This is a genomic window from Kribbella sp. NPDC003505 (assembly GCF_040610875.1).
GTDB lineage: Bacteria > Actinomycetota > Actinomycetes > Propionibacteriales > Kribbellaceae > Kribbella.
Genome location: NZ_JBEXNA010000015.1, coordinates 55,540 through 166,164, shown reverse-complemented (window position 1 = coordinate 166,164; position 110,625 = coordinate 55,540). Strand labels below are relative to the sequence as shown.

Genomic DNA, 110,625 nt, shown 5'->3' with positions numbered 1-110,625 from the left:
ACCCGCTAACCCCCCCCGCCCGGGGGCGCGGGGTTCTGGCCCTGGTTCAAACCCACGCGCAAAATCCAACCGGGGGGGGGGGGGGCGTGGGGGGCGGCCCCCCCCCCGCCCCCCCCCCCTTCCTGCTGTCCGGAACTGTCCGGAACTGTATGGGTCGTTTGTATGGGTTGTACCTGGCGACCGCTCTCGGCCGGCGACGAGAATCCTTGTCCTGAACTCTGGGGAGGAGTGGGTATGTCGGTCTACCCGGCGGTGCCGGTGGTGCGGAGAGAGGACTTCGCGCCGGACGTCGTCTGCGAGGTGTACGAGCTCGGTTCCCGCCGCCGCGACCCGTCCGCGGTCAACGAGCTGACCAGCCGCCAGGTGACGATCGGCCGGATGATGGCGACCGGCGCCAAGGACGCGGCCATCGCGCACGAGCTGGGTCTGTCGCTGCGCACCATCCGGTCCGAGATCAGCGCGCTGATCGCCGGCCTCGGCGCCAAGTCCCGGTTCCAGGCCGGGTGCCTGCTGGTCCGGCGCTTCGGCTGACCGGTGTCGGGAAAATTCCGTATCCCGAACTGTCCGCCGCCCGACGTAGGCTTTCGGCATGGTTGAGCTTGCTGAGCGCCGGCTGCTGCTGGTGCACGCCCACCCGGACGACGAAACCATCAACAACGGTGTGACGATGGCGCGCTATGTCGCCGAGGGAGCCCACGTCACCCTGGTCACCTGCACCCTCGGCGAGGAGGGCGAGGTCCTCGTCCCCGAGCTGTCGCACCTGGCCGCCGATCAGACCGACGGCCTCGGCGAGCACCGGATCGGTGAGCTCGCGAACGCGATGGCCGAGCTCGGTGTCACCGACCACCGCTTCCTCGGCGGCCCGGGCAAGTACCGCGACACCGGGATGATCTACAACGACGCGGGCAACGCGGACGTCCCGCCGGAGACCCGCAAGGACAGTTTCTGGCAGGCCGACCTGCTGAGCGCGGCCGACGACCTGGTCCCGATCATCCGCGAGATCCGCCCGCAGGTCCTGGTCACCTACGACCAGTACGGCAACTACGGCCACCCGGACCACATCAAGGCCCACCGGGTCGCGACGTACGCGGCCGACCTGGCCGCCGCCCGGTCGTACCGTGAGGACCTCGGACCGGCGTGGGACATCTCGAAGATCTACTGGACGGCGATGGCCGAGTCGCGGATGCGCCAGCAGCTCCGGCTGTTGCGCGAGTCCGGCGACACCACCACGTTCGAGGGCCTGGACCCCGAGGGCCCGCTCGGTCCGTTCGTGACGCCGGACCGGCTGATCGACTGCGTGGTCGAGGGCGAGGAGTTCATCGACCGGAAGATGAACGCGATGAAGGCGCACGCCACCCAGATCACCGTCGACGGCCCGTTCTTCGCGCTGTCCAACAACCTCGGCAACCAGATCTGGAGCTCCGAGCCGTACCGCCTGGTCAAGGGCACCGCGGCCCCGGACTCCGACGGCCTCGAACACGACCTCTTCGCCGGCCTCTGAGCCGGCGGCCGAGCCGGTTGGCGGACAAGTAGGCCCCGGCCAGGATCAGCACCGCACCGATCAGTTGCAGCACGGTCGGCCGCTCGTGCAGCACGACAGCGCTGAGCACGAGCGCGCCGACCGGCGTCAGCATCAGCAGCGCCGCCCCGACGTGACTGGGGAGCTGAGGTGCGTACGTCGCCACGAGCAGCCACCCGACGACGGTTCCGGCGACGGCGACGCCGAGCAGCCACCCGATCACCCGCAGACCCGGCGTGAGGTCTACGCCGCGCCACAGCGCTCCGGCGGCGAGGGAGACGACGCCGGCCGAGGCGATCACGACGAAGTAGTTCTGCACCGGCCGTCCGCCCTGCCCCCCGCGAAGAAGGCGCCGGCGAGCAGACCGAGCAGGATCTCGGTCCGCTCCGGTGCGCGGCTCCGCCGGCGTTCGGTCTGCGCGACGACCGCGAGGAACGGCAGCGACAGCGCACAACGGAAGAAACTGGCGGTCCCCGGCGTCGTCCCGGCCAGATCGATGAGCACCGACGACACCGAGACGAACAGCGCCCCGGCACCGAGCCGGACCGACGGCCCCGCGCGGTGCCGGAGATGTTCGCGGTCACCAACCATCGACGGTCCGGTACCCCGGACGGCGGCATTGATTCGGTCGGCGTGATCGGTCCCACACACCGGGTTGAGGTATCAACCCGGCTCCGGGCATAACCTGCTGAGGTGTCCTCTTCCGAGTCGAGTGGGAGTGTCCCGCCTGCGGACTTCCGGGCTGCCCTGGGGCAGTTCGCGACGGGGATCACGATCATGAGCACGCTCCAGGACGGTGTCGCGCACGCGATGACCGCGAACGCGTTCACCTCGGTCTCGCTCGATCCGCCGCTGGTGCTGGTCTGCGTCGACAAGGCCGTCCGGATGCACGCGGCCGTGCTGGACTGCGGCTACTGGGCGGTGTCGGTGCTGTCCGGGACGCAGCGGCCGATCGCGGACCGGTTCGCGCGGTCCGGACGGGACCTGTACAGCCAGTTCGACGGCATCGGGACGACGGCCGGCCCGAAGACCGGGTGCCCGACCGTCGACGGCGCCCTTTCGTGGCTCGAGTGCCGCACCTGGGCGACGTACGACGGGGGAGATCACACGATCGTGGTGGGCGAGGTGCTGAGCCTCGGATCGGGCGATCCGGGCGACCCGAGCGCGCTGATTTACCATTCCAGTCACTACCGGGAACTGCCCGGAAACTGATCGTTACCCTCGGGGCATCGCGGGGCAGCCCCGACGGTCGGAGCGGTCCGCACCGTCCCGTAGGATGTGCGCTTGTGCCCTGACCAAGGCTCGAGCAGGAGGACTCTGTCCGGTGGGGAGAAAACAGCTCGCGGGGATCATCGCCGCCGCGGGGCTCGGTGTAGTCGTCGTGGGGTACGGCGCGGCGTTCGCCTTCGCCGGGGACAGGATTCCCGGTGACACCACCGTGCTCGGGATCCCGATCGGCGGGCTCTCCGAGAAGGACGCGAAGGCCAAGCTGACCGCCGGTCTCCAGGACCGGGCTGCCGCGCCGATCGCGCTGACGGCGGGCGGGTCGACGTTCCAGGTGGCGCCGGCCGACGCCGGCCTCACTGTGGACGTGGACAAGACCGTCTCCGCAGCGGGCGCGGGCCGCAGCCTCTCCCCGGGCCGGATCTGGCACGCGCTGACCGGCGGCGACGCGGTCGAGCCGGTTGTCACCAAGGACGAGGCCAAGCTGAAGGCGGCCGTCGACAAGCTGGCCGGCCAGGTGAACCGCAAGGCCACCGAGGGCACGATCACGTTCAAGGGCACCAAGCCGGTCAAGCACGAGCCGGCCGACGGGCTGCAGCTCGACATTGCGAAGGCGGCCGGCGCGGTGTTCGCGGCGTACCCCTCGGACGGCGCCCCGAAGGAGCTGCCGGTCGAGGTGACCAAGCCGCAGGCCGCGCCCGAGGCGATCGAGAAGGCGATGACGGAGTTCGCCGAGCCGGCGATGTCGGGCCCGATCCGGCTGACCGTCGGGTCGAAGTCGGTCGAGCTGGAGCCGGCCGAGCTGGCCCCGGCGCTGGCCGTCAGCGTGCAGGAGGGCAAGGTCATCCCGGCGCTGAGCACGAAGGCGCTGGAGCCGCTGTTCCAGGAGCGGTTCAAGGCGCTGGAGACGCTGCCGAAGGACGCCACGGTGCAGATCGTCGGCGCCGGCCCGAAGGTGATCCCGGCGGTCGACGGCATGGTGGTCGACCGGGCGAAGGTCGGTGCCGCGATCCTGTCGATCCTGCCGAAGCCGACCGGTGAGCGGCGCGCCGCCGTACCGCTGACGCCGACCAAGGCGAAATTCACCACCGAGCAGGCGGCCGCGCTCGGGATCACGCAGAAGATCGGCGACTTCACCACCCAGTTCCCGCACGGCACCGGCTACCGCAACATCAACATCGGTACGGCGGCGGCGAAGATCAACGGGACGCTGCTGAAGCCGAACGAGACCTTCAGCCTGAACAAGATCGTCGGTGAGCGCACCAAGGAGAACGGCTTCACCGAGGGCTACATCATCAGCGGCGGCAAGTTCGAGAAGGACTTCGGCGGCGGTGTGTCGCAGTCGGCGACCACGACCTTCAACGCCGCGTTCTTCGCCGGGCTGAAGATCGTCGCGCACAAGGCGCACAGCGTCTACATCGACCGCTACCCGGTCGGCCGGGAGGCAACCGTCGCGTGGCCGTCGGTCGACCTGAAGTTCCTCAACGACTCCGGTCACGGGATCCTGGTGCAGACGATCTTCAAGCGCTCGACGCCGGGGACCAAGGGCAGCGTCCGGGTGATCATCTGGGGCACAAAGTTCTGGGACATCACCACCGGGCAGTCGGCCAGGACGAACTTCCGGCAGCCGAGCGTGGTCTACAACACCGACCCCAAATGCGAGGCTCAGGCGCCGACGCCGGGCTTCGACATCACCGTCTACCGGTACTTCGCGAAGAACGGCGTCCGGCAGAAGACCGAGTCGTTCACGACGAAGTACAACGCCGCCGACGACATCCGCTGCGGTCCGAAGCCGGGCACCGTGGTCACGCCGCCGCCGGGTGGGGTGACGCCTCCGCCCGGCCGGAAGCCGTCGAGCGCGACCAATACCACGCCCCCGCCCAGCTGACCGATCAGCCGCGGTGCAGGTTGTGCAGTCCGGCCGCGACCTCGTCGAAGACGCTCTCGTCGATGACCGCGCCCTCGCGGCGGACCTGCTGCGGGTCGATGCGCAGGACGCGGTCCAGCCGGACCTCGCTGGGCCGGTGCTCGTTGTCCCAGGCGCCGCTGCCGATGTCCAGCCACACTCGGCCCCAGCGCGCCTCGTCGGCGGCGTCGCGGTCGTGGTCCTTGCTGGTCAGGATCAGCGCCAGCAGGTACGGCTCGTCCCAGCCGACGACCAGCACCGGGCGGTCCTTGCCGCGGCTGTGGTCCTCCTCGAACGGCACCCAGGTCCAGACGATCTCGCCGGGATCCGCCACCCCGTCGTCGGGGTGCGGCGTGTACTCCACCCGCACGGTCCCCTCGAAGTCCCCGGCGTACTCCGGCCGCTCCACCACGTGATCCGCCATGGCAAGGCAGCGTAGCTCCCTCACATCTCGGCTGCCTCGCAACGTTCCATCGGCGTGCTCATCACCCGTAACCGTGGAGCGGTGCTCGCCGTACTGCTCATCGGTCAGTTCATGGCCAACATCGATACCGCGGTGGCCAACATCGCAGGGCCCTCGATCGGTACCGATCTGCGGGCCTCGGCCGGGGCGGTCGGGATGGTCGTCTCCGGGTACGTCGTCGCGTTCGCCGTTCTGCTGATCACCGGCGCCCGCCTCGGGGCGTCGCTCGGCTACCGCAGGACGTTCCTGCTGGGCCTCGCCGTGTTCACCGCCGCCTCGCTCGCCTGCGGTCTCGCTGCCGGGATCGGCGCGCTGGTGGTCGCACGGTTCGTCCAGGGGGCAGGCGCCGCGCTGATGGTTCCGCAGGTCCTGAGCGGCATCCAGCTGCACTTCGAGGGACGTGATCGCCTGAAGGCCCTCGGCTACTTCTCGATCGCGCTCTCCGGTGGCGCCGTCGCCGGCCAGCTGCTCGGCGGCGTCCTGATCGCGGCCGACCTGTTCGGCACCGGCTGGCGGCCGATCTTCCTCGTCAACGTCCCGATCGGCATCGCGCTCGCGGTCGCCGGCCGTCGTCTGCTCCCGGCCGATCCGCCGGGCCACCGCGACCGGTTGGACCTCGGCGGCGTACTCGCCTTGTCCGCAACGGTCCTGCTCGTCGTCCTGCCGCTCCTGCTCGGTTCCGAACGCGGCTGGCCTGCCTGGTCCTGGGTCTGCCTCCTACTCAGCGTCCCGTCGCTGGCGCTCTTCGAGTACGGCGAACGCCGCACAGCCGCCCGCGGCGGCCGCCCGCTCGTAGCGCGCCAGGTGATCCGGAACCCGGCCGTCCGCGCCGGCCTGCTCGCCCACGGCTGCACCAGCGGGACGTACTTCGCGTTGCTGTTCGTCCTGGCGTTGTACCTCCAGGACGGCCTGCACAAGGGCCCGGCGTACTCGGGCTTCGCCATGGTCGTGTGGGTGGCTGCGTTCGGTCTGGCCGGACCTGTCATCCCCAGGCTGCGCAGGGGAGCGCACTGGCTGCCCGTCGTGGGCTGTCTGGTGCTGGGAGCCGGCTACCTGAGCGTCCTGACCTATCTGCTGCTCGGCGGACGCAGCGGCCCGCTTCTGTTCGCTCTGCTCGGTGTCGGCGGGCTGGGGCTCGGTATCAGTGCCAACACGCTGATCGGGGCCGTTACGTCCAGCCTGCCGGCGCAGTACGCGGCTGACCTCTCGGGCGTCGTCGCCACCAACGCACAGCTGTCTGGAGCGCTTGGCGTGGCACTGGCTGGTTCCACCTACGCTGCGCTCTCTGACGACCCCAGAGGCGCCTTGGCGGTCGTTCTAGCGGGGTTTCTCGTGCTGACGCTGGTCGGCGCGGCGGCGGCTCACCGGCTGGTCAGATAGCGGTACCGGTACGCCTCGCGGTAGCCAAGACGCGTGTACGTCGTGATGGCGGGCGTGTTCTCCAGCAGCACCTCGAGGTACGTACGCCGCCCGCCGTGGGGTCCCGCCCAGCGCGCGAGCCCCTGCACGATCGCCGTACCCAACCCGCGGCGCCGGTAGCTGTCCGCCACCCGGATCGCATCCACACCCAGCCAATGCCCGGTCATCGAGCCCCGCCCGACCGCGGCCACGACCCCGTCCACGACGACCGACGCGAACATCGCCTTCGGCGCCCCTTCGAGGACCTTCGGCGCCACGTCCGGCACCGGGCCCTCGAAAGCAGCCGCATACCACGCGTCGTCCGGCTGCTCGGCCAGCTGGACGTCGTGCCAGGGAAGCCCGTTCACGTGATCCAGCGTGGTGTGCATGACGAGTACGTCGGACTGCTCCGGGCGGGCGTCGACCCAGCCGAGAGCACGGATCTCCTTGTCCTGGGGGCTGTCGACGCGGACCAGGGCCTGTGGCGGCAGACGGCGCTCCCGGTAGAAGTCCTCGGCCTGGGACAGCGCGTCGGCGACCGGCAGGCCGGGGTCCCCCGCGGGCAGGAGCGAGTTGCCGCGGCCGGTCCAGCCGCACGATGCTCGCAGCAACCAGTGACCGACGTACGCCGTCTCGACGGCCGGGCGGCCCAGTGCGGTCGTCAGGAAGAGCTGGTCGACGTCCACCGGGCGGAGCGGCATCTCGGGGATCGTCTTGGCGGCCGTCACGTCCGCGGCCGGGATCTCGTGCACCGTGCCGTCGGCATGCCGGACCGCGACCAGTTCGGGGGTCCGGGCCTGCAGGACGCCGATGACGTCGGTCAGGCCGCCCGGTATCCGGTGCCGGACGACGACACGGTGGCCGATATCACGGGCACTGAGGCCTGACACGATCCGGACTCCTGGCAGAGTGGGCGACGTACTACCGTGATACTAGAGACACCAGAGACACTGAGCACCACCGCATCGCAGCACCCCAAGTCCAGCGCTGCGCTTGCCTGCCATAGGAGGAGTAGCAGTGACCTACGTCATCGCGCAGCCGTGTGTTGACCTGAAGGACCTCGCTTGTGTCGAGGAGTGCCCCGTCGACTGCATCTACGAGGGCAACCGGATGCTGTACATCCACCCCGACGAGTGCGTCGACTGCGGAGCCTGCGAGCCGGTCTGCCCGGTAGAGGCGATCTACTACGAGGACGACACCCCGGAGCAGTGGAAGGACTACTACACGGCGAACGTCGACTTCTTCAACGACCTGGGCTCGCCCGGCGGCGCGTCCAAGCTCGGCAAGATCGACAAGGACCACCCGTTCATCGCCGCGCTGCCGCCGCAGGAGCACGACGAGTAAGCAATTGGTTGCACGGCGTAGGGCGTCCCTCGGGGCGCCCTACTTTTATTGCTCGAGCACGTCGACGTGGACGTGGTCCAGGTGCCGGAGGATCTTCGGGTCGCCGGAGCGCTCGGGCGGGGTGTAGTCGCGCCAGCCGGAGTCCGAGCGCCCGCCCGCGGTCCAGATCTTGTCGCTGAAGATGACGGTCTTGATCTTCAGCAGGTCCGCCCGGGCGACCAGGTACTGCGCCATCGCCCAGCCCTTCGTGGTGTTGGCGGCCGAGATCGGCCGGACGAACACGTCCACCGCCCGCCCGTCGTAGTGCGCCGACCCCTCCATGTGCCCGGTCCGCACCCCGCCGACGGCGTACCCGCCGGTGGACACCGTGCCGAACGTGCGGATCAGGTCCTTGCGGACGGCCTCCGCGCGCGGCGTCAGCCCGTTCGCGCCCATCACCTCGGCCGGCACCGAGTCGGTGTTCACGGTGCAGCTGAACACGCTCTTCGACTGCCCGGTCAGCGCCGACGCCAGCACCCGGGCGTCCGCCTCGTGGTCGGCGTACGCGTTCGGGAACGCGCTGCGCTGCACCTTGTCGGCGGCGACCGTGATCGCGAGCTTCTGGTAGTTCTTGATCTTCACGAGCGCGTCGTAGAACTTGCCGGTCGCGTAGTACGGGTCCTGGACCTGCTTCGCCGTACCCCAGCCCTGTGACGGCCGCTGCTGGAACAGGCCGAGCGAGTCCCGGTCGCCGTGGCCGAGGTTGCGCAGGCCGGACTCCTGGTACGCCGTGGCGAGCGCGATCGTCGCCGCCCGCGCCGGCAGCCCGCGGCGGACGGCGATGCCAGCGATGATCGCCGCGGACTCGGCCTGCTCGAAGTCCACCACGACCATCTGCCCGTTGACCGTGGCGGTGCACTCCTCGGTCGGCGGCAGCAGCTTGCCGACGTGCTTACCGCCGAGCCAGGCGATCCCGACGCCCACCACGAGGCTGAGCACGCCGATGGCCCCCACGGCCACCAGGGCACCACGCTTCACCGCCATACCGCTCCCAACGTCCAAGGGCGGGTGACAGGTTCCTGTCCCACGGACAGGTTGACGTGCGAAGCCTCACGCCGGTTGGCGAAGTCATACTTTCGAACGATCAGGCGTTCGCGTGCAGCGCCTCGTTGAGCGTGATGCCCTCACCCTTGCGCGGGCGGGCCTCGACGGCGCCGGTGACGGAGTTGCGGAGAAAGAGCAGACCGGGCTGCCCGGACAGCTCCCGGGCCTTGACCACGGCGCCGTCCGGGAGCGTGACCTTGGTGCCCGCGGTCACGTACAGCCCCGCCTCGACCACGCAGTCGTCGCCGAGCGAGATGCCGGTGCCGCCGTTCGCGCCGAGCAGGCAGCGCTTGCCGATCGAGATCACCTGCTTGCCGCCGCCGGACAGCGTGCCCATGATCGACGCGCCCGCGCCGATGTCGCTGCCGTCGTCGACCACGACGCCGGCGACGATCCGGCCCTCGACCATCGACGTGCCGAGCGTGCCGGCGTTGAAGTTCACGAAGCCTTCGTGCATGACCGTCGTGCCCGCGGCCAGGTGCGCGCCGAGCCGGACCCGGTCCGCGTCGCCGATCCGGACCCCGGACGGTACGACGTAGTCCGTCATCCGCGGGAACTTGTCTACGCTCGTGACGCTCAGGTGCTTACCCGCCGCCCGGGCGCGCAGTCGCACGCTCTCGATCTCGTCGACCGGGACCGGGCCGAGCGATGTCCACGCGTTGTTCGGCAGAGCGCCGAAGATGCCGTCCAGGTTCACCCCGTGCGGGCGGACGAGGCGGTGGCTCAGCAGGTGCAGCCGCAGGTACGCGTCCGCCGTACCGCTCGGGGCGTCGGTCAGGGTGATCTCGGTCGCCACCACCGCACGCCGGACCTGGCGGAGCTCGTCGTTGCCCTCCGCCGCGACCAGCTCGGCCGGCGCCTTGGCGTCGTCCGGCCGCGTCCCGAGCGCGGGCGCCGGGTACCAGACGTCGAGGACGTCCCCGGCGGTCGTAACGGTGGCGAGGCCGAAGCCCCAGGCGTGCGTGGCGTTCTCCGTCATACCCCACACCCTAATTCGGCGGCGCCGGCCGACTCACCGTGGTCTACTTTTCGGATGCTTCCTGCGTGGGTTCCGGGACGGGTGGTCCTGGAGGCTCTGGGTGCTCCGGCGGAGGACGCGGTGCACAGCGAGCTGTTGCGGCAGTGGGGCTCGTCCGAGGTGCGGCGGCTGTCGTACGGTCTGCGCAGCGTGATCGTGAAGCACGGGACCGACACCCAGTCCGGAGAGGCCGCGGCCTACGAGCGGTATGTCGTCCCGCTGGAGCTGCCGGCGCCCCGTCTGCTGTACGGCGGTGACGGCGTGATCGTGCTCGAGGACGTCGGCCGGGTGACGCTGGAGCAGGAGCCGACCGCGGACGGGTTCCTCGCCGCCGCCGACCTGCTCGCCGGGATCCGTGGCCGGACCGTGGCGGGGCCGAGCGGTTTCCCGCCGGAGCGCGCGAAGGAGCTGGCCGGCCGAATCGGTCGGGTCTCGTTCGACATCGCACCGCTGACCGAGGCGCTGGCCGCGCTGCACCGGCACGCGCCGTCGAGCGTCGTGCACGGCGACTTCGTACCGAAGAACCTGGTCACCGACGGGACCCGCTGGACCGCGGTCGACTGGCCGCTGGCGTATGTCGCCCCGCACCTGAGCGACCTCTACACGCTGGTCCGCGATGCCGTTGCCGTCGGCTACGAGCGCGGGCCGATCGTGGCGCGGTACGTCGAGGCCGCCGGGGCGGACTCGTTCCTGGTCGATCGGCAGCTGCTCGTCGGCGGCGCCTGCTTCTGCCTGCTCGCGCTGACGTTCGTGGTCGAGGAGGGGGTGCGGACGATCCCGGAGTCGGAGGGCTGGATCGATCCGCTGCTGGCCGAGCTGGCGGATCTGGTGGAGCAGCTGTCGTGAGGCTTCTCGTCCTCGGCGGCACGAAGAACCTCGGGCGGCACGTCGTCGAGGCCGCGCTCGCGGACGGCCACGAGGTGACGCTGTTCAACCGCGGCCGGACGACCCCGCACTGTTCCCGTCGGTACGCCGGATCGTGGGCGACCGCGCCGCGCCCGAGGCCCTGGCGACCGGCGAGTGGGACGGCGTGATCGACATGTCCGGCTTCCTGGTCCGCGACGTCGCGCTGACCGCGGCCGTCCTGCGCGACCGCTGCGAGCACTACACCTACATGTCCTCGATCGCCGTGTACGCCGACCGGATCACGCCCGGGATGACCGAGACCGCACCGCTGCTGCCGTGGCCGGACGGCGCCCCCGAGGACCACTTCACGATGGACCTCTACGGCCCGTCGAAGGTCCGCAACGAATCGTTGCTGACCGCCACCTTCGGCGACCGCACCGGCGCCGTACGCTCCGGCTTCGTCGTCGGCCCTTACAACCCGGACTTCGGCAACTGGGGCCGGGCGCTGGCGCACGGCCTCCCGATGGAATGCGCCGCCCGCCCCGGCCAGCCGGTCCAGTACATCGACGCCCGCGACCTCGCCGCCTTCCTCCTGCACCTCACGACCCGCCGCGTCCCGGGCCCGTTCAACGCAGTCGGCCCGACCCACACGCTCGCGGACCTGGCCGCCGTCTGGCAGTCCGTCGTACCCGACCCGAAACCGGTCGACTGGTCACCCGCCCTCGACCGCTTCCACCTCCCGCACGACGGCTCCAACGACGGCACCTTCCGACTCGACAACACGCGCGCCATGGCCGCGGGCCTCCAGCTTCGCCCGGCCGAAGGAACCGCCCGCGACTATGTCGCCTGGGTCCACGACGGAAACATCCCACCGGAACCGCCGCACTGACTTTCCGGGGCCTCCCGGGGCATCCTGGGGCAGATATCCACAGATGCGGTTCGCAGCCCGTCGTACCTCCTCCGCGACACCTAGGGTGTCGGTCCATGTACTTCGAACGACCGCTCGTGCGCGCGTACGTCGACGAGCCGTGCCAACCGGCAAGCCGTTGCACTGGATCGAGCATGTGAAGAGATTTCCGCGGAGGCAGTACGTTGCATCTCAACTCGCGGCGGTCGATGGCGTTGTGCTGAACATGGTTCTGGTCGAGAAAGCGGCGGTCGCCCGGGAGCTGCCCGACCAGGTTGCCTTCTACAACCTCGTCGCCGGTCGTGTGCTCGAGCAGGTCCTCGACACAGCAGACGAATGGCCCGGCGGCAGACGGGATGTCGTGATCACCTTCGGGCACGTGCGCGAATTCCGCCACGACGAGACGCTCGCCTGGTTCGAGAAGATGCGGGCCCGGGATTCGACGTCCGCACCATGGGATCTCCTGCGCGGTAGGCCCACATTCCTGGGACCAGGTCAGCTCGACGGGTTGCAGGCGGCCGATCAGTACTGCGGGATGTTGCGAGCGGCCCGACGGGTTCGAAGCCGTCGTGCTTCCGGGCACGATGACGGCGTACCCCTGGTGGCCGACCGGCGGCCTGTAGAAAGAACGAGGCCTTCGATGGTCCGGAGCGCCGCACCTGTCAGGCGGGTCTGGCAGCAGACCTGGCGTTCTCTCCGCGACCATCGAAGGCCTCGTAGTCCAGAGGATAGCTGCAGTCAGACCAGGTCCACGATGGAAACGTTCCTCCCGGGCCGCCGCCCTGATACGTAGCATTGCGGCGTGATCATTGCGACCGGCGGTGGACCAGGCGGGCCGACGAGCTCTCGGGGTGGGTTCGAGAGCGTGGACGGCACGCGCTACTCGGGGGTTTCCGGCGGGCGGCAGGAGGCTGAGCTGCCGGGCGCGGGGGGAGTGGTCGCCGCGGGGGACCGCTTGCGGTACAAGATCTACCCGGAGCTGGACGCGGGACTGACGTACGCCGCGACGTACGCGGCCGTCGAGTTGGTGTTCGCCGACGGGTCCCGGCTGGACGGCGCCCGGGACCAGTACGGCAAGCCCGCCGACGCCGCGGGCCAGGGCGCGGCGAAGATCCTGTACGCCGACCAGTGGAACGACGTACAGGTCGACCTGACCGCGGCCGCCGGCCGGACGATCGCGCAGGTGCTGCTCGTGGTCGACGCGCCGCAGGCCGGGCACGAGTTCGCGGGCTGGATCGACGACGTCGAGATCGGCCCGGCGCCCGCGGAACCCGACGGCTCGGACCTCGCGGCGTACGTCGACACGCGCCGCGGCACCAACGCCAGCCATGCCTTCTCCCGCGGCAACACGCTCCCGATCACTGCCTGGCCGAACGGGTTCAACTTCCTCACCCCGGTCACGAACGCCTCGACGCACCGCTGGCCGTACGAGTACCAGCGCGCCAACAACGCGGACAACCGCCCCGAGCTGCAGGGGTTGACGTTCTCGCACCAGCCGAGCCCGTGGATGGGCGACCGCGACCAGCTGACGATCATGCCGGTCGCCGCCGCCGAGCCGCTGGGCGATCCGGCCGAGCGCGCCGCCGCGTTCAGCCATGACGACGAGATCGCCCGCCCCGACCTGTACGCGGTCGCGCTCGCGAACGGCGTCCGCGCGGAGCTCGCCCCGACCGACCACGGCGCGATCTTCCGCTTCACGTTCCCGGCCGGCGCACCCGGCCGGCACCTCGTCTTCGACACCATCGACGAGCACGGCGCGTTCGCGTACGACGGGAGCGCGGTCACCGGCTGGGTCGAGAACGGTTCGGAGTTCGGCCGTACCCGGATGTTCTGCTACGGCGTGTTCTCGAGCGCGCCGACAGCCTTCGGCGCCACGTCGGGCGGCCGCGACAACGCCCGCGCCGCGAGTTTCGACGCCGCCGAGGTGACGTTGCGGATCGCGACGTCGTTCATCGGGGTCGACCAGGCGCGGCACAACCTGGAGCTCGAGCTCGAAGGCCGGTCCTTCGAGGAGATCCGATCGGCCGCGAACGCGATCTGGAACGAGCGCCTGCAGGTGATCCGGCCCGAGGGTGCGACCCCGCCGCAGCTGCGCACCGTGTACGGCAACCTGTACCGCCTGAACCTCTATCCGAACTCGCACTTCGAGAACGCGGGGACGGCCGACGCGCCGGAGTACTGCTACGCGAGCCCGGTCCTGCCGACGGAAGGCGAGGCCACCGACCAGACCACGAACGCGGTCGTCCGGTCCGGGAAGATGTACGTCAACAGCGGGTTCTGGGACACCTACCGGACCGCCTGGCCGGCGTACGCATTCTTCTACCCGGCCCTTGCCGCCGAGCTGGTGGACGGGTTCGTGCAGCAGTACCGCGACGGCGGCTGGATCGCCCGCTGGTCGTCGCCGGGCTACGCGGACTGCATGACCGGGACGAGCTCCGACGTGTCCTTCGCGGATGCGTACCTCAAGGGCGTGGCGTTGCCGGACCCGCTGGCGACGTACGACGCCGGCTTGCGGAACGCGACCGTCGCGCCGGAGGCGACCGAGGTCGGGCGGAAGGGCGTCGAGACCGGGTTCTTCGCCGGCTACGTGAGCACCGACACCGAGGAGAGCGTGTCCTGGTCGCTCGAGGCGTACCTGAACGACTTCGCCCTCGCCGAGATGGCCACCCGCCTGGCCGAGGTCCGTCCCGAGCGTCGCGCGCAGCTCCTGGTCGAAGCGGAGTACCTGCGCCGCCGGTCGCTCAACTACGTGCTGCTGTTCGACCAGGACATCGACTTCTTCCAGGGCCGCCGGCCGGACGGGACCTTCGCGAAGACGCCGGACAGCTTCGACCCGGAGGAGTGGGGCGGCGACTTCACCGAGACCTGCGGCTGGAACTTCGCCTTCCACGTCGCCCACGACCCGCGCGGCCTGGCCAACCTGTACGGCGGTCCGCGCGGCCTGGAGGCCAAGCTCGACGCGTTCTTCGCGACGCCCGAGCTCGCGACGAAGAAGGGCACCTACTCGATCGTCATCCACGAGATGCTCGAGGCGCAGGCGGTCCGGATGGGCCAGTTCGGCTTCTCGAACCAGCCCGCGCACCACATCGCCTGGATGTACAACTACGCCGGCGCCCCGGCCAAGACCCAGGCGATCGTCCGTGAGGTCCTCGACCGGCTGTACGTCGGCGAGCAGATCGGGCAGGGGTACCCGGGCGACGAGGACAACGGCGAGATGTCCGCCTGGTACCTGTTCGCCGCCCTCGGCCTCTACCCGCTCCGCGTCGGCGCGCCCGAGTACGCGATCGGCTCGCCGCTGTTCCGGCGTACGGTCGTGGCGCCGATCGGCGGCGCACCGCTGACGATCACGGCCACCGGTGTCGAACACCCTTATGTGCAAGAGGTCCAGGCCGACGGCAAGCAGCTGGCCGTAGCGTCGATCACCCACGAGGCCCTGACGACGGCCGGCCGCCTCGACTTCACGCTGGGAGCCGAGCCGTCCGACTGGGCGACCCTGGAGTCACCGCCGGCCCTGACCACCGGCGACGCCGTCGCGAGCCCACTGGTCGACCTCATCCCGCGGGACCCCGGCAACCCGCTCTTCGACGACACCGCCGCCACGGAGGTCACCGTCGACCAGCCGGTCACCTGGTCTCTGCCCGCCCCGGCCACCGCAACCATCTACACCGTGACGTCAGGCTCCGGTCCGGCCCCCACCACGTGGCAACTGGAAGCCTCCACCGACGGAGCGACCTGGACCGTCCTGGACGAACGCACCAGCGAGACCTTCACCTGGCCGCGCCAGCTTCGCCCCTTCACCATCGAGCGCCCGGGCGAGTACGAGCACTACCGGCTGACCACCCCGACACCGGTCACTCTCGCCCAACTGGAGCTCTTCCACTGATCCAACTGCAGATCGCCGCGACTCGAGGCGGTGTCCGTCAGGTCTTGGGGGCGGAGGTGGCCCGGATGTGGAGTTCGGTGCGCAGGGTGACGGTGGACGGTGGGCGGCCGGGGGAGGCGGTTCGGTCCTTGAGCAGCAGGCCGGCGGTGCGGCCGAGTTCGTACGTCGGCTGGGCGACCGTGGTCAGGCTGGGCACGACCAGATCGGCCCAGGGGATGTCGTCGAAGCCGACGATCGCGATGTCGTCCGGCGCCCGCAGGCCCTTGCGGGCCAGACATTCGAGCGCACCGACCGTCATCAGGTTGTTGGTCGCGAACAGCGCCTCGGGCGGATCGGCCAGCTCGAGCAGGCTCTCCATCGCGGCGTACCCGCCGGCCTCGCGGAAGTCGGCGTGCCGGACCAGGTCCTTGTCGTAGCGGATCCCGCCCGTCCGCAACGCCGACCGGTATCCGGCGAGCCGGTCCATCGCCGTGGAGACCTTGCGCGGCCCGGTGATGCAGGCGATCCGCCGGTAGCCGCCGTCGATCAGGTGTTTGACGCCCTCGAAGGCGCCGTGCTCGTTGTCGACCAGCACGGTGTCGGCCTCGACGCCCTCGACCCGGCGGTCGATCATCACCATCGGGATCTTCGCGTCCGCGAGCAGATGCACGCCCTCGGCGGTCGACGTCGGGGAGATCACCACCCCCGCCATCTGGTCGGTCAGCACCGCCGACGCGTACGCCGCTTCCTTCGCGGCGTCCTCGTCGGAGTTACAGAGCACGACGTGGTACCCCTCGGTCTGCGCGACGTCCTCGAGCCCGCGGACCAGCGAGGTGAAGAACGGGTTCTCGATGTCGGAGATGACCACGGCCCACAGGTTCGTCGACGACTTCCGCAGGTTCCGCGCGACGCCGTTCGGCCGGTAGCCGAGCTCGGCAACCGCGGCCCGGACCTTCTCGGACAGCTCGGGATCCACGTTCCGCCGGCCGCTCAGCACCCGGGACACCGTCGCCGGTGACACGCCCGACCTACGCGCGACGTCGTAGATCGTCGTCATACCCGCTCCCCGCTGGAGATCCGATGGTCGTCTGGATCGCACTCTAACTCCGATCCGACCCAAAGGATCTCACGAGGCTGAGATTGCGCCGTCCAGCAGTGCCAGCGCCGCCGCGTGTGAAGGCGCCGAGTCCGCGGCGCCGTTCACGGTGGTCGACAGGGCGCCGGCCGCGTTCGCCAGCCGTACGGCGTCCACCAGGCCGGCCCCGTGCGCGAGCGACGCGGCCAGCGATCCGCAGAACGCGTCCCCGGCGCCGACCGTGTCGATCGTGTCGACGTCGTGGGCGGCGATCCGTTCCTCGAACCCGCCGGCCCGGTCCAGGACGTACGCGCCCCGGGACCCCAGCGTCACCACGCAGGCGCGTAGGTCCCAGTCCTCGGCGAGTTTGCGGGCGATCATCGGCACCTGCGACTCGTCGTCGCAGTCCAGCCCGGTGAGCGCCGCCGCCTCCACCTCGTTCGGCACCAGGATGTCGACGTACCCGGCCAGCGCCGGGTCGACCGGGCCGACCGGGGCCGGGGTGAGGATCGTCGTGACGCCGGCGGCTGCGGCGAGCCGAAGGGCGGTGTGGCTGGCCTCGACCGGGAGCTCGAGTTGCACGCTCAGCACCTTGCTCGACGTCAGCACCTCCCGCGCGGCCTCGACGTCCGGAGCGGTGATCGCCGCGTTCGCGCGGGACACGATGATGATCGAGTTGCCGCCGTCGGGCAGCACCAGCGGCAGTCCCACGCCGGTCCCCAGCGACGGGTGCCGCACGACCCACGAGGTGTCGACCGCGTTCGCCGCCAGCAGTTCCAGGAACTCCGCGCCGTACCGATCCGCGCCGATCGTCCCGACGATCGCCGTCCGGGCGCCCATCCGGGCCGCCGCGATCGCCTGGTTGACGCCCTTGCCGCCGAGGAACTCCGCGAAGCCGGTGCCGTGCAGCGTCTCGCCCGGCAACGGCCGCCGCTCCGCCGACGCGACCAGGTCCTTCATGAACGATCCGAGCACGCACACCTCCGTCATGCCTGGTCCTCCAGCAGATGCTTGCCCAGGGCACCGGACGGGTGGAAGCGCGCGAAGTCGTGATGGCTGAACTCCCGCAGGACGACGAGTGCGCACGCCAGCGCGTCGCCCATCGCGAGGGACGCCGTCGTCGACGCGGTCGGCGCCAGGTTCAACGGGTCCGCCTCGCGGAGCACCATCGTGTCCAGGGTGTACGTCGCCAGCCGTGCCAGGGTCGACTCCTCGCGGCCGGTCATCGCGATCACCGGGATGTCCCGCTGCCGCAGCATCCGCACGAACGCGCACACCTCGGCCGTCTCGCCGGACGCCGACAAGGCCAGGACGAGGTCGCGTGTCGTGACCGCGCCGGAGTCACCGTGCAACGCGTCGCCGGAGTGGATGAACGTGGCCGGTGTCCCCGTACTCGCCAAGGTCGCGGCGATCTTGCGCCCGACCAGGCCGGACTTGCCGAGGCCGGTCACCACCAGGTGACCCTCGCAGCGGGCGACGGCGATCAGCACCTCCAGGAAGACGCCGTCCAGCCGGTCGGCGAGCGCCGACACGGCCGCGGCCTCGGTCTCGATGGCGTCCCGCGCCGCTTGCAGTCCCCGTGCCACCAGGTCCCTGGACAGCTCGTCGGCCGTGCGGTGGGCGGACGCACGGTTCGGCACAACTGGCATCCCAGCGCCTCTCATCTCAGAAATCGATTTCCGCAGATTAGGCAGCGTGGTCGGGACGTGTCAACGTCTGCACCCAGGTCGAATCCCTTGTGTGCAGGCGAGAATCCGGCGAGTTTGACCACATCGTCACCCCGCCGCCCCTTGACCGGCATGGCGGCTGCTCGTAAATTGCGAGAAATCGATTGCCCTCGCAACCCGGCTAGACCGTTCGAGACACCCCTGGAGCACTGATGGCCGCAACACCGTCCCCTGCCAGGCAGTTCAGCCGCCGGTCCGTCCTGCGCGGCGGGCTCGGCGCCCTCGCCGCGTCCGCGGCCGGCGTCCCGTTGCTGTCCGCCTGCGGCGGCGACTCCTCCGGCGGCGACGCCAAGGAGATGTCGTTCTGGAACTTCTACGGACCGTCCGACGACCAAGGTCCGCAGAGCAAGTGGTTCGTCGACACCGTCGCGGAGTGGAACAAGAACAACGACACCCACGTCAAGCTGCGCTACATCCCCGGCAAGGACTACCTGAACGGGACCACGTTGCAGACCGCGTTCCAGTCCGGGCAGGGTCCGGACATCTTCCTGATCAGCCCCGGCGACTTCCTCCGCTACTACAACGGCGGCGTACTGCAGGATCTCGGTTCCGCGCTGTCGGAGGAGTCCAAGAAGGACTACCTGCCCGGCCTGCTCGAGGCCCGCAGCGTGGACGGCAAGGTCTACGGCCTGCCGATGGAGATCGAGCCGCTCGCGCTGTACTACAGCGAGGCCGCGTTCGAGAGCGCCGGCCTGTCCGAGGCGGACCTGCCGAAGACCTGGGACCAGACCCTCGCCGTCGCGCAGAAGCTGACCAACAGCAAGCGGTACGGCGTGATGTTCGAGACGCTGCCCGGCTACTACCAGAACTTCACCTGGTACCCGTTCCTGTGGCAAGGCGACGGCAACGCGATCAAGGACGGCAAGGCCGCCTTCGATTCGCCCGCCGCCGTGCAGGCGCTGCAGTTCTGGGGCGAGACGATCAAGAACAAGGTGGCTCCGCGCAAGGCACTCGGCGACGGCGGCGGCGACGTGGTGTCGAACCTCGGCTCGGGCGCGGCGGCCATGCAGCAGAGCGGTATCTGGGCGGTCGCCGATCTGCGCACGAAGGCGAAGAACTTCAAGTACGGCATCATCCCGCACCCGACGCCCGACGGCGGCAAGCCGGCCACCGACCTCGGCGGCTGGGCGTTCGTCGCGAACTCCAAGGGCAAGAACCCGGAGGCCGCGGCGAAGTTCATCGCCTGGGCGCTCGGCTCGACCGACGCGGCCGGTGTCGAGCGGCAGCGGCAGTGGAACACGGTCGTCAAGACCAACGTGCCGCCGCGCACGTCGGTGCAGCAGGCCGCGGACGCGAAGGGCGCGTTCGGTGAGGGCGTGCTGAAGAAGTTCGTCAGCGAGATCGCGCCGACCGGCAAGCCGGAGCCGCGCTTCCCACCGGAGGTGTACCAGCCGATCGCGGACGCGATCCAGGCCTGCCAGCTGAACGCGGCCGATCCGGCCAAGGCGGCGGCCGACGCGGCCGAGAAGATCGACACGTTCCTGAAGACCTACCAGGGCGCGCCGATCAACTGATGGTGACCACAACCGCTCCTCCGTCCGAACCGAGGGCTCGCGTGCGCGCGTTGCCGAAGGCGGGGATGACGAGGAAACGGCGCGAGGCACTGGCGGCGTACGCCTTCCTCGCGCCGGACACCCTCGGCCTGCTGATCTTCGTCGCGATCCCGATGGTGCTCGCCTTCGGCGTCGCGTTCTTCAAGGTCGACGGCTTCGGCAACTACCAGTACGTCGGTCTGGCCAACTACAAGCTGATGGCCGGCGACGACCAGCTCTGGGCGTCGCTGAAGGTCACCGCGACCTACGTGGTGACGTTCGTGCCGATCGCGTTCGTGGTCAGCTTCGCGCTGGCCATGCTGGTCCGCAACCACTTCAAGGGCATCGGCTGGGTCCGGTCGGCGTTCTTCCTGCCGAACGTCGTCAGCCTGGTCGTGGTCGGCCTGATCTGGCAGTTCCTGCTGGTCGACAAGCGCGGCGCGTTGTCCAAGATCCTGGCGCCGTTCGGCCTCGGCGACGTGTCGTTCCTCGGGACGCCGTCGCTCGCGCTCGGCACGTACGTCGTGATCAGTGTCTGGTTCCTGATGGGTTACCAGATGCTGGTGTTCCTGGCCGGCCTGAAGGACGTGCCGAAGGAACTCGAGGACGCCGCGGCCATCGACGGTGCGGGCCCCTGGCAACGATTCCGGTACGTCATCTGGCCGCTGCTGCGCCCGACCAGCTTCTTCGTCGTGGTGAACTCGACGATCGGCGCGGTCACCGGCCTGCAGGCGTTCGACCTGGTGTTCGTGCTGACCAAGGGCGGTCCGGCGCGGGCGACCAGCACAGTCGTGCTCTACATCTACGAGCAGGCCTTCACCTTCAACAACATGGGGTACGCCGCCGCGCTCACCACCGTGGTCGTCGCGATCCTCGTGGTCTGCACCGGCCTGATGTTCGGCTTCACCCGCGGAGGTCGCTTCGATGAGGATTAGAGTCCTGCCGATCGTCGCGCACGTCCTCGCGGTGATCGCGATCCTGCCGCTGCTGTGGATCCTGATCAGTGCGCTGAAACCGGCCGAGGAGGTCTTCGACTTCGGCTGGCCGGCGCACTGGACGCTGGACAACCTGCAGTACGTCCTGCTGAAGATCCCGATGCCGCGGTTCATGCTGAACTCGGCGATCGTGTCGGTCACGGTCACGGTGATCGCGCTGTTCTTCCACTCGATGGCGGCGTACGCGCTGGCCCGGCTGCGGTTCCCGGGGCGCGGGATCATCTTCTCCGGCATCATGTCGACGCTGCTGGTGTCGCTGCCGGTCATTCTGGTCCCGCTGTTCCTGGTGGCCAAGCAACTCGGTCTGCTGGACAGCTACGCCGGGCTGATCGTGCCGAGCATCTTCCACGCGTTCGGGATCTTCCTGCTCCGGCAGTACTACCTGAACATCCCGCGAGAGCTCGAGGAAGCGGCCGACCTGGACGGCTGCGGGTACTGGCGGCGGTACTGGAGCGTCATCCTGCCGCTCAGCCGCCCGGTCCTCGCGTCGCTGTCGGTGCTGTTCTTCCTGGCCAACTGGAACGCGTTCCTCTGGCCGCTGACCATCACCCGGAACCCGGACCTGCGGGTGATCCAGCTCGGCGTCTCCGGCATGCAGGGACAGTACGCCTCCGCGTGGAACCTCATTCTCGCGGCCGCGGTGATCGCGGCCGTCCCGACGGTCGTCGTGTTCGTCGCGGGCCAGCGCAGGCTGGTCGACGCGATGAAGACGACCGGCCTCAAGTAAAGGACACTGTCGATGAAGCGTGGGGCTTTGCTCGCCGTGCTGCCGCTGGTCTTCGGTACGGCGACTCTGTTGACTCAATCCACTCCCAGCGCGCAACCCGCGGCCACGACCCCTGTCAGGACCGTTCAGGTGGAGTCGACGGGCACGCCCAGCCCGAGCGACGGGGATCTGTGGCCGTCCTGCTGGGCCGGCAACGACAAGCTGTACGCCGCGAACGGCGACGGCAAGGGATTCAGCCTCGACGGGGACTTCGCCGACATCGCGGTCAGCGAGATCACCGGTACGCCGGGAAACTTGTCCGGGGCAACGATCGCGAAGGCCGACCAGGTCGGGTCGATCTGGAGCGGCGCGGGATACAACCGCAAACCCACCGGGATGGTGTGTGTCGGGGACACCATGTACCTCGCCGTCCAGGATCTCGCGCTGGACTTCAACGACGTACCGGCGGCGACGATCCTGAAGTCGACCGACCACGGGCGGACCTGGACGTGGGACAAGTCGAAGCCGATGTTCGCGGACCACGTCTTCACGACGATCTGGTTCGCGGACTTCGGGCGCGGCGGGGCGCTGGCGCCGGACGGGTACGTCTACGCGTACGGACTGGACGGGAACTGGCGGGACTCGTTCGACGACACGGTCGCCGATCCGCAGTCGGTCTTCCTGGCGCGGGTGCCCCGCGGAAGCGTCCAGGACCGCGGCGCGTGGAAGTTCTACACCGGCGCCGGATGGTCGTCGAAGATCGCGGACCGCAAACCGGTGCTGACCGACACGCGGCGGTTGTACGCGCAGACGTACGGGACCAACGCGTCGAACCTCAGCGTGATCAGCCAGGGCGGTGTGACCTACCTGTCCGCGCAGAAGCGCTACGTGTACACGTCCTGGACGGAGTACACCTTCGAGTTCTACGAGTCGCCGACGCCGTGGGGACCGTGGAAGCACTTCCTGAGCAAGGACTTCGGCGGGTATCCGTGGTCGACCTCGAAGTACGGCGGGTACGGCGTCACGATCCCGTCGAAGTTCGTGCAGCCCGACGGCAAGACGATGTACGTCCAGGCGAACGTCTGCCCGTGCGGCGGTGGCGGCATCGGTACGTCGGTCTACAACTTCAACCTGCGCAAGCTGGTGCTGACGCCGTCCGTCGGTACGCCGGCCTCGAACCTGCCGGGACCTGAGAACCTCGCGACGACCGGGGCGGTGGCGATCTCCAAGTCGACACAGTCGGGGAGTCTGGCGCTGATGAACGACGGCGCTCGCACCGGGAGCGAATCGGACTTCGACGACGAGGTGAAGGGCGCGTCGTGGTGGGGCTACGAATGGCCCGCCAAGTACAAGGTGAACAATGTCGAGTTCACGTCCGGCGCGGTCTCGGCGGAGGGCGGATACTTCACCGGGCGGCCGCGGGTGCAAGTACGCCAGAACGGGCAATGGGTCGAGGTCGGGTCGCAGACCGTGTCCCCGGCGTACCCGGGTGACGCGTCGGCGGGCGCGAACACGACGTACACGATCACCTTCCCCGTGCAGGAGACGGACGGGGTCCGGGTGATCGGTCTGCCCGGCGGAACGCGGTCGTACTCGACTGTCTCCGAGCTGGCGGTCCGTTACGTCTCGCAGCTCGCCGACGGCGGTTTCGAGGGCACCGGCGGCGGCAAGCCGGCCTGGCTCTTCGAAGGCACCGCGGCCAACGGGGTCGACCGCGGCCTCGGCTTCGCACACTCAGGCGCCAACAACGGCTGGATCCGCTGCACGTGTACGGGCTGGAGCGCGCTCTACCAGACCGTCCCGGTCGTCCCGGGCACGACGTACACCTTCGGCGCCTGGGTCAACGCGTCCGCAAACCTCCCCGCCGACCAGGGCCGCTTCGGCGTCCGCGCCGGCACACAGGACCTGGCGAGCAAGACCTTCGGCGCCGGCACCGGTTACGTGCACCACGAGGTCACCGTGAAGGTTCCGGCCGACATCCACGAGTTGACCGTCTACGCAGGTTTCAACGCGCCGAACAAGGACACCTGGATCCAGGTGGACGACTTCACGGTCAGTTGAGGCTGGTCGATCGAGGCCGGTCGACTCAGGTCTGGGGAGGAGCCTCTCCGGAAAGGAGTGGTCGCTCAGCGGCGGCTTCTTTCCGGAGAGATCCGGTCGCCGTCGACGGACTGACGCTCAGGCCGCCGTCAGCGCCGCAAGGGCGCGGTCCATCGCGGCATTGAACTCTTCCGGTGTCAGCGGCAGGCGGCGCTTGACGTCCCGGCTCCACTGGTCGGCGAGGACCTCGGCGGAGGCCGCCTCGACACCGTCGAGCACGGCGTCGGCCAGCTCCGACGGCGCGAGTTTGTCCACCGGCCACCCCGCGGACATGTCGGTGTCAGCGAGGCCGAGGTGCACCGCAGTTACCAGAGTGCCCTGCTCCGCGAGCTCCAGGCGGACGCCGTTGGTCATGGCCCACGCAGCGGCCTTGGTCAGGTGGTAGGCGTTGGCGCCCTTGACCCCGAACCACGACATGGCGGAGAGCACGTTCACGATTGCGCCTCCGCCGTTCGTGGCGAGCGTCGGCGCGTACTCCCGGATCATCCCCAGGTGGCCGAGCACGTTGGTCTCCAGTTCATGCCGCACCGCGTCCAGCGAACCCGTCACCAGGTCGCTTCCGGTCTGGATCCCGGCGTTGTTGACGAGCAGTGACACGTCGGGAGTCGCCTCGGCGGCGGCCCGCACGGATGCCGGATCGGTGATGTCGAGACGCAGGATCTCGACCCCGGGCAGGTCCACGGTCTCCGGCCGGCGCGCCGTTGCGTAGACCTTGCGGGCACCCCGGTCGAGCAGGCGCTGGGCGAAAGCACGGCCCAGGCCGCGATTGGCTCCGCTGACAAGGGCGACTGAATTCTTGATCTCCATGCCCGGTACGCTAAAACCTGACGTTGACGTCAGAGGCAAGTGCTGGTCGTCCCGACCGGAGTGAGAGGTATCACCATGACCGTCACACAGGCCGCGGATGAGCGTCTGGTCCGCATCGGCGAGGTGGCGCGCGGCGCCGGCGTCTCGGTGCGCGCCGTGCGCTACTACGAGCAGCAGGGGCTGCTCGTCGCGGAGCGCAGCCCGTCCGGCCAGCGTCTCTATCGGCAGGACGCCGTCACCCTCGTGCGCTTCATCCAGCAGATGTACGCCGCCGGCCTGACCAGCCAAAGGATCGCGGAACTGCTTCCATGCTGGGACTCCGGGCACACCGACGACCGGCAACGGGCCATGCTGCGCGCCGAGCGTGCCCGCATCCAGGCCAAGGTCGACGACCTGCAGGCCGCCTTGGACCGCCTCGACGAGGTCATCGAGATCACCGACACGCACCCGTAGGTAGGGCCCGCCGGACGTTTCGAGGACGCCAGGTCCGCCGTAACCGGTGGACCTTCTACGGCCAGGGGAGGAGCTCCGGTGCCGGGCCTGTGATCGGGCCTGGTGCCGGCCGGCCGGCGTACCAGGCGGTGAGGCCGGTGAGTGCGCCTTCGAGAGTGACGGTCTCGCCGGCGCCGTTGTCCCACGTGACGGTCGGGGACTTCAGGACCAGGTGGACGTCGTCCGGGGTGCGCGGGCGGAGGAAGTCGAGCAGGTGCAGGCAGAAGTCCTCGGACCACGCGGCCGGCGTGACGCCGAGGTCGAGGTCCGCGGTGTGGATGGTGAGCTCCCGCCAGGTCGCCTGCAGGCCGGCCGAGAGATTGCTGTTGCGGTGCAGGATCGGGAGCGGCCAGTCGGTCGGCCCGACCTTGTCCCACGCCTCGAGCAACGCGGTCACGGCCTGGTTCAGGTGAGCTCTGAGCTCCGCGGCGGAGCGGTCCGCGCCGGCCTCGATCGCGGCGTCGCGCGCGGGACGTCCACCGTCGTACACCTCGACGAGCCGGCCCTGGAGCGCCTCCTCGACCTGCCGCGTCATCGCCTCGGAGAAGTTCGCGATGTGCGTGATCACGTGCCCGCGGGACCACCCCGGCAGCACCGACTCACCGCGCGCGGCGGCGTCGTCGAGATCTGCCGTCAGTGCGAGCAGTTGATGGGCGGTCGCACGTACTTCGTTCAGGGCCACAGGCGCGACCCTAAGCGATGGATTCACATGGCAGCAAGCGGCTTTCCCATTAGAATCCCCGGATGAACAACCTGGCCTTCGCCCTGGCCGCCACGATCAAGCACGACGGGCAGGGGGGAATCGCCGACCTGCTGTCCACTCCGCAGGAGGCGGGCGCGTGGTTCAGGGACCACGAGGAGCTCGTCGCGCGGGTGGTCGGCCGACGGCTTGCCGTTCCGGACAGTCCGGCCGACCTGTGGCCGGAGCTGGTGCGGATCAGGCGGGCGGTGCGGGCGTTGTTCGGCCGGGCGGTGGCGCCGGGGCCGCCGAGCAAGGCCGATGCGGACCGGCTGATGGACGCCGATGCCGCGTTGAAGCTCGTGAACCGGGCGGCGGACCGGCTGGGAGGCGAGCGGCTCGAGTGGCCCGCGGACGGCGAACCCGTCGTACGGCGGGTCGCGCGCACCGAGGATCCCGTCGCGCTGGTGACCGGCGCCGTCGGGCGGTCGGCGATCGACTTCCTGGCAGGTCCGGACCGGGTGCGGCTGCGGGCGTGCCCGGCGGCGCGGTGCGTGAAGTACTTCCTGCAGGACGATCCGCGGCAGACCTGGTGCTCGCCGGCCTGCGGGAACCGGGAACGCGTCAATCGCCACTACCGCAGGCGCACCGCCGGATAGCCTGGTCGCCATGACCATCGCGCGTTTCAAGGACCTCTGCGTCGACGTGTCGTCGCCGAGCGAGATGGCCGCGTTCTGGGGCCGGGTGATCGGCCTCACGACCCCCGCCGACAACCCGAACGTCCTGGTCGGCGACGCCCCCGAGAAGACCGTCTGGATGTGCACGGTCCCGGAGAAGAAGACCGTCAAGAACCGGGTCCACCTGGACGTCGTCACCGGCGCGGTCGCGGACCTGGAGCGAACAGGAGCGGCGGTGCTGACCCCGGCGAGCGAGCAGCAGCAGTGGACGGTGCTCACCGACCCCGAGGGCGGCGAGTTCTGCGGGTTCGTGCGCGAGACCGTCCCGGCGTACCGGCTGATGGAACTCATCGTCGACTCGGCCGACCCGGAGGCACAAGCCCGGTGGTGGGCGGGCGTGGTCGGCGGCGAGTTCTCGACCCGCCCGGGCCGGCCGTACCACTGGATCGAGAACGTGCCCGGGATGCCGTTCAAGTACTGGGTCTTCGTGCCGGTCCCGGAGCCGAAGACGGTGAAGAACCGCGTGCACTGGGACGTCACCGCCCCTGCCCTGCAGCCGGTCCTCGACGCGGGTGCGACACTGCTGCGGCCCAAGGACGACGAGATCGGCTGGCACGTCTGCGCCGACCCCGAGGGCAACGAATTCTGCGTGTTCCTGCCTCCGGAGGCCTCATGAAGCTGGATCTGTCCGCGTCCGCGTCCGACCTGACCGAGGCGCTGGTCAACATCTCCTCGGTCAGCGGCGCCGAGGAGAAGCTCGCGGACAAGGTCGAGAAGGCGCTCTCGGCGTACCCGCACCTGAAGGTGTTCCGGCACGGCAACACCGTCGTGGCCCGCACCGACATCGGCCGGGCCGAGCGCGTCGTCCTGGCCGGACACCTCGACACCGTGCCGCTCAACGACAACCTGCCCGCGCGCCGCGCCGACGGCCTGATCCACGGCCTCGGCGCCTGCGACATGAAGGGCGGGGTCGCGGTCGCGCTCCGGCTCGCCGCGACCCTCGACGCGCCGAACCGCGACGTCACCTACGTGTTCTACGACTGCGAGGAGATCGAGGCCGAGCGGAACGGCCTGTTCAAGCTGACCCGCTCCAACCCCGAGCTGCTCGAGGGCGTGTTCGCGGTCGTGATGGAGCCGTCCAACGCGGTCGTCGAGGCCGGCTGCCAGGGCACGATGCGGATCGAGGTCAGCACCCGCGGCGAGCGCGCGCACTCGGCCCGCTCGTGGATGGGGTCGAACGCGATCCATGCCGCGGGCGAGGTGCTCGCCCGGCTCTCGGCGTACGAGCCGCGGCGGGTGCCGATCGACGGCCTGGAGTACCGCGAGGGGCTGACCGCGGTCGCGATCGCGGGCGGCGTCGCGGGCAACGTCGTACCGGACCTGTGCACGGTCACGATCAACTACCGGTTCGCGCCGAACCGGTCCGAGGCGGAGGCCGAGGAGCACCTGCGCGAGGTGTTCGAGGGGTACGACGTGGTCGTCACGGACTCCGCGCCGGGCGGACTCCCGGGGCTCGAGCGGCCGGCCGCGGCGGCGTTCCTGCAGGTGGTGGGCGGGGAGCCGCAGCCGAAGTTCGGCTGGACGGACGTGGCGCGGTTCACGCTGCTCGGCGTACCGGCGGTGAATTACGGCCCGGGCGACCCGCTGTACGCGCACAAGCAGGACGAGTTCGTGCCCGAGGCGGAGATCGAGCTGTGTGAACAGCGGCTGAGGAGTTGGTTGACAGACCGCGCGTAGCCCGGCCGGGTTACCGCGCAGGCCATAACCTGGAGGCATGTCAGAACCATCGATCCACCCCGACCGTCCGGTCGGCCAGCAGCAGCGCGGGCCGATCGTGATGCGGCGCAAGCAGGTGCAGCACTCCACCTCCGAGCAGCGGCTGCTGGACAGCCGCGGCCCGTCGGACTGGGTGCACACCGATCCCTGGCGGGTGCTGCGGATCCAGTCGGAGTTCATCGAGGGGTTCGGCATGCTCGCCGAGCTCGGCGCCGCGATCAGCGTGTTCGGCTCGGCGCGCACCAAGGTCGAGGACCCGATGTACGCCGCCGCCGAGGAGTTCGGGCGGAAACTGGTCGGTGCCGGGTACGCGGTGATCACCGGCGGCGGGCCGGGCGTGATGGAGGCCGCGAACAAGGGCGCCTCCGAGGCCGGCGGCGTGTCGGTCGGGCTCGGCATCGAGCTGCCCTTCGAGAACGGCCTCAACGAGTGGGTCGACATCGGCATGAACTTCCGGTACTTCTTCACCCGGAAGACGATGTTCGTGAAGTACGCCCAGGGGTTCGTGGTGATGCCGGGCGGGTTCGGCACGCTCGACGAGATGTTCGAGGCGCTCACGCTGGCACAGACCCGGAAGGTCACGTCGTTCCCGGTCGTGCTGTTCGGCACGTCGTACTGGGGCGGCCTGGTCGACTGGCTGCGCACCACGATGCTCGAGGACGGCAAGATCTCGGCCGCCGACCTCGACATGTTCATCGTCACCGACGACGTCGACGAGGCGATCAGCTACATCGTCAAGGCCGGCGAACTGGCCGACGAGGCCGCCGAGGAGGCCGCCGAAGCCGCCGCCCGCGAGGTGGACGCCGCCAACGACCCGGCCCGCCGCGCGCACCGCCTGGGCTCCGACGGGAGCTGAAATCCTGGGCGACTTCGCGGTTGACTCGCCCGGCATGGCACGATCGGTCCCGTGATGTGGTTCTTCGGGCTGATCGTGGTGCTGTTGATCGGGGCTGTCGCGGTAGTCGCCTCGGGGCGTTGGGGTGCCATGAACACGGCGTACGACGACCGGCCCGACATGACCGTGCCCGCACGGCAGGCACTCACCTCCACCGACATCGAGTCGGCCCGCTTCGCGGTCGGCGTCCGCGGCTACCGGATGGACGAGGTCGACACCCTGCTCGAACGCGTCGCGAAGGAAGTCGCCGAACGCGACCGCCGCATCGCCGACCTCGAACGCGCGGTGGCCCCCATCGTCGAGGCCCCCGACGGCCACGGCTTCACGTCCCGCCCCTACGACCCGGCCGAATTCGAAGACACCGGCACCCAGCCCCCCATCCTCGTCGGCGGCGACTTCCCGGTCCCCGACGACTCCACCGAAGACCCCACGGAGTCCCCTGGCAGTACCGGCGGCACGGCAGCCGCGGATGGGACGGCGAACGAGGCGGGCAGCGCCGGCGACGCTGATGAACCCAGCGGTACGGCGGGCGCGGCCGGACCGGCGGGGTCGGCGCACGCGCCGGGTGACACCGACACCGCGGATGAGACCAGTGGTACGCCGTCGTCGGCGGCAGGCGCGGCTGACGGCCCAGACGGTACGGCGGAAGCGGGCGGCAGTGAGGCTGGACCGACCGGGTCGACGCACCCCGCGGCCGGGGCTGACGGCCCGGATGAAGCCAGCGGTACGCCGTACGCGGCGGGCACGGCTGGTCCTGGCGGGGCGGCGTACACGGAGGAGGCGGAGGACGCCGACGAGCCGGAGACGAGCGAGCTGCCAGGGGCGGGCCGCGGGGCTGCCGACGAGTACGAGCGCCTGCAGGCCGAGGCCCGCGCCGTACTGGAGGCCCAGTCCCAGCCCGTCAGCCCCCGCCGCACGCCGGCCCCGCAACAGCCGGCCGGGGAGTCACCTTCGTTGACGCCCGCGCAACGGTACGACCAGCTGGTGCAGAACCAGCGGTCGGAGCAGCCGGCACCCAGCCGGTCCGCACCCGCCGAGCCGGAGCCCGACAGCCAGCAGGCCGCAACGCACTGGACGTCACAACCCCCGCAGCAGGAGCAGGCCGGCGACACCCAGGCCACAGAGGAGACGCCGTACCAGCAGCCCGCGGACCCGCAGCAGGAGCAGGGCAGCGAGACTCAGGCGACCGAGCAGGCGCAGCAGCAGACCCCGCAGCAGCAGGGTGGGGTAGAGGCGGCTAACGGGTCGGCTGGGGATGAGGAAGGGTGGCGGTTCTGGCCGCCGGCTGATCAGGCCGGCGAAGGTGCTTATCGCCGGCCTAGCTGATCGGCAGGACGGGTAGCTGTCACGCAGCCGTTTGGAGTTCTGTCGGTCGGGTCGGGTTGACTGGGGGCATGGTCTTCAGACACTGGGAGCGCGCAGAGCGGCGCCTTGGCGCGTTGGCGTCGGTCGGGGTTTGTGGGGTGCGGGTATGACGGTGCTCGGGCCGGACGGGCTGGCGCGGTGTGGGTGGGCGACGTCCGCGCCGGAGTACGTCGAGTATCACGACACCGAGTGGGGCAAGGAGATCCGCGACGACATCGGGCTGTTCGAGCGGATGACGCTCGAGGGCTTTCAGTCGGGGCTGTCGTGGATCACGATCCTGCGCAAGCGGGAGAACTTCCGGGCCGCGTTCGCGCGGTTCGATCCGGAGACGATCGCGAAGTACGACGACGCGGACTTCGAGCGGCTGATGGCCGACCCGGGGATCGTCCGCAACCGGCTGAAGATCAACGCGACGATCTCGAACGCTCGCGCGCTGCTCGAGCTGGCCGACGGCGAGTTCACCGAGCTGCTGTGGTCGTTCCGTCCGGCGAAACACAAGGCGCCGAAGACGCTCGCCGACGTGCCGGCCACGACGCCGGAGTCGGTGGCCATGTCGAAGGCGCTGAAGAAGAAGGGTTTCGTGTTCGTCGGACCCACCACGGCGTACGCGTTGATGCAGGCCACCGGCATCGTCAACGACCACTTGACGACCTGTATAGCCCGGTAAATCCCGTGCACGTGCATCTGCAAAAGGCAGCTGCAAAAGGCTCTTTGGGGAAATCCAAAGACAAACGGCTGAACGAGTTGTGCTCCGGCCACTGAACGTGATGAAGTGTTCGGCGGGCTCCCCGGCTGTCAGGTGGTTGTCCGGCCGTGACTCGCCCGGCCGGAACGTGGTCGTGGGGCCCACCAAACGTTCAGAGGGGGTCCGGGCCGTGGCCCGGACCTCCTGCTACGGAAGCTTGTTCATGCCGTCCGCGGTGAAGGCCGTCCGGAACACGTCGGTTCCGGTCAGCCCGGTCAACTGGGTGCCGGCGGGGTTCGCGGTGAGGTAGAGATTCGCTTCGGCGTAAGCGTCTGCCGCATCGTCGTCCGCCGTACCGAACTGTCGCGTCCAGGTCCGCGTCCGGTCCGGCGCGTACTTCGCCAGCACACCGTCGAACCTACCCAGTGGTGCGACCAACGATCCGTCGGTGAACCCGCCGACGTAGACAGCGCCGCCGGGATCGACCGCGATTGCTGCCGCCTTGTCGTTCCCGGTGGTTCCGAACTGGTCCCGCCACGTCAGTACGCCGTCCGCATCGGCACGAGCAACCAGGACGTCCTTGTCGCCGTTCAGCGTTCCCGCGAAGTCGCCCGCGGTGTAGCCCGTCAGGTACACGCCACCCGCCGGATCGGCCGCCAGACCCCACACCTCGTCGGACGCCGAGCTGCCGAACTGCTTCGTCCACACCGCATCGCCCCCGGACGAGTAGCGTGCCAGGAACCCGTCGATCCCACCGGCCGGCGTGCCGAGCTCGCCGGCTGTCATGCCCGACAGGTAGACCGCGCCGCCCGACACCGCGACCGCCATCCCCTTGTCCTCGCCCGCGCTGCCGGTCTGCCGCAACCACACCTGCTTCCCGTCGGCGTCGAGCCGCGCGACGAACACATCCTTGTCGCCCTGGTTCGCGCCGCCGAGCGCGCCCTTCGTGTAGCCGCCGACATACATCGTGGTCCCGTCGACCGCCAGCGAGTAGCTCCGATCCGCCACCCCCGGTACGCCGAACTGCGTCAGCCACCGCCGGTTCCCGTCGGCGTCGTACTGCGCCACGAAGGCATCGTCCGTGGCGTTCCCCGGATGCGCACCGTCCAGGTCCCCGTTCGTGTACCCGGTCACCACGACGCGTCCGTCCGCGTCCACCGCGACGCCGTACGCGCGCTCCGTCCCGCCGGTGCCGAGCGACCGCGTCCACGCCCGCGACCCGTCGGGGCGGAACTTGACCAGCGCCACGTCCGTCCCGCCGGCGTACGGCTGCCCGTCCAGCGCGCCGGCCGCCGCGACCGCCTGGTAAACGTTGCCTGCGGCATCTGTCGCGATCCCGCCGGCGCGGTCCTCGCCCGGCGTACCGGTGATGGCCGCCTGCATCGGCGTTGCCGGCGGCTTCCCGAGGTACCGGAACACGTACTTCGCGCCTTCGGCGAACGTCGGACCCCACACGTCCCAGTCGTGGCCGCCCTCGACGACGCGGAACTCCGACGTCAGGGTCGGCACCCGGGATGCCTGGTTGAACACGACATGGGCCTCGAAGTCGAGGTCGTGGGTCGCGTCGACCGCTCGAGGGTTCTTGTACTCGTCGTCGCCGACCGCGATGAACAGCTGCGAGCGCAGCCCGGTGGCGGCGAACGACGTCAGCGCGGCCGGCCAGTTCAGCTTCCGGTACGTCGCCTCCACGAACGGGTCCCTGCCCTTGCCGAAGGCACCGAATTCACGGGTGCTCGAATCGCCCGGCGGCAGCGGGACGTACACCGCCGGGCTGAGCGCGATCGCGGCGCCGAACAGGTCCGGGTGCGCGAGCGAGTACCGCAGCGCGCCGGCGCCGCCCATCGAGTACCCGGCGATCGCCCGCGCGCTGCGGTCCGCGATCGTGCGGTACGTCGCGTCGACGTGCGGCAGGAGATCTTTCAGGAACGCTGTCTCGACCTGCCGCCCCGGGTCGGTCCCGGTGTAGGCCGAGTCGACGTACCAGCTCGCCCGGCTGCTCCATGGCGCGTCCGGCATGATCGCGATCGCCGGCGGGATCTCGCCGCCGCCGATCAGTTCGTCCAGCCGGCTCTTCACCTGGGTCCAGGCGCTCATCGAGTCGCCGCGCCCGTGCAGCAGGTAGATCACCGGGTAGCGCTGCGCCGACGCGTCGTACCCCGCCGGCAGGTAGACGTTGTAGTTGATGTCCTCGCCGAGCGTCGCCGACCGCACGGCGGCCGGCGCGATGGTGCCCAGCGGGACGTCGGGTGTCGCGGTGGACCCGGGCACGACAAAGCTTCCGACCAGCGTGGCGGCGGTCAGAACAGGCAGCAGCAGTTTCCTCACAGGTCAGGTTGTAATCGCTTACGTAAACGATTACAAGACCTGACCGCTCAGCGGCCGTGGAAGGTGGGCTTCTGCTTGGCGACGAAGGCGTCGACGGCGTTGCGATGGTCCTCGGTGCTGCCGGTGAGCTGCATCTTGGTCGCCTCGAAGGCGATCGACTCGGCGAGTGTGTGGCTGGCCGAGTACCCGACGGACTGCCGGATGGCTCCGTACGCGACGGTCGGCCCGGCCGCGAGCTTCCCGGCCAGCTCGGCGACCGCGCTGTTCAGGCCGTCGGCCGGGACCACCGAACTCGCCAGCCCGAGGTCCAGGGCCTCGGCGGCCGGGATGGTGCGCGGGAAGTACAGGAGCTCGAGCGCCTTCGCCTGGCCGATCAGGCGCGGGAGGGTCCAGGAGATGCCGGTGTCGCAGGACAGGGCGATCCCCGCGAACGCGACGTTGAAGCCCGCCGTGTCGGCCACGATCCGGAAGTCGCACGCGAACGCCATCGACGCGCCGGCCCCGGCCGCGACGCCGTTCACCGCCGCGATCACCGGCTTCGGCATCTCGGCGAGAGCCAGGGCGATCGGCGCGTAGTGGTCCGGTACGGTGCTCCACAGCGCGGCCTGGTCGTTGGCCTGCAGCAGCCCGATGTGCTCCTTCAGGTCCTGCCCGACGCAGAACGCCCGTCCGGTTCCGGTCAGGACGACGACCCGGACGGCGGGGTCGTCGGCGGCGGCCTGGACCGTGTCGCGGAGCAGGACCTTGGTCGGCGTGTCGAGCGCGTTCATCGCCTCCGGCCGGTTGAGGGTGACGGTCGCGACACCTTCGGCGACGGCGTACGTGACGGAATCACTCATCGTGGTCAGCTCCTTGACAGTCAGTGAGATTTCAGACGAGATTTTCAGTGCTGGGTCAGGCAGTTGTCGACGAAACGCCCGGCCGCGGGGCTCAGTCGTTCGGCGTGGAAATCGAAGAACGCGGCGGCCTTCGTCCCGGCCCAGCCGGCCGGCAGCAGCTCGTCCGGAAGCCCCGGATCGCGGAACAGGAACTTGCGCCACTCGTGCACCAGCTCGGACCGGACCGCGAACGCCTGCTCGTCGCTCGTGTCGGCGCCGGCGGCGTCCACCACGGCCTTCGCCTCGATCAGCCAGGCCTCGTACGACGCGCCGAGCTCGTCGAGTTTCCAGACCCGCCGGGCGAACGCCGGAGCGCCGCTGTCGACCGGGGCGCGGAACCGGTCCGCGGCGATGCCCTCCGCCGCCAGGATCTGGTCGACCTCGGTGTCGTTGCGCAGCCCGACCCAGGCGCCGTCGGACAGCGGAGCCCAACCCAGGAAGGAAAGTTGGCCCGCCAGCTGATCGCGGCGCCGGGCGTTCGGGACCTCGCGCAGGATGCCCAGGTGCCAGTGCCGGTCCCAGTCGCCGGGGCCCTCCGAACCGGCCGCCACCGGTGTGCCGTCGGGCGCGGTGCGGTAGATCCGGACGGCCGCGTCGTCGAGGCGGCGACGCGCCCGGGCGGTCAGCGCGTATCCGGGCTGGCCGTCGATCCGGACCGGCTCCAGCCAGCCCTGCCGGACCATCCGGGAGACGGCTGTCCGGACCGCGGGCGGATGGACGCCGAGCGGCGCCAGCAGCCGGACGAGAGCGGCGACCGGGGCCTGCGCACCTCGCGCGCGCAGGTGGTCGCCGTACAGGTCGAAGAGGGCTGAACGGGCGTGCACAAGACTCGAGTCTGCCGTATGGTGCACGGCTCTGGCCCGGGATCGGGAATAATGGGGCCTGATACACACTGCGATACGCGCCGACGGCGCATCACCGCAACGGCGCCGGCGACGGAACGTCTGCGCGGTGTCGTCGCTCAACACCGACACTGGGAAGGGGTGCGCGCATGGCGGCGATGAAGCCGCGGACGGGCGATGGTCCGCTCGAGGTCACCAAGGAGGGCCGCGGGATCGTGATGCGGGTTCCGCTCGAGGGCGGCGGCCGGCTCGTCGTCGAGCTCAACGCCGAAGAGGCGACCGAGCTCGGAAACGCACTGAAGGCCGTCGTCGGCTGATCACATCCTCCGGGGGTGACCTTCGCCCCTGCCTTTCACCGACCCCGGTGGGTGCCGCTCTTTTCGGCACCGGCCGGGGTCGTTACGGTTTGCTTTGCTCTAGCTGATCCCTATCTGGTCCCTGTCTGATCAAACAGTGAGGTTCGACCCAGTGGCTCGCCGCAGCAGCACGTCTGTCTTTCCCAGTCTTCCGGTCGTTGCCTGGCAGCCCGGTCTGCCGGTGCACGGGTCGTCGACCTGGGTGATCGTCGTCGGCACCGAGGACGGCCTGCCGGCGGCCGCGAAGGAAGCGGGGGAGCGGCTCGGCGTCGACCTCGACCGGTTGTACGAGGCGCAGTGCGGTACCGGGTTCAGCCCGTCTGCCGGCGCTACGGCGGCGTACCCGCTGCTGACCGGTGACGTCGCCGAGATCCTGCTGGTCGGGGCCGGCGACGTGAGCGCCAAGGACCTGCGACACGCCGGGGCGGCGGTCGCGCGGTTCGGCCGCGGCAAGGACGAGCTCACCACTGTCGTTGCCGAAGGCATCGACGACGCGAGGCTGCAGGCGTTCGCCGAGGGCGTGGTGCTCGGCTCGTTCTCGTACACGCAGAAGACGGTCGACCCCGGCAAACCCGCGGTCGGCACGGTGACGTTGACCGACGGGTCGGCGGCCGTGCGGCAGCCGGTCATCGACCGCGGTGTGGTGATCGGGCGCACCGGCTGGCTGGCCCGGCAGCTCGCGATCACCCCGTCGAACGAGAAGGACCCGGCCTGGCTGGCGGCGCGCGCGACCGAGGTCGCCGCCGCGACCGGTCTCGAGGTGACGGTCTGGGACGAGAAGAAGCTCGCCGCGGACGGCTTCGGCGGCATCCTCGCGGTCGGCCAGGGCTCGACCCGGCCGCCGCGGTTCGTCCGGCTCGACTACACGCCCGCGGGCGCCACCAAGAAGACGCCGTACGTCGTGTTGGTCGGCAAGGGCATCACCTACGACACCGGCGGCCTGTCGCTGAAGCCGCGCGAGGGCATGGTGTCGATGAAGCGCGACATGACCGGCGGCGGCTCGGTGATCGCCACGATGTCCGCGCTGCGCGACCTGGGCGCGAACGTCCGGGTGACGGGTCTGGTCTGCGCCGCGGAGAACATGCCGTCCGGTTCGGCGTACCGTCCGGACGACGTGATCCGGCACTTCGGCGGCCGCACCACCGAGGTGAAGAACACCGACGCCGAGGGCCGCCTGGTGCTCGCCGACGGGCTCGCATACGCTGTGCAGGAGCTGAAGCCCGACGTGCTCGTCGACATCGCCACGCTGACCGGCGCGATCAAGGTGTCGCTCGGCGCGATGCTGTACGGCGGGATGTTCGCGACCGACGACGCGCTGGCGGACAACCTCGCGGACGCCGGCCGCGTGTCCGGTGAGGAACTGTGGCGGATGCCGCTGCCGGCCGAGTACGAGGAGCTGATCTCCACGCCGATCGCCGACTCGGTGAACAGCTCGAAGGGCCCGGGCTCGATCACCGCCGCCCTGTTCCTGAAGGCGTTCGCCGGCGACGTCCCGTGGGCCCACCTCGACCTGTCGTCGATCGCGGAGTCCCCGGCGGACCGCTTCGAGTACTCCGTCGGCGCGACCGGCGCCGGCGCCCGCCTGCTCAGCACCTGGCTGTCCTCGGACACGCCGACGTCCGGTATCGGCTGATCCCCGCCTCTGGTGGGTTGACGTCCGAGATGGTGGGTTTGCGCCCGGGATCTCGGACGCCAACCCGGCATCCCTTGGGTGGACCCACGAGAGGGGTTATCCACAGATCGTGGTGATTGCCGTCGGGGAGGGCGTCTCGGGAGCGATGCTGGTGGGGTGAATCCTCGACTGAAGGTGATCGCGTCCGCGCAGGGAGGCGTGATCAGCCGGGCGCAGGCGATCGGTGCGGGGTACAGCCGCGAGCAGATCACCAATCGTCTCGCCGACGGTCGCTGGGAGCGTGTTCGCTACGGGCAGTACGCCGAGCGTCAGGACCTGAGCGCGCTGCCGGATTGGGAGCGCCGCATCCTCGGTCACCGGCGCCTGGTCCATGCTGCGATGAACTCGATGCGCCCCGGATCGGCGGTTGTGAGCCACCACTCCGCGCTGGTCATGCACGGCGTACCGGTCTGGCGGGCCGATCTGTCCGAGGTCCAGTTGACGCGGACGGCGGGCATGCGGAGCGGGCCGCGTACCGGCGTACGCCACCACCGCGCGAAGCTCGGTCCTTCCGACGTGACCACCGTCGCCGGGCTCGCCGTGACCACGGCGACGCGGGCCGCGGTCGAGGTGGCCACGACACTGTCGTTCGAATCGGCTGTGGTGAGTGCCGACGCCGCATTCCGGAGACCGGAGGTCCGCGCCGAAGACCTGCTTCGGTTGCGCGACGTCACGGGCAACTGGCCGGGCGGTCCCGCGATCCGTGCGGTTCTCGACTTCGCCGACCCGTTGTCCGAGTCGGTCGGCGAGAGCCGGCTCAGGATCCTCATGCACAACGAAGGCCTGCCGACGCCGGCGCTGCAGGTGGAGTTCACGGATGCCGACGGCTTCGTCGCACGCGTGGACTTCTACTTCCTCGAGTACAACACCGTCGTCGAGTTCGACGGCCTGGCGAAGTACGGGGACGGTACCCGCGAGGTGCTGGTCCGCGAGAAGCTCCGCGAAGATCGCCTGCGCGCCCTGGGGCTCGAAGTCGTCCGGATCACCTGGGCCGACCTCGAGCATCCGCGCCGCACGGCGCTGCGCATCCGTCAGGCGTTCGCGCGCGCACGCCGTACCCCGCTGGCGAGCTGACACCAACCGCTCGAAACTGCCGGGTTGACGTCCGAGATGCTGGGTTGGCACCTGGGATCTCGGACGCAAACCCAGCCTCTGGTGGGTTGACCCACGAGATGCAGCGCGCCGGGCGATCGGGGCTTGTGGCAACTACCTGAAGCGGTCGCGGAGGAAGGCGACGATCCGGTCGCGGGCCGGGCGGGCCTGCGGTACCAGGCCGGGCATGCTGATGAAGGCGTGTCCGGCCTTGGAGTACTCGCTGACCGCGACTGTGGTTCCCGCCTCCCGCAGGCGCTCGGCGTACACGCGGCTGTGGTCCGCCACCGGGTCGAGCACCGGGATCACCAGCAGCGTCGGCGGCAGCCCGCCGAGGTGGTCGGCGTACAGCGGTGACACCGGGCGCGGATCCGCCCCCTCCGGGACGGCAAGGCGGCGGAAGAACTCGAGCGACTCGCGGGTGAGCGTCGGCGTGTCCGGGTACTGCCGCACCGAGTCGTAGTCGAGCGCGGTCGAGGTCACGTCGACGCAGGCATTGACCAGCACCTGCGCCCGCAAGGACAGTCCCGCGTCGCGGGCACGCAATGCGGAGAGTGCGGCGACCATCGAGCCTGCGCTCTCGCCGGCCACCGCGACCCGGGTCGGGTCGATGCCCCACTCGGACGCGTGCTGGAACACGTGCCGCAGGACGTCCCAGCCGTCGTCGACCATCACCGCGAGCGGCGTCTGGTGGTCCATCAGCCGGTGCTCGACGGAGATGACGACCGCGGACACCCGCGCGGCGACATGGCTGTTGATCCAGTCGCACTGCACCGCGGTGCCCACGTAACCGCCGCCGTGCACATGCAGGACCAGCGGCAGTGTGCCCGAGCCCTTCGGGCGGTGCACCCGGACCCGGATCGTGCGGTCGGCGAGCCGGACCTGCTGCCAGCTGATGGTCACGCCGCTGTGCGGGATGCCGGTGAGCAGGCGGGCGAAGCGGGAGTTGACGATCCGGTTCGCGACTTCGCCGAACGCGGCGAGATCGGCCGGGGTCATCGACCGGTAGTCGGGCTCCTTGCGCACCGAGTAGACCAGGCGGACGCCCAGAGGGGCCCGCTGTGCGGGCGGGGCCAGGGTGGCGGATCTGTTCATCGAGCACCGTCCTTGCGGTTTCGCTACGACTAGTATCGATACCGAAGGTAGCATAACTCGATAGGGTGGGCACATGGCTCCCAGCACCCGGCCCCCCGGCCGGCCCCGTTCGAGTGTCGACGCGGAGGTGTTCGCCGCGACGCTGGCGACGATCCACGAGCTCGGGTACACCCGGGCCACGGTCGACCGGATCGCGGCGGCGACCGGGATCGCGAAGACGACGATCTACCGGCGCTGGCCGTCCAAGGGCGCGCTCGTGACCGCCTGTCTGGTCGACACCTTCGGCCCGCTGCCCCCGGGCGGCCGCGACCGTGCGCAGGACCTGGCCGCGGCGATCCGCTTCGGGGCGCGCCGGATCGCCGAGCCCGGGGTCGCGGCCGCGTTCGCCGGCGTGTTCACGGACGCGATCGGTGATCCGGAGCTGCGCGAGATCCTGTCCACGCAACTGCAGGACCCGTACCGGAAGGTGCTCATCGAGTCGCTCGGGTTGTCCGAGCAGCGCGTCCTGTTCTTCATCGACGTCGTCATCGGCACGCTGCTGCACCGCATGGGCATGACCGGTGAACCGATGGTCGAGTCCGACGTCGATGCCCTGATCGCGATGCTCCAACGCGAACTGGGGGTTAGGCCCTGGTTACCGTAGATCGCATGGACGGTACGAACGCGTTGGGCGACTACCTCCGGGCCCGGCGTGAGCAGGTGCGGCCCGAGGACGTCGGCATCCGGAGTATCGGCATGCGCCGCGTCCCCGGGCTGCGGCGTGAGGAGGTCGCGATGCTCGCCGGCATCAGCTCGGACTACTACCTCCGCCTGGAGCAAGGCCGGGACCGCAACCCGTCGGTGCAGGTGCTGGAGGCGCTCGCCGGCGTACTGCGGCTGGATGCCGACGCCACGGCGTACCTGCTCGGGCTCGCGCAGGAACGCTCCGTCCCGAGACAGCAGCCGCGGGTCGAGCAGGCTCCGGAGAGCATCGTCGAGCTGATCGCCGGGTGGCCGAACACTCCGGCGTACGTGCAGAACAAGTACACCGACGTCCTCGCGGTCAATGCGCTCTGCGCGGCGCTCTCACCGAACTACGCCGTCGGCGTCAACCTGCTGACGGCCGTCCTGCTCGACCCCCGCGAGCAGGACCTGCGCCGGGACTGGGACGAGCTCACCGAGGAAGGCGTCGCCGTGCTGCGCTCCGAGCTCGGCCCGAACGTCGACGACGCTCGGCTGAAAGACCTTGTGGGCGACCTGTCGGTCCGGAGCGAACGGTTCCGGCAGCTGTGGGCGCGCCACGAGGTGCGGCCCCGGCGCGGCCGGCTGAGCAAGCTCACCCATCCTGAGGTCGGCGACCTCGACCTCCGGTCGGACAAGCTGACGATCGGCGGCACCGACAACGTGACGCTGGTCGTCTTCCATGCCGTGCCAGGATCCCGCGACGAGGAGTCGCTCGCCCTGCTCGGCAGCCTGGTCGCTCCTCAGGACGCACCCCGCGTCAGGCCCAGCGAGCATAGGCCCGAATGATCTCCGGGAACGCCGCGAACGCCGTTCCCACATGGTCGACGGCACCCATCGAATGCACCGTCACGCTCGCTCCGCGGGAGCGCAGGGACGCCGCGCACGAGTCGGCGTTGGACGCGACCACGTCGGTGTCCTTCGTTCCGTTGTAGAGGTGCACCGGGACCCGCGGCGTCCAGTCCTGGCAGATCCGGTCGGCCTGCCGGAGTGCCTGCAGGAACCGCCCGGCGGGGTGCTGCAGCTGCTCGGCGAACTCCGGCGTGAACAGCTTCTCGGGCGAGTCCGGAAGGCCGGCGACGATCTCCTCGAAGGTGTGCGTGCCGTCGAACAGTCCCTCGACGGTGGCCGCGTACGGCGCCTGGAACGCCTCGCGCGGATCGTCGTACAACCCGACGGTCCGGTTCCACGCGGTCACGAAGTAGCCGAGGTAGAACGTCGCGGTCGGCGGGATCACGCGCCCGTCGAACGCGGCCGGGAGCTCCTGCCCCAGCAGGTCGTACGGTCCCGCGACAGCGCGGATCGCGCCCAGCCGGGACGGCCCGGCCTCGCCGCGGCTCAACGCGCGCCCGAACGCCAGCGAGGCGCGGCCGCCCTGCGAGAAGCCGGTGACGAGCACGTCCCGCTTCAGCGCCACCCCGTGCCGGCCCGCGAACGTCCGCGCGGCCGTCAGCAGATCCACCGACGCGGAGATTTCGGTCTTCGTGTCGATGTACGGATGCAGGCCCGGGCCCGCGCCCAGCCCGAGGTAGTCGGGCGCCACGCCGACCAGCCCCTGACCGGCGAACAGGGCCGTGACCAGGCGATCAGTCGACGTATCGTCGACCGAGGCGGCGTCCTTCTTGGTGGCGCTGGTGCCGTGCAGGTACTCCACCGCGGTCAGCGCGCCGCGGCGGCCGTCCGGGAGTACGACGATGCCGCTCGCTGTTGTCGGACGGCCATGGGGATCGACCGTCCGGTAGATCAGCCGGTACGCCGTGACGCCGTACGACGAGCGCGGCGCGTCGGGGAAGTCGGCTGCCGCCGCGTCGAGCTGAGCCGCTGTCAGGTGGGCGATCGGCGTTGCCGAGACGACCGCGCCGCGCAGACCCTGGGCTGTGGAGGCGGCGGGGTTGAAGGCTACCGGTTGGTGCGCTGCCGCGAAGGCGGCCGCCGGGTAGGCGAGCAGGGCGGCAGTGGCGAGAGTGGCGGCGACCGTCTTGGTCAGGCGAGTAGTCATACCTCGACCCAACCGCCGACGGCCCCCGCGCAGAATGGTGCGAACTCCCGGGCGCAGGTGGGGTTTTGCCTACCCGAGCAGGCTGGTGTACAGCTCGACGGTGCGTTGCGCGACGGCGTCCCACCCGAACTGCGAGACCGCGCGTTCGCGCCCGGCCTTGCCCATCGCCGACGCCTTGGCCGGGTCGTCGACGAGCGCGTTGATCCCGTCCGCCAGACCGCGCTCGAAAGTGTCCGTGTCGTGCTCGTCGTACGGCACTAGGATGCCGGTCACGCCGTCGTCGACGACCTCGGGGATGCCGCCGACCGCGCTCGCGACGACCGCGGTCTCGCAGGCCATCGCCTCCAGGTTGACGATGCCGAGCGGCTCGTAGATCGACGGGCAGCAGAACGCCAGCGCGTGCGTCAGCACCTGCCGGACCTCTTCGCGCGGCAGCATCTCGGAGACCACGAACACGCCGTCCCGGGCCAGCCGCAGGTCGTCGATCAGCGCGTCGGTCTCGGCCTTCAGCTCGGCCGTGTCGGCCGCGCCCGCCAGCAGCACGAGCTGCACCGAGGGGTCCAGCCGCAGCCCCGCCCGGAGCAGGTGCGGCACGCCCTTCTGCCGGGTGATCCGGCCGACGAACGTCACGTACGGACGGCTCAGGTCGACGCCGAGCCGCTCGAGCACGTGCGTCGACGGATCCGGCCGGTAGAAGTCGGCGTCGATGCCGTTGGAAATCACGTGCACGCGTGCCGGGTCGATCGACGGGTAGCAGTCGAGGACGTCGGTCCGCATACCCCGGCTGACCGCGACCACGGCGTCGGCGGCCTCGTACGCGGTCCGCTCGGCCCAGCTCGACAGCCGGTAGCCGCCGCCCAGCTGCTCGGCCTTCCACGGCCGGCGCGGCTCCAGCGAGTGTGCGGTCACCACGTGCGGTACGTCGTACAGCAGCTTGGCCCAGTGCCCCGCCATGTTCGCGTACCAGGTGTGCGAGTGCACGAGCTGCGCGCCGCCGACCGCGGCGGTCATCGTCAGGTCGGTGGACAGGATCCGCAGCGCGGCGTTCGCGTTCGGGATCCGCGGGTCGTCCTCGGAGTGTGCGGTCGCGCCCTGCCGGGGCTCGCCCATGCAGTGCACGTCGACGTCGATCAGCCGGCGCAGCTCGCGGACCAGGAAGTCCACATGCACCCCCGCCCCGCCGTACACGTCCGGAGGAAACTCACGCGTCAGGATGGCGACCTTCATACCGCCCGACGATAGGTCATCATGCGACGGCTGTCGGCACCCAGAAGCGCAGCTTTCCGTGTCGTTCGTCTTCCAGTTCGCCGCCGGCTGCCTCGATCACCTTGCGCGACGCGGTGTTGTCCAGGTCGCACGTCACCAGGGCCGGGTCGATGCCGAGCCCGGCGGCGATCGGCAGCGACTGGACGAGCATCTGGGTCGCGTACCCGTTCCGGCGGGCCGACGGACGGACGAAGTACCCGATGTGCCCGCCGACCTCGGTCAGCGCCGGTGTCAGCTCGTGCCGGATCGAGAGCCGGCCGAGGAACTCGACGCCGTCGACGAACCACAGCACGGTCTGGTGCACGAACCCGGCCGGCAGCACCGTCGCCGGCTCGGCCTCGCTCCTGATCGTCTCGACCATCCGGTGGAACTCGCCCGGGTCGGCGGCCTGCTCCCGGGTCCACTCGGTGTCGTCGGCGAGTGACCGGGTGCCCATCCAGCGCTCCTGATCCGGACCGAGCTCGTCCCAGGCCGCGAGGAACGAACGGTGAACGGCGACGGACGGAACGATGAGGATCGGCATCCTCACAGTGTCGCGACACGAGCAACCGCTTATGCAAGAGGGCTCCCGGCGTTAAGGTGCGGACATGGCAAAGGCGCCCAGTGTTCTCGGAATCGTGCTGGCCGGTGGCGAGGGGAAGCGGTTGATGCCGCTGACGGCGGACCGGGCCAAACCGGCCGTGCCGTTCGGCGGCAGTTATCGCCTGATCGACTTCGTGCTGTCGAATTTGGTCAACGCCGGTTATCGAAATCTCTGTGTGCTGACGCAGTACAAATCGCATTCGCTCGACCGGCACGTCACGCTGACCTGGCGGATGTCGACGTTCCTCGGCAACTACGTGACGTGCGTCCCGGCGCAGCAGCGGCTCGGCCCGCAGTGGTACCAGGGCAGCGCGGACGCGATCTACCAGTCGATGAACCTGATCAACGACGCGGACCCGGAGTACATCGTGGTCTTCGGCGCCGACCACGTGTACCGGATGGACGCCTCCCAGATGGTCGCCGCGCACATCGAGCGCGGCAACGGCGTGACCGTGGCCGGCATCCGGGTGCCGCGCGTCGAGGCGACCGAGTTCGGCGTCATCAAGACCGGCGCCGACGGCCAGGTGATCGAGGAGTTCCTGGAGAAGCCGGCCGACCCGCCGGGGCTCCCGGACTCCCCGGACGAGACGTTCGCGTCGATGGGCAACTACGTGTTCACCCGGGACGTGCTGGTCGAGGCGCTGCGCAAGGACGCCGCGAACCCGGCGTCGCGGCACGACATGGGCGGCGACATCGTCCCGATGCTCGTTGCCGAGGGCAAGGCGGGCGTCTACGACTTCAAGGACAACGACGTACCGGGTGCCCTGGACCGGGACCGCTCGTACTGGCGGGACGTGGGGTCGCTGGACTCCTACCACGAGGCGCACATGGACCTGGTGTCGATCCAGCCGGTGTTCAACCTGTACAACCACGACTGGCCGATCTTCACCTCGCACCCGCAGCTGCCGGGCGCGAAGTTCACCGACGACGCGACGGTCGGCGAGTCGATCGTCTGCCAGGGCTCGATCGTGTCCGGCGCGCACGTCGACCACTCGGTACTCGGGTCGAACGTGATCGTCAGCGCCGGCGCCGACATCCAGCGCTCGGTGATCATGGACAACTGCCGGATCGGCAAGGACGTCGTGCTGAAGAACGTGATCCTGGACAAGAACGTCGTCGTCCCGGACGGCACCCAGATCGGCGTCGACCAGGACTACGACCGGGAACGTGGCTTCACCGTCTCCAAGGGCGGCGTCACGGTGCTCGGCAAGGGACAGGTGATCGAGCCGCCGAAGGCCGCGACGACCGCTCAGACCGGCGCCGACGAGGTCACCGAGGCGTGAGCACGCAAGCCGAGGCGCTGCAGCTCGATGCCGCGGATCCCGGGCACCGGGAGCTGTTCGACGTACCGCCGGCGCAGGGCGGCGACCACCCCGAGGTGGCGTACTTCGCCGGCAACTCGCTGGGGCTCCGGCCGAAGGCGACCCGGGCCGAGCTGCTCCAGGACCTGGACTCGTGGGCCGCACTCGGCGTCGAAGGACATCTCGACGCCGAGCGGCCCTGGTTGCCGTACCACGAGCTGCTGACCGGTCCCGCGGCGCGGCTGGTCGGCGCGCTGCCGAGCGAGACGGTCGTGATGAACACGCTCACCGTCAACCTGCACCTGTTGATGGTGTCGTTCTACCGGCCGACGCGATCGCGGCACCGGATCGTGATCGAGGACTCGGCATTCCCGTCGGACAGCTACGCCGTCCGGTCGCAGGTCCGGTTCCACGGGTACGACCCGGAGGACGCGGTCGTCCGGCTGCGCCCGCGGCCGGGGGAGAACAGCCTGCGGACGGCGGACGTCGTCGAGCAGCTCGGCGGCGACGTGGCGCTCGTCCTCCTCGGCGGGGTGAACTACCTGACCGGCGAGCTGATGGACATCCCGACGATCACCAAGGCCGGTCATGCGGCCGGCGCGGTCGTCGGGTGGGACCTCGCGCACGCGGCCGGCAACGTCCCGCTGGCGTTGCACGACTGGAACGTGGACTTCGCGGCGTGGTGCTCGTACAAGTACCTGAACTCCGGTCCGGGCGCGATCGCCGGTGCGTTCGTGCACGAACGGCATCTCGGCGGGGACCTGCCGCGGTTCGAGGGCTGGTGGAGCACGGAGGCGAAGACGCGGTTCGAGATGACGCCCGAATCGCGACCGCCGGCGAGCGCGGACGCGTGGCAGGTGTCCAACCCGCCGATCTTCTCGATGAGCCCGGTGCGGACCTCGCTGGAGATCTTCGACCGGATCGGCATCGACGTCCTGCGGGAGCGGAGCTTGCGGCTGACGGCGTACCTCTCGGGGCTGCTCGCGGGCTTCGACGTCATCACGCCGAGCGACCCGGCGCGGCGTGGGGCGCAGCTGTCGTTGCGGGTCCGCGGCGGGGCGGGGGAGCTGTCGCGGCGGTTGCGCTTCGAGTACGGCGTGATCGCGGACTCCCGGGAGCCCGACGTGCTGCGGCTCGCGCCGGTGCCGCTGTACTCGACGTACCACGACTGCTGGCGGGCCGCGTCGGCGTTGGCCGGGGTGATGGCATGAAGGTCGCGATCGTCGGCGCCGGCCTGACCGGCTCGCTGCTCGCGTGTTTCCTCGCCCGCCGCGGGTTGTCCGTGACGCTGTACGAGCGGCGGCCGGATCCGCGGGTCGCCCAGGTCGAGCGGGGCCGGTCGATCAACCTGGCCATCTCCGAACGCGGCCTGGACGCGTTGCGGCGGATCGGCCTGGTCGATCAGGTGATGGCGGACGCGCTGCCGATGAAGGGCCGGATGATCCATCCGGTCGCGGGGCCGCTGGACTTCCAGGCGTACTCGGCGTCGGGGGACCGGGCGATCAACTCGATCAGCCGGGGCGCGCTGAACAACGCCTTGCTGTCGGCCGCGGCGGCCGCCGACGGCGTGACGGTCGAGTTCGAGCACCGGCTGGTGGAGCTCGATTCGGCGGCCGGGCAGCTGGTCTTCGCGACGCCGTCCGGCAAGGTCTCGGTGACGGCCGACGTGGTGCTCGGCGCCGACGGCGCAGGATCCGCGGTCCGCGAGCAACTGCTTGCCGAGGGCATCGTCGCGGAGGACGTGGACTTCCTCGACTACGGGTACAAGGAGCTGTCGATCCCGGCGGACGACGGCGAGTTCGCGCTGGATCCCGGAGCCCTGCACATCTGGCCGCGCGGTACGTCGATGATGATCGCGCTGCCCAACCCGGACCGCTCGTTCACCTGCACGTTGTTCTGGCCGGCCGGGTCGTTCGACGCGCTGACCACGGCGGACGCGATCTCGGCGCACTTCCGTGAGCACTATCCCGATCTGTTGCCGCTGGCCCCTGATCTGGTCGACGACTACCTGAACAACCCGGTCGGCGTGCTCGGGACCGTGCACACGCTGCCCTGGCAGGCGCACGGGCGGACGGCGCTGCTCGGCGACGCGGCGCACGCGATCGTCCCGTTCTACGGCCAGGGGGCGAACTGCGCGTTCGAGGACGTGGTCGAGCTGGACCGCTGCCTCGACGACACCGGCGGCTCGTGGGCGCGGGCCCTGCCGCTGTTCGAGACGCGCCGGCGGGAGAACACCGAGGCGATCGCGGAGATGGCGCTGGCCAACTTCGTCGAGATGCGCGACAAGGTCGCGTCCCCGGTCTTCCGGCTGCAGAAACAAGTGGAGCATGCCCTGGAACGCCTGCTCCCGGGCCGGTACGTCTCCCGCTACGAGCTGGTCTCCTTCTCCACGACGCCGTACGCCGAGGTCCAACGCCGCGTCCGCCGCCAGCACCAACTGCTGGGCGCAGGGGCGGTCGCGCTCGGCGGCGTACTGCTCGGGCTTGTTCGGAGGCGACTGCGGTGAGCTTGTGGTCGCCTGACTTGTTGACCGGACAGCCCGCGGCGGTTGGGTTGTTGCGTCACTTCGTCGGCGGATCGTTCGTGGCGAGTGCCTCGCGGTTCGCGAAGGTTTCGCCGGTGACGGGGGAGCAGATCTTTGAGGTCTGCGAGGCCGATGAGGCGACGGTTGATGCGGCTGTGGGGGCGGCTCGTGCGGCGCTGAAAGGCCCGTGGGGGCGGATGAGCGAACAGGAGCGGGCCGGCGTCCTGCGGCGGGTCGCGGACGGGCTCGAGCGGCGGTTCGAGGACCTGGTGGCGGCCGAGGTCGGGGACACCGGGAAGTCGATCAGCCAGGCGCGCACGCTGGACGTCCCGCGCGGCGCGGCGAATTTCCGCGCGTTCGCCGACTTCGCGACGACGCTCCCGACCGAGTCGTATGCGACGACGCTGCCCGACGGGCGACGGGCGCTGAACTACGCCGTCCGTAAACCGGTCGGTGTGGTCGCCATCGTCGTCCCGTGGAACCTCCCGCTGCTGCTGCTCACCTGGAAGGTCGCCCCGGCTCTCGCCTGCGGCAACGCGGTCGTGGTGAAGCCGTCCGAGGAGACGCCCGCGTCGGCGACCGTGCTCGCGGAGGTGATGGCGGAGGCCGGCGTACCGGACGGTGTCTTCAACCTGGTGCACGGCTTCGGCCCGTCGTCGGCGGGGGAGTACCTGACCCGGCACCCGGGCGTGGACGCGATCACGTTCACCGGCGAGTCCGCCACGGGTACGGCGATCGCCAAGGTCGCGGCGGACCGGGTCAAGGCGGTGTCCTTCGAGCTCGGCGGCAAGAACGCCGGCCTGATCTTCGCCGACGCCTCGCTCGACGACGCCGTCGAAGGCTCGGTCCGCTCGACTTTCACCAACGGTGGCCAGGTCTGCCTCTGCACCGAACGCCTCTATGTGCAGCGACCGGTGTTCGACGAGTTCTGCGCGCGCCTGGCCGCGCGCGCCGCCGAGCTCACGTACGGCTGGCCCGCCGACGAGGCCACCACGAACATGCCGCTGATCTCCGAACAGCACCGCGACAAGGTCCTCTCGTACTACGACCTCGCCCGGGCCGAAGGCGCCGAGGTGTTGACCGGCGGTGGCGTACCGACGTTCGGGGACGCCCGCGACGGCGGCTGCTACGTACAACCCACCGTGGTCACCGGCTTGCCGGCGGACGCTCGGACCAATCGTGAAGAGGTGTTCGGGCCGATCTGCCACGTCGCGCCGTTCGACACCGAAGAGGAAGCCTTCGCCCTCGCCAACGACAGCGACTACGGGCTGGCCGCGACCGTCTGGACCCGCGACGTCGGCCGGGCCCACCGCGCCGGTGCGGCCCTCGACGTCGGCCTCTGCTGGGTCAACACCTGGTTCCTGCGTGACCTGCGCACGCCGTTCGGCGGAGTGAAGCTGTCCGGCGTCGGCCGTGAGGGCGGGCGGCATTCGGTGGACTTCTACACCGAGACGACGAACGTCTGCGTGGAGCTGTCATGACCGTCGTGCCCGGGAAGGCCACGCCGCGCGGCCGGTTCCCGCATGTGAAGGTGCAGAACGGTTTCGCGTTCGTGTCGGGGACGTCGAGCCGGCGGCCGGACAACTCGATCGCCGGGGCCTCGGTGGACGCGATGGGCACGGTGTCGCTGGACATCCGGGAGCAGACCCGGGCGGTGCTGGAGAACATCCGCGACATCCTGACGGCGGTGGGGGCGGGACTCGAGGATCTCGTCAGCGTCACGACGTACCTGGTGTCGATGAACGACTTCGGGGGGTACAACGAGGTGTACGCCGAATTCTTCGACGAGTCCGGGCCGGCCCGGACGACCGTCGCAGTGCATCAGCTGCCGCATCCCCAGCTGCTGATCGAAATCCAGGCCGTAGCGGCGATCCCGCACGAGGAGGAGTGACACATGGTCAACCTGGAGTCGACGAACTTCCCGCAGTGGATCGAGGAGAACAAGCACCTGCTGAAGCCGCCGGTCGGCAACAAGCAGATGTTCCCGACCGGGGACGACTTCATCACGATGGTGGTCGGCGGCCCGAACCAGCGCACCGACTTCCACGTCGACCCGTACGAGGAGTTCTTCTACCAGATCTCCGGCGAGCTCCGGGTCAACGTGATGACCGAGGACGGACCGGCGACCGTCGCGGTGAACGCCGGTGAGATGTGGGTGCTGCCGCGGAACATGCCGCACTCGCCGCAGCGCGGCCCGGACTCGATCGGCCTGGTGATCGAGCGGGTCCGGGAGCCCGGGGTGCTGGAGAAGTTCCGCTGGTACTGCGGCAACTGCAACGGGATCGTCCACGAGGTCGAGCTCCAGGTCACCGACATCGTCGCGGACCTGCCGCCGGTCTTCAACGCGTTCTACGACAGCGAGGAAGCCCGCACCTGCCCGAACTGCGGCACGGTGCACCCGGGCAAATGACCGTCGACGTCCACACCCACCTGGTACCCCACGGCTGGCCGGACCTCGCGGCGGCGTGCGGTGGCGACGGGTGGCCGTGGCTGCGGATCGACTCCGAGCGGGCCGCGATGATCATGGTCGGCTCGACGGAGTTCCGCCCGATCGGCCCGCAGGCCTGGGATCCGGCCGTCCGGCGCGCCGATATGGATGCCGACGGCATCGATGTGCAGGTGGTGTCGCCGACCCCGGTGTTCTTCGGATACGAGCGTCCCGCGGCGCAGGCCGTGAAGCTGGCCGAGATCTTCAACGACCTCACCCTGGAGACGCTGGCCGGCGACGACCGGTTCGTGCCGTTCTGCCAGGTGCCGCTGCAGGATCCGGACCTGGCCTGCGCCGAGCTGGACCGGTGCCGCGCGGCCGGTCATGTGGGGGTGGAGATCGGCAACCACGTCGGCGACAAGGATCTGGACGATGCCGGGATCGTTGCCTTCCTCAACCATTGCGCCGCGACCGGTACGCCGGTGCTGGTGCACCCGTGGGACATGCCGGGCGGCCCGCGGCTGGATCGCTGGATGGCGCGCTGGCTGACCGGGATGCCTGCCGAGACCCATCTGTCGTTGCTGGCGATGATCCTCGGCGGCGCGTTCGACCGGTTGCCGCCGTCGCTGCGGATCTGTTTCGCCCACGGCGGCGGGAGTTTCGCGTTCTGGCTGGGGCGGCTGGAGAACGCCTGGCACCGGCGCGGCGACGTGGTCCGTGGTTGCTCCGAGCATCCACCGTCGGCGTACCTGGACCGGATCATGGTCGACACGGTCGTGTTCGAATCAGCGCCTTTGCGGCTTCTTGTCGATACCTTGGGGGAAGACCGCGTTCTGGTCGGCAGTGACTATCCCTATCCACTGGGTGAGCGGCCGGTCGGGGAGGTGGTACGGAAGGCCGGCTTCCTGACCGCGGAGCAGCAGCACAAGGTGCTGACGTCGAACGCCCTGCGTTATCTCGGGAGGTCTGAATGAGTGAGGACCGATCGGTACTGTCGCGCAAGGCGCCGGAACCGGACCAGGAACTGCGGTACGGCGACCACGCGGACCAGGTGATCGACTACTGGCCCGCGAAGGAGTACCGGCCGCTGATCGTCTTCCTGCACGGCGGCTTCTGGCGGCCGGAGTACGACCGGGTGCACGCCCGCTCACTGGGCGCGGCGCTGTCCGACCTCGGCTGGCCGGTCCTGTCCGTCGAGTACCGCCGCGAGCCCGGCAACCCGGACACCACCACCGCCGACATCCGTACGGCGCTGGACGCGCTGCCCGACCTCGTGGACGTCCACGCGGGTTACGTGCTGATGGGGCACTCCGCAGGCGGCCAGCTGGCGCTGTGGGCGGCCTCCACCCTCAACCCGGTCCGGCTACGCGCTGTCCTCGCCCTCGCCCCTGTGGCCGACCTGTTGATGGCCGACCAGCGCATGATCGGCGACAGCGCCGTCCAGGCCTTCATCGGCGGCGGAGTCCGCAACGACCTGGACCCGGTCCACCTCCCGGCCTCCATCGCCCCCGTCACCCTCATCCACGGCGTGAACGACACCGTCGTCCCCATCGCCGTCACCGAGTCCTACTTCTCCGCCCACCCCACGGCCCACTTCCACCGCGTCCCGCACTGCGGCCACTACGAACTGATAGACCCCCAGTCCGACCCCTGGCACGAAGTAACCACCGAACTGACCCGCCTGACGAGCTAGCCGCTACTTCAGGCGTTTGGCGGCGGTGAGGAGGCCGTCGGAGGTGGGGAGGAGGGCGGAGACCAGGTTGTCGTCGTCGCGGACGGCGCGGATCAGGTCCCGCAGGGCCATCGTGTCGGGGTCGCGGTGGGCGGGGTCGGCGACCCGGCCGCCGGTGAGGATGCCGGCGAAGGCGACGATGCCGCCGGGGCGGAGCAGCCGGAGCGCCTCGTGCAGGTACGCCGTGTTCTCGCGCCGGTCCGCGTCGCAGAAGACCAGGTCGTAGTGACCGTCGGTGAGCCGGGTGACGACGTCCAGCCCGGCGCCGGCGATCAGGCGGAACCGGTTCGACGCGACGCCCGCGTCCAGGAACGTCTTGCGCGCCAGCCGCTGGTTCTCCGCGTCGATGTCGACCGTGGTGAGGGTGCCGTCGGACCGCATCCCGCGCAGCAGCGCGAGCCCGGAGACGCCGGTCCCGGTGCCGATCTCGACGACCGCCTTCGCGCCCACGCCGGCGGCGAGCAGGCTCAGCGCGGCGGCCGCACCCGGGCCGATCGGGGCGACACCGCTGTCCGCGGCGCTCGCCCGCGCACCGGTGACGACCTCGTCCTCACCGGTGTAGTCCTCGGCGTACGCCCAGGACGTCGGGTCGATGCCGGTGGCGATGGCGTCCTCCCAGTGGTCAGCGAAGTGATGTGCGGCTGCGGTACCCATGCTGAACCGAAGCCTAGCGGTTGGAGGTCCGCTTTCCGTGACGCACGCGCGGAGGCTGCGCAGTCTTGCTCATAACAACCTTGCCCTGATCAGATATGATCGTCTCAACGAGACGCGACTCACCTGGTGAGGGAGGTGTGGAGTGAGATCAGGCGCGGATGACGTCGATACCGGCTTCCTTGAAGACGGCGAGCTGGGTCTCGTCGGCCTGGGCGTCGGTGACGAGGGTGTCGATCTCGCTCAGCTCGCAGATCCGGGCGAAGGCACGCTGCCCGAGCTTGGAGGAGTCCGCGACCACGACCACCTTCGCGGCCCGGCTGACGATCAGCTGGTTGATGTTCGCCTCGCCCTCGTGGTGGGCGGTGGCGCCGGTCTCGTCGATCCCGTCGACGCCGATGAAGGCGATGTCCAGGGACAGGTCGGACAGGATCCGGTGCGACAGCGGGCCGATCATCTCGTAGGACTGCGGACGCGCCACGCCGCCGGTCAGCACCATCTTCACGTGCGGCCGGACGATCAGCTCGTTGGCGATGTTCAGCGCGTTCGTGACGAGCGTGAAGGCCGGCTCGCCGTGCTCCGCGGACAGCTCCGGCCGGGTGGCCAGCGTCCGCGCCACCTCGGAGATCGTGGTGCCGCCGTTCATGCCGATCACCATGCCGCGCCGGACCAGCGTGGCCGCGGCCTGCGCGATCCGCTGCTTCTCGGACGCGAAACGCGCAGTCTTGTAGCGCAGCGGCAGGTCGTACGACACCGCGTTGGCGACCGCGCCGCCGCGGGTCCGGGTGAGGAGCTGCTGCTTGCCCAGATGGTCCAGGTCACGCCTGATGGTCGCCGCGGACACGTGCAACTGCTCGGCGAGCTCGTCGACGTCGATGGCGCCCTTCTCGGCGAGCGACTCGAGCAAGGTGTTGAGGCGTTCATAACGCTTCACCCGGGGCTCCTCCTTCACACAATCGGTCAGCCGGATGGCGGCTGGTTGGCACCATTCGATCACGTTCGAGCAGTTTCGACCATGACAAGTGCGGAGACGACATGACCCAGACGCCTTTTGTGAGCACTGAGATCGCCAGTCAACCAGACCTCTGGCGACAGGTCTCGGACGGTTTCGCGCAGTACGGCGGTGCGCTTCCGAAGGCCGGTCAGCGGGTCGCAGCCGTCGGCTGCGGCACGTCGTGGTTCATGGCGATGGCCTACGCCGCGCTCCGGGAGGACCTTGGCCAGGGCGAGACCGATGCGTTCGCCGGCTCGGAGTTCCCGGCCGGCCGGTCGTACGACGCGATCGTGGTGATCAGCCGCTCCGGGACGACGACCGAGGTGCTCGACCTGATCCGGGCCACCGACCTGCCGACCGTGGCGATCACCGCGACCGCAGGCTCGCCGATCTTCGACCTGGCCGACCAGACCATCCTGCTGGACTTCGCCGACGAGCAGTCCGTCGTACAGACCCGGTTCGCGACCACGACGCTGGCGCTGCTGCGTGCGTCGCTCGGTGAGGACCTCTCGAAGGCCGCTGCGGACGCTCAGACCGCACTGACCGTCGATGTCGACGACCTGGCCAAGCTCGAGCAGGTCACGTACGTCGGCACGCGCTGGACCGTCGGCCTGGCGCACGAGGCCGCGCTCAAGCAGCGTGAGGCCGCGTCGGCGTGGACCGAGGCCTACCCGGCAATGGACTACCGGCACGGTCCGATCGCCATCGCCCAGCCCGGCCGCGGTGTCTGGATCTTCGGCGAAGCGCCTGCCGGTCTGCTGGACGACGTTGCGGCCACCGGCGCGACGATCGTGCACCACGCCGATCTGGACCCGATGGCGTCCCTCGTCGTCGCTCAGCGCGTCGCCGTCGCCAAGTCCCTGGCCCTCGGTCTCAACCCGGACCAGCCGCGCAGCCTGTCCCGCTCGGTCATCCTCGGCTGACCGCAGCGGTCATGGGCGCGTCGAGCGTCCATCCCAAGGCGGTGTAGAGCGCCCGTCCGTCCTCCGTTGCCACCAGTACGCCGGCCGTCGCGCCGGCGTACTGCGCAGCGCTCGCCAAGGCGGTCATGACGCTGCGGCCAAGTCCACGCCGGCGATGCTCCGGTGACGTCTCGATCTGGTCGAACACGGCAGCGTCTCCGGCGAGCGCGGCCTTGCCACGTGCGGCTATGGAGCCGTCGGCCGCTGTCACTGCCACATCGAGGACGGAGCCACGGCGCGTGTGCGTCAGCTCGTACGACGGCGGCACCGCAGCTGGCGCGGCGCTCAAGGCGCTCGTCATGAGGTACTCCGGCGGCTGCACCTCCCAGCGGGTATCCAGTGCGACTGAGCCGCGGACCTTGACCCACGTGTCGGGTTGGCGCAGCCCGTCGACCAGGGCGGCGTCGTACGCGTGCAGCACGTACCGGACTGCGTGGCCCGGGAGGCCTACGTCAATGCGGTAGCCACTCGCCAGGCGCACTGGCGCAGGGGTGTTGCGGGAGATGGTCCAGCCATGGACCCAGGCGTCAAGCATGCGCGGGAACCTTCGTGTTGAGGGTGGACAGGCGACCGAGTCCCGCGGCGACCATGAGCCCGCCACCTACGACCAGCAGGGCTGTCCGGGTGCCGAGGACCGGTACGAGCAGGCCGCCCGTGGCCTGGCCCAGCGCGGACGCACCGACGCGAAGGCTGGCGGCCGTGGTGCTGACGCGGCCCTGCAGGGACGCCGGGCTGTACCGCTGCCGCGCGGCGAACATCGCGGGCAGCGTAGGACCTTCGAGGAGCCCGGCAAGAAGCGCGAGCACGAGCAGGACGGCGAGCGAAGGCGCGAGCGGCCACGTGATGAGAGCCAGGCCGTAAGCGCTCGCGGACAGCATCACGACATGCTCCGGTGGCCAGCGCGACTGCAGCCGGCCGAGGAGGAGGGCTGTGGTGACGCTGCCGAGCTCGACCGCTGTCCACAGGTAGCCGGCCGCGGACTCCGGCCGGCCGAGCTCCACCATGTGCAGGGGCAGTGCGATCAGCAGCATGCCGGTGAAGCCCATGAGCAGGGTCGTCGTGATCGTCGAGGCACGCAGGCGCGGGGTGTGTGCGAGGTGGCGGAGACCGCCGACGACAGACACCAGGAACGGCTCGCCACCGGCCCCGCTCGGTGGCAGCGCGGGCAGCCGGCTGATCGCGACGATGCTGAGTCCGGCGGCGCCGACGATCACCACGACGGCCGCGTCGACCGAGACCGCGGCAGTGATCGTGGCCGCGGTGGCCGGTCCCGCGATTGCCGCAGCGCTGAAGCTCACCGACTCGAACGAGTTGGCGCGGGCCAGGCGATCCGGACGGAACAGGCTGGGCAGCATGCTCGTGAATCCGCCGCTCACCATCGGCAGTGTGGCTCCGGCGACCGCCGCGAGGGCGGGCGCGATCCAGGGCGGGCTGTTCCCGGCGACCAGCAACAGCGCGATCATGACGGCAGCCAGTGTTGCCTGGTTTGCTGCGAGTGCGCTCCGGCGGTGCGGCGTCCGGTCGAGCCAGGCGCCGAGCAACGGGCCGGTGATGATCGCCGGGAGGGCGTACGCCGCGCCGGTGAGGCCGGCGAGTGCGGGACTGTCGGTGCGGTCCAGCACGAGGAGGACGAGCGTGAAGGCGACCATCTCGTCGGCGAACCGGGCGAGGGTCGCGGCCAGGTAGTAGCTGAACACGCCGCGGCCGCCTCCTGTTACGTGAAGATCAGTGTTACGCGTTACGCTAGCAAATACGTTACGACGAGGAGAAGGTGTGGACATTCCGGCCCCCGACCGCTTGGTGCGGCTCGCGGTCGACCTGGTGAACACCCGCACGCTGTCGCCGGAGCGCCTGACCTCGCCGGCCGCGGTGCGTGAGTTCCTCCTCGAGCACGGCGAGTCCGACCCGATCACGCTCGACGAGGCCGATCTGGTGGCGGTCCGGGTCGTCCGGGAGCGGGTCCGGCCGGTGTTCCACGCCGATCCCGCGACGGCGGCCCGGGTGCTCAACGAGTTGCTCGAGGAGTACGCCGTGCGCCCGTACCTGTCCGACCATGACGGATCGCCGTGGCACCTGCACGTGGCCAAGCCCGGAGCCACGTGGGCCGAGTGGCTGGCCGCGACGACCGCTCTCGGGCTGGCGAGCTTCGTGGCCGGGCACGGGTTCAAGGCGCTCGCCGTGTGTGCCGCGGCCGACTGTGAGCGGGTGTTCGCCAACGCCGCGGAGAAGCGCCCGCGGCGGTTCTGCACACCGCGGTGCTCTAGCCGCACCCGGGTTGCGTCGTACCGCGCCCGTCAGGGCTGAATTCCAGCGGGAGCGAAACCAGTTTCGCCCGAGGTCTGGTCTTTGCGAAAGCGCTTGCGCTACTCTGCGGAACGGTCGGCTTGCCGATCGCCATCCCCGCAGAGGAGTTCCGATGAACAGGTTTGCCATCCGTTGTGCTGCAGGGCTTTCCGTGCCGTTCTTGCTCGTGGCCTGCTCCAGCGCGCCGTCGTCCGGCGGCGGTTCCAGTTCCCCGGGGCAGGTGACGCTCACGGTCGGTGACCGCCCGAGCAGTTCCGATCCCGCCAACCGGGCGTCCTTCGACAAGAAGGTCGCCGATTTCCAGCAAGCCAACCCGGACATCAAGCTGAATCCGGTGGAGACCATCTGGGACGCGACCACGTTCCAGGCGCAGGCGGCCGGCGGGCAGCTGCCGGACGTGCTCAACGTGCCGTTCACCGAGCCGCAGGGCCTGATCGCCCGCAAGCAGGTCGCCGACCTGACCAAGGTGCTCAAGGACGACGGCCTGCTGGACGAGCTGAACCCGAACGTGCTCAAGATCGGCCAGGACCAGTCCGGCAACGTGTACGCCGTGCCAACCGCTGCCTACTCGATCGGCCTGATCTACAACCGCGACCTGTTCAAGAAGGCCGGCCTGGACCCGGACAAGCCGCCGGCGACCTGGGACGAGCTACGGGCGGACGCCAAGCAGATCGCACAGAAGACCGGGCAGGCCGGCTACGCGCAGATGACCACGAACAACACCGGCGGCTGGATGTTCACCACCCAGACGTACGCGTTCGGCGGCTCGATCGAGAACGAGGACGGCAGCAAGGCGACGTTCGACGACGCGCCGTCGAAGGCCGCGCTGCAGCTGCTGCACGACATGAAGTGGACCGACAAGTCGATGGGCCAGGCAGTGCTCTACGACATGGACGGCATCTCCAAGGCGTTCGCGGCCGGCAAGATCGGCATGTACATGGCGGCGCCGGACCAGTACCGCACGCTGGTCCAGACGAACGGCCTCAAGTCCTCGGCGTTCGGGATCGGTCCGATGCCGCAGCAGGGCGGTGACCAGGGCACGCTCAGCGGCGGCAGTGTCCAGATCGTCAGCCCGAACGCGACGGACGCCGAGAAGGCGGCGGCGATCAAGTGGATCAAGTTCGCCTACCTGAACAAGTACGTGAACCAGGACGCGGCCGTGACGAGCGCCAAGAACGGCGTGGCGGCGAAGCTGCCGGTCGGCACTCCGGGTCTTCCGGTGGTCAACGCGGACCAGTGGTCGACGTACCAGTCCTGGATCAAGCCGTACGTCAACGTGCCGCTGGAGAACTTCGCGCCGTACACGAAGGTGGCGGCCGACCAGAAGATCATCCCTGAGCCGCCGGTGAAGGCTCAGGAGGTGTACGCCGCGCTCGATCCGGTCGTGCAGACCGTCCTGGGGAACGCGAAGGCCGACATCCCGGCCCTGCTGACCAAGGCCGCGGGCACGGTGAACGCGAAGCTGGGGCGCTGAGTTGCCGACCACAACGACCGCCCGTCCCACCGGCGTCCCGGCGACCAGCCGGGACGCCGGTGCGCGGCGACGGTTGAACCGGATGTACCTGCAGCGAGTTCGCAACGGTGTGCCGGCAGTGCTGTTCGCGCTGCCGGTGCTCCTGGTCTTCCTGGTGTTCTCCTGGGGCCCGATCGTCAAGGGCCTGGTGATGAGCGTCCAGCAGACCAATCTCGTCGACCCGGTGAAGTGGGTCGGGCTGGAGAACTTCCGGTACGTGCTGACCGACCCCGCGGTCGGGCAGGCGTCCCTCAACACGCTCTGGTTCACCCTGCTGGCGTTGCTGTTCGGCTTCCCGGTCCCGGTGCTGCTGGCCATGTTCCTGTCGGAGCTGCGTGGCAGGACGTGGTTCTACAGCACACTCGCCTACCTGCCGGTCATCACGCCCCCAGTGGTCGCCATCCTGCTCTGGAGGTTCTTCTACGACCCGGCGCCCAGTGGGATGTTCAACACGATCCTCGGTCACGTCGGGCTCGGACCGTACCTCTGGCTGGACAGTCCGTCGTCGGCGATGCCGTCGATCGTGCTGGAAGCGACATGGGCGGGTGCGGGCAACGCTGTGATCATCTACCTGGCCGCGTTGACCTCCGTGCGCCAGGACCTCTACGAGGCGGCCGAGCTGGACGGCGCCGGAGTGGTACGCCGGGTGTGGCACGTCATGTTGCCGCACCTGCGCAGCGTCCTGTTGCTGATGCTGCTCCTGCAGGTGATCGGAACGATGCAACTGTTCACCGAGCCACTGCTCTTCACCGGCGGTGGACCACAGGGGTCGACGATGACGATTCTGCTGCTCATCTACAACTACGCCTTCGTCAACGGCGACTACGGTGCAGCCACTGCGCTGAGCGTCCTCCTGGCGCTGGCTCTCGCCGTACTGTCGGCGGTCTTCCAGCTGGCCACGCGTGGCTGGAGTACCGCATGAGTGTGCTGTCGGACTCGGACCGCAAGCTGACCCGGATTCGTGTGCCGTTCGTCATCGGCCAGGTGGTCGTCCTGCTCGGACTACTGGTGGCCGGACTCGGCCCGCTGCTGTGGTTGCTGAAGGCAGCGATCTCGCCGACGCAGGACAGCATCCGGTCGCCGCTCGCGTGGTTCCCGTCCGGTCAGGTGCAGTGGGGAAACCTCGCCACCGCCTGGCAACAGGGCCACATCGGCTACTACCTCGGCAACACCGCCATGATCGCGGCGGGTACGGCGCTGGCGTCGCTGATCGTCTGTACGACGGCCGGCTATGTGCTGAGCGTGCTGCGGCCGCGCTGGGGCGCGCTGCTCTCGGCGGCGATCCTGGCCACGCTCTTCGTACCGCACATCGTCTCGCTCGTACCGCTGTACCTGACCGTGCTGAAAGTACCTGTGGTGCACACCAACCTGACCAACACGTTCTGGGCGGTCTGGCTGCCGCCCGCGGCCAGTGCGTTCAACGTCCTGATCGTGAAGCGGTTCTTCGACGGCATCCCCCGGGAGTACTTCGAAGCCGCCCGGATCGACGGCGCCGGCTCGGTGCGCGTGTTCACCTCGCTGGTGCTCCCGCTGTCCCGACCGATCCTCGGTGTGGTCGTGCTGCTCAGCATCATCTCCTCCTGGAAGGACTACCTGTGGCCCCTGCTGGTGCTGACCAATCCGGATCTGCAGCCGGTCTCGGTGGCGTTGCCGAAGATCGCCAAGGTGACGGAGCTCAACATCCAGTTGGCAGGCCTGTTCCTGGCGCTGCTGATCCCCGTGCTGCTGTTCCTGGTCTTCCAGCGAGCATTTCTGCGTGGCGTGGGCCTGTCTGGGGGGATCAAGGCGTGAAACGCGTTCTCGTCACCGGGGCGGACGGCTCGATCGGCCGTGCCGCGGTGGACGGCCTGCACGCCGCCGGATACGACGTCACCGGTCTGTCGCTGCGCTACGACCACAGCAGTACGGCGGACCGCGCGCTGGTCGGCGACGCGCGGTCTGCGGGTGATGTGGCCGCGGCACTCGACGGTGTGGACGCCGTACTGCATCTGGCCGCGATCCCGCATCCCAGCCTGGGGACGCCGGAGGAGGTGTTCGAGAACAACGTCGCCGCGACGTTCAACGTGCTCGCCCAGGCGGGGCAGGCCGGCGTCGGCCGGGCCGTCATCGCGAGCAGCATCAACGCGTTCGGCGTCCCGATGAACGTCAACGACGTGGAGCCGGCGTACTACCCGCTCGACGAGGAGGTGGAGGCCGACATCGCCGACGCGTATTCGCTGTCCAAGAGCGTCGACGAGCAGAGCGCCCGGATGGCGTGGCGACGCTGGGGGACCAACGTGATCGCCCTGCGCTTCCCGCTCGTGAAGAGCCGCGAGGAGCTGTTCAGGTTTCGCACGATGGTCGAGCGTGATCCGTCCGGAATGGCCCGGGAAGGCTGGGCGTACCTGGACCTGCGGGACGGCATCCGGGCGGTCGTCGCCGCGCTGGAATCACCGGCCGCCGGCGCGCACGTGGTCGGCCTCGCGGCGGACGACATCCTCATCGACCGGCCGACCGACGAGCTGCTGCGCGAGTACGCCCCGAACGTGCCGCTGCGACGGCCGGTGCGGGGGCGTGCGGGCCTGGTCGACACCACGCGAGCCCGGGAGTTGCTCGGGTTCGTGCCGCAGTACTCGATCCACGACGAGGATCAGGTGGTCTTCGCGGTCACGACCTGAGGGGTGACGTAGCGGACGCCGGGCTGCGGATCCGGGTCGAGGAGATGGGCCGCCACCTGCCGGCCGATCTCCTCGAGGCCGACGTCGATCGTGGTGAGGTGCCGGGAGACCCGCTGGTCGTGCATCAGCTGCTCCCAGTTGTCGACGCCGATCAGCGCGACGTCGCCCGGCACGTCCCGGCCGGACGCCCGGACGGCACGCTCGGCGCCGCGGCCGATCGCGTCGCTGCCGCAGAAGATCGCGTCCACGTCCGGCGCCTCGGCCAGCAGCTCGGCGACCGCCTCCTCACCCCAGTCCTCGCGCCAGCGCCCGAAGCGCACCGGGCTCGCCCACTGCAGTCCGGCCTCCGCCAGGACCTCCTCGGCGCCGGCCGCGCGGCGCTGGGCGGCGTTGTCATGCGGCTCCGCGGTGATGTGGGCGATCCGCCGGCGGCCCTTCGACAACAGGTGCCGGATCGCGAGCCGGCCGATCTCCTGGTCGTCGGCGGTGATCGTGACGTCGTCCGGGTCCTCGGTGAACGTGAACGCGTAGATCACCGGGACGTCGAAGCGGCTGGTCAGCGACGGGCTCGGGAACGACGTGCCGGTGCCGATCACGATCACGCCGTCGATCCGGCGGGCCCGCAGCTGCAGGATCGACTCGGTGACGTCGCGGTCGCCGATCCGGGCGTCGTACAGCAGGATGGCCTGCTCCTTGGCGCCGAGCTCGGTCGCGGCGGTGGCCAGCACCACGCGGGTGAACGGGTTCGAGGCGCGATGGGTGAGCACGCCGATCGTCTGGCTGCGGCCGCGGGCGAACGAGCGGGCCAGGGCGTTGTGCCGGAAGCCGAGCCGGTCCGCGGTCGTGCGGACGTGCTCCCGTGTGGCTTCCGAGATCCGGTCGGTGCCGTTCAGCGCCTTGGAGGCCGTCGACAGCGACACCCCGGCCGCGGCGGCGACGTCGGACAGCGTGATCACCTGATCGGCCATGTGCTCATCGTAGTCAGCTCCGAGCCGTTGACACGGGTCCCGCGGGGTATCAGGGTGTGATTTGCGAAACCGCTTTCGCTTCCTTTGGGAGGAGAACTTCATGACCCGTCGCCGCTCCGGCGCAGTCAGTCTTCTCGCGGCCGGCGTGCTGCTGGCCGCCGTACTCCAGACACCTGCTCGCGCCGCGACGACCGCTGCGCCGACGCTGACGATCACGCCGACCACGGTGGGCAACACGTTCACTGTCGGGCAGCAGGTGCGGCTGGGCTTCAGTACCGACGCCACCACCGTCAGCTGGACGGTCCGCGACGCGGGTGGCACCGAAGTGGCCAAGGGCTCCGCGCCGGCCGCCACGCTCAACGGACAGCTCACCCTGCCGATCAGTACGCCCGGCTGGTACCAGACCGACCTGGCAGCGGCCGGTGCCGACGGTACGACGACGCTCGGCGGCACCGACTTCGCCGTACTGACGCCGCACGACTTCTCGACCTCCACCGACACCCGGATCGGTGTCGCCGGCGCGCTGGCGTTCGGGGGTGCGGCCAATCCGGGGCTGGACGCCGTACCGCTGATGGCCAACGGCGGGATCTCCACCGACCGCGACGAGGCTTTCTGGTCGGCCGCGGAGACCACCAAGGGGGTGATCCAGTTCCCGCAGCGGTACAAGGACTACAAGGCCGCGCTGGACGCCAACAACATCGACTTCCTGAACATCCTCGACTACGGGAACACGCTGTACTACCCGGACGAGGCGCCCGCCACCGACGAGCAGCGTGCTGCGTTCACCCGATACGCCGTCGCGGCCGTCGACCAGTGGGGGACCGAGCACACGACGTACGAGCTGTGGAACGAGTGGAACCTGCGAGACCCGAACGGCGCTGCCAAGGCCAGCCCGGAGAACTACGTCGCATTGCTGAAGATGGTGAGCGCCGCGGTGCGGGCGAAGCACCCGGACGTGAAGCTGACCGGTCCGTCGCTGGCGGTCATCAACGACTGGCAGGGCTGGTTCACCAAGTTCGCCGACCTCGGCGGGCTGGACTACGTGGACGCGGTGACCATCCACCCGTACGTCCAGCCGCTCGACCCGGAGGCCTCGGTCACCTACGTCAACACGATCCGGTCCATCATGGCGGCGCACGGCTCGACCAAGCCGATCTACATCAGCGAACAGGGCTGGGCGACGGGCACGAACCCCAGCGCGGTCTCCGAACCGGCCCAGGCGCGTGACCTGGTGCGCGGCAACCTGCTTGCGTACGGCAACGGTGTGGCGCGCTACAGCTCCTACAACTTCATGGACTCGGGCACCGACCCGTCCAACGTCGAGCACCGGTTCGGCCTGGTGCGCAACCGGCTCGACGCGCGTGGCGCGCTGGTACCCAAGCCGTCGTACGTCGCGACCGCCGTCCTCGCTCGTCAGATCGACGAGCTCCCGCTGATCGGCCAGACCCGCTTCGGCAGCAACGGGTACGACGTGGCGTTCAACGCGGGAGGTGGTCAGAGCGTCCACGCCGTCTGGTCCGCCACGCCAGGAGTGGTCGCTGCCACGGCACCTGCCGGCTCGACCGTCCAGGTGACCAACCTGTACGGCGTCGAGACGACACTGACAGCGGATGCGGGCGGACACGTCTGGGTGACCGCTGGACCGGACCCGGTCTATCTGAAGGGCGCGATCACCGGACCGATGCTGCCGTCCGGCCGCTTCGCGATGTCGGTCGGCCCGGAGATCGCCGGTGACCCGGCCGGCGGCACGCTGACGTTCACCAATCCGGACTCGGTCACGCATGCGTTCACGGTCTCCGCGGGTGGTGTCGAGAGCAGTGGCTCGGTCGCGCCGGGCGCGACGGCCACTGCAGCGGTGACCTACCCGGCACAGGAGTCCACGGGACCGCGCACTTACTCGGCCACAGTGACAGTCGACGGCCATGCGGTCGCGGTCATTTCTGCCACGGGCACGGCCACCCCACCGCTGTCCGTCACAGGGTCCCACGTGCTCAACGGCAGCGGACAGGGTCTGCTCCGCTTCCGCGTCACCAACGCTTCGTCACACGACCTACCGATCGCTGGGCTGGACTGGGAGTCCGGTACAGCGGCCGGAACGCTGCTGGCCGACACCACGGTGGCCGCGCACGCCACTGTGCAGGCCGACGTCCCGCTCCCGGACGCGTCGACCTGGTCTGCGAACCTCAGGCGCACCGGCCTGGCCGACATCAAGACCTCCGGCAAGCTCGTACCGGTCGCTGCGCCGACGGTCGCGAAACGCCATACGGTCACGCTGGACGGTGCCATCGACCCAGCGGTGGCCAGGCAGCCCGCCATCGCGCTGGAAGGCACGGGTACGCCACCGGTGACGGGATGGGGTGGGCCCAGCGACCTGTCCGGGTCCTTGTGGCTCACGCACGACGACCAGAACCTGTACCTGTCTGCCAAGGTCACCGACGACGTGTTCTCCCAGCCGAACCGCGCCGGCAACATCTGGGGCGGAGACGGGATCCAGCTCGGTATGACGGCCGGTGCGCCCGGTGAGGCCACAAGCACCCAGGAGATCGGTGTGGCCCTCACAGACGCCGGTCCGGTCGACACCTGGCGCTGGACGCCGACCTCCCGGACCGGTACGCCGCCCGGCGTCCAGGCCAAGGTCGTGCGGGACGAGGCCGCGCACACCACGACGTATGAGATCGCCGTGCCGTGGAGCACACTCGGGTTCGCCGCCGAGGACCGGCTGCTGTCGGCCACCGTCGTGCTCAACGAGAACGACGGCACCGGGCGGCGCGGCTGGCTGACCTGGGGCAAGGGCGTCGCCGAGACCAAGAACCCGGCGCTGTTCAACGCCGTCCAGCTGGACCCGGCTGCCGCCCCCTGACCGGCGCCCTGGCCCGGTCCGCCTAGGATCGGGCCAGGGATTCCGGGACCGGGAGGAGTGCGAGTTGAGTCACACCGTGCTGGCCGAGCTGGTGGCCAACGTGCTGAAGGTCACCGCCAAGGCCGGGGACACGGTGGGCCCGGACGACACACTGGTCATCCTGGAGTCGATGAAGATGGAGATCCCGGTGCTGGCCGAGGTGGCCGGCACCGTCTCCGAGCTGAAGGTCGCCGAGGGCGAGGTCGTCCGCGACGGCGACCCGATCGCTGTGATCGAGGAGACATAGTTCAACCGAAATGACCTCTGAGGCGTCTTGGGTAGTGAGGGCACCGGCCGGGAACTTCCGGCCGGGGCGCCGCGTTGAGCCGACGTACAGCGAACCCACGGAACTCAGGGTCGAACCCGGGTTCTCCCGACGTGCGCAGAGGACGGTGACCGCGGCACCATGGCCTTCACGCTCATTGCCGAGAGGACCCAGGGAGGCGTCGCGGTGAAGCCGTTCGACACCCCGGCCGTGTCGTCCGGGCGGTCGGTCCCCGCACCCCAGCAGGTGCCGGACGGACCGGATGCGCTGCCCTCGTGGGACGAGATCGTCCGCACCCACTCGGCGCGCGTCTACCGCCTCGCGTACCGGCTGACCGGTAACAAGCACGACGCCGAGGACCTGACCCAGGAAGTGTTCGTCCGGGTCTTCCGCTCGCTGTCGTCGTACACGCCGGGCACGTTCGAGGGCTGGCTCTACCGCATCACCACGAACCTGTTCCTCGACGGCGCCCGCCGCAAGCAGCGGATCCGGTTCGACGGCCTGCCCGAGGACGCTCACGACCGGCTGCCGGCCAAGGGCGAGGGCCCGGCCGAGAAGCTGGACTCCGACCTGTTCGACCACGACGTCCAGGACGCGCTCGACGCGCTGCCCGAGGACTTCCGCGCCGCCGTCGTGCTGTGCGACATCGAGGGCATGACGTACGACGAGATCGCGGACGTCCTGGACGTGAAGCTCGGCACCGTCCGCAGCCGCATCCACCGCGGCCGGTCGATGCTGCGCAAACACCTCGAGCACCGCGCCCCGCGCTCCGGCCAGACCCGGGTCGGCGGCCCGCCCGTCGACGGCGGCTTCTTCGGCGACGGGGGTGACCTCGCATGACGCACCCGCTCGACAAGCTGAGCGCCGTGGTCGACGGCCAGCTGGACCACGACTCCCGTGACAAGGTCCTGAGCCACCTGGTCGGCTGCGACACGTGTCGTGCCGAGGTGGACGCGCAGCGCCGGGTCAAGGCGCGGATGGCCGCGCTGGAGTCGCCGGATCCGTCCACCGACCTGATGCAGCGCCTGATGGGTGTCTCGTCGTTCTCGACCGAGCCGCGCGAAGAGGTCCGCCCGGTGATCACGCCGGTCAGCCTGTTCCCGCAGCGGTCCGCGTTCCCGGCCGGGCGCAATACGGGTGGCAATACCGGTGGCAATACCGGTGGCACCCGGCCCGGAACCGCCCGCGGCACCCGGTCCCGTCGCCGCGCCGGTGTCCTCGGCGCGGCCGGCTCGGCCGCCGCGGTCGCCTCCCTGCTCGGTACGGCGTTCGTCGTCGGCGACCCGGCCCGCTCGGAGCAGCCCCCGACGCTGCAGCCCCCGGTTGCGAGCTTCTCGTCGGACCACGCGAGCACCAGCAGCGGTGCGCCGTTCGCGGACCCGGTCGCGCTGCTGAACTCCTACAACGGCGCGGGGTACGCCGGGCTGAACCCGACGCTGCGCCCGGTGGCCCTGACAGGACGCTGACCGGTGAGCCTGTCCCGGCTCGCTGTCCTGGTCAGCACCGCTCTGATCGGCTTCGGCCTGCCCACCTCAGCGGTCGCCGTACCGGCGCTGACGAAGGCGGACTCGCCGACCGCGGTCAGTTGGCTGCAACGCGCGGCTGCGGCACCGAACCACGTCTCGTACCACGGCACGCAGATCATCACCTCCTGGGGACCGCAGGGCTCGAGCTCCGCGATGCTGGACATCCTGCACGCGGCGTCGCAGGGCTCCGAGATCAGTGTGCTCGGCTCCTCGGTTCCAGGCGCCAAGGCGTTCGTGCAGCGCGCCACCACCACGGACGCGGCCGTCGACGGCGGACCGTTGGCGTTGCTGCAAGCGACGTACCAGCTGGTCGACAAGTGCTGCACCGACCTCATCGGCCGCAGCGCCGTGCTCGTCGAGGCGCTGCGGAGTGACCAGACGCTGGCAGCCAAATTCTGGATCGACAAGGCCTCCGGGCTGCTGCTGCAGCGTCAGCTGTTCAGTGCGGACGGCAAGACGATGGTGCGAGCCACCGTCTTCACCGAGCTGGAGATCGAGAGCTCGGAGTTCCTCAGCCACCTGCCGCCGACGGTGCCCAGCGGCGTCGAGGCGGTCGGCATGGGCAAGGTCGGCCACCTGCGTTCCGAGGGCTGGGTCTGCGCGCCGGAGTTGCCCGCCGCCCTCAAGCTCTACGACGTCCACCAGGACACCTCCAACGGCTCCCTGCAGTTCTCGTACTCGGACGGCCTGTTCAACGTCTCGCTGTTCGAGCAGCGCGGCGCACTGGACCCGGCGGCCGTGGAGGGCTTCAGCGCCACCGACAGCCCGGGTGTCTACGTGCGCTACGGCATGCCGTCGTACGTCGTCTGGTCCTCCGGGGGCATCGTCTACACGCTGATCGGGGACCTGCCGCCCGACCAACTCGGGCAGGTCGTTCGATCGTTCCCGCACGAGCTGCCGGTCAAGCTGAGCGCGATCCAGCGGCTGGGCACCGGGCTGGCCAAAATCGCGACCTGGCTCACTCCGATGGGTGCACTTTCGCCGAAGCTGGGATAATCGAAGACGGAACCTCCTCCGGTTACCGCCGGGGGGCTCCACCGACGACCACGACGATGTGAGGCGGGGCACCGTGACCAGCGACGACGCCGAGCCGACAGTTCCGAACCCGGCGACCGCGGATCCCACCGCGATGCTGCCCGCCGCGCCTGCCGCGAACGGGCCCGCCGGGGCCGCGCCGAGCGCGAACGGGAACGGGCAGTCGGCTGGTCCGCCGCTGACCGCACTGACCCCGCCGGCTCCCGGAGCGGGCGCGATGCCGCTGCGCACGCCGGGGTCGGACGCGGCCTACCGGCAGACGAACGGTGGCCGCTCCACCACGCAGCGCAGCTTCGGGCGTCCTGAGCCGCAGCAGAGCTTCCGTCCGGTCTACCCGGGACAGGCCTGGCCGACCGAGCAGCCGCAGTACCGGCCGGCCTACGTGCCGCCGCCACCGGCCGACTGGCACCAGCAGCAGGCCCGTTCGTACGCGTCGGAGCCGCAGAAGGTGAACAGGGTCGTCACGATCGCTGCCCTGGTCGCACTCGTCATCGGTGTCCTCGCCGGAGCCGGTGCGGCGACGGCCGTGGTCGCCCTGAGCGGCAACGGGACCCCGATCGCGCAGCAGCCCGATCCGCCCGTCGGCACCGGGGCCGACCCCAAGATCCGCACCGGCTCGGTGTCCGCTGTGGCCTCGACCCTGCTGCCGAGTGTCGTGCAGCTGAAGGTCGAGGGCTCGGACAACTCCGACGCCACCGGGTCCGGGTTCGTGATCGACAACGTCGGCCACATCCTGACCAACAACCACGTCGTCGCGGCCGCGGCCACCGGCGGCTCGATCCAGGTCGTCACGAACGACAACAAGACCGCGACCGCGCGGCTCGTCGGCCGCTCCCCGGCGTACGACCTGGCGGTCGTCCAGGTCGCCGGCCTGACCGCGCCGTCGGTGAAGTTCGGCCGGTCGGACCAGGCGGTCGTCGGGCAGGACGTGGTCGCGATCGGCTCGCCGCTCGGGCTGGCCGGCACCGTCACGTCGGGCATCATCTCGGCGAAGAACCGCCCGGTGACCACCGGCGACGACACCGGACAGGCCTCGTCGTACATCAGTGCGCTGCAGACCGACGCCGCGATCAACCCGGGCAACTCCGGCGGCCCGCTGGTCGACATGAACGCGCGGGTGATCGGGGTGAACTCCGCGATCGCCACCGTCCGCGGCTCCGAGGAGGGGCAGAGCGGGAGCATCGGGCTCGGGTTCGCGATCCCGATCGACCAGGCCCGGCGCACGGCCCAGCAGCTGATCGCGACCGGCAAGGCGTCGTACCCGGTGATCGGGGCCAGCGTGGACATGACGTTCGAGGGCGGCGCCCGGGTCAGCGCGGTCAGCCCGAGTTCGCCGGCCGCGCGGGCCGGTCTACGGGTCGGTGACGTGATCACCGCGGTCAACAACGACCCGGTGGACAGCGCCGAGGTGCTGATCGTCGCGATCCGTACCCACCAGCCCGGAGAGGCCGTGCGGCTCGCGTACGAACGCGGCGGACGGTCCCGGACGGTTACGCTCACTCTCGCCCAGCAGATCGGCTGAAGTCCCGTGGCCGGAGTCGGGTTACCCTTGTCGGCGTCCGAAGCGATGTACAGAAGTGAGGTGCGGGCATGTTCGGCATCGGGCCACTGGAACTGGTCGTGATCGCGATCGTCGCCGTGCTCGTCTTCGGACCGGATCGGCTGCCGGAGTTCGCGCGGACGGCGGGACGGCTGCTGCGGCAGGTCCGTCAGCTGGTCACCAATGCGCAGAACGACCTGCGCAACGAGCTCGGCCCGGAGTACGCCGATCTCGAGCTGCAGGACCTGAACCCGAAGAACTTCGTCCGCAAGCACCTCCTCGACCCGATCGAGGACGAGGTGAAGTCCGTGAGCACCGACTTCACCGACACCACGCCGCCGCGCCTGCCGGCCGGGGCCAAGCCGCCGTTCGACCCCGAATCGACCTGATTCACCGGGCATCGACGCGAAACACCGGGTGGCGGTCCGCAACAGCCGTGAAGGCGGCCTCGGGAGAGCGCCGGTCCACGGCGAAGTGGGGACGGGCTCCCGGAGCGACCGCCAGATAACGCCGCAGAATCGGTGGCCGAGCGTTGGCCGGGACCTCGACGAGCCGGACGGCCTCGGCGCCGCGCCGGTGCAGTACGGCTTTCCCCTGGGCGTTCCGTACGTTCAGCACCCAGTTCGCGCGCGGACCGAGCATCGACACCAGGTAACGGCCGCCGTCGTACTCGACGACCGCCACCGGCAGCCGCACCGCGCGACCGCTCCGGCGGCCGGTGACCTCCAGCGTGACCGCGTAGTGCGGCACCAGCAGCCCGCTCGAGTGCTGGAGGCGCTGGATCCAGTTGATTCCTCGTGCCAGTGGTCCGGGGCGGCCGCCGCGGTACATCCATCGCTTGATGCCGTAGAGGGGATTCATCGCCGCGAGCGCGCGAAGCCGGCGAGGGCGAGCGCTCCTGCGACAGCGGGAAGCAAGGCGAGAATTCCCCACAGCGGCGGGAACGGGTGCACGCCGTACTCCGTGACGAACAGCAGGGTCAGTCCTGCCGTCAGCGTCAGCAGGACCGCCAGTACGGCGACTCCGGCCGCGACCAGCCGCGGCGTCCGCGCGAGAGCGACCACCACCAGCCAGACGAGCGCGTTGAAGACGGCGACGCCGTACAGGAGGCCGTAGATCGTCCCGGACGTGACTGTCTTGCCGTACGGCGCGTACACGGACATGGCGTGGTCGAAGAGGCTGCGACCGCCGGACTGATCGACGATCGCGACGACCGCGAGCACCAGCGAGAGTCCGACCGCGAGCAGTGCCGTGCGCTTTTCTGAAAGTGACTGTCTCATGCAAGTGACTGTACGAACGGCAGTTGGTCATGGTCAAGAGTTTTAGACAGTGACTTGCTGAAGCGTGTCACTGTCTCCTAGGGTCGGGGTATGGCTACCGGTCTGCGGCAACGCTGGCGTGAGAAGGCGCGGCGGACGATCCAGGAGCGCGCGCTCGACCTGTTCGACGAGCGCGGCTTCGGCGCGGTGACGATCGAGGAGATCGCCGCGGCGGCCGAGGTGTCGCCGTCGTCGGTCTACCGCTACTTCGGCACCAAGGAGGGCCTGATCGTCGCCGACGAGTTCGACACGATGAGCGAGGAGGCGCTGGCGGAGCTCTTCGACCTCGGGGACCCGGTCGGCACGATGACCCGGATCGTCCGCGACTACGAGGCGGTCCCGGCCGACGGCGAGCCGGCTCCGTGGCGGCGGATCCGCTACTTCTTCAAGGAGCCGTCGGTGCGGACGGCGTTCTGCGCGTCGCTGGACCGCGCGAGCCAGCGCATCGCCCCGCTGATGGCCGGCGGCCGCTTCACCGAGACCCAGGCGCGGGTCGCCGCGAACGCCCTGGTCTTCGGATACTTCTCGGCGTTGGAGCAGTGGTACCTCGACGGCGGCGTGCGGTCTGTCGCGGAGTATGTCGAGGAAGGTCTGGCGCCGTTGCGCCCGATCTGGTCAGTCGGTGATCAGTAGGTCGTAGGTGACCTTGTCGTCGACGCGGGTGGCGATCTGGAACGCGGCCCGCTCGGTGCCGACGTGCCGGAACCCGGCCTTCTCGGCGGTACGCCGGGCCGCCGCGTTCGTGGCCGCCGTACGGATGAACAGCCGCCGGCCGCCGAAGCCGCCGTCGTCCGCCGCGGCGAAGTACCACTGGGCGACCGCCTGGACCGCCTCGCTCATCACGCCGCGGCCCTGCGCCTCGGGGTGCATCCAGAACCCGACCTCGGCGTCGCGGACCTCCCCGTGGGTGTGGATGCTGAACAGCGTGAGGTTGCCGAGCCCCTGATCGGTGCCCGCGTCCGCCACGCACCAGTTGAACCGCTTCCCGGCGGACGCCTGCTCGGCCATGTCCTTCAGCCAGAACCGCGCGTCCTCCACGGTGAACGGCTGCGGGATGAACGGCAGGAACAGCGCGGTCGCCGCATTGGTGCGAGCGGTGGCGATCCGTTCGACCTCGTCGTCACGCCACCTGCGCAACCGCAGCCGTGCCGTCTCCAGCACCGGGTGGAACACAGTGCCGGCTGCTGTCAGCGGCCGGCGGGGGACAGGCCCAGCTGACGACCGAGCAGACCGCGCGGCTTGCCGCCGAGCGTCTGCGCGATCTTGTTGAGCACCTGCGCGGCAGGGGTGTCCGGGTCCGCGGCCGCGAGCGGCTGACCGAGGTCGCCGCCGGAGCGGAGCCGCTCGTCCAGCGGGATCTCGCCGAGCAGCGGGATCTGGTAGCCGAGCCGCGCGGACAGGGTCTCCGCGACCCGCGTCCCGCCGCCGGTGCCGAAGATCTCGATGCGGTGCTCCGGGCCGCAGTGCGGGCAGGGCAGGTACGACATGTTCTCGACCACGCCGGCCACCCGCTGGTGCACCATCTGCGCCATCGTGCCTGCCCGCTCGGCCACCTCCGCGGCGGCTTCCTGCGGGGTCGTCACCACGATCACCTCGGCGCTGGTGAGCCGCTGGCCGACCGAGATCGCGATGTCGCCGGTGCCCGGCGGCAGGTCGAGGAGCAGGACGTCGAGGTCGCCCCAGTACACGTCCGCGAGCATCTGCACCAGCGCGCGGTCCAGGATCGGGCCGCGCCAGGCGACCACCTGGTCGCGCTTCGGCTTCAGCATGCCGATCGAGATCACCTTCACGCCGTGCGCGGGCACCGGCATGATCATGTCGTCGACCGCGGTCGGCCGCTCGTCGGCGACGCCGAACATGGCCGGCACCGAGTGGCCGTAGATGTCCGCGTCCAGCACACCGACCGACAGGCCCTGACGCGCCATCGCGACCGCCAGGTTCACCGTCACCGACGACTTGCCCACGCCGCCCTTGCCGGACGCGATCGCGAACACCTTGGTCAGCGAGTCGGGCCGGGAGAACGGGATCTCCTTCTCGGCCACGCCGCCGCGCAACTGGGTCTGCAGGGCCGCGCGCTGCTCGGCCGACATCACGCCCAGGTCGATCTCGACGCCGGTGACGCCGTCGAGTTTGCTCACCGCGGCGGTCACGTCGCGGCGCAGCGTGTCCTTCATCGGACAGCCGGCGACGGTCAGCAGGACGCGGACCGCGACCACGCCGTCCTCACGCACGACGACGGACTCGACCATGCCCAGATCCGTGATCGGTTTCTTGATCTCCGGGTCCAGCACACCACCGAGCGCCGTGGTCACCTGATCAGCAGTGGGAGCCATGCCCCAAGGCTACGTGCTCGCCCCACTCCACCCGACCGCGGTCCGTGTGATGCTCACTTCACAGCCCTGGCGCCCCGTAGATCGGGAACCAGCGGGAAAGGTCCTGCTCGAAATTGAGGTCGGCGCCGACCACCGACTTGATCTGGAGTTCCTGGGCGTTGTCGCGGCGGTCTGCGCCGACGGGGACGAACGGGTACCACGAGCCGCGTTTGTAGAGGTAGACCAGGCCCAGCGACTGGCTGCCGTTGGTGAACGCGACGAGCGTGCACAGGAGCGCGTTTCCGAAGCCCGCGTCGACGAGGGAGCTGTTGACCGCGTGCAGGTCGGTGACCAGGGTCTCCAGGTCGTCGGGAGCCGTCTGCCGGACCAGCCAGGTGAAGCCGTACGAGTCCGTCGTACTGGAGAACTTGGCGTTGTCCAGCGCGAGCAGCTTGTCGACCTCCTCGCGCAGCGCGGTGAACCCGCCGCCCTCGGCCGCCTTGAAGCAGACCGACCCGCTGCCCGTCGGACGGTAGCCGGCCGCGGTCTCCAGGGTGATCGCGGCCGACGGAAGCGAGAACAGCTGGTCGAGGTTCGGCGGCACGGCTTTGCTCCGCCCGAGCAAGATGTCGAGAAGGCCCATGGGTCTAAGCTTGCTCGCCCAACTCGCGGGAGAGGGCACCGAGGCGGTCGAGGCGTGTCTCGAGCGACGGGTGCGTCGAGAACAGCGACGAGACGCTCTTGCCGTTCAGCGCCGGGGCGAAGAAGAAGGCGTTGAAGGCCTGCGCCTGGCGCAGGTCGCGGGACGGGATCCGGGCGATGTCCCCGCTGATCTTGGTCAGCGCCGATGCCAGCGTCGACGGTCTGCCGGTGAGCATCGCCCCGGCCCGGTCCGCGGCCAGTTCGCGGTACCGCGACAGCGCCCGGGTGAGCAGGAACGAGATCGCGTAGACGGCGATCGACACCGCGATGATCGTCAGGACGACGAGGGCCGCGTTCTGGTCCCGGTTCCGCCCGAGGCCGCCGTACAGGCCGAAGCGGGTGATGAGGCCGGCCAGGACGCCGAGGAACGACGCGATCGTCATCACCGCGACGTCACGGTGCGCGACGTGCGAGAGCTCGTGCGACAGCACGCCCTCGAGCTCGTCGTCGTCCAGCCGGCGCATGATGCCGGTGGTCACGCAGACGACCGCGTTCTTCGGGTTGCGGCCGGTGGCGAACGCGTTCGGCAGGTCGACGTCGGCGATCGCGACCCGCGGCTTCGGCATGTCGGCGAGCGCGCACAGCCGGTCGATCGCACCGTGCAGCTGCGGCGCCTCCTCGGGCGTCACGATCCGGCCGTGCATCGCGTAGAGCGCGACCCGGTCGGAGAACCAGTACTGCGCGAACAGCGCGCCGCCCGCGATCACCACCGCCAGCACCGCGCTCTTGGTCAGCGCGATCAGCAGCCCCACGAAGCCGACGTACAGCAGTCCGAGCAGGAACGCCGTGATCAGCATCCGGCTGGACAGCCCACGATCAGGAGCGAATCGAGTCTTCATCCCCATGTCCTTCTCTCACCTGATAGCGAGCGTAGCTCGGGGTCAAACCCGGTCGTCCTCGCGCGTGTCCAGGTCGGCGAGCAGCGAGCGCAGCTCGGAGCGCAGGAAGTCCCGGGTGGCGACCTCGCCGACCGCCATCCGCAGCGACGCCATCTCGCGGGCCAGGAACTCCATGTCCGCCCGGGTCCGGGCGTCCACGTCCCGGTCCCGCTCGTACTGCACCCGGTCGCGGGCCTCCTGCCGGTTCTGCGCGAGCAGGATCAGCGGGGCGGCGTACGACGCCTGCAGGCTGAGCGCCAGCGTCAGGAAGATGAACGGGTACTCGTCGAAGCGCAGGCTCGCCGGGGCGAAGATGTTCCAGCCGACCCAGAACAGGATGGTCGCGGTCATGTAGACCAGGAACTGCCCGGTGCCGAGGAACCGCGCGATCCGCTCGGACAGCCGCCCGAACGCGTCGGCGTCGTACACCGGCCGCGGGACGAAGGTGCGCCGCCAGTCCCGGGGCACGTCGAGCCGGGTGCTGCCGCGGAACATCCGGCGCTCGTCCATGCTGCGGTCGTCACGGGGCATCGTGGTCCACCTCCTGCGGCTCGGGCCGGTCGGGCTCGTCGGGATGGTCGTGTTCACGCCAGTCCTCGGGCAGCAGGTGGTCGAGGACGTCGTCGACCGTCACCGCGCCGATCAGCCGGCCCTCGTCGTCGAGCACCGGCGCGGCGACCAGGTTGTACGTCGCCAGGTACTTGCTGACCGTGTTCAGGCTGTCGTCGGGCCGCAGACCGTCCAGGTCGGTGTCCAGGACGGCGGACACCAGCTCCGACGGCGGCTCGCGGAGCAGCCGCTGGATGTGGCCGATCCCGACGAACCGTCCGGTCGGTGTCTCGAGCGGCGGCCGGCAGACGTAGATCATCGCGGCGAGCGCGGGGCTCAGCTCGGCGTTGCGGACCCGGGCGAGCGCATCGGCCACGGTGGCGTCCACGGGCAGGATGACCGGCTCCGACGTCATCAGACCGCCGGCGGTGTGCTCCTCGTAGGTCAGCAGCCGCCGGACGTCCTCGGCCTCGTCCGGCTCCATCAGCGTCAGCAGGCGCTCGGCCGTCTCGGTCGGCAGCTCGGCGATCAGGTCGGCCGCGTCGTCCGGGGACATCTCCTCCAGTACGTCGGCCGCCCGTTCGGTGTCCAGGCCGTCGAGGATCTCGACCTGGATGTCCTCGGGCAGCTCCTCGAGTACGTCGGCCAGCCGCTCGTCGTTCAGCGCGACCGCGATCTCCTTGCGCCGCTTGGGGGACAGGTCGTGCAGTACGCCGGCCAGGTCCGCGGGCCGCATCGACTCGAAGGCGGCCAGGATGTGCGTCGCGCCCTGCCCCTCCTCGACGCGGGTGAACCCGCTGACGTCGCTCCAGTCGAGCACATGGGTCTGCCCGCGGCGCCGGAACCGTTTGGAACCCTCCCGGACCGCCACCTTGGTCAGCATCCAGTCCCGCGCCCGCCGCTGCTCCATGGCCATGTCGAACACCACCGCGGTGGCGCCGGTGTCGGCGATGGTCACGGTTCGGTCGAGCAGCTCGCCGAGCACGAGCACCTCGGTCGCGCGCTGCTCGAAGCGGCGCATGTTGAGCAGTCCGGTGGTGATCACGTGGCCGACGTCGACCGAGGTGACCCGGGTCATCGGCAGGAAGATCCGGCGCCGGGTGAACACCTCGACGACCAGGCCGAGCACGCGCGGCGGCTGGTCGCCCTGACGCATCATGGCCACCACGTCCCGGACCTTGCCGACCTGGTCCCCGTTGGGGTCGTACACCGGCAGCCCCGCCAGCCGAGCGACGTAGACCCGCGACGGTGATCCGCTCATGTCCGAAGGCTAACCCGCAGAGGCCGGGTCCCGGCTGAGGACGCTTCGTAGACTTTGTTTCTCGGGCAAACAATCGAAGTGGGGGCGGCATGCTGGGATCCACCGGGCTCGGCTCCGATGACGAGGCGACGTACCTGGATCTGATCCGGCGGGGGGCGGCGTCCTTGGTGGATCTGGCGGCGCGCATCGGCCGGCCGTTGCAGGAGGTCCAGCGCGGGGTCGACGTACTGCTCAGCGAGGGTTTCGTGCACCGGACGCCGCCGCCGGCCGAGCTGATCGTTCCGGTGCCTCCGGAGCTCGCCGTCGAGCAGCTCATCCTGCGGCAGGAGGAGGAGTTCGACCGGATCCGCAAGGCGGCGTACCGGCTGGCGGCCGAGGCGACCAGGCAGAACGGCGCGCGGCGGACCGAGGAGCTGATCGAGATCGTCAGCGGGGAGACGGCGGTCGGTCTGGCCTTCGACCGGGTGCAGCGGACCGCGCGGAACGAGATGCGTGAGCTGGTCGCGCCGCCGTACGTCGCCTCGGCGGAGGTGAACAGTACGCAGCTGGCGCGGCAGGGGGCCGGTGTGACCTACCGGGTGGTCTACGACAGCTCGGCGCTCGGCGACGCGGTGCTGGCCGCCAGCGCGGTCAGCCACGTGCGGGCGGGGGAGCAGGCCCGGATCGCGGACGAGCTGCCGACCAAGCTGGCGATCGCGGACCGGGAGCTGGCCTTGCTGCCGCTGGACTGGGCGACACCGGCTCAGGACGCGGCGCTGTTGGTGCATCCGTGCAGCCTCTTGGACGCGTTGGTCGCCCTGTTCGAGACGGTGTGGAATCGGGCCAGTCCGTTGTCGGTGACGGAGTCCGACAAGCTGGAGGCCGAGGAGGCGATGTCGGCCGAGGACCGGCACCTGCTGTCGCTGCTGGTCGCCGGGCTGACCGACGACGCGGCCGGTGCGCGCCTCGGCATCAGTCGCCGCACTGTTGCCCGACGGGTCCAGCAGCTGATGGAGCAGACCCACTCTCGCTCCCGGTTGCAGCTGGGCTGGCATGCCCGCGATCGCGGGTGGCTCTAGGGTCCTGGCCGGATTGGTCGTGACCGCTTTGCGCCAGGCAGATCCGTAGCAGCAGGGCTGGGGCGCCGCATGTAATGCGGAGAATCCCCTGAGCTTGGAGTTTCCGTGTCCCTCCCAACGTCCTTCTGCCGCGGGTTGACCGCCCTCGGCGCGGCCGTGCTGGCGCTGACCGCCGGCACGACGCCGCAGGCCGGCGCAGCTCAACCGGCAGCCCAACTGGCAGCTCAGTCGGCAGCTCAGCCGGCATCCGGTTCGCGGCTGGGCAGTGCGCCGCCGCGCATCGTCACGCTGATCACCGGTGACAAGGTCAGTGTGACCACCGTCGCCGGCCGTCCGACCGCGACCGTGCGCAAGCCGAACGGCGGCCCGGCCGGTGCGCACATCATGGCCGTCGGCAACGACCTGTACGTCTACCCGGACGCCGCCCTGCCGTATCTCGCGTCCGGTGTCCTCGACGAGCGCCTCTTCAACGTCACCGAGCTTCTCGCCGACGGGTACGACGACGCGCACAGCGACGGCACGCCGCTGATCGTGTCCTACGCCCCGGGACGCAAGCAGGTCCCGCCGGCAGGGGCGCGCCAGACCCGTGCGCTGACCAGCATCAAAGGCGCCGCCATCACCGCCGACCACGACCAGGCAGCGTCGTTCTGGTCGTCCTTCACCGGCGGGAGCGCGACGGCGCGGACCGGGTTCGCGAAGATCTGGCTGGACGGCAAGTCGAGGGCGACCCTGTCCGACACGACCGCGCAGATCGGTGCGCCGGAGGTGTGGCAGGGCGGTAACACCGGGCAGGGCGTGGACGTCGCCGTCCTCGACACAGGTATCGACGCCGCGCACCCGGACTTCGGCGGGCGGATCGTCGCCTCGCAGAGCTTCGTGCCCGGCAAGGACGTCACCGACCGGAACGGTCACGGGACCCACGTCGCCTCCACGATCGCCGGAACGGGTGCGGCGTCCGGCGGCAAGGAGCAGGGCGTCGCGCCCGGCGCCGGGCTGCACGTCGGCAAGGTCCTGGACGACGACGGCAGCGGCCAGGACTCCTGGATCCTGGCCGGCATGGAGTGGGCCGCGCGCGACCAGCGCGCCAAGGTGATCAGCATGAGCCTCGGCTCCGGGCCGACCGACGGCACCGACCCGATGAGCCAGGCGGTCAACACCTTGAGCGCCGAGACCGGTGCCCTGTTCGTGATTGCAGCGGGCAACTCGGGACCGGACCCGTTCAGTGTCTCGGCACCGGGTGCCGCGGACGCGGCTCTGACCGTTGGCGCGGTCGACGGCTCCGACCGGCTGGCCTCGTTCTCCAGCCGCGGTCCGCGACTCGGCGACAGCGGCCTCAAGCCGGACCTGACCGCGCCGGGCGTCGACGTACTCGCTGCGCGATCGCAGTACTCGCCGGAAGGTGAGGGGTCGTACGTCGCGATGAGCGGTACGTCGATGGCCACGCCGCACGTTGCCGGCGCGGCTGCGTTGCTGGCGCAGGCACACCCTGACTGGACCGCGCAGCAGTTGAAGGACGCGCTGGTCAGTACGACCAAGACCACGGTGCAGTACAGCCCGTTCGCTGCAGGTACGGGCCGGCTGGACGTGGCCGCGGCTGTGCGCAGCACGCTGTACTCGTCCGGCTCTGCCTTCGCTGCGGTGAAGTGGCCGTACCCGGCGAGCGGACTGGTGCAGCGAGACGTCACCTACACCAACAATGGCGCGGAGCCTGTCACGCTGAACCTGTCTCTGAAGAACCAGGGCATCCCCGCCGGTCTGTTCACGCTGACGACTCCGCAGCTCACTGTCCCGGCCCACGGCACGGCGACTGCCGGTGTGGTGAGTCATCTCGAGTTGGCGGCCGATGACGCCGGTTACAGCTCAATGCTGACCGCAACGGATGCGGCCGGAGCAGTCCGCGCCCATACCTCGATCGGCGTCAGCAAGCAGAGCCAGCGCGTGAAGTTGTCGCTCCGCGCGCAGGACCCGCATGGCGCGCCGCTGTCCGGCGTCGTGGTGCTGAAGGACATCAAGCGGGACGTCGTACCCCAGGTGTTCATGGTGGACGGAAGCCTCGACGTCGACGTCCGCCCGAGCACGTACGCCGGATGGATGTACGCCGACGTCCGCGGGCTGGACGGGCCGCACTCGCTCGGCCGTGCCGTCATCAGCCAGCCTGAGGTCGACGTCAACCAGGACACCGCACTCACCTTCGACGCAGCCGGCCTCCGCAAGGTCGCGGCGGTCACTCCGTCGCCTACTGACAACACGTACGTCCGGCTCGATCAGTACCGCAGCTACGGCGACCTGCATCGCTTTGTCGACACGTATCAGCTGGAGTGGTGGATCTACGACTCCTTGTGGGCCACGCCGAGCCGCAAGGTGACCCAGGGGTCCTACACGTTCGCTACGCGCTGGCGCCAGGTGCAACCTGCTCTGACAGTCGGCTCCTTCAGCACAATGGTCCAGAGCTGGTCGCCGAAGCTGCCTGAGGGTGTCGGCAACTACTCGGTCGTGTACGTCGGCTCCGACCCGGCGAAGTACAACGTCCGCGGCAAGGTTGCCGTTGCTCAGCGCAACGACGCCGTGCCGCCGACAGCACAGGCAGCTGCTGCTGCGATGGGCGGTGCGAAGCTGCTGCTGATCCTGAACGACGGATACGGGCCGCTGGACGCCTGGGCCGACCTGCCGCAGGAAGAGACGCCGGGACTTCCGGTGGCTTCGCTGACCACGGACCAGGGCCGGCAGTTGCTGGCGCACCAGCCGAAGCTGCTGAAGCTTGTGTCCCACCCGTACCCGGACTATCTCTACGACCTCGTCCAGCACCACGACGGCGCGGTGCCGAAGGATCCCGGCTACCGACCGACGGCACGTGACCTGGCGCGGATCGACGAGTCTTTACGGGACACCAAGCCGGGCGATGCGGTCGACGTCCGGTTCGACCTGTCGGCCGACCTGACATGGGCGGTGGGCGCCGCGGCGACCTCAGTGCCCGCACAAGGTGACCACGTTGCCTGGGTGACCGCGTCGCCGAAGGTGAAGTGGCTGAGCATGGCTGCTGTACCGGACTTGACGCAGCAGGGCTCGTCGTTGTCCTACCGCGCCGGCAGCACGACGAAGGAGACCTGGTTCAGCGGCATCCAGCGCCCACGGGTGCTGAGCGACAGTGCCTTGTCGACACCGCCGTCACGCGTCGGCGACCTCATGAGCGTCTTCACCCTGCCCGGCTACGCCGACTCAGGTCCGCACCAGGGCATCGTGTACGACGTGGGCGCACCGGTCACGTCAGCGTTCTACCAGGGCAACACGCTGCTGGGTGAGGGCACCGACATGTTGACTGTCGAGGTCGCCCCGGAACCGCTGCCGTACCGGCTTGTCGTGGACACCAAGCGCGACCTGCCGAACCGGCCGTACTCACCGTCCACACACACCGAGTGGGGCTTCACGTCCGACCAGGCCGACTACGCGAACCTGGAGACACTCCCGCTGCTCCAGCTCGACTACTCGATCGCAACAGACCTGTCCGGCCGGGCGAAGCGGCACGCGGACCTGGCGGTGACCGCCTCGCACCTGCCCGGTGCTGTGGACGTCGGCAAGGTCAGTGCGGCGACGCTGGAGGTGTCGTACGACAACGGCGCCACCTGGCGAGCTGTCCGGCTGCAGCGGTCCGGGTCGGGCTGGAGCGGGCGGCTGGATGCACCTGCGTCGGCCGAGTACGTGAGCGTGCGGGCGACCGCGCGCGACACGGCGGGCAACAGCGTGAGCCAGACCGTGCAGCGCGCCTTCGGGGTCCGTTAGCTCAGTTTGGGGCGGCGCCGCACCGGACGGTGCAACGTCGTCGGTGGGTTGCCGCGGGTCGTGGCTCTGGTCGGTACCGGAGCCTCGGCCCGCGGCGTCGCGTCGTACCGTCCCGCCGACTCGCTGATCTCACCGGTCGGGTCGAGGACGAGAATGTCTGCCTGGCTGCGCCAGCGTTCCAGTTGGGTGTCCAGGTCGGCCGCGTTGAGGCGCTCCGTGCGCAGCACCTGCGCCGCCGCGGTCCACTCCTCGGTCCCGGGCTCGAGCCGTCGCACCGTGGCCTGCCAGCTGGCCAGCCGGTTGGTGGCGGGCTTCGCCGGTACGACGACCTCGACAGAGCCCGCCGTCGCCAGTCCGGGCAGGGGCTGCTCCGCGCCGTCGGCCGAGTCCGCCAGTACGACGTACTGCCCGTCGACCGCTGCGAACCACGCCGGCGCCGGTCGCCGCCCGTCCCACGCCAGCCAGACGAGCCCCGCCTTCTTCATGACGCCGGCGATCTCGCTGACGGCCTCCTCGATGCTCACAGGTCCGAGTGTCCCACGGTGAATCGGGACACACTCGGAAGGGAAGTGAGCCGGGTCACCGGGACGGCGGCGGCCGACGCCGTACGCTGCCGGTGACCGGTGGGTAACCGAGTGGAGGTCGAGCGATGACAGAGCAGGTCTTACGGAGCAGGCGGTCCTGCCTGGCCACGCCGGGGTCGAACCCGCGGTTCCTGACCAAGGCGAAGGGGCTGGACGCCGACCAGGTGTTCCTGGACCTCGAGGACTCGGTCGCGCCGCTCGCCAAGCCGGACGCCCGCAAGAACATCGTCGCCGCACTGAACGAGGGCGGCTGGGGCAGCAAGTTGCGCGTCGTCCGGGTGAACGACTGGACCACCGAGTGGACGTACGCCGACGTGATCGAGGTCGTCGGCGGCGCCGGCGCGAACCTGGACTGCATCATGCTGCCGAAGGTGCAGACCGCCGAGCAGGTGGTCGCGCTCGACCTGCTGCTCACCCAGTTGGAGAAGGTGTACGGGTACGAGCCGGGCCGGATCGGCATCGAGGCGCAGATCGAGAACGCGCTCGGCCTCACCAACGTCAACGCGATCGCGACCGCGTCGCCGCGGGTCGAGACGATCATCTTCGGCCCGGCGGACTTCATGGCGTCGATCAACATGAAGTCGCTGGTGGTCGGCGAGCAGCCGCCCGGGTACGACGTCGGCGACGCGTACCACTACATCCTGATGCAGATCCTGATGGCCGCCCGCGCGCACGGCAAGCAGGCGATCGACGGGCCGTACCTGCAGATCAAGGACGTCGACGGCTTCCGCCGGGTGGCGGGCCGGTCGGCCGCGCTCGGCTTCGACGGCAAGTGGGTCCTGCACCCCGACCAGATCGCCGCCGCGAACGAGGTCTACTCGCCGCGCCAGGACGACTACGACCACGCCGAGAACATCCTCGACGCCTACGACCACTACACGTCGGCCGCCGGCGGCGCCCGCGGCGCGGTGATGCTCGGCGACGAGATGATCGACGAGGCCAGCCGCAAGATGGCCCTCGTGATCTCCGCCAAGGGCCGCGCCGCCGGCCTCACCCGCACCGACATCTGGCACCCGCCGGCCGACTAGGCCCTAGACCTGCGCCATCAACGCGAGCGGATGGCCGTCCGGGTCGGTGAAGAAGACCATCCACTCCTCGACGCCGTTGTCGTGCTTGTGGATCAGGTGCGGCGCGTTCTCGAACCGCACACCGCGCCGACGCAGGTCGTCGTACGCCGCCTGGATGTCGGGGACCCGGAAGTACAGACAGGACGGCTCACCCACTGGGCCGTCGTTGGCGCTCAGGAACAGGCGGGTGCCGCCGCAGTCGAAGAACGCCAGGTCGCCGAAGGTGTACAGGTGCGGGAGTCGCAGCACGTCGCGGTAGAACTCGACCGCCTTGCCGATGTCGCTGCACGGGCGGGCGATCTGCCCGATCTCGCCAAGCTGCACCATGTCCGGGCCTCCCTGTCTTCGCAACGCGCTGTCGAAGGGCACTCCGCGCCAAGTTCGCAGCTCGGCCCGGCGAGCCAGGCCGAGCTTCTGCAGTGCATTCGCGACATGGAACTTGACCGCGTCCACGCTGATCCCGCGGCGCTGCGCGATCTGCCGGTTCGACAGGCCGTGGCGCACCATGTCCACCACCCGCCACTCGGCGGGGGTCAGCACGTCCGGGTGTCTCGGCCGACCGCGGTTGCCCACAACGACAAGCTAGCGCCGCAAGCGGCGAATTACCCTCCCCCTCAGCGGGTCCAGACCTTGTAGATCCGGATCGGCTTGGCCGGCGGTCCGTCCTGGTCGGGGTCGGCGATCCCGGCGGCGACCATCCGGTCGAAAGTGGACATGCCGGCGATCACGTGCCCGAGCACCGTGTAGTTGGGCGCGATGTGCGCGAAGGAGTGCACGACGAAGAACTCCGAGCCGTTCGTGCCCGGTCCCTGGTTGCCATAGGCAACGGTGCCGCGCTCGTACGTCTCCTGGCCGGTCACCTCGTCGGGGAACTTGTACCCCGGGCCGCCTTCCTCCTGGCGGTAGATGTCACCGCATTGCAGGACCCCCAGCCGGGCGGAGTTCGTCAACCGGAAGCACTGCGTCGCGTCGTAGAACCGGCTCTTCACCAGGTGCACGAAGTTGTGCACGCCGCACGGCGCGTTGGAACGGTCCATCCGGACCACGAACGGTCCGTAGTTCGTCACGAAGTACACGTCGACCGTGCCCTTCGCCCGGGCGACCGGGGACGGGACCCGGACCGGCTTGGCGGCCGGGTTCTCGGGGGTCGGCGTGAACTCGCACTTGGCCACCGGTCGCGAGGTGGGCGCAGCGGAGGCGGTGGTCGTGGTCAGCGTCGTCGCGACCAGTACGGCCGCGATCAGGGCGGGAATCGATCGCTTCATGCGACACACCGTAATACCTCGATCGCGCTCCGCAGAGCTTTCTGGGGGCTTTCTGAAGCTTTCCGCCCCGGACTCGTACATTGCGGCACTTCCCGCCTAAGGTGATCCGGTCCGCTGCGGAAGGTGTATGTGTTGAACGGCGAGGTACTGGCAGGTCGGTACCGGTTGCTGACCCTGCTGGGCAGGGGCGGTGCGGGTGAGGTGTGGCAGGCCGAGGACACGCTCCTCGCCCGCCAGGTGGCGGTGAAACTGCTGCGCAGCCTCGACGGTGACCCGATGGACGCGGTCGAGCGATTCCGGGCCGAGGCTCAATCAGCCGCTCGATTGACACACCCGAACGTGGTCGCGACGTACGACGTCGGCACCGAGGGCGACCACGTCTTCCTGGTGATGGAGCTCGTCCAGGGCCCCGACCTCGCCAAGCTGATGCGGACGTCGGGACTCCCGACCGCCGGCCTGGCTGCGGACATCGCCACCCAGGGCGCCCGCGCGCTGGACGCGGCGCACGCGGCCGGGATCGTGCACCGCGACGTGAAGCCCGCCAACCTGCTGCTGGCCCCCGACGGCACGCTCAAGATGACCGACTTCGGGATCGCCAAGCGGGCCGGCAACGAGACGACCGCGCTGGGCGTCCTGCTCGGTACGGCGTCGTACGTGTCGCCGGAGCAGATCCGCGGCGAGCAGGCCACCCCGGCGAGCGACTGGTACGCGTTCGGCTGCGTGCTGTACGAGCTGCTGACCGGGCGGCCGCCGTTCACCGGCCCGACCGCGGACGCGGTCATGCGGCAGCATCTCGACGCGCCGCCACCGCAGATCACCCGCAGCGACGTGCCCGCCGAGCTGGCCGGCCTGGTGACGCACCTGCTGGCCAAGAACCCGGCCGACCGCCCATCGTCCGCGGACGAGGTGGCTGCACTCCTCAGCGAACCGGCCAACACGCAGGTGCTCGCCTTCACGCCGGGGGCTCCGGCTGAGGAGCCGCTCGACATCGGGCACTGGGAAGACGAGCCCACCACGCACCGCGCTCCCAAGCGCGCCTTCCCGCTGGCGAAGGTAGGTATCGGGGCCGCAGTGGTGCTCGCAGCCATCAGCGGTCTCCTCTTGCTGCGTGAGGGCGTCACCAACGACACCCCGAAGGCGCAGGCAGTCGGTACGCCGACCGCCCCGGTACAGAAGGCGACGACCGCTCCCAAGGCCACACCGAAGCCCAAGCCGACCCCTACTCCTGTCAAGACGACGCCGACGACGAAGCCGACGCCCCAGCAGACGCAGAATCCGCAGGCGATCCTCATCCAGCAGCTGCGCACGCTGGCCGCGCAGGTGCGCGCGACCCAGCAGAACAGCCGCAGCAAGGCGCCGCGCGAGGCAGCGCACGACCTGGACCAGGCTGCCCAGGCGCTCGACCAGGGCGACACCGAGTCCGCCGCGCAGCACTTCTACGCCGCACGGCGCACGCTGTACGAGGCCCAGCGACGCCACCGCTGGCAGGCGACCCAGCAGATTGCCACGCTGTTCGAAACCATCAGCCGCTCCCTCCCGCGTCCCGACCGCGGCGGCGAGTGAGCCACGCGACCTCTCCCGGGTGGCCGGTGTCACAGCGGGTGTCGCCCTCGTGCCGGGATGCTGGTAACCGCGATACTCGCGGGTAAGCCGGCCGAAGGAGACGCACGATGAGCAGGTTGCAGCAGACCGACGGGCTGACCGACGTCCAGGAGGAGATCCTGAAGACGGTCCGGGCCTTCGTCGAGGCCGAGATCCTCCCGGTCGCCACCGAGCTCGAGCACCGCGACGAGTACCCGACCGAGATCGTCGAGGGCCTGAAGGAGCTCGGCCTGTTCGGGCTGATGATCCCCGAGGAGTATGGCGGCCTCGGCGAGTCCCTGCTGACGTACGCGCTGTGCGTCGAGGAGATCGCCCGCGGCTGGATGAGCGTATCCGGGATCATCAACACGCATTTCATCGTCGCGTACATGCTGCTCCAGCACGGGACCGACGAGCAGAAGCAGAAGTACCTGCCGCGGATGGCCACCGGCGAGGTCCGCGGCGCGTTCTCGATGTCCGAGCCGGGCTGCGGCTCGGACGTGTCCGCGATCAAGACCAAGGCCACCCGTGCGGGCGACGGCTACGTGATCAACGGGCAGAAGATGTGGCTGACCAACGGCGGCTCGTCGAACCTGGTCGCGGTGCTGGTGAAGACCGACGAGGGCGCGGACTCGGTCTACAAGAACATGACCACGTTCCTGGTCGAGAAGGAGCCAGGCTTCGGCGAGGTCGACAAGGGCCTGACGGTGCCCGGCAAGATCGAGAAGATGGGCTACAAGGGCGTCGACACCACCGAGCTGGTGTTCGACGGGTACGAGATCGACGGCGCCCAGATCCTCGGCGGCGTCCCCGGCAAGGGCTTCTACCAGATGATGGACGGCGTCGAGGTCGGCCGGGTGAACGTGGCCGCGCGCGGCTGCGGTGTGGCCCGGCGGGCGTTCGAGCTCGGGATCGCGTACGCGCAGCAGCGCGAGACGTTCGGCAAGAAGATCGCCGACCATCAGGCGGTGCTGTTCCGGCTCGCCGACATGGCCGTCAAGGTGGAGGCCGCGCACGAGCTGATGGTGAAGGCCGCGCGCAAGAAGGACAGCGGCTCCCGCAACGACTTCGAGGCCGGCGTCGCGAAATACCTGGCCAGCGAGTACTGCGCGCAGGTCGTCGAGGACTCGTTCCGCATCCACGGCGGCTACGGCTTCTCGAAGGAGTACGAGATCGAACGCCTCTACCGCGAAGCCCCGATGCTGCTGATCGGCGAGGGCACCGCCGACATCCAGCGGATGATCATCGGCCGCCGTCTGCTGGAGGACTACAAACTCTGACCCGGCGCGCTGGGTCGACAGGCGGGGCGGTGCCGGTCGGCCCAGCGCGCGATGGGGCAGGGTTCCGGGGGCTAGGCGGGCGTGCGGGACCGTGGGCGCGGCCGGCCGGAGCCGTAGCCGGACAGCAGCCAGATGCCCAGCTGGGTGATCTCGTGACGGACGGACGCGCCGTCGCGGCGGGTGGTGATCAGGCCGGCCTCCCGCAGGACCGTCGCCTGGTGGCTGGCGGCCGCGGGGGAGATGCGGCAGCGCTTGGCCAGCTCGGTCGTCGTACAGCCGCTCACGGCCGTCTCCAGAGCGGCGGCCCGGGTCGAGCCCAGCAACGCGGCCAGCGGGTCACTCGACGGCAGCTGCTCCATCGACGTCTGCCGCAGGATCCCGGGCGCATGCTGGATGGGGTAGACCAGGATCGGTTTGAGATCCGGGTCCCGCAGCTTGGTCGGTACCTGCCAGCAGAACGCCGAAGGCTGCAACTCGATTCCCCTGCCATCGAGATACAGATCTCGGTCGTTCATGTCCAGCACCTGCAGCACCGGTGGTACCCACCGGACCCGCGGGTGCAAGGACGACAACAATCGGTCCACACCGTGCCGGGCCAGCGCCTCCCCGCGATGGGCGTGGTCGGCGGACACGTGCGTCCCGATCGACTTCCAGTACGGCTTGATTGCCGCGTCGTGGTACGTCCGGATGGCCCGGCCGAGCTTCTGCAGCGACGCCCGGCCGCCCTGCGCCAGCTCACGCGTCCAGGGCGACGGGGCCCGGTACTGCGCGAGCAGGTCGAGTTGGCTGCGGAGCTGTTGCGGCGGCGTCGCCAGCGCCTGCTCCAGCGCGGCGTCGAAGTCCGGTGCGGGCTCCGCCGGGGTCAGGAAGTCGGGGGAGTACCCCTTCGACGGGGTCAGCTCCAGCAGCAGCCGCATCTGATCCGGAGCGACCGTGGCCCGGACGTGCCGCCGCCAGTCCTCGAAGATCAGCCGGCCCTCCGAGTGCTGCAGCATGTGCAGGCTCAGCAGCACCTCCCACAGCGGCGCCGGCGTGGTCGCGACCGTGACCCGGGTCAGGTCGCGTGGCGTGAAGTGAATCCGGAGCACCACGATCCCCTCCCGTCCCACCGGCTACTGGTCGCGGAAAGTAATCAATTCCTGACCGATTGCGATTCGGGAATTCAATCAAGGCAGCAGAACCCGGGACAACTGTTTGAACATTCCAATCCGGGAGGACTTTCGGCCATGGCAAAAGGTTGCCAACTCACCCGACCGGGCCGAGCGAACTCCGGGTTCAGAGCCAGTGGTTCCGTTTGAACAACCGGTAAAGCACGAAACACGCGCCGAGCATCACGCCGAGCACCACGAAGTACGCGTACTTGAGCCGCAACTCCGGCATGTAGTCGAAGTTCATGCCGTAGATCCCGGCGATCATCGTCGGCACCGCCAGAATCGCCACCCACGCCGAGATCCGCCGCATGTCCTCGTTCTCGGCGACCTGGACCTGGGCGAGCCCCGCCTGCAGGATCGAGCTGAGCAGCTCGTCGAACGAGATCACCTGCTCCTTCACGCGCTGCAGGTGGTCGTCGACGTCGCGGAAGTAGTTCCGGGTCTCCTCGGCGATCAGCGGGTGCCGCAGGGTGGCGAGCACGCGCATCGGGCCGGTCAGCGGCGCCACCGCCCGTTTGAGCTCCAGCACCTCGCGCTTCAACTGGTACACCCGGTCGATGCTGCGCCAGCCTCGCGGTGTGAACATCGACGTCTCGATCAGGTCGATATCGGCCTGGACGGCGTCCGCGACCTCCAGGTACCGGTCCACGACGTGGTCCGCGATGGCGTGCAGGACGGCGCCGGGGCCGGTGGCCAGCCGGTGCGGCTCCTGCTCCAGATCCTGACGCAGTCCGGTCAGTTCGCTGTGCTCGCCATGGCGCACCGTGACCACGAAGCCCGGCCCGCAGAACACCATGACCTCACCGGTCGCCACCACTTCGCTGGTCGCGGTCAGGTCGCCGTGCGGGACATAGGTGACCGTCTTGAACACTGCGAACAGCGTCTCGTCGTACCGCTCCAGCTTGGGGCGCTGATGCGCCTCGGACGCGTCCTCCAGGGCCAGCGGGTGCAGTCCGAACTCCGCACCGATGATCGCGAGCTGATGGGCGGTCGGCTGGAACAGGCCGATCCAGACGAATCCCTGTCCGCGCTGTGCCCGGTCCAGAGCCTCGGTGTAGGAGTCGACCCGCCGGTCGCGGACGCCGTCGCGATACAGCCCCCAGTCGACCAGGGCGCCCTCGAGCTTGCCGGTGACCACGTCGTCGGGGGGACGGCCACCGCCGCCGGCACGCCGGGCGAAGACTCGTCCGACACGGCGTGTCGCGCCCATGTCCCATCGTCGCCCGGTCATCACCGGCGAGGCTATCAAGACGCGGTAACCAGGTGTCGGCAATGATGGGGGGTGCAAGCACGTGGAGAGGAACGACGATGACCACGCAGGGCATGCCCTCGATGGACCCCAGGCCGACCGGCCTCACGATCGGGACGTACGACACCTACCGGGAGGCACAGCGAGCCGTCGACTACCTCTCGGACGAGAAGTTCCCGGTCGAGCACACGACCATCGTCGGCAACAACCTCCGTCAGGTCGAGAAGATCACCGGCCGGCTCAGCTGGGGCCGGGCGCTGACCGCGGGCCTGGCCAGCGGCGCCTGGTTCGGTCTGTTCGTCGGTCTGCTGCTGGGGCTGTTCACGACCGGCAACTGGCTGGCGGCGCTGCTCACCGGCGTGGTGCTGGGCGCCTTCTTCGGGTTGGTGTTCGGCGGCCTGAGCTACGCGCAGTCGGCCGGCCGCCGCGACTTCACCTCGCGGACCGCGGTGGTGGCGACGACGTACGACGTGCTGTGCGACTTCAAGTTCGCCGAGGAGGCCCGTAACCACCTGGCCAAGCTGGCGCTGAAGGGCGAGGTGCACCCGCTGCTGCCGAACCACGCGGATCAGCCGGTCCAGCCGGTCCAGGAGACGACGCAGCGGCCCACCGACTGAGGTGACCTAAATCTCCCGCCGGTGAGAGCCAGACCACGGTCCGGATGCGCCCGGACCGGCAGCATGGGGATTCCAGCAGCCGAGGAGGATCCGCGATGCAGTTCGGGCGCAGTTACGAGGAGTTCGAGGTCGGTGCGGTCTACAAGCACTGGCCGGGCAAGACGGTGACCGAGTACGACGACCACCTGTTCTGCCTGCTCACCATGAACCACCATCCGCTGCACCTGGACAGCAACTACGCCGAGCAGACCACGCAGTTCGGGAAGAACGTTGTGGTCGGCAACTACATCTACTCGATCCTGCTCGGGATGTCGGTCCCGGACGTGAGCGGCAAGGCGATCGCGAACCTGGAGATCGAGTCGCTGCGGCACGTCGCCCCCACGTTCCACGGCGACACGATCTACGGCGAGACCGTCGTTCTCGACAAGTGGGAGTCCAAGTCCAAGGACGACCGCGGCGTCGTCTACGTCGAGACGAAGGGCTACAAGCAGGACGGCACCGTCGTCTGCCTGTTCCGCCGCAAGGTCATGGTCCCCAAGAACAACTACCTCGAAGCCCGAGGCGGCGAACAGCCCGGCCGCCCCACCCCCGCCTCCTGAGCCCACCCGCCGCCCGCATCTCGTGGGCTGACCTACCAGATGCTGGGTTTGCGACGGAGATACCGGCCGCAAACCCTGCATCTCGTACGTCAACCCACGAGATGCCGCGCGCATGACGAGCGGCCCGTCCGGGGAGGGGAACCGGGCGGGCCGCGCGCCTACCGCGGACCGGTCGTCTAGAGGAAGAGCTCGATCACCGGGACGAGCACGTTCGGCTTCTGGATGGGGAGCTTCAGCGTCAGGGTCTCGGTCGAGACCCCGCCCATCGTGGTGTTCTGGGCCTGCTGGTGCGGGTCGTTGACGATCCGCTTGATCTCGGACGCGTCGTTCAGCAGCTGCGCGTACTTGACCTTGCCGGCCAGACCGTTCAGGTGGATGTGCCCCATCGGCCACGAGAACAGGTGCAGGTAGAGCCGGTCGCCCTTCTGCGTGAAGCGGCAGTCGACGGGAGCGGAGTACTCCGCCGGCCGCGCGCCGCGGATCGACCGCTCGTGCAGCCGCATCCACTCGCCGATCGAGGCCAGCGTCGCCAGCGCCCGCGGGTCGAACTCGCCGCGTCCCGTCGGCCCCACGTTCAGCAACAGGTTGCCGTCCTTGGAGACCGAGTCGACGAGCATCTTCACCAGCGTCTCCGGCGACTTCCAGTCCAGGTTGTCCCGGTCGTAGCCCCAGCTGCCGTTCAGCGTCTGGCAGGCTTCCCACACCACCGGTACGCCGTCGCGCTGCATCGGCCCGTCCGGCTGGTACTGCTCGGGCGTCACGAAGTCGCCCGGGATGTCCAGCCGGTCGTTGATCAGGATGTCCGGCTGCAACTCCCGGACCATCGCCATCAGTTCCTCGGAGCGCCAGTCGTCGCGGCCCTTGCCGTGGCCGTCGCGTCCGTCCGGGTACGTCCGGCCCGGGTAGGAGAAGTCGAACCACATGATGTCGATCGGCCCGTAGTTGGTCAGCAGCTCACGGGTCTGGGCGTGCAGGTAGTCGGCGTACACCTGGACGTCCCGCCCGGCCGCCTTCGCGATCGCCTCCTCGTCGTCGCGCTGCGGATGCACGAGGTCGATCGGGAACTCCGGGTGGTGCCAGTCGATCAGCGAGTGGTAGAAACCGACCCCGAGACCCTCGGCCCGGCAGGCCTCGACGAACCGCTTGACCAGGTCGTTGTCCGCCGCGTCCTTGCCCCACGCGGTGTGCGCGACCGTGTAGTCCGACACCTCGGAGTCCCACAGGCAGAAGCCTTCGTGGTGCTTGGTCGTGAGGACGGCGTACCGCATACCGGCCTCACGGGCAGCCCGGGCCCACTTGGCGGGGTCGTACAGGTCCGGCTCGAAGTGGTCGAAGTACGGCTGGTAGTCCTCGTCGGTCAGCCGCTCGTAGTTCTTCACCCACTCGTGCCGGGCCGGCAGCGAGTACAGGCCCCAGTGGACGAACAGGCCGAACCGCCAGTCGCGGAACTTCTCCACCGCGTGGGATGGAGCCGCGGGAGGCGTATCAGTCATGTCAGATTCTCCTTCAGAATTAACGGCCGCCGAGGCCGGTGACGAGCAGGCCCCGGACGAGGTGCTTCTGCAACAGGACGACGAGCAGGACGGTCGGGATCATCGCCATCACCGACGCGGCCATCATCAGGTTCCACTGGGTGCCCTGCTGGCCGATGAACTGGGCCAGGCCGAGCGGGACGGTGCCCTTGTCGGCGACGCTGTTGACGATGATCAGCGGCCACAGGAAGCTGCCCCAGAAGCTGATGAACGTGAAGACGGTCAGGACGGCGATGGCCGGCCGCGCGAGCGGCAGCATGATCCGCAGGAACGAGCCGAACGGCCCGCACCCGTCCACCCGGGCCGCCTCCTCCAGCTCGGCCGGGACGGTCAGGAAGAACTGCCGCAGCAGGAAGGTGCCGAACGCGGTGAACGCCCACGGCAGGATCAGCGCCCAGTAGCTGTCCACCCAGCCGAGCGACTGCATCAGCCAGTACATCGGCACGATCAGCACCTCCTGCGGCACCATCAAGGTCCCGAGGAACAGCACGAACAGTTGCTCCCGGCCCTTGAACTTCAACCGCGCGAAGGCGTACGCCGACATGCTCGACGCGATCACCACGACGAGCGTGCCGGCGATCGCGACGAACAGGCTGTTCAGGAAGTACCGGCCGAACGGCGCGAACTCGAACGCGTCGGCGTAGTTCTGCCAGCGGATCTCGGACCCGAACAGGTGCGGCGTCGGCGTGAACACCTCGTCCGCGGGCTTCAGCGACGTCGAGACGGCGTACACCAACGGCCCGAGGAAGACGATCGCGACGATGATCAGCAGCACATGCGAGACGCTGCTGCGCACGCGGCGGGCGGCGACAGAAGTCTCAGACATCGTAGTTCACCCACTTCCGCTGGCCGACGAACTGGATCGCGGTGATACCCATGATGATCACGAACAGCACCCAGCCGGCCGCCGACGCCAGACCCATGGTGAGGAACTGCCAGCCCTGGTTGTAGACGTACATGACGATCGTCTGGGTGGACACGCCCGGCCCGCCCTGGGTCAGGATGAACGGCTGCGCGAACACCTGGAACGAGGTGATCAGCGTCATCGTGGTGGCGAAGAAGATCGACGGTGTGATCATCGGCCAGGTCACGTACCGGAACCGCTGCAGCGGCCCGGCGCCGTCGATCTGCGCCGACTCCAGCTGGGACTGCGGCACCTGGTCGAGGGCGGCCGAGAAGACCAGGAAGTTGTACCCGAACCCTTGCCAGATCGACATCGCCACGATCGCCGGCATCGCCCAGCTCGACGAACCGAGGAAGTTCGGCGCGTCGATGCCGAACCAGCTGTTCAGCCCGGCGTCGAGCAGGCCGCCGGGCTGGAACAGCAGCCGCCAGACCATCACGTTGGCGACCATCGGCGTCATCACCGGGATGAAGAACAGCACCCGGAACGCCTGCCGGCCCTTGATCTTCGGCCCCAGCCAGGTCGCCAGCCCGAGCGAGAGGACCACGTTCAGCGGCACGTACAGCACCACGAACAGCGCCGTGTTGAACACCACCCGGCGGAACACCGGGTCGCCGAACAGGTGCGTGTAGTTCCCGAACCCGAGGAACTTGCGCTCGCCGAACACCGGCCAGTCGAACAGGCTGATCGCCAGCGCCATCGCGGTCGGGAACAACGTGAACAGAGCCAGTCCGGCCAGGCTCGGGGCCAGGAAGACCGACGCGTACCGCCCGTCCCGCCGCAACGCCGGCCGCCGCCCCGACCGAACAGTCTCGGTCGGGGCCACGGTGTCGTTGAGGGTCACCATCAGGAACCAGCGCCCGCCTGGTCCTGAATGGTCTTCAGCGCCTGGTCCGGCGGGATCTCACCGTTCAGCGCCTGGGTGCCGAACCGGCTGAGCAGGTCGGCGACCTGGACCCAGTTCTTCGACGTGACGAGGGCGATCGAGTTCTCCGAGGCGTAGTCGATGACCTCCTTGGCCTCGGGGATCTTCGCGGCGGTGAACCAGGCCGGGTGCGCGACGGTGCGGGCCGGGTACGCCCGGCCGGCCGCGGCCAGCGTGGTCAGCGGCTTCTCGCTCGTCATCGACTTGATGGCCTGGAACGCGGCGTCCGGGGTTTTGCAGGACCGGGAGATGCCGAAGCCCGAGCCCGCGGTGTAGGTCTTCGAGCCGTCCGGGCCGGCCGGGATCGGCGCGATGCCGAGGTTGAACTTGACCTTGCCCATGGTGTCGATCAGCGACCACGGACCGTTCAGCTGCATCGCCGACTTGCCGGAGACGAACTGCGTGGTCTCGAAGTCGGTGTTGCCGGACGGCACCTGCGGAGCGATCTTGTCGGTCCGGACGAAGTCGGTGTAGCCCTTGAACCCTTCCTCGAACTTCGCATCGGTGAGGTTGAGCTTGCCGTCGCCCAGCGGTTCCGCGCCGGTCTGGGTGCGTACCCAGGAAGCCACGCCGAGGTCTCCGGGCGTCGTCACCAGGCCGGTCCGGCCCGCGGTCGTGAGCTTCTTGGCGGCGGCCTTGAACTCGTCCATCGTCCAGCCCGGCTTCGGGTCCGGAACGCCGGCGGCCTTGAACAGGTCCTTGTTGTAGAAGATCACCATCGGGCCGGAGTCGTACGGGATCGCGATCTGCTTCCCGTCGGCCTTCAAGCCGTCCATGATCGGCTTGTCGAAGTCCTCGGCCTTCAGGTCGTACTTCTTCATCAGGTCGTCGAGCGGGAGCAGGGCGTTCGCGTACGACGCCAGGCGCAGCGACTGCATGCCGATGATGCAGGGGGCCTTGCCGCTGGCCAGCAGAGTGCCGATCTTGGACCAGTAGTTGTTCCAGTCGGTGCCCTGCAGCTTGACGGTGATGCCGGAGTGGTCGGTGTGCGCCTGGTCGGCGACCTTCTGCCAGGCGGCCTGGTCCTCGGTCCCGCCGACCCAGAACTGCCAGGTCAGGTCGGCCTTGTCGGCCGACCCGGACCCGCTGCCGCCGCTGCCGTCGTTGCCGCCGCCACAGGCGGCAACGGCCGTCAGCGCCAGCACCGCACCGGCGGCGGTGATCCAGCGGCGCGCCCGAGTTGGTGTTCCTCTCATCCTGACCTCCAAGGAGAGCTGTAAGTCATCCGATCAATATGTCGGGATCTTGACGAGAGTCAACAGTTCAAGGTCTTATTTCAGGACGAAAATCAACTCGCCACGCTCTAGCGCAGCACCCAGACCTCCGATGTATGGTCCAAAGACATCGGAGGTTTCAGGGTGAGGGAGGGGTGCGCATGGCGGTGACCGACGCGGCGATCGACCGGATCAAGCAGATGATCGTGGCCGGTGAGCTGCAACCCGGCGACCGGCTGCCGCGCGAGGCCGACCTGGCCTCCCGGCTCGGGCTGTCCCGCAACTCGCTACGCGAGGCGGTCAAGGCACTGGCGCTGATCCGGGTGCTCGAGGTCCGGCAGGGCGACGGCACCTACGTGACCAGCCTCGACCCGCCGCTGCTGATGGAGACGCTCGGCTTCGTCCTGGACCTGCACCAGGACGCCTCGGTGCTGGAGTTCTTCGAGGTGCGGCGGATCCTCGAGCCGGCCGCCGCGGCGCGGGCCGCGCTCCGGATGCCCGACGACGAGATCGCCGGGATGCGCGCACTGCTGGACGACCTCGGCGACGACCCGTCCGCCGACGACCAGCTCGCCTGTGACGTCGAGTTCCACCGGCTGCTCGCGATCGGCAGCGGGAACCGGACGCTGGCCTCGATCATCGAGAGCCTGCGGCAGCCGACCTACCGGGCCCGGATCTGGCGCGGCCTGACCCAGACCGGCGCGGTGAACCGCTCGGTCGCCGAGCACCGCTCGATCCTGGACGCGATCGCCGCCCGCGAGCCCGAGGTCGCCCAGGCCTGGGCGACCGTGCACATCGCGGGCGTCGAACGCTGGCTCAACGAGGCGGTCAAACTCGAGGTGGACGAAGCTCCAGCAACACAGCGGCCGGCATCGGCAGCGTCACCTCGACCGCTGAACCACTCCACCCGAGTGGGGTCCTGACGAGCTGCGTGCGTTCGGCCAGCTCGGCCAGCTCGTCGTCGGTCGGCCAGTCCGGCAGGCCCACGGCGGCTGTCGCCAGGTCTGCCGTGCCGATCGCGAGAGTCGTCGCGGTAGCTTCCCAGGACGAGTCCACACCCGGCAGCTGGACGCGGACGGTCCGCGTCAGCTCGGCTGCGCCGTCCGCCTTCGACTGATCCAGGGTGAGGTTCCACAGCAGTACGGCGATCCGGTCGCGGTCTCTCGAGGCCCACGCTTCCACCAGGCTGCCGGCGCCGTCGCCGTCGTACGTGACGGGCAATTCGACCGGGCCGAGGCGGCTGAGCATCGTCATCGCGTGGTAGCGCGGTTTCGCCAGCCCGCCGACGGTCTGCAGGCCGAAACCGCCGTGCAGGAACCGGGTCGGGCGGCCGAGTTCCTCGAAGTGATCGGACGCGACCCAGTACGAGAGCGCGTCGATGCGGCCGGCCGCGGACCGCATGCCGCGGAGCAGGAACACCCCGGAGAACACCGAGTCGTTGATCGGGTTGAAGTGCCGCGGCGTGACACCCCACTCGGTCCACAGGATCCGCGCATCGCCGTACCCGTGCCGCTCCAGCGACGCCCGCACGTCGAGCGGCGGGGACCCGTAGGTGTGTGTGGACACGAAGTCGATCGGCGTACCGTACCGCTTGGCGTGGTCGAGCAGGTCGTCCACCCATCCGGCCGCGGCCGACGACGGCCCGCCGACCGCGAGTCGCGGGTCGACCGACTTCACGGCCGCCGCCGACACGTCGTACAGCTGCAACCACTCGGCCTTGGTGCCGGACCAGAAGACCTCCAGGTTGGCCTCGTTCCACACCTCGAAGTCCCAGGTCAGCACCTCGTCGAGGCCGTACCGGTCGACCAGGTGCTGCACGAGCGCGCGGACCAGGTCGTGCCAGCGCTGGTACGACGCGGGCGGCGAGATGATCGCCGCGTACTCGAAGACCGTCCTGGTGGGATCGCTCGCCAGCTCCCGGGGCATGAACCCGAGCTCGACCACCGGCCGCAGCCCGATCGCGAGCAGCCTGTCGTAGATCGCGTCCACCACGGAGAAGTCGTACGACGTGCCGTCGACGACGTGGGTGTCGTCGTGGAAGATCGCGTGCGCGCGAACCGTCCGGACCCCGAGCTCGTCGTGCATCCGGCGCAGTGCGTCCTCGAGTTCGCGACCGATCTCGTGCCCGCCGGTGAGGTCCTCGCAGAGCAGCTGGCTGAGCCGCTCGCTGCCGACCATCGGCTCCCACGGCCGCTCCAGCTCGATGCCCTCGGCAACCACGTCGACAGTCACCGTGACGGTCGGAGCCACGGTGCCGGCGACCAGCGGCACGGCGCCGACGGTATGGCTCGGCCGTCCATGGGCCGTTACCTCCGGCACGCTGGCCACGGCGTAGCGGTACGGCGTGCCCGGGGTGCACGTGGTGTCGACGTACGGCGGCGACGGGACCGACAGCACGTCGCCGCTGTGATGATCGACCGGCTCCAGCGGACCGTGCGCGCCGGCGCCGCGGAGGATCAGGTAGCCTGCCGCGCCGTCCACCGGCGACCAGTCGATCGTCACCTGACCGACGCCGCCGGCCGCCGTGACCTCCTTCGGCGGATCAAGGTCGGGGAAGGCGAACTCGCGCTCCTCGTCGCTGCGCAGCGCGATCCGCTCGTCCCAGTCGGCCTTGGCGTTCTCCGGCATTCAGGCGACTCCGGATTCGAACTGTTCCATCCCGATCAGCGGCCGGATCCGCTGCTCGACCGTCCGGCTCGCGAAGTTCCGACGGATCAGGTCGTTGCCGAACACGTTGCCGATGGCGCCCATCACCATGGCCTGGTCGAGCGAGAGGTACCGCTTCGCGATCAGCCCCGACCGGACCGCGACCGAGTCGTAGAACCCGCCGCCGCCGTACGCGTGCAGAGTGTTCTCGATCTTGCTCAGGTTGTCGATCGCCTGCCGCGGCGCGTACGCCATGGCGAGGAACGCCGCGTGCGGGGTGACCACACCGTCGCCGTACGCCGGGTTCGGGTTGGTGCCTTCGCGGCAGCCTTCGAACCCGCCGTCGTAGTTGGTGCCCTCGAGGTCGGAGGGGTAGCCGGACGGGTCCATCCCGATCGCCTCGACACCGTAGACGGAGTACCCGCCCTTCGGGTTCGACGCGGGGGAGAAGCCCCAGTAGCCGTAGCGAGCGTCGTCCAGGCCGTGCTCGAGGTGCGCGCGGACGGTCAGCGGGTGGTTGATGCCCCAGCTGCGCGGCGCCCACGTCGCCTCGGGGACGAACAGGTCGGGCATCAGCGACTCGAACATGTCGCCGCCCCAGGACGGGACCAGTCGCATCCCGCGGTACTCGTAGGTCCCTTCGAAGACGTCGAGACCGAGGTACGTCCGGTGCACGCCCTTCGGCCTCTGCTCCACCCAGGACCAGTCGCAGCCGTCCGGGAAGGTGCGGTACGTCGCGAAGTACTGCGTGTGCGGGACCTGGTTGAGGGCGAACCCGACGTATCCGGCGATCCGCGCCTCGGTGTTGCAGGTGTCGTAGTGGAACTTGCGGTAGTACACGTCCGGGCCGACGCCGGCGTGGTTGCCCTGGTCGGTCTCCTCGTCCGGCGGCGGCGTCTCGAAGAAGCCGCCGCGCATCAGGCCGCCGGGGCGGGCCGCGGGGTTGTAGTAGAACGCGAAATTCATCGTGTTCAGCAGCGAATCCGCGAGCGCCCGGGCGCGCGGCTCGGCGTTGCGGACCACCATCAGCGCGCAGGCGAACCAGGCGTTGTCGACGCTCGACACGAACGGCGTGATCGGCCTGGTGCCGTCCGGGTCGGTGTGCAGCACCTCGCCGGTCGCCTCGTCGTACCAGTTGAAGTACATGCCGCTCGGCTCGTGGTGGACGACGTTCTTCATCGTCGTCAGCGTCTGCGTGATGCGGCGCAGCGACTCCTGCGGCGAGATGATGCCGAAGTGCTTGGCGACGACCGTGCTCCACAGGTAGCCGCCGATGTTGGTCGGGGAGGTGTACTTGCTGCGCACCGGGTTCGTCACGGACTCACCGATGTTGTCGGCGGGCAGCCCGGTGCGCTCGTCCGTCATGGCGACCAGGCTGCGCCAGGTGTCGCGGGCCCACCGCCCGGCCAGAGCGCGATCGCCCGGGCTCGGCACCCACCCGCCTTTCAGCAGCTGGGCGGGTGCGGGCGTCCCGCCGTACGCCGATGATCCGGCGGCTCCGGCGACGGCGAGCGCTCCGGTGGAGGCGAGCAAGGTGCGGCGACTGATGAAGGCGGTCATCTGAAGTCTCCTATTTCAGTCCGGTGATGGCGATGCCCTTGGTCACGTGCCGCTGGAACGCCAGGAAGATGACGAGCACCGGTACGACGACCACGACCGCGCCGGCCATCAGCAGACCGAAGTTCTGCGCGTTCTGCCCGGTGGAGTACAGGGCGAGGGCGACGGGAAGCGTGTACTTGTCCTCGGTCTGGGCGACCACCAGCGGCCAGAGGAAGTTGTTCCAGGATCCGAGGAAGGTGAGGATGCCGAGCGTCGCCAGCGCGGGCCGGGTCAACGGCAGCATGATCCGGGCGAAGATGCCGAGCTCGCCGGTGCCGTCGACGCGGCCGGCGTCGATCAGGTCGTCGGGCAGCCCCTGGAAGAACTGCCGCATCAGGAACACGCCGAACGGCGAGACCAGGAACGGCAGGATCAGGCCGGGGTACGAGTTCGCGAGCCCGGCGTTGGTGACGAGGACGAACAGCGGGACGAACGTGACCATGCCGGGGATCATCAGCGTGGCCATCACCACCACGAACAGCGCGTTGCGGCCCTTGAACCGCAGCTTGGCCAGCGCGTACCCGATCATCGAGCAGAAAGTCAGGTTGCCGGCCGTGACGGCCAGCGCGACCACCGTGGAGTTGAGGAAGTAGCGCGGGAAGTCGGCCTTGCTGAACAGGTCCGCGTAGTTCTGGTTCGTCGGCCTGTCCGGCCACCAGGTCGGCGGCACCCGGAGCAGTTCGCCCTGGGTCTTGAAGCTGCCGAGCACCATCCACAGGAACGGCGCCGCGACCGCGACCAGCCCCAGGACCCCGATCAGGTAGATCCACCAGGTACGGCGCATCACTTCTCCCTCAGCAGCCGGAACTGGATGAACGTGACGACCGCGATGACGACGAACAGGATGTACGCCATCGCCGTCGCCAGTCCGTAGTTCCCGAACCCGAACTGGTTGTAGGTGTACATCGACACCGACAGCGTGCTGTTCAACGGTCCGCCGTCGGTCATCACCAGCGGCTCCTCGAAGAACTGCAGGTAGCCGATGACGGTGGTGACCGTGGTGAACAGGACCGTCGGTCGCAGCAGCGGCAGGATCAGGTACCGGAAGCGCTGCCACGAGCCGGCGCCGTCCAGCTGGCCGGCCTCCTCGACCGTCTGCGGTATGCCCTGCAGACCGGCCAGGAAGATCAGCATCGCGGTCCCGAAGTTGCGCCAGACCGCCATCGCGATCAGCGACGGCATCGCCCAGGTCTTCGAGGCCAGCCAGTTGGGTCCGTCGATCCCGAACCAGCCGAGCACGCTGTTGACCAGCCCGGAGTCGGGGGCCAGGACGAACCGCCAGATCACCGCGATCGCCACGATCGAGGTCACCACCGGCAGGTAGTACCCGACCCGGAAGACGCTGCGGAACCGCTGCACGCCGCGGTCCAGCAGCACCGCCGCCGCCAGCGCGACGGCCAGCGTCAGCGGTACGCCGACGACCACGAAGTACGCGGTGTTGAACGCTGCCTTGCGGAACGTCTCGTCCGACAGAGCCTTGGCGTAGTTGCCGAACCCGACGCCGTCCACCGCGAACGGCGTCCGCAGGTCCCGCTGCCTGATGTCGGTGAACGACATCCCCAACGACCCGAGCACCGGGCCTGCGGTGAACGCCAGGAACAACAGCACGAAGGGCAGGACGAGAACCCACGCGGCGACGGTCTGCCGGTCCCAGGCCCTGCGCCGCCGCCGGCCGAGAACTGCGGCAGGCGCGATGGCGGCAGCCCCGCCCGTGGTCTCCCGGGAGCTCATCAGCTGCCGCCGGTGCCGATCTGGGAGGCCTTGGCCTGGATGGCCTTGGCGGTGTCGGCAGGGGACTGGCCGGCCTTGACCATCTTCTCCACCTCGGCGTCGAACGCGGTCGCGACCTGCTCCCAGTTGGGGACGCTCGGCGGCGCCTTCGCGGTCTCCAGTTGCTTCCCGAAGACCGGGAGCAGCGGGTCACCCGCGATGCTGGGGTCCTGCCAGGCGCTCTTCACCGCGGGCAGATCGGACGACATCTTGTACCACGCCGCCTGCGTCTTCGGATCGGACAGGAACTTGACCAGCTTCCACGCGCTGTCCTTGTTCTTCGACGACTTGAACACCACGAAGTCCGACCCGCCGACGAACGAGGTCGACGTCTTGTTGGCAGGCAGCTCGAACACCCCGATGTTCGGCTTCATCGCGGCGCCGCCGAGCTTGGCGACCGACCCGGCCATCCACGGTCCGGAGATGAAGATCGGCGCCTTGCCGGTGACGAAGTACGCCTCGGTGTTGTCCGGCGGGATGTCGGTCCCGGCGAGCTTGCCGGTGAAGAAGCTCTGGTAGTACGTCAGCGCCTCTTGCAGTTGCGGCGTGTCGAAGGTGAACTCCTTCTGGTCGTCGCCGGTGATGCTCGCACCCGCGGACCAGGCGAACGGCATCACCGTCTGCCACGAGCCGGTCCCGCCGGGCGTCAGGTTGATCCCGTACTTCGCGCCGGCCTTGTCCTGCATCGCCTTGGCCATCGCCTTCAGCCCGTCCCAGTCCGTCGGGGGCGTGCTGAACCCGGCCTTCGCGGCGAGATCCTTGCGGTAGTAGACCGAACGCGTCTCGACGTACCACGGCACGCCGTACTGCGTCCCGCCGACCTTCGTGGTGTCGAGCGCGCCGGGGAAGAAGCCGGAGCTGTCGATGCCCTGCGGTGTCGGGTCGAGCGCGCCGAGGTCGGCGAACTCACCCATCCAGGTGGTGCCGACCATGGCGGCGTCGGGCAGCGTGTTCGCGGTGATCGCGGTGGTGAACTTGTTGTGCGCGGCGTCCCACGGGATCGGCGTGACGGTCACGTTGACGCCGGGGTTGGCCTGCTTGAATTGCTCCATCAGTTTCGGCAGGTTCTCGCCCTCGGTGCCCATCGCCCAGACGGTCAGATTCCCGGTGGCGGGCCCGTCGCTGATCGTGGCGGCCGGTTGGGATCCGCCGCTCGGCGTGTCCTCCGACCGCCCACAACCGGCCAGCGCGAGCGCTGTGGCGGTGAGTGCAGCGCTGCCGATCACCAGCCGGCGGCGGATGCTGTGGGTGAACATGTGCGGTCTCCTCACGTATTACTTCGGAGTTACTGCGTGCATCCCCCGGTTGGTGCCGCAGCTGTCCCGCAGCACCAGTTGTGTTGCCAGTACGTCGTTGCGGGCTCGGGTCCGGACCCCGGTCACCCGCTCGTGCAACCGCTCCGCGGCCACCCGGCCCAACTCGGCCATCGGCTGCCGCACCGTGGTCAGCCCCGGCGACACGTACCGCGCCGCCATCACGTCGTCCCACCCGGTCACCACGATGTCGCCGGGCACCTCCACCCCGTGCGCGGCGAGCGTCACCAGCGCAGCCAGGGCAAGCTCGTCGTTGGCACACACCAGCCCGTCCGGCCGGGTGGTTGCCTGCAGCATCTTCTCGGCGACGGTCCGGCCGGCTTCCTCCGTGAGTGGGACCCGCAGCGGCTTCGGCACCGGCAGCCCGCGGAGTTGGTGCGCCTTCGCGAAGCCGGCGTACCGCTCGGACACGTCGTACGAGCTGGCGGGATCACCGACGAACTGCAGTTGCTCCCGACCGTGCTCGAGCAGCCGGGTCGTCAGTTGCTCCGCGCTGGCGGCGCTCTCGCTCCGCACCGAGTCGCAGCCGGTGACGGGTGGATGCGCGATCAGCACCACCGGTACGCCGGCCTTGCGCAGGCCCTGCACCGCCGGCAGCTCGAGAGCGTTGCCGTGGACAACTATGCCGTCGACGCGCCCGGCCAGGTCCATCACAGTGCGGCGCGGATCCGGGTGGCCGTGCGTGACGGTGATGACGACGCTCTGGCCGTGCTCACCGGCCCATCGCTCGTACCCCATCAGGAGATCGCCGTAGAACGGGCCGGCCAGATCCGGCAGCACCAGCCCGTGCGCCTCGTGCCGCTGGACGGCGAGGCTCCGCGCCGCCCGCAGCGGTACGTAGTTCAGCTCCTGCGCCGCCTGGTCGACCCGCGCCCGCGCCTTCGCCGAAACCGGGCCGGTCCCTTGCAGGACACGGGAAACCGTCGCGATCGACAGCTTCGCGCGGGCCGCGACGTCATAGATCGTCGCCGGCCGGCCGGTGGGACCGGAGGGCATCGGGGTTCGCTCCTCAGGGGGCAGTGGAAGCGCTTACAGTTTCGATACCCTGCCGTGGATCGTTCAAACGGTCAAGACCTCGGGACCGGTTTGAGAGGATGCGGGGGTGACCTCAGACGAGCGAAAGGACCGGGTCTTCCTGGTCCGGCACGGAGAGACCGAGTGGAGCAAGTCGGGCCGGCACACGTCCGTCACCGACCTGCCGCTGACGGCCGAGGGTGAGCGCGTGGCCGCGAGTCTGCGCGACCGGCTGGCGGCGGAGTCCTTCGACCTGGTGCTGACGTCACCGCGGCAGCGCGCCCGGCGTACGGCGGAGCTCGCGGGCTTCCCCGGCGCGGAGGTCGACGACGACCTGGTCGAGTGGAACTACGGGGACTACGAGGGCATCACCACCGCGGAGATCCGCGAGACCGTCCCCGGCTGGACCGTCTGGGACGATCCGGTGCCGAACGGCGAGACCCCCGCCGAGGTCGCCGCGCGCCTCGACCGCGTGAACGCCCGCCTGGCCGCCGTGCCCGGTGACGTGCTGGTCTTCGGCCACTCCCACGCCCTCCGCGGCCTCACCGCCCGCTGGCTGGAACTCGACGTCACCGAGGGCCGCCACTTCGTCCTGAATACCGCCACCGTCTCGACCCTCGGCTGGGAGCGAGGCTCCCCGGCGATCCTGCACTGGAACTCCTGACCGCCTAGGCGGTCAGGCGGGTGATGAGGAGGTCTACGCGGGCCTGGGTATGGCTCGGGCGTAGCCGGCGGGTTTGGTTGAGGGTGGCTTGGCCATGCAGTGCGCTCCAGAAGACCTCGGTGAGGGTCTCGGGGTCGGTCTCCGCGAACGGTTCCACGCCGGCGCGGATCTCCTCGAAGGCGTCCTTCAGCGGGGAGGGGCTGTCCGGGGTGCCGAACGACAGGTCGGTGGGGCGGACGAAGATCGCCTCGTAGACCGCCGGGTGGTCGGCGGCGTAGCCGAGGTACGCCTGGGCCAGCGCCCGCAGACCGCCGGCAGCGCGCGCCGTACGCATCGCTGCGGTCAGTTCCTCGACGCCCTGCAGGGCGACCGCGTCGGCGATCGCGTCCATGTTCTTGAAATGGCCGTAGAGGACCGGCTGGCTGTAGTCGACGGCCTCGGCCAGGCGGCGGGTCGTGACCGCGCCCCAGCCGACGGACTCGGCGAGCTCGCGGGCGGTGCGCAGGATCAGGTCGCGGCGCTCCGCGCGGGCCCGCTCGCGGCGTGACTGGGTCGGCATCCCTTGATGCTAGCACTGCTAGACAATCTAGCGACGACAGGTCTAGCATTGCTAGAAAAGTTAGCGATGCTAGATCAGAGGAGCTCCACCATGCGCCGCTTCACCACCGTCCTGACCCTTCTGCTCGGGATCTTCCCGCTGACCTTCGGCTCGCGGTACCTGGTCGACGGGGCCGGCGCCGCGGCCGGGTTCGGCATCGACCCGTGGCCGACCGGCACGGCCGCCGGATACTTCCCGGTGAAGGGCATCCGCGACATCGCCCTGGGGCTCGTCCTGCTCACCCTGTTCGTCGTGCTGCGGCAGCGCCGGACGACCGGCGTGATCATGGCGGTCCTCGTGATCATCCCGATCACGGACATGATCGTCGTCTTCAGCCACGGCGGCCCGGCCGCGACGGCACTGGGCGTGCACGGCCTCACGGCCGCGGTCATGCTCGTCGACGCGCTGCTCCTGCTCCGCGAACGCGTCGCCACGGAGAAGGACCTTCAGCCGGTCCACTCGTAGAGCTCGATGGAGCAGTGCTCGCGGAACCCGAGCGCCTCGTACACGGGCCGCCCGGCCGGCGACGATCCCAGTACGGCGTACTCCGCGTCCACGTCACGCAGGGCGCCGTACGTGATCGCCGCGCCGATCCCACGCCGCCGGGCCTGCGGCACCGTCATCACGAAGTACAGCCCGGCCACGCCCGCGCCGAGGAACACCGTCGCGGTCGCGACCGGCGTACCGGCCGACCACCCGATGTAGTGCCGCCACGGGTCGCCGTACCCGAGCTTGCGGTAGACCGACGCGACCCACCGGGCCTCCCGCTCACCCTCGCCGAAGCCCTGTCCGAGCGTTGCTTCCCACACAGCCAGCCCCTCGTCGTCGCCGACCCGGGTCAACGACAACCCGGGCACGGCGCGGGGCGCGACCAGCTCCGGGATCCGCACCGCCATCCCCGGCTCCGCGCCGGCCGGAACGAACCCCGCCGCGACCAGCTCCGCGGCCGCGATCGGCATCGACGGCCCGACGTGCCAGGTCCCCGGGACGCCGCGGTTCGTCAACTCCGCCACGGATTCGGCGATCACACCCGCGTCGGAGGCCCGCACCACCGCGTTGTGGTAATCGATGGGCGACCCGCCGATCGTCCACTCCGCCCGCTCGTCCACCCGCTGCGAACCACCGCCCGCGGCACCCATCGCCATCAGCAACTCGGCCGCGTTGTCCTCGATCGCCCGCACGACGTTCATCTGCCCAGTCTGTCCGGTCGCGCGACAAGCGCCGGTGTCTGGGGACAGGTTATTGCTTGTTCCCAGACCCCAGCGGATGTCGTCACCCGGGCAGGGCGTTCCACTGCTCGAGCGTGGAGATCAGGAGCGTGGCGGTGGGCAGCGAGGCGATCTCGGTGCGGGTCACGAAGCGCGCGTCCGACGCGTCGTCACCCGGCCTGAGCTCGCCGCCGACGGCTGTCGCCTCGTAGTCGCGGATCACGTAGAGCTGTCCTCGCGGGCCGGGGCGCTCGACCTCGCCGACCAGATTGCCGACCTCGACGGTCAGGCCGGTCTCCTCGGCGACCTCCCGCGCGACCGCCGCCGGATCGTCCTCGCCGGGCTCGACCCGTCCGCCCGGGATCGACCACAGACCGCGCCCCGGCTCGTTGGCACGGCGGACCACGAGCAGCCGGTGCTGCTCGTCGTACACCAGGGCACCCACACAGTCGACGCGCTCCATGCCCCCGAAGAATAGAGCGTCTGTGCACAAGTGCCAGGTCTCGTCGGTGAACGCGGATAGCATCAGCGGTGACAGCCACCCGGCGAAGGGACCCAGGACCGCTCGTGCTCATCGACCTGCACACCCACTCGAACCGTTCGGACGGCACCGATCCGGTGGACGTCCTGATGAGGCACGCGCAGCAGGCGGGGCTCGATGTGATCGCGCTCACCGACCACGACACCGCCGACGGGTGGGTGGACGGCCGCCGGGCCGCCGAGGAGCTCGGCATCGGCTTCGTCCCGGGGCTGGAGATCTCCTGCAAGCTCAACGGGATCAGCGTCCACCTGCTCGGCTACCTGCTCGACCCGGCCTACGTCCCGCTCGCGAAGGACCTGCAGGTGGTCCGCGAGGGACGCACCGACCGGATCCCGACGATCGTGGCCCGGCTGAACAGCATCGGCGTGCCGCTCACCGTCGAGGAGGTGCTGGCCCAGGCGACGGGGACGCCGTCGGTCGGCCGCCCGCACGTCGCCGACGCCCTGGTCGCGAACGGCACGGTCGCGAACCGCAGCGAGGCGTTCGACCGCTTCCTCGCCGACGGCCGCGCCGGGCACGTGCCGCACTACGCGCTCGAGCCCGGCCACGCGATCGACCTGGTCCGCCAGGCCGGCGGGGTGCCGGTCATCGCGCACCCGTGGGGCCGGTCGAGCTACAAGGTGATGACCGAGGAGAACCTGGCCGCTCTGGTCGCCGACCACGGCCTGGCCGGCATCGAGGTCGACCACCAGGACCATTCGCCGGAGTCCCGGGAGGCGCTGCGCGCCATCGCCCGCAACCTCGGCATCGTCCACACCGGCTCCAGCGACCACCACGGCGCCGGCAAGATCGACCACGACCTGGGTGTGAACTCGACCGAGCCCGAGCAGTTCGAGCGCCTGCTGGAAGTCGCCAAGAGCAACGCCGCCGCCTCCGACGCGCAGGTCCCCGAGGCCTACCTTCCGTGAACAGTGTCATCAACCTGGGATTGCTCAGTGAGGTCGTGGTCACGCTGTTCGTGATCATGGACCCGCCGGGCACCGTGCCGGTCTTCATCTCGCTGACCGCCGGCCAGTCCCGCGCGGTGCGGAAGAAGGCGGCCTGGCAGGCGGTGCTGGTCGCGTTCGGCGTGATCGTCGTGTTCGCGGCGTTCGGCCAGCAGATCCTGCACCACCTCGGCATCACGCTGCCCGCGCTGCAGTGCGCCGGCGGCCTGCTGCTCCTGCTGATCGCGCTGCAGCTGCTGACCGACACCGCCGAGGACCCGGTGCAGACCAAGAACGTGAACATCGCCTTCGTCCCGCTCGGTACGCCGCTGCTCGCCGGGCCGGGCGCGATCGTCGCCACGATGGTGTTCGTGCAGCGGGCGAACGGGTCGCTGCCGGACGTGGTCGCGATCTCGGTCGGCATCATCGCGATCCACCTGGTGATGTGGCTGACGCTGCGGTTCTCCGGCGTCATCATGCGGATCCTCGGCGAGAACGGCGTCCTGCTGGTCACCCGGATCGCCGGTCTGCTGCTGAGCGCGATCGCCGTCCAGCTGGTCGCGGACGCGGTCACCGCCTTCATAGATCAACACGGCATCAAGGCCGGCTGAGATGAACGACATGCTCCCCGGGATGCCGACGCGGCTGTTCGTGGCGACGCCGACGAAGCTGCTGACGTTCGCGGACTGCAAACGGAAGTACCGCTACACCTACCTCGAGACGCCGCGGCCGCCGAAGGGTCCGCCGTGGGCGCACAACACGGTCGGCGCGATCGTGCACGAGGTGCTCGCCGACTTCTTCGGCCGCTGGCCCGCGTCCCGCCGGACACCGGACGAGGTCGTCGCGAAGATGCGGTCGAGCTGGCGTAGCGAAGGGTTCCGCGACGAGCAGCAGTCGCTGGACTGGCGGGACCGGTCGACCGAGATGGTGCTCGGCTACCTGCGCGACTCCGATCCGTACTACGAACCGCGCGGCGTGGAGCGGACGGTCGCCTTCACCACCGCACGGGCCTCGCTGCGCGGGCGGGTCGACCGGATCGACGAGCGCCCGGCCCGCGACGGGAGCGGCGGGACCGAGCTGGCGATCGTCGACTACAAGACCGGACGCCGGCCGCTGACGCCGGTCGACGCCCGGTCGTCGCTGGCGATGGCGCTCTACGTGCTCGGTGCCCGGCGCGTGCTGCACAAGCCGTGCACGCGGGTCGAGCTCCACCACCTCCCGACGAACACGGTCGCCGCCGCCGATCACGACGACGCGTCGCTCGCCCGGCACCAGCAGCGCGCCGAGGCGATGGCCGACGACGCAGCCGCCGCGGAGGCCCGCTGGGCCGAAGGGCTCACGCCGGCGGAGGCGGATGCCGTGTTCCCGCCGGAGCCGTCGCCGCTGTGCGGCTGGTGCGACTTCGCCAAGATCTGCCCCCAGGGCCGCCGCGAGTCCCCGCCCCGCGACCCGTGGGCGGGCCTGGACGAACCGTCGCCGATCCCGCTGGAGGACGCCGGCTGACGGGTGGCAGCTCGACAGTACGTATACGCCCACTGCCCGCTCGCCGGGCGGGTCCGCACGCCTGAGGGATGGGTCGATGGGCGGAGACCTCCTGTCGAGCTGCCGCCGTGCCAGCGGCGTGTGCGTGGGATGCCAGCGGGTGGGTGAACTCTGAGGGTGAACGAAAGGGGTTCGCCTGATGGGTGCGAAGACTGTGAACAAGCTGGCGGTGCCGGGGGCAACGCTGCACTACGAGGTCACCGGCTCGGGGCCGGTGCTGCTGCTGATCGCGGGCGGCGGGACCGACGCCGGCGTGTTCTCCGGGATGGTCGGCCAGCTCGCCGCCGAGTACACGGTGGTGACCTACGACCCGCGCGGCAACTCCCGCAGCCGGTCCGACGGTGACGCGACGGACGAGTCCGTCGAGCAGTCGGCCGCCGACGCGCTGGCCCTGCTCGACGCGGTTGCCGGCCACGAGCCGGCCTACGTCTTCGGCACCAGCTCGGGCGCGATCACCGGCCTCGAGCTGATCACCCGGCATCCCGAGCGGGTCCGGATGCTCGTCGCGCACGAGCCGCCGTGCACCGAGGTGCTGCCGGACGCGGCCGACGCGCGCGCGTTCTTCGAGGACGTGTACGCGACGTACCGCGAGGACGGCCTGACCGCGGCCGACGTGGTGTTCATGATGGGCACCGGGATGGACGACGACGCGATGCCGCCGATGGAGGACCTGCTGCCGGAGTACCGCGAGCTCGCGGAGCGGATGCAGGGGAACGCGGCCACGTTCTACGAGCACAAACTGCTGCCGTTCACCCGGTACGTGCCGGATCTGGACGCGTTGCGGCGGGTCGCCGATCGCGTCGTCCCGGCCGCCGGGCTGGAGTCGTTCGCGCATCTTCCCGGGCGCCCGATCGAGGTCGTCGCGGAGCACCTCGGCTGGCCGGTGGTGATGTTCCCGGGCGGGCACGGCGGGTACGCGAGCCACCCGGCGCCGTTCGCCACCCACCTCGCCCATCTGCTGAAGACCGACACCCTGTAGGTTCCTGTACTTCCCCCGGGCACCGGTCCGGGCGCGGGTCTGAGGGGTCCCGCGTCCGGACCGGTTATTCGTGTTGACGCTTCGCCGAGCACCGGCGTACCGTCCCTCTTCTGCCTTTGACAACCGGCATGGTGCCGCCATGCCGTCACAGTGGTGTCCGAACCCCCGGGTCCTTCTGGATGCGGGGCGGTTCTGCGTGCCGCTGTGCTCTCGGACGCCACCTTGGAGTTCGAGAGGAGGTTGCAGTGGGTGTCTACTGGGCGATCGCCGTCCGGTCCTTCCGGCGGTTCTCGACGTACCGGATCGCCAGCGTGTCCGGCATCTTCACCAACACGATCTTCGGGTTCATCCTGTGCGGCGTCTATCTGACCCTGTGGCGCGAACGACCCGGGCTCGGCGGGTACGACGTATCCGACGCGCTGACGTTCGTGTGGTTGCAGCAGGGGTTGCTGATGCCGGTCGGGATCTTCGGCGCGACCACGACGAACGAGCTGGGGGAGCGGGTCCGCAGCGGCGAGATCGCGGTCGACCTGTATCGGCCGACGCAGCTGTTGCTGTGGTGGATGTCCGTCGATCTCGGGCGCGCGATGTTCCAGCTGCTGGTCCGCGGCGGTGCCCCGTTGCTGGTCGGGGCGGTGGTGTTCGACCTCGAGTTCCCGTCCAGTGCGAGCCTGTGGCCGGTGATCGCGCTCGGCCTGGTGCTCGGGATCCTGGTCAGCTTCTCGATCCGGTACCTGGTCGCGTTGTCCGGGTTCTGGATCACCGATTCGCGCGGGATGGAGCACCTCGCGCTG

At 69.7% G+C, this 110,625-nt stretch carries 112 protein-coding genes (1 of these 112 only partly in view); 63 read left to right on the top strand and 49 right to left on the bottom strand.

The genetic code is table 11. The features are described 5' to 3' along the window. The first annotated feature begins 234 nt into the window (after positions 1–234). The gene (locus tag ABZX12_RS38215; RefSeq protein WP_355700352.1) at positions 235–531 is read left to right on the top strand and encodes a LuxR C-terminal-related transcriptional regulator; all 297 of its coding nucleotides are present in this window, start codon (positions 235–237) and stop codon (positions 529–531) included. Between the two features lie 58 nt (positions 532–589). Then, complete coding sequence (mshB, locus tag ABZX12_RS38210; protein ID WP_355700351.1) at positions 590–1,501, top strand: N-acetyl-1-D-myo-inositol-2-amino-2-deoxy-alpha-D-glucopyranoside deacetylase; 912 nt, start codon at positions 590–592, stop codon at positions 1,499–1,501. Here the strand turns inward: mshB and ABZX12_RS38205 are convergent. Further along, positions 1,440–1,838: a DMT family transporter gene (locus tag ABZX12_RS38205; protein ID WP_355700350.1), complete on the bottom strand. Its 399-nt coding sequence runs from the start codon at positions 1,836–1,838 to the stop codon at positions 1,440–1,442. The two genes, mshB and ABZX12_RS38205, sit on opposite strands and share 62 nt — an antisense overlap. Next, complete coding sequence (locus tag ABZX12_RS38200) at positions 1,817–2,110, bottom strand: hypothetical protein (protein ID WP_355700349.1); 294 nt, start codon at positions 2,108–2,110, stop codon at positions 1,817–1,819. The genes ABZX12_RS38205 and ABZX12_RS38200 overlap by 22 nt, the downstream gene beginning before the upstream one ends. Positions 2,111–2,212: 102 nt before the next feature. Between ABZX12_RS38200 and ABZX12_RS38195 the strand changes: the two genes are divergently transcribed. Continuing rightward, entirely contained in the window at positions 2,213–2,731 is a 519-nt protein-coding gene (locus tag ABZX12_RS38195; RefSeq protein ID WP_355700348.1) for a flavin reductase family protein, read from the top strand. A gap of 112 nt (positions 2,732–2,843) precedes the next feature. Continuing rightward, a complete protein-coding gene (locus ABZX12_RS38190) occupies positions 2,844–4,631 on the top strand; it encodes a VanW family protein (RefSeq protein WP_355700347.1) in 1,788 nt (595 codons plus the stop codon). 4 nt (positions 4,632–4,635) lie between these two features. On the opposite strand, the gene ABZX12_RS38185 is transcribed toward ABZX12_RS38190, so the two are convergent. Next, a complete protein-coding gene (locus ABZX12_RS38185; protein ID WP_355700346.1) occupies positions 4,636–5,073 on the bottom strand; it encodes a type II toxin-antitoxin system PemK/MazF family toxin in 438 nt (145 codons plus the stop codon). 54 nt (positions 5,074–5,127) lie between these two features. Between ABZX12_RS38185 and ABZX12_RS38180 the strand changes: the two genes are divergently transcribed. Further along, a complete protein-coding gene (locus tag ABZX12_RS38180) occupies positions 5,128–6,492 on the top strand; it encodes an MFS transporter (protein ID WP_355700345.1) in 1,365 nt (454 codons plus the stop codon). Here ABZX12_RS38180 and ABZX12_RS38175 read toward each other — a convergent pair. Continuing rightward, a complete protein-coding gene (locus tag ABZX12_RS38175) occupies positions 6,474–7,400 on the bottom strand; it encodes a GNAT family N-acetyltransferase (protein ID WP_355700344.1) in 927 nt (308 codons plus the stop codon). The genes ABZX12_RS38180 and ABZX12_RS38175 overlap by 19 nt on opposite strands. A 127-nt stretch (positions 7,401–7,527) precedes the next feature. On the opposite strand from ABZX12_RS38175, the gene fdxA reads away from it, so the two are divergent. Further along, positions 7,528–7,854 carry a ferredoxin gene (gene fdxA / locus ABZX12_RS38170; protein WP_012923087.1) on the top strand — a complete coding sequence of 109 codons (327 nt, stop codon included), beginning with the start codon at positions 7,528–7,530 and terminating at the stop codon, positions 7,852–7,854. A gap of 45 nt (positions 7,855–7,899) precedes the next feature. On the opposite strand, the gene ABZX12_RS38165 is transcribed toward fdxA, so the two are convergent. Next, positions 7,900–8,877, bottom strand: a complete 978-nt coding sequence (locus ABZX12_RS38165) for a hypothetical protein (protein WP_355700343.1) — start codon at positions 8,875–8,877, stop codon at positions 7,900–7,902. A 100-nt stretch (positions 8,878–8,977) separates the two neighbouring features. Further along, positions 8,978–9,916, bottom strand: coding sequence for a 2,3,4,5-tetrahydropyridine-2,6-dicarboxylate N-succinyltransferase (gene dapD / locus ABZX12_RS38160; RefSeq protein ID WP_355700342.1), 939 nt, complete (start codon positions 9,914–9,916; stop codon positions 8,978–8,980). 54 nt (positions 9,917–9,970) lie between these two features. On the opposite strand from dapD, the gene ABZX12_RS38155 reads away from it, so the two are divergent. From ABZX12_RS38155 to ABZX12_RS38140, 4 genes are all read left to right on the top strand, one after another. Further along, positions 9,971–10,801 (top strand): phosphotransferase, encoded by an 831-nt coding sequence (locus ABZX12_RS38155; protein WP_355700341.1) that lies wholly within the window; start codon positions 9,971–9,973, stop codon positions 10,799–10,801. Beyond that, positions 10,798–10,989, top strand: coding sequence for a hypothetical protein (locus ABZX12_RS38150; RefSeq protein ID WP_355700340.1), 192 nt, complete (start codon positions 10,798–10,800; stop codon positions 10,987–10,989). Before ABZX12_RS38155 ends, ABZX12_RS38150 begins: the two co-directional genes overlap by 4 nt. Beyond that, a complete protein-coding gene (locus ABZX12_RS38145; RefSeq protein WP_355700339.1) occupies positions 10,935–11,690 on the top strand; it encodes an NAD-dependent dehydratase in 756 nt (251 codons plus the stop codon). Before ABZX12_RS38150 ends, ABZX12_RS38145 begins: the two co-directional genes overlap by 55 nt. 820 nt (positions 11,691–12,510) lie before the next feature. Next, complete coding sequence (locus ABZX12_RS38140; RefSeq protein WP_355700338.1) at positions 12,511–15,591, top strand: GH92 family glycosyl hydrolase; 3,081 nt, start codon at positions 12,511–12,513, stop codon at positions 15,589–15,591. Positions 15,592–15,628: 37 nt separating this feature from the next. Here ABZX12_RS38140 and ABZX12_RS38135 read toward each other — a convergent pair whose 3' ends face one another. The 3 genes from ABZX12_RS38135 to ABZX12_RS38125 form a co-directional block, all read right to left on the bottom strand. Continuing rightward, entirely contained in the window at positions 15,629–16,627 is a 999-nt protein-coding gene (locus ABZX12_RS38135) for a LacI family DNA-binding transcriptional regulator (RefSeq protein WP_355700337.1), read from the bottom strand. 69 nt (positions 16,628–16,696) lie between these two features. Next, a complete protein-coding gene (locus ABZX12_RS38130; protein WP_355700336.1) occupies positions 16,697–17,635 on the bottom strand; it encodes a ribokinase in 939 nt (312 codons plus the stop codon). Further along, positions 17,632–18,294, bottom strand: a complete 663-nt coding sequence (locus ABZX12_RS38125) for an SIS domain-containing protein (protein ID WP_355700335.1) — start codon at positions 18,292–18,294, stop codon at positions 17,632–17,634. Before ABZX12_RS38125 ends, ABZX12_RS38130 begins: the two co-directional genes overlap by 4 nt. A gap of 230 nt (positions 18,295–18,524) precedes the next feature. On the opposite strand from ABZX12_RS38125, the gene ABZX12_RS38120 reads away from it, so the two are divergent. The 4 genes from ABZX12_RS38120 (at position 18,525) to ABZX12_RS38105 (ending at position 23,666) form a co-directional block, all read left to right on the top strand. Beyond that, the gene (locus ABZX12_RS38120) at positions 18,525–19,886 is read left to right on the top strand and encodes a sugar ABC transporter substrate-binding protein (RefSeq protein WP_355700334.1); all 1,362 of its coding nucleotides are present in this window, start codon (positions 18,525–18,527) and stop codon (positions 19,884–19,886) included. 65 nt (positions 19,887–19,951) lie between these two features. Beyond that, positions 19,952–20,839, top strand: a complete 888-nt coding sequence (locus ABZX12_RS38115; RefSeq protein ID WP_355700333.1) for a sugar ABC transporter permease — start codon at positions 19,952–19,954, stop codon at positions 20,837–20,839. Next, positions 20,829–21,626, top strand: a complete 798-nt coding sequence (locus ABZX12_RS38110) for a carbohydrate ABC transporter permease (protein WP_355700332.1) — start codon at positions 20,829–20,831, stop codon at positions 21,624–21,626. Before ABZX12_RS38115 ends, ABZX12_RS38110 begins: the two co-directional genes overlap by 11 nt. Before the next feature lie 12 nt (positions 21,627–21,638). Beyond that, complete coding sequence (locus ABZX12_RS38105) at positions 21,639–23,666, top strand: DUF4185 domain-containing protein (RefSeq protein ID WP_355700331.1); 2,028 nt, start codon at positions 21,639–21,641, stop codon at positions 23,664–23,666. A gap of 117 nt (positions 23,667–23,783) precedes the next feature. On the opposite strand, the gene ABZX12_RS38100 is transcribed toward ABZX12_RS38105, so the two are convergent. After that, complete coding sequence (locus ABZX12_RS38100; protein WP_355700330.1) at positions 23,784–24,512, bottom strand: SDR family oxidoreductase; 729 nt, start codon at positions 24,510–24,512, stop codon at positions 23,784–23,786. 75 nt (positions 24,513–24,587) lie between these two features. Between ABZX12_RS38100 and ABZX12_RS38095 the strand changes: the two genes are divergently transcribed. Next, entirely contained in the window at positions 24,588–24,965 is a 378-nt protein-coding gene (locus tag ABZX12_RS38095; protein ID WP_355700329.1) for a MerR family transcriptional regulator, read from the top strand. Between the two features lie 55 nt (positions 24,966–25,020). Here the strand turns inward: ABZX12_RS38095 and ABZX12_RS38090 are convergent, their stop codons facing one another. Next, positions 25,021–25,686 carry a maleylpyruvate isomerase family mycothiol-dependent enzyme gene (locus tag ABZX12_RS38090; protein ID WP_355700328.1) on the bottom strand — a complete coding sequence of 222 codons (666 nt, stop codon included), beginning with the start codon at positions 25,684–25,686 and terminating at the stop codon, positions 25,021–25,023. 62 nt (positions 25,687–25,748) lie between these two features. Between ABZX12_RS38090 and ABZX12_RS38085 the strand changes: the two genes are divergently transcribed. From ABZX12_RS38085 to ABZX12_RS38060, 6 genes are all read left to right on the top strand, one after another. Continuing rightward, the gene (locus ABZX12_RS38085; RefSeq protein WP_355700327.1) at positions 25,749–26,342 is read left to right on the top strand and encodes an ABATE domain-containing protein; all 594 of its coding nucleotides are present in this window, start codon (positions 25,749–25,751) and stop codon (positions 26,340–26,342) included. Positions 26,343–26,352: 10 nt separating this feature from the next. Then, on the top strand, positions 26,353–27,036 hold the full coding sequence (locus ABZX12_RS38080) for a VOC family protein (protein WP_355700326.1): 684 nt from the start codon (positions 26,353–26,355) through the stop codon (positions 27,034–27,036). Then, the gene (dapE, locus tag ABZX12_RS38075) at positions 27,033–28,097 is read left to right on the top strand and encodes a succinyl-diaminopimelate desuccinylase (protein WP_355700325.1); all 1,065 of its coding nucleotides are present in this window, start codon (positions 27,033–27,035) and stop codon (positions 28,095–28,097) included. The genes ABZX12_RS38080 and dapE overlap by 4 nt, the downstream gene beginning before the upstream one ends. Before the next feature lie 37 nt (positions 28,098–28,134). Further along, complete coding sequence (locus tag ABZX12_RS38070) at positions 28,135–28,992, top strand: TIGR00730 family Rossman fold protein (protein ID WP_355700324.1); 858 nt, start codon at positions 28,135–28,137, stop codon at positions 28,990–28,992. A 54-nt stretch (positions 28,993–29,046) separates the two neighbouring features. Beyond that, the gene (locus tag ABZX12_RS38065; protein WP_355700353.1) at positions 29,047–30,357 is read left to right on the top strand and encodes a DivIVA domain-containing protein; all 1,311 of its coding nucleotides are present in this window, start codon (positions 29,047–29,049) and stop codon (positions 30,355–30,357) included. A gap of 145 nt (positions 30,358–30,502) precedes the next feature. Next, positions 30,503–31,063, top strand: coding sequence for a DNA-3-methyladenine glycosylase I (locus ABZX12_RS38060; protein WP_355700323.1), 561 nt, complete (start codon positions 30,503–30,505; stop codon positions 31,061–31,063). 225 nt (positions 31,064–31,288) lie between these two features. Here the strand turns inward: ABZX12_RS38060 and ABZX12_RS38055 are convergent, their stop codons facing one another. The 3 genes from ABZX12_RS38055 to ABZX12_RS38045 are packed head-to-tail and all read right to left on the bottom strand — an operon-like array spanning position 31,289 to position 35,108. Then, a complete protein-coding gene (locus ABZX12_RS38055; RefSeq protein WP_355700322.1) occupies positions 31,289–33,406 on the bottom strand; it encodes an alpha/beta hydrolase-fold protein in 2,118 nt (705 codons plus the stop codon). Between the two features lie 47 nt (positions 33,407–33,453). Continuing rightward, positions 33,454–34,245 carry an enoyl-CoA hydratase-related protein gene (locus ABZX12_RS38050; protein ID WP_355700321.1) on the bottom strand — a complete coding sequence of 264 codons (792 nt, stop codon included), beginning with the start codon at positions 34,243–34,245 and terminating at the stop codon, positions 33,454–33,456. Between the two features lie 44 nt (positions 34,246–34,289). Beyond that, positions 34,290–35,108 carry a PaaX family transcriptional regulator C-terminal domain-containing protein gene (locus tag ABZX12_RS38045; protein ID WP_355700320.1) on the bottom strand — a complete coding sequence of 273 codons (819 nt, stop codon included), beginning with the start codon at positions 35,106–35,108 and terminating at the stop codon, positions 34,290–34,292. 167 nt (positions 35,109–35,275) lie between these two features. On the opposite strand from ABZX12_RS38045, the gene ABZX12_RS38040 reads away from it, so the two are divergent. The 3 genes from ABZX12_RS38040 to ABZX12_RS38030 all read left to right on the top strand — a co-directional run bounded on the left by ABZX12_RS38040 (position 35,276) and on the right by ABZX12_RS38030 (position 38,228). Further along, a complete protein-coding gene (locus ABZX12_RS38040; RefSeq protein ID WP_355476735.1) occupies positions 35,276–35,443 on the top strand; it encodes a DUF3117 domain-containing protein in 168 nt (55 codons plus the stop codon). 151 nt (positions 35,444–35,594) lie between these two features. Beyond that, on the top strand, positions 35,595–37,115 hold the full coding sequence (locus ABZX12_RS38035; protein WP_355700319.1) for a leucyl aminopeptidase family protein: 1,521 nt from the start codon (positions 35,595–35,597) through the stop codon (positions 37,113–37,115). Between the two features lie 156 nt (positions 37,116–37,271). Beyond that, entirely contained in the window at positions 37,272–38,228 is a 957-nt protein-coding gene (locus ABZX12_RS38030) for a type IV toxin-antitoxin system AbiEi family antitoxin domain-containing protein (protein WP_355700318.1), read from the top strand. A gap of 132 nt (positions 38,229–38,360) precedes the next feature. On the opposite strand, the gene ABZX12_RS38025 is transcribed toward ABZX12_RS38030, so the two are convergent. Beyond that, a complete protein-coding gene (locus ABZX12_RS38025; protein WP_355700317.1) occupies positions 38,361–39,341 on the bottom strand; it encodes an alpha/beta hydrolase in 981 nt (326 codons plus the stop codon). Between the two features lie 73 nt (positions 39,342–39,414). Here ABZX12_RS38025 and ABZX12_RS38020 point away from each other — a divergent pair, with 73 nt between their 5' ends. Both ABZX12_RS38020 and ABZX12_RS38015 read left to right on the top strand, forming a co-directional pair. After that, complete coding sequence (locus ABZX12_RS38020) at positions 39,415–39,984, top strand: TetR/AcrR family transcriptional regulator (protein ID WP_355700316.1); 570 nt, start codon at positions 39,415–39,417, stop codon at positions 39,982–39,984. Between the two features lie 5 nt (positions 39,985–39,989). Beyond that, positions 39,990–40,850: a helix-turn-helix transcriptional regulator gene (locus tag ABZX12_RS38015; RefSeq protein WP_355700315.1), complete on the top strand. Its 861-nt coding sequence runs from the start codon at positions 39,990–39,992 to the stop codon at positions 40,848–40,850. On the opposite strand, the gene ABZX12_RS38010 is transcribed toward ABZX12_RS38015, so the two are convergent. From ABZX12_RS38010 to ABZX12_RS38000, 3 genes are all read right to left on the bottom strand, one after another. Continuing rightward, a complete protein-coding gene (locus ABZX12_RS38010; protein ID WP_355700314.1) occupies positions 40,822–42,060 on the bottom strand; it encodes a hypothetical protein in 1,239 nt (412 codons plus the stop codon). The two genes, ABZX12_RS38015 and ABZX12_RS38010, sit on opposite strands and share 29 nt — an antisense overlap. A gap of 69 nt (positions 42,061–42,129) precedes the next feature. After that, positions 42,130–43,287, bottom strand: a complete 1,158-nt coding sequence (glgA, locus tag ABZX12_RS38005; RefSeq protein WP_355700313.1) for a glycogen synthase — start codon at positions 43,285–43,287, stop codon at positions 42,130–42,132. A gap of 19 nt (positions 43,288–43,306) precedes the next feature. Beyond that, on the bottom strand, positions 43,307–43,849 hold the full coding sequence (locus ABZX12_RS38000; protein WP_355700312.1) for a GNAT family N-acetyltransferase: 543 nt from the start codon (positions 43,847–43,849) through the stop codon (positions 43,307–43,309). A gap of 64 nt (positions 43,850–43,913) precedes the next feature. Between ABZX12_RS38000 and glgC the strand changes: the two genes are divergently transcribed. The 8 genes from glgC to ABZX12_RS37960 are packed head-to-tail and all read left to right on the top strand — an operon-like array spanning position 43,914 to position 51,854. Next, a complete protein-coding gene (gene glgC / locus ABZX12_RS37995; RefSeq protein ID WP_355700311.1) occupies positions 43,914–45,191 on the top strand; it encodes a glucose-1-phosphate adenylyltransferase in 1,278 nt (425 codons plus the stop codon). Then, the gene (gene kynU, locus ABZX12_RS37990; RefSeq protein WP_355700310.1) at positions 45,188–46,420 is read left to right on the top strand and encodes a kynureninase; all 1,233 of its coding nucleotides are present in this window, start codon (positions 45,188–45,190) and stop codon (positions 46,418–46,420) included. The genes glgC and kynU overlap by 4 nt, the downstream gene beginning before the upstream one ends. After that, complete coding sequence (locus ABZX12_RS37985) at positions 46,417–47,715, top strand: NAD(P)/FAD-dependent oxidoreductase (protein WP_355700309.1); 1,299 nt, start codon at positions 46,417–46,419, stop codon at positions 47,713–47,715. Before kynU ends, ABZX12_RS37985 begins: the two co-directional genes overlap by 4 nt. Beyond that, positions 47,712–49,214 carry a 2-hydroxymuconic semialdehyde dehydrogenase gene (locus ABZX12_RS37980; protein WP_355700308.1) on the top strand — a complete coding sequence of 501 codons (1,503 nt, stop codon included), beginning with the start codon at positions 47,712–47,714 and terminating at the stop codon, positions 49,212–49,214. The genes ABZX12_RS37985 and ABZX12_RS37980 overlap by 4 nt, the downstream gene beginning before the upstream one ends. Then, the gene (locus ABZX12_RS37975; protein ID WP_355700307.1) at positions 49,211–49,624 is read left to right on the top strand and encodes a RidA family protein; all 414 of its coding nucleotides are present in this window, start codon (positions 49,211–49,213) and stop codon (positions 49,622–49,624) included. Before ABZX12_RS37980 ends, ABZX12_RS37975 begins: the two co-directional genes overlap by 4 nt. Positions 49,625–49,627: 3 nt before the next feature. Beyond that, positions 49,628–50,143, top strand: coding sequence for a 3-hydroxyanthranilate 3,4-dioxygenase (locus tag ABZX12_RS37970; RefSeq protein WP_355700306.1), 516 nt, complete (start codon positions 49,628–49,630; stop codon positions 50,141–50,143). Continuing rightward, complete coding sequence (locus tag ABZX12_RS37965; RefSeq protein ID WP_355700305.1) at positions 50,140–51,135, top strand: amidohydrolase family protein; 996 nt, start codon at positions 50,140–50,142, stop codon at positions 51,133–51,135. The genes ABZX12_RS37970 and ABZX12_RS37965 overlap by 4 nt, the downstream gene beginning before the upstream one ends. Then, on the top strand, positions 51,132–51,854 hold the full coding sequence (locus tag ABZX12_RS37960; protein WP_355700304.1) for an alpha/beta hydrolase: 723 nt from the start codon (positions 51,132–51,134) through the stop codon (positions 51,852–51,854). Before ABZX12_RS37965 ends, ABZX12_RS37960 begins: the two co-directional genes overlap by 4 nt. Before the next feature lie 3 nt (positions 51,855–51,857). On the opposite strand, the gene ABZX12_RS37955 is transcribed toward ABZX12_RS37960, so the two are convergent. Further along, a complete protein-coding gene (locus ABZX12_RS37955) occupies positions 51,858–52,547 on the bottom strand; it encodes an O-methyltransferase (RefSeq protein WP_355700303.1) in 690 nt (229 codons plus the stop codon). Positions 52,548–52,695: 148 nt separating this feature from the next. Next, positions 52,696–53,478, bottom strand: a complete 783-nt coding sequence (locus ABZX12_RS37950; RefSeq protein ID WP_355700302.1) for a DeoR/GlpR family DNA-binding transcription regulator — start codon at positions 53,476–53,478, stop codon at positions 52,696–52,698. A gap of 119 nt (positions 53,479–53,597) precedes the next feature. Between ABZX12_RS37950 and ABZX12_RS37945 the strand changes: the two genes are divergently transcribed. Continuing rightward, the gene (locus ABZX12_RS37945) at positions 53,598–54,461 is read left to right on the top strand and encodes an SIS domain-containing protein (RefSeq protein WP_355700301.1); all 864 of its coding nucleotides are present in this window, start codon (positions 53,598–53,600) and stop codon (positions 54,459–54,461) included. Here the strand turns inward: ABZX12_RS37945 and ABZX12_RS37940 are convergent. After that, positions 54,448–55,035: a GNAT family N-acetyltransferase gene (locus ABZX12_RS37940; RefSeq protein ID WP_355700300.1), complete on the bottom strand. Its 588-nt coding sequence runs from the start codon at positions 55,033–55,035 to the stop codon at positions 54,448–54,450. The two genes, ABZX12_RS37945 and ABZX12_RS37940, sit on opposite strands and share 14 nt — an antisense overlap. Next, positions 55,028–56,197 carry an MFS transporter gene (locus ABZX12_RS37935; RefSeq protein ID WP_355700299.1) on the bottom strand — a complete coding sequence of 390 codons (1,170 nt, stop codon included), beginning with the start codon at positions 56,195–56,197 and terminating at the stop codon, positions 55,028–55,030. The genes ABZX12_RS37940 and ABZX12_RS37935 overlap by 8 nt, the downstream gene beginning before the upstream one ends. Positions 56,198–56,273: 76 nt before the next feature. Here ABZX12_RS37935 and ABZX12_RS37930 point away from each other — a divergent pair, with 76 nt between their 5' ends. The 5 genes from ABZX12_RS37930 (at position 56,274) to ABZX12_RS37910 (ending at position 60,974) form a co-directional block, all read left to right on the top strand. After that, the gene (locus ABZX12_RS37930; RefSeq protein ID WP_355700298.1) at positions 56,274–56,804 is read left to right on the top strand and encodes a CGNR zinc finger domain-containing protein; all 531 of its coding nucleotides are present in this window, start codon (positions 56,274–56,276) and stop codon (positions 56,802–56,804) included. A gap of 112 nt (positions 56,805–56,916) precedes the next feature. Then, entirely contained in the window at positions 56,917–58,278 is a 1,362-nt protein-coding gene (locus ABZX12_RS37925; RefSeq protein WP_355700297.1) for an extracellular solute-binding protein, read from the top strand. A 1-nt stretch (position 58,279) separates the two neighbouring features. After that, the gene (locus tag ABZX12_RS37920; RefSeq protein ID WP_355700296.1) at positions 58,280–59,239 is read left to right on the top strand and encodes a sugar ABC transporter permease; all 960 of its coding nucleotides are present in this window, start codon (positions 58,280–58,282) and stop codon (positions 59,237–59,239) included. Beyond that, on the top strand, positions 59,236–60,108 hold the full coding sequence (locus ABZX12_RS37915; protein ID WP_355700295.1) for a carbohydrate ABC transporter permease: 873 nt from the start codon (positions 59,236–59,238) through the stop codon (positions 60,106–60,108). The genes ABZX12_RS37920 and ABZX12_RS37915 overlap by 4 nt, the downstream gene beginning before the upstream one ends. Beyond that, positions 60,105–60,974: an NAD(P)-dependent oxidoreductase gene (locus ABZX12_RS37910; RefSeq protein WP_355700294.1), complete on the top strand. Its 870-nt coding sequence runs from the start codon at positions 60,105–60,107 to the stop codon at positions 60,972–60,974. Before ABZX12_RS37915 ends, ABZX12_RS37910 begins: the two co-directional genes overlap by 4 nt. Here the strand turns inward: ABZX12_RS37910 and ABZX12_RS37905 are convergent. Beyond that, positions 60,947–61,942, bottom strand: a complete 996-nt coding sequence (locus ABZX12_RS37905) for a LacI family DNA-binding transcriptional regulator (RefSeq protein ID WP_355700293.1) — start codon at positions 61,940–61,942, stop codon at positions 60,947–60,949. The two genes, ABZX12_RS37910 and ABZX12_RS37905, sit on opposite strands and share 28 nt — an antisense overlap. A 100-nt stretch (positions 61,943–62,042) precedes the next feature. Between ABZX12_RS37905 and ABZX12_RS37900 the strand changes: the two genes are divergently transcribed. The 7 genes from ABZX12_RS37900 to ABZX12_RS37870 all read left to right on the top strand — a co-directional run bounded on the left by ABZX12_RS37900 (position 62,043) and on the right by ABZX12_RS37870 (position 69,596). Next, complete coding sequence (locus ABZX12_RS37900; RefSeq protein WP_355700292.1) at positions 62,043–64,802, top strand: sugar-binding protein; 2,760 nt, start codon at positions 62,043–62,045, stop codon at positions 64,800–64,802. A gap of 64 nt (positions 64,803–64,866) precedes the next feature. Continuing rightward, complete coding sequence (locus ABZX12_RS37895; RefSeq protein WP_355700291.1) at positions 64,867–65,088, top strand: biotin/lipoyl-binding carrier protein; 222 nt, start codon at positions 64,867–64,869, stop codon at positions 65,086–65,088. Between the two features lie 159 nt (positions 65,089–65,247). After that, positions 65,248–65,946, top strand: a complete 699-nt coding sequence (gene sigE, locus ABZX12_RS37890; protein ID WP_355700290.1) for an RNA polymerase sigma factor SigE — start codon at positions 65,248–65,250, stop codon at positions 65,944–65,946. Further along, entirely contained in the window at positions 65,943–66,572 is a 630-nt protein-coding gene (locus tag ABZX12_RS37885) for a zf-HC2 domain-containing protein (RefSeq protein ID WP_355700289.1), read from the top strand. The genes sigE and ABZX12_RS37885 overlap by 4 nt, the downstream gene beginning before the upstream one ends. Before the next feature lie 3 nt (positions 66,573–66,575). After that, positions 66,576–67,628, top strand: a complete 1,053-nt coding sequence (locus tag ABZX12_RS37880; RefSeq protein WP_355700288.1) for a transcriptional regulator — start codon at positions 66,576–66,578, stop codon at positions 67,626–67,628. Between the two features lie 73 nt (positions 67,629–67,701). Further along, entirely contained in the window at positions 67,702–69,189 is a 1,488-nt protein-coding gene (locus ABZX12_RS37875; RefSeq protein WP_355700287.1) for a trypsin-like peptidase domain-containing protein, read from the top strand. Positions 69,190–69,257: 68 nt separating this feature from the next. Continuing rightward, complete coding sequence (locus tag ABZX12_RS37870) at positions 69,258–69,596, top strand: sec-independent translocase (RefSeq protein WP_355700286.1); 339 nt, start codon at positions 69,258–69,260, stop codon at positions 69,594–69,596. A gap of 1 nt (position 69,597) precedes the next feature. Here the strand turns inward: ABZX12_RS37870 and ABZX12_RS37865 are convergent, their stop codons facing one another. Continuing rightward, positions 69,598–70,068, bottom strand: coding sequence for a nitroreductase/quinone reductase family protein (locus ABZX12_RS37865; RefSeq protein WP_355700285.1), 471 nt, complete (start codon positions 70,066–70,068; stop codon positions 69,598–69,600). Further along, positions 70,065–70,487, bottom strand: coding sequence for a hypothetical protein (locus tag ABZX12_RS37860; protein ID WP_355700284.1), 423 nt, complete (start codon positions 70,485–70,487; stop codon positions 70,065–70,067). Before ABZX12_RS37860 ends, ABZX12_RS37865 begins: the two co-directional genes overlap by 4 nt. Before the next feature lie 90 nt (positions 70,488–70,577). Here ABZX12_RS37860 and ABZX12_RS37855 point away from each other — a divergent pair, with 90 nt between their 5' ends. Further along, positions 70,578–71,159: a helix-turn-helix domain-containing protein gene (locus tag ABZX12_RS37855; RefSeq protein WP_355700283.1), complete on the top strand. Its 582-nt coding sequence runs from the start codon at positions 70,578–70,580 to the stop codon at positions 71,157–71,159. Here the strand turns inward: ABZX12_RS37855 and ABZX12_RS37850 are convergent. The 6 genes from ABZX12_RS37850 to ABZX12_RS37825 are packed head-to-tail and all read right to left on the bottom strand — an operon-like array spanning position 71,142 to position 76,228. Further along, positions 71,142–71,687, bottom strand: coding sequence for a GNAT family N-acetyltransferase (locus tag ABZX12_RS37850; protein WP_355700282.1), 546 nt, complete (start codon positions 71,685–71,687; stop codon positions 71,142–71,144). The two genes, ABZX12_RS37855 and ABZX12_RS37850, sit on opposite strands and share 18 nt — an antisense overlap. A gap of 26 nt (positions 71,688–71,713) precedes the next feature. After that, positions 71,714–72,859 (bottom strand): Mrp/NBP35 family ATP-binding protein, encoded by a 1,146-nt coding sequence (locus tag ABZX12_RS37845; RefSeq protein WP_355700281.1) that lies wholly within the window; start codon positions 72,857–72,859, stop codon positions 71,714–71,716. Between the two features lie 58 nt (positions 72,860–72,917). Beyond that, on the bottom strand, positions 72,918–73,481 hold the full coding sequence (locus tag ABZX12_RS37840; RefSeq protein ID WP_355700280.1) for a hypothetical protein: 564 nt from the start codon (positions 73,479–73,481) through the stop codon (positions 72,918–72,920). Positions 73,482–73,485: 4 nt separating this feature from the next. Then, complete coding sequence (htpX, locus tag ABZX12_RS37835; protein WP_355700279.1) at positions 73,486–74,379, bottom strand: zinc metalloprotease HtpX; 894 nt, start codon at positions 74,377–74,379, stop codon at positions 73,486–73,488. Between the two features lie 42 nt (positions 74,380–74,421). Continuing rightward, the gene (locus ABZX12_RS37830; RefSeq protein WP_355700278.1) at positions 74,422–74,949 is read right to left on the bottom strand and encodes a DUF1003 domain-containing protein; all 528 of its coding nucleotides are present in this window, start codon (positions 74,947–74,949) and stop codon (positions 74,422–74,424) included. Next, positions 74,939–76,228, bottom strand: a complete 1,290-nt coding sequence (locus ABZX12_RS37825; RefSeq protein ID WP_355700277.1) for a CBS domain-containing protein — start codon at positions 76,226–76,228, stop codon at positions 74,939–74,941. Before ABZX12_RS37825 ends, ABZX12_RS37830 begins: the two co-directional genes overlap by 11 nt. A gap of 89 nt (positions 76,229–76,317) precedes the next feature. Between ABZX12_RS37825 and ABZX12_RS37820 the strand changes: the two genes are divergently transcribed. Both ABZX12_RS37820 and ABZX12_RS37815 read left to right on the top strand, forming a co-directional pair. Continuing rightward, on the top strand, positions 76,318–77,286 hold the full coding sequence (locus ABZX12_RS37820) for a helix-turn-helix domain-containing protein (RefSeq protein WP_355700276.1): 969 nt from the start codon (positions 76,318–76,320) through the stop codon (positions 77,284–77,286). Between the two features lie 105 nt (positions 77,287–77,391). Continuing rightward, entirely contained in the window at positions 77,392–81,063 is a 3,672-nt protein-coding gene (locus tag ABZX12_RS37815) for a S8 family peptidase (protein WP_355700275.1), read from the top strand. On the opposite strand, the gene ABZX12_RS37810 is transcribed toward ABZX12_RS37815, so the two are convergent. Next, entirely contained in the window at positions 81,060–81,587 is a 528-nt protein-coding gene (locus ABZX12_RS37810; RefSeq protein ID WP_355700274.1) for a hypothetical protein, read from the bottom strand. The two genes, ABZX12_RS37815 and ABZX12_RS37810, sit on opposite strands and share 4 nt — an antisense overlap. A 125-nt stretch (positions 81,588–81,712) precedes the next feature. Between ABZX12_RS37810 and ABZX12_RS37805 the strand changes: the two genes are divergently transcribed. Further along, positions 81,713–82,675 carry a CoA ester lyase gene (locus ABZX12_RS37805; protein WP_355700273.1) on the top strand — a complete coding sequence of 321 codons (963 nt, stop codon included), beginning with the start codon at positions 81,713–81,715 and terminating at the stop codon, positions 82,673–82,675. A gap of 3 nt (positions 82,676–82,678) precedes the next feature. Here ABZX12_RS37805 and ABZX12_RS37800 read toward each other — a convergent pair whose 3' ends face one another. Together ABZX12_RS37800 and ABZX12_RS37795 are read right to left on the bottom strand one after the other, a co-directional pair. Next, entirely contained in the window at positions 82,679–83,287 is a 609-nt protein-coding gene (locus ABZX12_RS37800) for a LuxR C-terminal-related transcriptional regulator (protein ID WP_355700272.1), read from the bottom strand. Between the two features lie 41 nt (positions 83,288–83,328). Further along, positions 83,329–83,979 (bottom strand): peptidylprolyl isomerase, encoded by a 651-nt coding sequence (locus ABZX12_RS37795; protein WP_355700271.1) that lies wholly within the window; start codon positions 83,977–83,979, stop codon positions 83,329–83,331. 132 nt (positions 83,980–84,111) lie between these two features. On the opposite strand from ABZX12_RS37795, the gene ABZX12_RS37790 reads away from it, so the two are divergent. Then, positions 84,112–85,542 (top strand): protein kinase, encoded by a 1,431-nt coding sequence (locus ABZX12_RS37790; protein WP_355700270.1) that lies wholly within the window; start codon positions 84,112–84,114, stop codon positions 85,540–85,542. Positions 85,543–85,649: 107 nt separating this feature from the next. Then, on the top strand, positions 85,650–86,840 hold the full coding sequence (locus ABZX12_RS37785) for an acyl-CoA dehydrogenase family protein (RefSeq protein ID WP_355700269.1): 1,191 nt from the start codon (positions 85,650–85,652) through the stop codon (positions 86,838–86,840). 71 nt (positions 86,841–86,911) lie between these two features. Here ABZX12_RS37785 and ABZX12_RS37780 read toward each other — a convergent pair whose 3' ends face one another. Both ABZX12_RS37780 and ABZX12_RS37775 read right to left on the bottom strand, forming a co-directional pair. After that, positions 86,912–87,931, bottom strand: a complete 1,020-nt coding sequence (locus ABZX12_RS37780) for a winged helix-turn-helix domain-containing protein (protein WP_355700268.1) — start codon at positions 87,929–87,931, stop codon at positions 86,912–86,914. 184 nt (positions 87,932–88,115) lie between these two features. Further along, positions 88,116–89,222 (bottom strand): magnesium and cobalt transport protein CorA, encoded by a 1,107-nt coding sequence (locus tag ABZX12_RS37775; RefSeq protein ID WP_355700267.1) that lies wholly within the window; start codon positions 89,220–89,222, stop codon positions 88,116–88,118. A 77-nt stretch (positions 89,223–89,299) separates the two neighbouring features. Here ABZX12_RS37775 and ABZX12_RS37770 point away from each other — a divergent pair, with 77 nt between their 5' ends. Both ABZX12_RS37770 and ABZX12_RS37765 read left to right on the top strand, forming a co-directional pair. Beyond that, positions 89,300–89,857 carry a general stress protein gene (locus tag ABZX12_RS37770; RefSeq protein ID WP_355700266.1) on the top strand — a complete coding sequence of 186 codons (558 nt, stop codon included), beginning with the start codon at positions 89,300–89,302 and terminating at the stop codon, positions 89,855–89,857. Positions 89,858–89,952: 95 nt separating this feature from the next. After that, positions 89,953–90,456, top strand: coding sequence for a MaoC family dehydratase (locus ABZX12_RS37765; RefSeq protein WP_355700265.1), 504 nt, complete (start codon positions 89,953–89,955; stop codon positions 90,454–90,456). Positions 90,457–90,632: 176 nt separating this feature from the next. On the opposite strand, the gene ABZX12_RS37760 is transcribed toward ABZX12_RS37765, so the two are convergent. Genes ABZX12_RS37760 through ABZX12_RS37745 form a run of 4 tightly spaced genes read right to left on the bottom strand, consistent with a single transcriptional unit; the run spans position 90,633 to position 95,013 of the window. Then, positions 90,633–91,949 (bottom strand): alpha-L-fucosidase, encoded by a 1,317-nt coding sequence (locus ABZX12_RS37760; protein ID WP_355700264.1) that lies wholly within the window; start codon positions 91,947–91,949, stop codon positions 90,633–90,635. Positions 91,950–91,968: 19 nt separating this feature from the next. Further along, entirely contained in the window at positions 91,969–92,814 is an 846-nt protein-coding gene (locus ABZX12_RS37755; protein WP_355700263.1) for a carbohydrate ABC transporter permease, read from the bottom strand. Continuing rightward, positions 92,807–93,739, bottom strand: coding sequence for a sugar ABC transporter permease (locus ABZX12_RS37750; RefSeq protein WP_355700262.1), 933 nt, complete (start codon positions 93,737–93,739; stop codon positions 92,807–92,809). The genes ABZX12_RS37755 and ABZX12_RS37750 overlap by 8 nt, the downstream gene beginning before the upstream one ends. Further along, positions 93,739–95,013, bottom strand: a complete 1,275-nt coding sequence (locus ABZX12_RS37745) for a sugar ABC transporter substrate-binding protein (RefSeq protein ID WP_355700261.1) — start codon at positions 95,011–95,013, stop codon at positions 93,739–93,741. The genes ABZX12_RS37750 and ABZX12_RS37745 overlap by 1 nt, the downstream gene beginning before the upstream one ends. Before the next feature lie 179 nt (positions 95,014–95,192). Here ABZX12_RS37745 and ABZX12_RS37740 point away from each other — a divergent pair, with 179 nt between their 5' ends. After that, a complete protein-coding gene (locus ABZX12_RS37740; RefSeq protein WP_355700260.1) occupies positions 95,193–95,954 on the top strand; it encodes a FadR/GntR family transcriptional regulator in 762 nt (253 codons plus the stop codon). On the opposite strand, the gene ABZX12_RS37735 is transcribed toward ABZX12_RS37740, so the two are convergent. Genes ABZX12_RS37735 through ABZX12_RS37710 form a run of 6 tightly spaced genes read right to left on the bottom strand, consistent with a single transcriptional unit; the run spans position 95,860 to position 103,355 of the window. Further along, positions 95,860–97,659 carry a xylan 1,4-beta-xylosidase gene (locus ABZX12_RS37735; RefSeq protein ID WP_355700259.1) on the bottom strand — a complete coding sequence of 600 codons (1,800 nt, stop codon included), beginning with the start codon at positions 97,657–97,659 and terminating at the stop codon, positions 95,860–95,862. The two genes, ABZX12_RS37740 and ABZX12_RS37735, sit on opposite strands and share 95 nt — an antisense overlap. Next, positions 97,660–99,237 (bottom strand): glucoamylase family protein, encoded by a 1,578-nt coding sequence (locus ABZX12_RS37730; protein ID WP_355700258.1) that lies wholly within the window; start codon positions 99,235–99,237, stop codon positions 97,660–97,662. 10 nt (positions 99,238–99,247) lie between these two features. Next, positions 99,248–100,060, bottom strand: a complete 813-nt coding sequence (locus ABZX12_RS37725; protein WP_355700257.1) for a carbohydrate ABC transporter permease — start codon at positions 100,058–100,060, stop codon at positions 99,248–99,250. Beyond that, complete coding sequence (locus ABZX12_RS37720) at positions 100,060–101,007, bottom strand: sugar ABC transporter permease (protein ID WP_355700256.1); 948 nt, start codon at positions 101,005–101,007, stop codon at positions 100,060–100,062. The genes ABZX12_RS37725 and ABZX12_RS37720 overlap by 1 nt, the downstream gene beginning before the upstream one ends. Further along, a complete protein-coding gene (locus ABZX12_RS37715) occupies positions 101,007–102,302 on the bottom strand; it encodes a sugar ABC transporter substrate-binding protein (protein WP_355700255.1) in 1,296 nt (431 codons plus the stop codon). The genes ABZX12_RS37720 and ABZX12_RS37715 overlap by 1 nt, the downstream gene beginning before the upstream one ends. A gap of 18 nt (positions 102,303–102,320) precedes the next feature. Continuing rightward, positions 102,321–103,355 (bottom strand): LacI family DNA-binding transcriptional regulator, encoded by a 1,035-nt coding sequence (locus tag ABZX12_RS37710; protein ID WP_355700254.1) that lies wholly within the window; start codon positions 103,353–103,355, stop codon positions 102,321–102,323. 106 nt (positions 103,356–103,461) lie between these two features. Here ABZX12_RS37710 and ABZX12_RS37705 point away from each other — a divergent pair, with 106 nt between their 5' ends. Further along, entirely contained in the window at positions 103,462–104,037 is a 576-nt protein-coding gene (locus tag ABZX12_RS37705; protein ID WP_355700253.1) for a histidine phosphatase family protein, read from the top strand. A 4-nt stretch (positions 104,038–104,041) separates the two neighbouring features. On the opposite strand, the gene ABZX12_RS37700 is transcribed toward ABZX12_RS37705, so the two are convergent. Continuing rightward, positions 104,042–104,596, bottom strand: a complete 555-nt coding sequence (locus tag ABZX12_RS37700) for a TetR/AcrR family transcriptional regulator (RefSeq protein ID WP_355700252.1) — start codon at positions 104,594–104,596, stop codon at positions 104,042–104,044. 90 nt (positions 104,597–104,686) lie between these two features. Between ABZX12_RS37700 and ABZX12_RS37695 the strand changes: the two genes are divergently transcribed. After that, positions 104,687–105,100, top strand: coding sequence for a DUF4267 domain-containing protein (locus tag ABZX12_RS37695; protein ID WP_355700251.1), 414 nt, complete (start codon positions 104,687–104,689; stop codon positions 105,098–105,100). Here the strand turns inward: ABZX12_RS37695 and ABZX12_RS37690 are convergent. Then, a complete protein-coding gene (locus tag ABZX12_RS37690; RefSeq protein WP_355700250.1) occupies positions 105,082–105,825 on the bottom strand; it encodes an N-acetyltransferase in 744 nt (247 codons plus the stop codon). The genes ABZX12_RS37695 and ABZX12_RS37690 overlap by 19 nt on opposite strands. Before the next feature lie 82 nt (positions 105,826–105,907). Further along, a complete protein-coding gene (locus ABZX12_RS37685) occupies positions 105,908–106,306 on the bottom strand; it encodes an NUDIX domain-containing protein (protein ID WP_355700249.1) in 399 nt (132 codons plus the stop codon). 104 nt (positions 106,307–106,410) lie between these two features. Between ABZX12_RS37685 and ABZX12_RS37680 the strand changes: the two genes are divergently transcribed. The 5 genes from ABZX12_RS37680 to ABZX12_RS37660 all read left to right on the top strand — a co-directional run. After that, entirely contained in the window at positions 106,411–107,292 is an 882-nt protein-coding gene (locus tag ABZX12_RS37680) for a PHP domain-containing protein (RefSeq protein WP_355700248.1), read from the top strand. Beyond that, the gene (locus ABZX12_RS37675; protein WP_355700247.1) at positions 107,289–107,921 is read left to right on the top strand and encodes a MarC family protein; all 633 of its coding nucleotides are present in this window, start codon (positions 107,289–107,291) and stop codon (positions 107,919–107,921) included. Before ABZX12_RS37680 ends, ABZX12_RS37675 begins: the two co-directional genes overlap by 4 nt. 1 nt (position 107,922) lies before the next feature. Further along, a complete protein-coding gene (locus ABZX12_RS37670) occupies positions 107,923–108,813 on the top strand; it encodes a PD-(D/E)XK nuclease family protein (RefSeq protein ID WP_355700246.1) in 891 nt (296 codons plus the stop codon). A gap of 178 nt (positions 108,814–108,991) precedes the next feature. Beyond that, positions 108,992–109,831, top strand: a complete 840-nt coding sequence (locus ABZX12_RS37665) for an alpha/beta hydrolase (protein ID WP_355700245.1) — start codon at positions 108,992–108,994, stop codon at positions 109,829–109,831. Between the two features lie 245 nt (positions 109,832–110,076). Next, positions 110,077–110,625, top strand: the 5' portion of a protein-coding gene (locus ABZX12_RS37660) for an ABC-2 family transporter protein (RefSeq protein ID WP_355700244.1). Its footprint extends 249 nt past the window's final position; only the first 549 of its 798 coding nucleotides appear in the window; its start codon is at positions 110,077–110,079; the stop codon falls past the right edge of the window.

Coding starts and splice junctions, on each gene's coding strand:
- ABZX12_RS38215 (WP_355700352.1), top strand. CDS start 235: ATGTCGGTCTACCCGGCGGTGCCGGTGGTGCGGAGAGAGGACTTCGCG.
- mshB (WP_355700351.1), top strand. CDS start 590: ATGGTTGAGCTTGCTGAGCGCCGGCTGCTGCTGGTGCACGCCCACCCG.
- ABZX12_RS38200 (WP_355700349.1), bottom strand. CDS start 2,110: ATGGTTGGTGACCGCGAACATCTCCGGCACCGCGCGGGGCCGTCGGTC.
- ABZX12_RS38185 (WP_355700346.1), bottom strand. CDS start 5,073: ATGGCGGATCACGTGGTGGAGCGGCCGGAGTACGCCGGGGACTTCGAG.
- ABZX12_RS38165 (WP_355700343.1), bottom strand. CDS start 8,877: ATGGCGGTGAAGCGTGGTGCCCTGGTGGCCGTGGGGGCCATCGGCGTG.
- dapD (WP_355700342.1), bottom strand. CDS start 9,916: ATGACGGAGAACGCCACGCACGCCTGGGGCTTCGGCCTCGCCACCGTT.
- ABZX12_RS38155 (WP_355700341.1), top strand. CDS start 9,971: ATGCTTCCTGCGTGGGTTCCGGGACGGGTGGTCCTGGAGGCTCTGGGT.
- ABZX12_RS38135 (WP_355700337.1), bottom strand. CDS start 16,627: ATGACGACGATCTACGACGTCGCGCGTAGGTCGGGCGTGTCACCGGCG.
- ABZX12_RS38130 (WP_355700336.1), bottom strand. CDS start 17,635: ATGACGGAGGTGTGCGTGCTCGGATCGTTCATGAAGGACCTGGTCGCG.
- ABZX12_RS38125 (WP_355700335.1), bottom strand. CDS start 18,294: ATGCCAGTTGTGCCGAACCGTGCGTCCGCCCACCGCACGGCCGACGAG.
- ABZX12_RS38120 (WP_355700334.1), top strand. CDS start 18,525: ATGGCCGCAACACCGTCCCCTGCCAGGCAGTTCAGCCGCCGGTCCGTC.
- ABZX12_RS38115 (WP_355700333.1), top strand. CDS start 19,952: ATGACGAGGAAACGGCGCGAGGCACTGGCGGCGTACGCCTTCCTCGCG.
- ABZX12_RS38110 (WP_355700332.1), top strand. CDS start 20,829: ATGAGGATTAGAGTCCTGCCGATCGTCGCGCACGTCCTCGCGGTGATC.
- ABZX12_RS38105 (WP_355700331.1), top strand. CDS start 21,639: ATGAAGCGTGGGGCTTTGCTCGCCGTGCTGCCGCTGGTCTTCGGTACG.
- ABZX12_RS38100 (WP_355700330.1), bottom strand. CDS start 24,512: ATGGAGATCAAGAATTCAGTCGCCCTTGTCAGCGGAGCCAATCGCGGC.
- ABZX12_RS38095 (WP_355700329.1), top strand. CDS start 24,588: ATGACCGTCACACAGGCCGCGGATGAGCGTCTGGTCCGCATCGGCGAG.
- ABZX12_RS38085 (WP_355700327.1), top strand. CDS start 25,749: ATGAACAACCTGGCCTTCGCCCTGGCCGCCACGATCAAGCACGACGGG.
- ABZX12_RS38080 (WP_355700326.1), top strand. CDS start 26,353: ATGACCATCGCGCGTTTCAAGGACCTCTGCGTCGACGTGTCGTCGCCG.
- dapE (WP_355700325.1), top strand. CDS start 27,033: ATGAAGCTGGATCTGTCCGCGTCCGCGTCCGACCTGACCGAGGCGCTG.
- ABZX12_RS38070 (WP_355700324.1), top strand. CDS start 28,135: ATGTCAGAACCATCGATCCACCCCGACCGTCCGGTCGGCCAGCAGCAG.
- ABZX12_RS38065 (WP_355700353.1), top strand. CDS start 29,047: ATGTGGTTCTTCGGGCTGATCGTGGTGCTGTTGATCGGGGCTGTCGCG.
- ABZX12_RS38060 (WP_355700323.1), top strand. CDS start 30,503: ATGACGGTGCTCGGGCCGGACGGGCTGGCGCGGTGTGGGTGGGCGACG.
- ABZX12_RS38050 (WP_355700321.1), bottom strand. CDS start 34,245: ATGAGTGATTCCGTCACGTACGCCGTCGCCGAAGGTGTCGCGACCGTC.
- ABZX12_RS38040 (WP_355476735.1), top strand. CDS start 35,276: ATGGCGGCGATGAAGCCGCGGACGGGCGATGGTCCGCTCGAGGTCACC.
- ABZX12_RS38025 (WP_355700317.1), bottom strand. CDS start 39,341: ATGAACAGATCCGCCACCCTGGCCCCGCCCGCACAGCGGGCCCCTCTG.
- ABZX12_RS38020 (WP_355700316.1), top strand. CDS start 39,415: ATGGCTCCCAGCACCCGGCCCCCCGGCCGGCCCCGTTCGAGTGTCGAC.
- ABZX12_RS38015 (WP_355700315.1), top strand. CDS start 39,990: ATGGACGGTACGAACGCGTTGGGCGACTACCTCCGGGCCCGGCGTGAG.
- ABZX12_RS38010 (WP_355700314.1), bottom strand. CDS start 42,060: ATGACTACTCGCCTGACCAAGACGGTCGCCGCCACTCTCGCCACTGCC.
- glgA (WP_355700313.1), bottom strand. CDS start 43,287: ATGAAGGTCGCCATCCTGACGCGTGAGTTTCCTCCGGACGTGTACGGC.
- ABZX12_RS38000 (WP_355700312.1), bottom strand. CDS start 43,849: ATGCCGATCCTCATCGTTCCGTCCGTCGCCGTTCACCGTTCGTTCCTC.
- glgC (WP_355700311.1), top strand. CDS start 43,914: ATGGCAAAGGCGCCCAGTGTTCTCGGAATCGTGCTGGCCGGTGGCGAG.
- ABZX12_RS37985 (WP_355700309.1), top strand. CDS start 46,417: ATGAAGGTCGCGATCGTCGGCGCCGGCCTGACCGGCTCGCTGCTCGCG.
- ABZX12_RS37975 (WP_355700307.1), top strand. CDS start 49,211: ATGACCGTCGTGCCCGGGAAGGCCACGCCGCGCGGCCGGTTCCCGCAT.
- ABZX12_RS37970 (WP_355700306.1), top strand. CDS start 49,628: ATGGTCAACCTGGAGTCGACGAACTTCCCGCAGTGGATCGAGGAGAAC.
- ABZX12_RS37965 (WP_355700305.1), top strand. CDS start 50,140: ATGACCGTCGACGTCCACACCCACCTGGTACCCCACGGCTGGCCGGAC.
- ABZX12_RS37960 (WP_355700304.1), top strand. CDS start 51,132: ATGAGTGAGGACCGATCGGTACTGTCGCGCAAGGCGCCGGAACCGGAC.
- ABZX12_RS37955 (WP_355700303.1), bottom strand. CDS start 52,547: ATGGGTACCGCAGCCGCACATCACTTCGCTGACCACTGGGAGGACGCC.
- ABZX12_RS37940 (WP_355700300.1), bottom strand. CDS start 55,035: ATGCTTGACGCCTGGGTCCATGGCTGGACCATCTCCCGCAACACCCCT.
- ABZX12_RS37925 (WP_355700297.1), top strand. CDS start 56,917: ATGAACAGGTTTGCCATCCGTTGTGCTGCAGGGCTTTCCGTGCCGTTC.
- ABZX12_RS37915 (WP_355700295.1), top strand. CDS start 59,236: ATGAGTGTGCTGTCGGACTCGGACCGCAAGCTGACCCGGATTCGTGTG.
- ABZX12_RS37905 (WP_355700293.1), bottom strand. CDS start 61,942: ATGGCCGATCAGGTGATCACGCTGTCCGACGTCGCCGCCGCGGCCGGG.
- ABZX12_RS37900 (WP_355700292.1), top strand. CDS start 62,043: ATGACCCGTCGCCGCTCCGGCGCAGTCAGTCTTCTCGCGGCCGGCGTG.
- sigE (WP_355700290.1), top strand. CDS start 65,248: ATGGCCTTCACGCTCATTGCCGAGAGGACCCAGGGAGGCGTCGCGGTG.
- ABZX12_RS37885 (WP_355700289.1), top strand. CDS start 65,943: ATGACGCACCCGCTCGACAAGCTGAGCGCCGTGGTCGACGGCCAGCTG.
- ABZX12_RS37870 (WP_355700286.1), top strand. CDS start 69,258: ATGTTCGGCATCGGGCCACTGGAACTGGTCGTGATCGCGATCGTCGCC.
- ABZX12_RS37865 (WP_355700285.1), bottom strand. CDS start 70,068: ATGAATCCCCTCTACGGCATCAAGCGATGGATGTACCGCGGCGGCCGC.
- ABZX12_RS37860 (WP_355700284.1), bottom strand. CDS start 70,487: ATGAGACAGTCACTTTCAGAAAAGCGCACGGCACTGCTCGCGGTCGGA.
- ABZX12_RS37855 (WP_355700283.1), top strand. CDS start 70,578: ATGGCTACCGGTCTGCGGCAACGCTGGCGTGAGAAGGCGCGGCGGACG.
- ABZX12_RS37845 (WP_355700281.1), bottom strand. CDS start 72,859: ATGGCTCCCACTGCTGATCAGGTGACCACGGCGCTCGGTGGTGTGCTG.
- ABZX12_RS37840 (WP_355700280.1), bottom strand. CDS start 73,481: ATGGGCCTTCTCGACATCTTGCTCGGGCGGAGCAAAGCCGTGCCGCCG.
- htpX (WP_355700279.1), bottom strand. CDS start 74,379: ATGAAGACTCGATTCGCTCCTGATCGTGGGCTGTCCAGCCGGATGCTG.
- ABZX12_RS37830 (WP_355700278.1), bottom strand. CDS start 74,949: ATGCCCCGTGACGACCGCAGCATGGACGAGCGCCGGATGTTCCGCGGC.
- ABZX12_RS37825 (WP_355700277.1), bottom strand. CDS start 76,228: ATGAGCGGATCACCGTCGCGGGTCTACGTCGCTCGGCTGGCGGGGCTG.
- ABZX12_RS37820 (WP_355700276.1), top strand. CDS start 76,318: ATGCTGGGATCCACCGGGCTCGGCTCCGATGACGAGGCGACGTACCTG.
- ABZX12_RS37805 (WP_355700273.1), top strand. CDS start 81,713: ATGACAGAGCAGGTCTTACGGAGCAGGCGGTCCTGCCTGGCCACGCCG.
- ABZX12_RS37795 (WP_355700271.1), bottom strand. CDS start 83,979: ATGAAGCGATCGATTCCCGCCCTGATCGCGGCCGTACTGGTCGCGACG.
- ABZX12_RS37785 (WP_355700269.1), top strand. CDS start 85,650: ATGAGCAGGTTGCAGCAGACCGACGGGCTGACCGACGTCCAGGAGGAG.
- ABZX12_RS37775 (WP_355700267.1), bottom strand. CDS start 89,222: ATGACCGGGCGACGATGGGACATGGGCGCGACACGCCGTGTCGGACGA.
- ABZX12_RS37770 (WP_355700266.1), top strand. CDS start 89,300: ATGACCACGCAGGGCATGCCCTCGATGGACCCCAGGCCGACCGGCCTC.
- ABZX12_RS37765 (WP_355700265.1), top strand. CDS start 89,953: ATGCAGTTCGGGCGCAGTTACGAGGAGTTCGAGGTCGGTGCGGTCTAC.
- ABZX12_RS37760 (WP_355700264.1), bottom strand. CDS start 91,949: ATGACTGATACGCCTCCCGCGGCTCCATCCCACGCGGTGGAGAAGTTC.
- ABZX12_RS37755 (WP_355700263.1), bottom strand. CDS start 92,814: ATGTCTGAGACTTCTGTCGCCGCCCGCCGCGTGCGCAGCAGCGTCTCG.
- ABZX12_RS37750 (WP_355700262.1), bottom strand. CDS start 93,739: ATGGTGACCCTCAACGACACCGTGGCCCCGACCGAGACTGTTCGGTCG.
- ABZX12_RS37745 (WP_355700261.1), bottom strand. CDS start 95,013: ATGAGAGGAACACCAACTCGGGCGCGCCGCTGGATCACCGCCGCCGGT.
- ABZX12_RS37740 (WP_355700260.1), top strand. CDS start 95,193: ATGGCGGTGACCGACGCGGCGATCGACCGGATCAAGCAGATGATCGTG.
- ABZX12_RS37735 (WP_355700259.1), bottom strand. CDS start 97,659: ATGCCGGAGAACGCCAAGGCCGACTGGGACGAGCGGATCGCGCTGCGC.
- ABZX12_RS37730 (WP_355700258.1), bottom strand. CDS start 99,237: ATGACCGCCTTCATCAGTCGCCGCACCTTGCTCGCCTCCACCGGAGCG.
- ABZX12_RS37725 (WP_355700257.1), bottom strand. CDS start 100,060: ATGCGCCGTACCTGGTGGATCTACCTGATCGGGGTCCTGGGGCTGGTC.
- ABZX12_RS37720 (WP_355700256.1), bottom strand. CDS start 101,007: ATGAGCTCCCGGGAGACCACGGGCGGGGCTGCCGCCATCGCGCCTGCC.
- ABZX12_RS37715 (WP_355700255.1), bottom strand. CDS start 102,302: ATGTTCACCCACAGCATCCGCCGCCGGCTGGTGATCGGCAGCGCTGCA.
- ABZX12_RS37710 (WP_355700254.1), bottom strand. CDS start 103,355: ATGCCCTCCGGTCCCACCGGCCGGCCGGCGACGATCTATGACGTCGCG.
- ABZX12_RS37700 (WP_355700252.1), bottom strand. CDS start 104,596: ATGCCGACCCAGTCACGCCGCGAGCGGGCCCGCGCGGAGCGCCGCGAC.
- ABZX12_RS37695 (WP_355700251.1), top strand. CDS start 104,687: ATGCGCCGCTTCACCACCGTCCTGACCCTTCTGCTCGGGATCTTCCCG.
- ABZX12_RS37690 (WP_355700250.1), bottom strand. CDS start 105,825: ATGAACGTCGTGCGGGCGATCGAGGACAACGCGGCCGAGTTGCTGATG.
- ABZX12_RS37685 (WP_355700249.1), bottom strand. CDS start 106,306: ATGGAGCGCGTCGACTGTGTGGGTGCCCTGGTGTACGACGAGCAGCAC.
- ABZX12_RS37670 (WP_355700246.1), top strand. CDS start 107,923: ATGAACGACATGCTCCCCGGGATGCCGACGCGGCTGTTCGTGGCGACG.
- ABZX12_RS37665 (WP_355700245.1), top strand. CDS start 108,992: ATGGGTGCGAAGACTGTGAACAAGCTGGCGGTGCCGGGGGCAACGCTG.